Origin of the sequence: Pseudomonas sp. PDM01 (genome assembly GCF_014852325.1) — a bacterium.
Taxonomy (GTDB): domain Bacteria; phylum Pseudomonadota; class Gammaproteobacteria; order Pseudomonadales; family Pseudomonadaceae; genus Aquipseudomonas; species Aquipseudomonas migulae.
The window spans coordinates 226145-341487 of sequence record NZ_JACVBK010000002.1; the positions used below are offsets into that span (position 1 = coordinate 226145).

99 protein-coding genes and 2 pseudogenes (2 of these 101 running past the window's edge) are annotated in these 115343 nt (G+C 59.8%); 53 read left to right on the forward strand and 48 right to left on the reverse strand.

Translation table 11 applies throughout. The features are described 5' to 3' along the window. Both IB246_RS05590 and IB246_RS05595 read left to right on the forward strand, forming a co-directional pair. Positions 1-336, forward strand: the end of a protein-coding gene (locus IB246_RS05590; RefSeq protein WP_008038113.1) for an NAD(P)/FAD-dependent oxidoreductase. 813 nt of this gene lie to the left of the window's left edge; only the last 336 of its 1149 coding nucleotides appear in the window; its start codon lies off the left edge, out of view; the stop codon is at positions 334-336. 192 nt (positions 337-528) lie between these two features. Further along, positions 529-804 (forward strand): HU family DNA-binding protein, encoded by a 276-nt coding sequence (locus tag IB246_RS05595; RefSeq protein WP_003213368.1) that lies wholly within the window; start codon positions 529-531, stop codon positions 802-804. A gap of 381 nt (positions 805-1185) precedes the next feature. Here the strand turns inward: IB246_RS05595 and IB246_RS05600 are convergent, their stop codons facing one another. The 4 genes from IB246_RS05600 to tssI (IB246_RS05615) form a co-directional block, all read right to left on the reverse strand. Further along, complete coding sequence (locus IB246_RS05600; protein ID WP_008030683.1) at positions 1186-1581, reverse strand: DUF6124 family protein; 396 nt, start codon at positions 1579-1581, stop codon at positions 1186-1188. Between the two features lie 383 nt (positions 1582-1964). Continuing rightward, on the reverse strand, positions 1965-2669 hold the full coding sequence (locus IB246_RS05605) for a DUF2931 family protein (RefSeq protein ID WP_008038112.1): 705 nt from the start codon (positions 2667-2669) through the stop codon (positions 1965-1967). After that, a complete protein-coding gene (locus IB246_RS05610; RefSeq protein WP_008038111.1) occupies positions 2656-3327 on the reverse strand; it encodes a DUF2931 family protein in 672 nt (223 codons plus the stop codon). The genes IB246_RS05605 and IB246_RS05610 overlap by 14 nt, the downstream gene beginning before the upstream one ends. Beyond that, positions 3320-6739 carry a type VI secretion system tip protein TssI/VgrG gene (gene tssI / locus IB246_RS05615; RefSeq protein WP_008038110.1) on the reverse strand — a complete coding sequence of 1140 codons (3420 nt, stop codon included), beginning with the start codon at positions 6737-6739 and terminating at the stop codon, positions 3320-3322. Before tssI (IB246_RS05615) ends, IB246_RS05610 begins: the two co-directional genes overlap by 8 nt. Before the next feature lie 675 nt (positions 6740-7414). On the opposite strand from tssI (IB246_RS05615), the gene tssA reads away from it, so the two are divergent. The 25 genes from tssA to IB246_RS05740 all read left to right on the forward strand — a co-directional run bounded on the left by tssA (position 7415) and on the right by IB246_RS05740 (position 38030). Next, positions 7415-8971 carry a type VI secretion system protein TssA gene (gene tssA / locus IB246_RS05620; RefSeq protein ID WP_008038109.1) on the forward strand — a complete coding sequence of 519 codons (1557 nt, stop codon included), beginning with the start codon at positions 7415-7417 and terminating at the stop codon, positions 8969-8971. A gap of 32 nt (positions 8972-9003) precedes the next feature. Beyond that, on the forward strand, positions 9004-9507 hold the full coding sequence (gene tssB / locus IB246_RS05625) for a type VI secretion system contractile sheath small subunit (protein WP_008030679.1): 504 nt from the start codon (positions 9004-9006) through the stop codon (positions 9505-9507). A 25-nt stretch (positions 9508-9532) separates the two neighbouring features. Beyond that, positions 9533-11008, forward strand: a complete 1476-nt coding sequence (gene tssC, locus IB246_RS05630) for a type VI secretion system contractile sheath large subunit (RefSeq protein WP_008030678.1) — start codon at positions 9533-9535, stop codon at positions 11006-11008. A 13-nt stretch (positions 11009-11021) separates the two neighbouring features. Further along, positions 11022-11429, forward strand: coding sequence for a type VI secretion system baseplate subunit TssE (tssE, locus tag IB246_RS05635; protein WP_008038101.1), 408 nt, complete (start codon positions 11022-11024; stop codon positions 11427-11429). A 10-nt stretch (positions 11430-11439) separates the two neighbouring features. Next, a complete protein-coding gene (locus IB246_RS05640) occupies positions 11440-11943 on the forward strand; it encodes a PAAR domain-containing protein (RefSeq protein ID WP_008038100.1) in 504 nt (167 codons plus the stop codon). A 4-nt stretch (positions 11944-11947) separates the two neighbouring features. Further along, a complete protein-coding gene (locus IB246_RS05645) occupies positions 11948-12799 on the forward strand; it encodes a hypothetical protein (protein ID WP_008038099.1) in 852 nt (283 codons plus the stop codon). After that, entirely contained in the window at positions 12796-13182 is a 387-nt protein-coding gene (locus tag IB246_RS05650) for a hypothetical protein (protein WP_081500188.1), read from the forward strand. Before IB246_RS05645 ends, IB246_RS05650 begins: the two co-directional genes overlap by 4 nt. 3 nt (positions 13183-13185) lie before the next feature. Next, positions 13186-14973 carry a type VI secretion system baseplate subunit TssF gene (tssF, locus tag IB246_RS05655; RefSeq protein ID WP_008038098.1) on the forward strand — a complete coding sequence of 596 codons (1788 nt, stop codon included), beginning with the start codon at positions 13186-13188 and terminating at the stop codon, positions 14971-14973. After that, on the forward strand, positions 14937-15944 hold the full coding sequence (tssG, locus tag IB246_RS05660; RefSeq protein ID WP_008030662.1) for a type VI secretion system baseplate subunit TssG: 1008 nt from the start codon (positions 14937-14939) through the stop codon (positions 15942-15944). The genes tssF and tssG overlap by 37 nt, the downstream gene beginning before the upstream one ends. Positions 15945-15957: 13 nt before the next feature. Further along, the gene (gene tssH / locus IB246_RS05665) at positions 15958-18600 is read left to right on the forward strand and encodes a type VI secretion system ATPase TssH (RefSeq protein ID WP_008038097.1); all 2643 of its coding nucleotides are present in this window, start codon (positions 15958-15960) and stop codon (positions 18598-18600) included. Positions 18601-18610: 10 nt separating this feature from the next. After that, entirely contained in the window at positions 18611-20128 is a 1518-nt protein-coding gene (locus IB246_RS05670; protein WP_008038096.1) for a sigma-54 interaction domain-containing protein, read from the forward strand. 93 nt (positions 20129-20221) lie between these two features. Then, positions 20222-20362 carry a hypothetical protein gene (locus IB246_RS05675; RefSeq protein WP_008030659.1) on the forward strand — a complete coding sequence of 47 codons (141 nt, stop codon included), beginning with the start codon at positions 20222-20224 and terminating at the stop codon, positions 20360-20362. Positions 20363-20379: 17 nt separating this feature from the next. Beyond that, positions 20380-21576: a type VI secretion system-associated FHA domain protein TagH gene (gene tagH / locus IB246_RS05680; RefSeq protein ID WP_008038089.1), complete on the forward strand. Its 1197-nt coding sequence runs from the start codon at positions 20380-20382 to the stop codon at positions 21574-21576. Between the two features lie 5 nt (positions 21577-21581). Beyond that, complete coding sequence (tssJ, locus tag IB246_RS05685) at positions 21582-22082, forward strand: type VI secretion system lipoprotein TssJ (protein ID WP_008030657.1); 501 nt, start codon at positions 21582-21584, stop codon at positions 22080-22082. Between the two features lie 2 nt (positions 22083-22084). Further along, complete coding sequence (gene tssK, locus IB246_RS05690; RefSeq protein ID WP_008030656.1) at positions 22085-23416, forward strand: type VI secretion system baseplate subunit TssK; 1332 nt, start codon at positions 22085-22087, stop codon at positions 23414-23416. A gap of 5 nt (positions 23417-23421) precedes the next feature. Then, positions 23422-24297 carry a type IVB secretion system protein IcmH/DotU gene (icmH, locus tag IB246_RS05695; RefSeq protein ID WP_008030654.1) on the forward strand — a complete coding sequence of 292 codons (876 nt, stop codon included), beginning with the start codon at positions 23422-23424 and terminating at the stop codon, positions 24295-24297. Positions 24298-24310: 13 nt separating this feature from the next. After that, on the forward strand, positions 24311-27850 hold the full coding sequence (gene tssM / locus IB246_RS05700; RefSeq protein WP_008038087.1) for a type VI secretion system membrane subunit TssM: 3540 nt from the start codon (positions 24311-24313) through the stop codon (positions 27848-27850). Beyond that, positions 27850-28578 carry a PP2C family protein-serine/threonine phosphatase gene (locus tag IB246_RS05705; RefSeq protein WP_008030650.1) on the forward strand — a complete coding sequence of 243 codons (729 nt, stop codon included), beginning with the start codon at positions 27850-27852 and terminating at the stop codon, positions 28576-28578. The genes tssM and IB246_RS05705 overlap by 1 nt, the downstream gene beginning before the upstream one ends. Further along, entirely contained in the window at positions 28575-29576 is a 1002-nt protein-coding gene (locus tag IB246_RS05710) for a serine/threonine-protein kinase (protein ID WP_008038086.1), read from the forward strand. The genes IB246_RS05705 and IB246_RS05710 overlap by 4 nt, the downstream gene beginning before the upstream one ends. Positions 29577-29604: 28 nt before the next feature. Then, positions 29605-31647: a type VI secretion system tip protein TssI/VgrG gene (gene tssI / locus IB246_RS05715; protein WP_008038085.1), complete on the forward strand. Its 2043-nt coding sequence runs from the start codon at positions 29605-29607 to the stop codon at positions 31645-31647. Between the two features lie 37 nt (positions 31648-31684). Next, complete coding sequence (locus tag IB246_RS28650) at positions 31685-34558, forward strand: SH3 domain-containing protein (RefSeq protein WP_225609013.1); 2874 nt, start codon at positions 31685-31687, stop codon at positions 34556-34558. Further along, positions 34551-35408, forward strand: a complete 858-nt coding sequence (locus IB246_RS05725; protein WP_008038069.1) for a tetratricopeptide repeat protein — start codon at positions 34551-34553, stop codon at positions 35406-35408. Before IB246_RS28650 ends, IB246_RS05725 begins: the two co-directional genes overlap by 8 nt. Before the next feature lie 143 nt (positions 35409-35551). Further along, the gene (locus IB246_RS05730; RefSeq protein ID WP_008038068.1) at positions 35552-36118 is read left to right on the forward strand and encodes a hypothetical protein; all 567 of its coding nucleotides are present in this window, start codon (positions 35552-35554) and stop codon (positions 36116-36118) included. Between the two features lie 165 nt (positions 36119-36283). Beyond that, entirely contained in the window at positions 36284-37366 is a 1083-nt protein-coding gene (locus tag IB246_RS05735) for a tetratricopeptide repeat protein (RefSeq protein ID WP_008038066.1), read from the forward strand. A gap of 88 nt (positions 37367-37454) precedes the next feature. Then, positions 37455-38030: a lysozyme inhibitor LprI family protein gene (locus IB246_RS05740; protein WP_008038064.1), complete on the forward strand. Its 576-nt coding sequence runs from the start codon at positions 37455-37457 to the stop codon at positions 38028-38030. Positions 38031-38160: 130 nt separating this feature from the next. Here the strand turns inward: IB246_RS05740 and IB246_RS05745 are convergent, their stop codons facing one another. Then, complete coding sequence (locus tag IB246_RS05745; protein ID WP_008030625.1) at positions 38161-38559, reverse strand: DUF6124 family protein; 399 nt, start codon at positions 38557-38559, stop codon at positions 38161-38163. Positions 38560-38893: 334 nt separating this feature from the next. On the opposite strand from IB246_RS05745, the gene IB246_RS05750 reads away from it, so the two are divergent. Beyond that, the gene (locus tag IB246_RS05750) at positions 38894-39283 is read left to right on the forward strand and encodes a hypothetical protein (RefSeq protein ID WP_008038063.1); all 390 of its coding nucleotides are present in this window, start codon (positions 38894-38896) and stop codon (positions 39281-39283) included. Between the two features lie 109 nt (positions 39284-39392). Here the strand turns inward: IB246_RS05750 and IB246_RS05755 are convergent, their stop codons facing one another. The 6 genes from IB246_RS05755 to exbB all read right to left on the reverse strand — a co-directional run bounded on the left by IB246_RS05755 (position 39393) and on the right by exbB (position 46302). Further along, a complete protein-coding gene (locus IB246_RS05755) occupies positions 39393-40793 on the reverse strand; it encodes an aminoacyl-tRNA deacylase and HDOD domain-containing protein (protein ID WP_008030618.1) in 1401 nt (466 codons plus the stop codon). A 78-nt stretch (positions 40794-40871) separates the two neighbouring features. Beyond that, the gene (gene recG / locus IB246_RS05760; protein ID WP_008038062.1) at positions 40872-42947 is read right to left on the reverse strand and encodes an ATP-dependent DNA helicase RecG; all 2076 of its coding nucleotides are present in this window, start codon (positions 42945-42947) and stop codon (positions 40872-40874) included. Between the two features lie 9 nt (positions 42948-42956). After that, a complete protein-coding gene (locus IB246_RS05765) occupies positions 42957-43886 on the reverse strand; it encodes a hydrogen peroxide-inducible genes activator (RefSeq protein WP_008030615.1) in 930 nt (309 codons plus the stop codon). Between the two features lie 269 nt (positions 43887-44155). Then, positions 44156-44902, reverse strand: a complete 747-nt coding sequence (locus IB246_RS05770) for an energy transducer TonB (RefSeq protein WP_008038061.1) — start codon at positions 44900-44902, stop codon at positions 44156-44158. Continuing rightward, the gene (gene exbD, locus IB246_RS05775; protein ID WP_008030611.1) at positions 44899-45327 is read right to left on the reverse strand and encodes a TonB system transport protein ExbD; all 429 of its coding nucleotides are present in this window, start codon (positions 45325-45327) and stop codon (positions 44899-44901) included. The genes IB246_RS05770 and exbD overlap by 4 nt, the downstream gene beginning before the upstream one ends. Positions 45328-45333: 6 nt before the next feature. Then, positions 45334-46302 (reverse strand): tonB-system energizer ExbB, encoded by a 969-nt coding sequence (gene exbB / locus IB246_RS05780; RefSeq protein WP_008038060.1) that lies wholly within the window; start codon positions 46300-46302, stop codon positions 45334-45336. 188 nt (positions 46303-46490) lie between these two features. Here exbB and IB246_RS05785 point away from each other — a divergent pair, with 188 nt between their 5' ends. Beyond that, entirely contained in the window at positions 46491-47348 is an 858-nt protein-coding gene (locus tag IB246_RS05785) for an SDR family oxidoreductase (protein ID WP_008038059.1), read from the forward strand. Between the two features lie 135 nt (positions 47349-47483). Here IB246_RS05785 and IB246_RS05790 read toward each other — a convergent pair whose 3' ends face one another. The 6 genes from IB246_RS05790 to IB246_RS05815 form a co-directional block, all read right to left on the reverse strand. After that, positions 47484-48224 carry a hypothetical protein gene (locus IB246_RS05790; RefSeq protein ID WP_008038058.1) on the reverse strand — a complete coding sequence of 247 codons (741 nt, stop codon included), beginning with the start codon at positions 48222-48224 and terminating at the stop codon, positions 47484-47486. 70 nt (positions 48225-48294) lie between these two features. Further along, complete coding sequence (locus tag IB246_RS05795; RefSeq protein WP_003229509.1) at positions 48295-48675, reverse strand: RidA family protein; 381 nt, start codon at positions 48673-48675, stop codon at positions 48295-48297. A gap of 25 nt (positions 48676-48700) precedes the next feature. Continuing rightward, positions 48701-50806: a bifunctional GTP diphosphokinase/guanosine-3',5'-bis pyrophosphate 3'-pyrophosphohydrolase gene (gene spoT / locus IB246_RS05800; protein ID WP_008038056.1), complete on the reverse strand. Its 2106-nt coding sequence runs from the start codon at positions 50804-50806 to the stop codon at positions 48701-48703. Positions 50807-50863: 57 nt separating this feature from the next. After that, on the reverse strand, positions 50864-51127 hold the full coding sequence (gene rpoZ / locus IB246_RS05805; RefSeq protein WP_008030604.1) for a DNA-directed RNA polymerase subunit omega: 264 nt from the start codon (positions 51125-51127) through the stop codon (positions 50864-50866). 167 nt (positions 51128-51294) lie between these two features. Further along, on the reverse strand, positions 51295-51915 hold the full coding sequence (gene gmk, locus IB246_RS05810) for a guanylate kinase (protein ID WP_008030603.1): 621 nt from the start codon (positions 51913-51915) through the stop codon (positions 51295-51297). A 12-nt stretch (positions 51916-51927) separates the two neighbouring features. Continuing rightward, complete coding sequence (locus IB246_RS05815; RefSeq protein ID WP_008030602.1) at positions 51928-52791, reverse strand: YicC/YloC family endoribonuclease; 864 nt, start codon at positions 52789-52791, stop codon at positions 51928-51930. 281 nt (positions 52792-53072) lie between these two features. Here IB246_RS05815 and rph point away from each other — a divergent pair, with 281 nt between their 5' ends. Beyond that, positions 53073-53795: a ribonuclease PH gene (gene rph, locus IB246_RS05820; protein WP_008030600.1), complete on the forward strand. Its 723-nt coding sequence runs from the start codon at positions 53073-53075 to the stop codon at positions 53793-53795. A 29-nt stretch (positions 53796-53824) separates the two neighbouring features. Then, a complete protein-coding gene (locus IB246_RS05825; protein WP_008038052.1) occupies positions 53825-54193 on the forward strand; it encodes a DUF4870 domain-containing protein in 369 nt (122 codons plus the stop codon). A gap of 168 nt (positions 54194-54361) precedes the next feature. Here the strand turns inward: IB246_RS05825 and IB246_RS05830 are convergent, their stop codons facing one another. Then, positions 54362-55141, reverse strand: coding sequence for an exodeoxyribonuclease III (locus IB246_RS05830; RefSeq protein ID WP_008030595.1), 780 nt, complete (start codon positions 55139-55141; stop codon positions 54362-54364). Positions 55142-55223: 82 nt separating this feature from the next. Between IB246_RS05830 and pyrE the strand changes: the two genes are divergently transcribed. Beyond that, a complete protein-coding gene (gene pyrE, locus IB246_RS05835; protein WP_008038033.1) occupies positions 55224-55868 on the forward strand; it encodes an orotate phosphoribosyltransferase in 645 nt (214 codons plus the stop codon). Positions 55869-56080: 212 nt separating this feature from the next. Here the strand turns inward: pyrE and argB are convergent, their stop codons facing one another. The 4 genes and pseudogenes from argB to coaBC all read right to left on the reverse strand — a co-directional run bounded on the left by argB (position 56081) and on the right by coaBC (position 60333). Further along, positions 56081-56986, reverse strand: a complete 906-nt coding sequence (gene argB, locus IB246_RS05840; protein WP_008030582.1) for an acetylglutamate kinase — start codon at positions 56984-56986, stop codon at positions 56081-56083. A 17-nt stretch (positions 56987-57003) separates the two neighbouring features. Beyond that, positions 57004-58407: pseudogene (locus IB246_RS05845) on the reverse strand (phosphomannomutase/phosphoglucomutase); the annotation flags it as partial. A gap of 256 nt (positions 58408-58663) precedes the next feature. Then, complete coding sequence (dut, locus tag IB246_RS05850; protein ID WP_008030580.1) at positions 58664-59119, reverse strand: dUTP diphosphatase; 456 nt, start codon at positions 59117-59119, stop codon at positions 58664-58666. Positions 59120-59124: 5 nt separating this feature from the next. After that, positions 59125-60333 carry a bifunctional phosphopantothenoylcysteine decarboxylase/phosphopantothenate--cysteine ligase CoaBC gene (gene coaBC, locus IB246_RS05855; protein WP_008030577.1) on the reverse strand — a complete coding sequence of 403 codons (1209 nt, stop codon included), beginning with the start codon at positions 60331-60333 and terminating at the stop codon, positions 59125-59127. A gap of 135 nt (positions 60334-60468) precedes the next feature. Between coaBC and radC the strand changes: the two genes are divergently transcribed. Then, positions 60469-61143, forward strand: coding sequence for a RadC family protein (gene radC / locus IB246_RS05860; RefSeq protein WP_008038019.1), 675 nt, complete (start codon positions 60469-60471; stop codon positions 61141-61143). A 116-nt stretch (positions 61144-61259) separates the two neighbouring features. Here radC and IB246_RS05865 read toward each other — a convergent pair whose 3' ends face one another. Then, a complete protein-coding gene (locus IB246_RS05865; protein WP_008038017.1) occupies positions 61260-62846 on the reverse strand; it encodes an ABC transporter substrate-binding protein in 1587 nt (528 codons plus the stop codon). Positions 62847-63292: 446 nt separating this feature from the next. On the opposite strand from IB246_RS05865, the gene rpmB reads away from it, so the two are divergent. Together rpmB and rpmG are read left to right on the forward strand one after the other, a co-directional pair. Next, positions 63293-63526, forward strand: coding sequence for a 50S ribosomal protein L28 (rpmB, locus tag IB246_RS05870; protein ID WP_003176907.1), 234 nt, complete (start codon positions 63293-63295; stop codon positions 63524-63526). 11 nt (positions 63527-63537) lie between these two features. Further along, complete coding sequence (gene rpmG / locus IB246_RS05875) at positions 63538-63693, forward strand: 50S ribosomal protein L33 (protein WP_007894709.1); 156 nt, start codon at positions 63538-63540, stop codon at positions 63691-63693. A gap of 183 nt (positions 63694-63876) precedes the next feature. Here rpmG and IB246_RS05880 read toward each other — a convergent pair whose 3' ends face one another. Further along, positions 63877-64239, reverse strand: a complete 363-nt coding sequence (locus IB246_RS05880) for a cupin domain-containing protein (RefSeq protein WP_008030568.1) — start codon at positions 64237-64239, stop codon at positions 63877-63879. Between the two features lie 249 nt (positions 64240-64488). Between IB246_RS05880 and IB246_RS05885 the strand changes: the two genes are divergently transcribed. Next, positions 64489-65982, forward strand: a complete 1494-nt coding sequence (locus IB246_RS05885; RefSeq protein WP_008038003.1) for an aldehyde dehydrogenase — start codon at positions 64489-64491, stop codon at positions 65980-65982. A gap of 184 nt (positions 65983-66166) precedes the next feature. Next, positions 66167-67312: an MFS transporter gene (locus IB246_RS05890; protein WP_008038002.1), complete on the forward strand. Its 1146-nt coding sequence runs from the start codon at positions 66167-66169 to the stop codon at positions 67310-67312. A gap of 107 nt (positions 67313-67419) precedes the next feature. On the opposite strand, the gene IB246_RS05895 is transcribed toward IB246_RS05890, so the two are convergent. Together IB246_RS05895 and IB246_RS05900 are read right to left on the reverse strand one after the other, a co-directional pair. After that, positions 67420-68988: a phospholipase D family protein gene (locus tag IB246_RS05895; protein WP_008038001.1), complete on the reverse strand. Its 1569-nt coding sequence runs from the start codon at positions 68986-68988 to the stop codon at positions 67420-67422. Between the two features lie 60 nt (positions 68989-69048). Then, a complete protein-coding gene (locus IB246_RS05900) occupies positions 69049-70482 on the reverse strand; it encodes a PLP-dependent aminotransferase family protein (RefSeq protein WP_008038000.1) in 1434 nt (477 codons plus the stop codon). Between the two features lie 179 nt (positions 70483-70661). Between IB246_RS05900 and IB246_RS05905 the strand changes: the two genes are divergently transcribed. Next, positions 70662-70907 carry a DUF1127 domain-containing protein gene (locus IB246_RS05905; RefSeq protein WP_008037999.1) on the forward strand — a complete coding sequence of 82 codons (246 nt, stop codon included), beginning with the start codon at positions 70662-70664 and terminating at the stop codon, positions 70905-70907. A 116-nt stretch (positions 70908-71023) separates the two neighbouring features. Here IB246_RS05905 and IB246_RS05910 read toward each other — a convergent pair. After that, a pseudogene (locus tag IB246_RS05910) lies at positions 71024-72279 on the reverse strand (NAD(P)/FAD-dependent oxidoreductase). A gap of 147 nt (positions 72280-72426) precedes the next feature. Between IB246_RS05910 and IB246_RS05915 the strand changes: the two are divergent. Then, on the forward strand, positions 72427-72780 hold the full coding sequence (locus tag IB246_RS05915; protein WP_007947437.1) for a YkgJ family cysteine cluster protein: 354 nt from the start codon (positions 72427-72429) through the stop codon (positions 72778-72780). 112 nt (positions 72781-72892) lie between these two features. Here IB246_RS05915 and IB246_RS05920 read toward each other — a convergent pair whose 3' ends face one another. Continuing rightward, on the reverse strand, positions 72893-73381 hold the full coding sequence (locus IB246_RS05920) for an Lrp/AsnC ligand binding domain-containing protein (RefSeq protein WP_003177284.1): 489 nt from the start codon (positions 73379-73381) through the stop codon (positions 72893-72895). A gap of 156 nt (positions 73382-73537) precedes the next feature. On the opposite strand from IB246_RS05920, the gene dadA reads away from it, so the two are divergent. The 6 genes from dadA to IB246_RS05950 all read left to right on the forward strand — a co-directional run bounded on the left by dadA (position 73538) and on the right by IB246_RS05950 (position 79770). Further along, positions 73538-74842, forward strand: coding sequence for a D-amino acid dehydrogenase (gene dadA / locus IB246_RS05925; RefSeq protein ID WP_008030556.1), 1305 nt, complete (start codon positions 73538-73540; stop codon positions 74840-74842). After that, positions 74814-75167 carry a RidA family protein gene (locus IB246_RS05930; protein ID WP_008030554.1) on the forward strand — a complete coding sequence of 118 codons (354 nt, stop codon included), beginning with the start codon at positions 74814-74816 and terminating at the stop codon, positions 75165-75167. Before dadA ends, IB246_RS05930 begins: the two co-directional genes overlap by 29 nt. A 97-nt stretch (positions 75168-75264) precedes the next feature. Further along, positions 75265-76338, forward strand: a complete 1074-nt coding sequence (gene alr, locus IB246_RS05935; protein ID WP_008037994.1) for an alanine racemase — start codon at positions 75265-75267, stop codon at positions 76336-76338. A gap of 125 nt (positions 76339-76463) precedes the next feature. After that, on the forward strand, positions 76464-77012 hold the full coding sequence (locus tag IB246_RS05940; protein ID WP_007947433.1) for a cupin domain-containing protein: 549 nt from the start codon (positions 76464-76466) through the stop codon (positions 77010-77012). Positions 77013-77194: 182 nt separating this feature from the next. Beyond that, positions 77195-77608, forward strand: a complete 414-nt coding sequence (locus tag IB246_RS05945) for a c-type cytochrome (RefSeq protein WP_032828815.1) — start codon at positions 77195-77197, stop codon at positions 77606-77608. Positions 77609-77847: 239 nt separating this feature from the next. Continuing rightward, positions 77848-79770 carry an acetyl-CoA hydrolase/transferase C-terminal domain-containing protein gene (locus IB246_RS05950; protein ID WP_008037992.1) on the forward strand — a complete coding sequence of 641 codons (1923 nt, stop codon included), beginning with the start codon at positions 77848-77850 and terminating at the stop codon, positions 79768-79770. 128 nt (positions 79771-79898) lie between these two features. On the opposite strand, the gene IB246_RS05955 is transcribed toward IB246_RS05950, so the two are convergent. Both IB246_RS05955 and rep read right to left on the reverse strand, forming a co-directional pair. After that, positions 79899-80471 carry a xanthine phosphoribosyltransferase gene (locus IB246_RS05955; RefSeq protein WP_008030547.1) on the reverse strand — a complete coding sequence of 191 codons (573 nt, stop codon included), beginning with the start codon at positions 80469-80471 and terminating at the stop codon, positions 79899-79901. A gap of 69 nt (positions 80472-80540) precedes the next feature. Continuing rightward, positions 80541-82550 carry a DNA helicase Rep gene (gene rep / locus IB246_RS05960; RefSeq protein ID WP_008030544.1) on the reverse strand — a complete coding sequence of 670 codons (2010 nt, stop codon included), beginning with the start codon at positions 82548-82550 and terminating at the stop codon, positions 80541-80543. A 263-nt stretch (positions 82551-82813) separates the two neighbouring features. Here rep and IB246_RS05965 point away from each other — a divergent pair, with 263 nt between their 5' ends. Continuing rightward, positions 82814-84487 (forward strand): putative bifunctional diguanylate cyclase/phosphodiesterase, encoded by a 1674-nt coding sequence (locus tag IB246_RS05965; RefSeq protein WP_008037990.1) that lies wholly within the window; start codon positions 82814-82816, stop codon positions 84485-84487. 103 nt (positions 84488-84590) lie between these two features. On the opposite strand, the gene IB246_RS05970 is transcribed toward IB246_RS05965, so the two are convergent. Beyond that, a complete protein-coding gene (locus tag IB246_RS05970) occupies positions 84591-85979 on the reverse strand; it encodes a NorM family multidrug efflux MATE transporter (protein ID WP_008037988.1) in 1389 nt (462 codons plus the stop codon). Positions 85980-86137: 158 nt separating this feature from the next. Between IB246_RS05970 and IB246_RS05975 the strand changes: the two genes are divergently transcribed. Both IB246_RS05975 and IB246_RS05980 read left to right on the forward strand, forming a co-directional pair. After that, positions 86138-87058 carry a LysR substrate-binding domain-containing protein gene (locus IB246_RS05975; RefSeq protein ID WP_008030538.1) on the forward strand — a complete coding sequence of 307 codons (921 nt, stop codon included), beginning with the start codon at positions 86138-86140 and terminating at the stop codon, positions 87056-87058. A gap of 182 nt (positions 87059-87240) precedes the next feature. Then, positions 87241-89217, forward strand: coding sequence for a methyl-accepting chemotaxis protein (locus IB246_RS05980; RefSeq protein ID WP_008030537.1), 1977 nt, complete (start codon positions 87241-87243; stop codon positions 89215-89217). A gap of 137 nt (positions 89218-89354) precedes the next feature. Here IB246_RS05980 and IB246_RS05985 read toward each other — a convergent pair whose 3' ends face one another. The 11 genes from IB246_RS05985 to IB246_RS06035 are packed head-to-tail and all read right to left on the reverse strand — an operon-like array spanning position 89355 to position 105797. Further along, positions 89355-90800, reverse strand: coding sequence for a vWA domain-containing protein (locus IB246_RS05985; protein ID WP_008037985.1), 1446 nt, complete (start codon positions 90798-90800; stop codon positions 89355-89357). 56 nt (positions 90801-90856) lie between these two features. Then, positions 90857-91363, reverse strand: coding sequence for a hypothetical protein (locus IB246_RS05990; protein WP_008030533.1), 507 nt, complete (start codon positions 91361-91363; stop codon positions 90857-90859). A gap of 4 nt (positions 91364-91367) precedes the next feature. Beyond that, positions 91368-92099, reverse strand: a complete 732-nt coding sequence (locus tag IB246_RS05995; protein WP_008037967.1) for a hypothetical protein — start codon at positions 92097-92099, stop codon at positions 91368-91370. Positions 92100-92133: 34 nt separating this feature from the next. Further along, positions 92134-93678 carry an SUMF1/EgtB/PvdO family nonheme iron enzyme gene (locus IB246_RS06000; RefSeq protein ID WP_008037965.1) on the reverse strand — a complete coding sequence of 515 codons (1545 nt, stop codon included), beginning with the start codon at positions 93676-93678 and terminating at the stop codon, positions 92134-92136. Further along, positions 93668-94891 carry an ABC transporter permease gene (locus IB246_RS06005; RefSeq protein ID WP_008030528.1) on the reverse strand — a complete coding sequence of 408 codons (1224 nt, stop codon included), beginning with the start codon at positions 94889-94891 and terminating at the stop codon, positions 93668-93670. The genes IB246_RS06000 and IB246_RS06005 overlap by 11 nt, the downstream gene beginning before the upstream one ends. Next, entirely contained in the window at positions 94875-95576 is a 702-nt protein-coding gene (locus IB246_RS06010) for an ABC transporter ATP-binding protein (RefSeq protein WP_008030527.1), read from the reverse strand. The genes IB246_RS06005 and IB246_RS06010 overlap by 17 nt, the downstream gene beginning before the upstream one ends. A gap of 10 nt (positions 95577-95586) precedes the next feature. Then, positions 95587-97578, reverse strand: a complete 1992-nt coding sequence (locus IB246_RS06015) for a vWA domain-containing protein (RefSeq protein ID WP_008037963.1) — start codon at positions 97576-97578, stop codon at positions 95587-95589. Then, a complete protein-coding gene (locus IB246_RS06020; protein WP_008037961.1) occupies positions 97578-98612 on the reverse strand; it encodes a hypothetical protein in 1035 nt (344 codons plus the stop codon). Before IB246_RS06020 ends, IB246_RS06015 begins: the two co-directional genes overlap by 1 nt. A gap of 3 nt (positions 98613-98615) precedes the next feature. Beyond that, positions 98616-101330: a putative virulence factor gene (locus IB246_RS06025; RefSeq protein ID WP_008037959.1), complete on the reverse strand. Its 2715-nt coding sequence runs from the start codon at positions 101328-101330 to the stop codon at positions 98616-98618. Then, positions 101327-104392: a virulence factor SrfB gene (locus IB246_RS06030; RefSeq protein WP_008037957.1), complete on the reverse strand. Its 3066-nt coding sequence runs from the start codon at positions 104390-104392 to the stop codon at positions 101327-101329. Before IB246_RS06030 ends, IB246_RS06025 begins: the two co-directional genes overlap by 4 nt. Positions 104393-104408: 16 nt before the next feature. Then, the gene (locus IB246_RS06035) at positions 104409-105797 is read right to left on the reverse strand and encodes an SrfA family protein (protein ID WP_008037955.1); all 1389 of its coding nucleotides are present in this window, start codon (positions 105795-105797) and stop codon (positions 104409-104411) included. Between the two features lie 266 nt (positions 105798-106063). Here IB246_RS06035 and IB246_RS06040 point away from each other — a divergent pair, with 266 nt between their 5' ends. Further along, on the forward strand, positions 106064-107275 hold the full coding sequence (locus IB246_RS06040) for an aldose 1-epimerase family protein (RefSeq protein ID WP_008037953.1): 1212 nt from the start codon (positions 106064-106066) through the stop codon (positions 107273-107275). A gap of 5 nt (positions 107276-107280) precedes the next feature. On the opposite strand, the gene IB246_RS06045 is transcribed toward IB246_RS06040, so the two are convergent. The 3 genes from IB246_RS06045 to IB246_RS06055 all read right to left on the reverse strand — a co-directional run bounded on the left by IB246_RS06045 (position 107281) and on the right by IB246_RS06055 (position 110277). Next, positions 107281-108774 carry a YifB family Mg chelatase-like AAA ATPase gene (locus tag IB246_RS06045; protein WP_008037951.1) on the reverse strand — a complete coding sequence of 498 codons (1494 nt, stop codon included), beginning with the start codon at positions 108772-108774 and terminating at the stop codon, positions 107281-107283. Between the two features lie 313 nt (positions 108775-109087). Next, positions 109088-109615 carry a Bro-N domain-containing protein gene (locus IB246_RS06050; RefSeq protein WP_008037948.1) on the reverse strand — a complete coding sequence of 176 codons (528 nt, stop codon included), beginning with the start codon at positions 109613-109615 and terminating at the stop codon, positions 109088-109090. Positions 109616-110016: 401 nt separating this feature from the next. Then, a complete protein-coding gene (locus IB246_RS06055) occupies positions 110017-110277 on the reverse strand; it encodes an accessory factor UbiK family protein (RefSeq protein WP_008030504.1) in 261 nt (86 codons plus the stop codon). 418 nt (positions 110278-110695) lie between these two features. Between IB246_RS06055 and glnK the strand changes: the two genes are divergently transcribed. From glnK to sutA, 4 genes are all read left to right on the forward strand, one after another. Then, complete coding sequence (gene glnK / locus IB246_RS06060) at positions 110696-111034, forward strand: P-II family nitrogen regulator (RefSeq protein WP_002555808.1); 339 nt, start codon at positions 110696-110698, stop codon at positions 111032-111034. A 36-nt stretch (positions 111035-111070) separates the two neighbouring features. Beyond that, positions 111071-112408, forward strand: a complete 1338-nt coding sequence (locus tag IB246_RS06065) for an ammonium transporter (protein ID WP_008030500.1) — start codon at positions 111071-111073, stop codon at positions 112406-112408. A gap of 214 nt (positions 112409-112622) precedes the next feature. Beyond that, a complete protein-coding gene (locus tag IB246_RS06070) occupies positions 112623-113048 on the forward strand; it encodes a secondary thiamine-phosphate synthase enzyme YjbQ (RefSeq protein ID WP_008030499.1) in 426 nt (141 codons plus the stop codon). 101 nt (positions 113049-113149) lie between these two features. Next, on the forward strand, positions 113150-113473 hold the full coding sequence (gene sutA / locus IB246_RS06075) for a transcriptional regulator SutA (protein ID WP_008030496.1): 324 nt from the start codon (positions 113150-113152) through the stop codon (positions 113471-113473). Positions 113474-113664: 191 nt separating this feature from the next. On the opposite strand, the gene IB246_RS06080 is transcribed toward sutA, so the two are convergent. The 3 genes in view from IB246_RS06080 to IB246_RS06090 are tightly spaced (at most 2 nt apart) and all read right to left on the reverse strand, a layout consistent with a single transcriptional unit that may run on beyond the window. After that, complete coding sequence (locus IB246_RS06080) at positions 113665-114369, reverse strand: HAD family hydrolase (protein WP_008040628.1); 705 nt, start codon at positions 114367-114369, stop codon at positions 113665-113667. Continuing rightward, positions 114366-115265 (reverse strand): tyrosine recombinase XerC, encoded by a 900-nt coding sequence (gene xerC, locus IB246_RS06085; protein WP_008040629.1) that lies wholly within the window; start codon positions 115263-115265, stop codon positions 114366-114368. Before xerC ends, IB246_RS06080 begins: the two co-directional genes overlap by 4 nt. A 2-nt stretch (positions 115266-115267) precedes the next feature. After that, positions 115268-115343 carry the end of a DUF484 family protein gene (locus tag IB246_RS06090; RefSeq protein WP_008024376.1) on the reverse strand. 650 nt of this gene lie beyond the right edge of the window, so 76 of the gene's 726 nt are visible here — the last part of the coding sequence; its start codon lies off the right edge, out of view; it ends in the stop codon at positions 115268-115270.

Sequence of the window (115343 nt, forward strand, 5' to 3'; positions counted from 1 at the left end):
GCCTTGGGCGACTGCGCTGAAGTCGACGGGCTGAATTTGCTGTACGTGATGCCCCTCATGAGCTGTGCGAGAGCGCTGGCACAAACCCTCGCCGGCAACCCGACAACGGTGAGCTACGGCGCGATGCCGATCACCGTCAAAACGCCGGTTTGCCCGTTGGTGGTTTCGCCGCCGCCACGGGGTTTGGAAGGCGTCTGGACCGTCGAAGGGCAGGGCGCTGACATCAAGGTTTTATGCCGCGATGCCGCCGGAAAACTGCTCGGTTATGCCCTGACAGGCGCGGCGGTGATGGAAAAACTCGCACTGAACAAAGAGCTTCCACCGCTGCTGGCGTAAATACCGGTCGTTCTGTCGGAATCACCCCTCTTTTGCCCCCACAAACGTCGCGCCGAGACTGGCGCGGCTCTTCCGTGCGTGCCATTCTCACTCCCGTCTGCCGCAGAGTAGAGCACCTGCGGCGCTTTGGGCGCTGTTCCAACGAGAACAGCACGGACATAACAACAAAAAACCGTCAAAGGGGCTTCACTAATGCGTAAACCAGAACTCGCCGCCGCCATCGCGGAAAAAGCAGATCTCACCAAAGAACAGGCCAACCGCGTTCTCAACGCCGTTCTCGAAGAAATCACCGGCGCCCTGCACCGCAAGGACAGCGTGACGCTGGTCGGCTTCGGCACCTTCCTGCAACGCCACCGCGGCGCCCGCACCGGCAAAAACCCGCAAACCGGTGAGCCCGTCAAAATCAAGGCCAGCAACACCGTTGCGTTCAAGCCAGGCAAATCGTTGAAAGACAGCGTTAATCCGTAACACGCACCGACGCCCGCATAGCGGGTGAGCGGAACAAAAAATGGGCACGCCAACCAGGTTGGGTGCCCATTTTTTATGGCTGACGAGGTGCCCTTTGTAGGAGCCGGCTTGCTGGCGATAGCGCCCGATCAACCAACATCAACGTCGCCTGACACACCGCCATCGCCAGCAAGCTGGCTCCTACAGATCTGCGTGCCGGGCGAATTCCCCACTTCCCCCCGCAGCAATTCAGCGACAAGGGCCTCCCCATCTTTTCAGCAGACAACACTCACTGTAGGAGCCGGCTTGCCGGCGATAGCGCCCGATCAATCAACATCAATGTCGCCTGACACACCGCCATCGCCAGCAAGCCGGCTCCTACAGATATACGTGCGTGACGGATCAAACGGTCCGACTTTGTTGCTTGGCGAAAACCGCCGCCATCTCGGGCTCATCCAGATGATCCAGTGCACGCTCCACCAACAAATGCACCCCGTCGGCCATGCGGCTAAGCGCCAGGGCTACGGAGCGGCGTGAGCCGTCCACATCGTCGGCGAGGTCGGCGGCGATGGCGCTGATGGATAGCAGGTCTTCCGAGGCGTTGGCGAGGAGGGCTTCAGTGTTGATGCCGGGGCAGACGCTGAAGAGCTGGCCGTTGCGTTTCGGAGGTTTGGGTTCGGTTGGCGGGAAGTGATGGTCGAGGGCGCGTTCGGCGGCTTCGTTGAGTTTGTTTGAGTCGGGGCTTTCGTATGGGGAAACCGGATCGGTTTCCGGTGGGTTTGGTGTGACCTTGAACATGGTTACTTTCCTTTAGTAGGGCCGTGACCATTTCGCGACTAAACGAAAAGGAGGCGGCTGTGCGCAAGTTAGTCGACCGGTAAAGTCACCAAAACCCGGCGCGCCCAAGGGCGCCATGCGCACAGCCACCATCAAGTGCAGGCAAACACCTGACTGGATGACACTTGTGCAACCGTAGATGACTAGCCGGGCGACTAAACCCGATCACTGATGAGCAGTGACACGAACCAAGTTACCGACCGCCCCCAAGGCGCACAAGCCGGCGGATTCTGGCGTAGCCGTAGGCAACGACGCAAGGTGTTGTAGCTTGCAGGACGTAACCTTGAGGCGTTTTAAACAAGCGCTATTGAGCGGTGTTTAACCATCGGAAATGTTGGCATTCCTTACCAGCTTCCATAGGGGATTCCGAACTTTTCTACGTAAGCCTTGGATGCCTCAGACAAGGGTCGATGCTTGCCACCGGATTTTCCTTCATAGGGACCCCTTGGGTTAATGGTTCCTTCGACTCGAGCAATCTCGACCGACTTCAAGCAAGGACCGCCCAGCCATATCTTGGCAATACCGCCCGGCGCCAGACCAATGCCAATGTCATCGCGGTAATCGGTGATCCATTTACTGTCAGCTCTGCAAAAAGCCTTTTCAGGTTTGCTCATGATCTCCCGCGCCGATTCGGGTATGACGATGTAAGCCTCGTAGGTTTGTGGTTCCGCCAATGACTGCCAGCGCACGTAAATCAGACGAGGCAGGTCCGCGCCAATTACGTCACGACCGGCACCTCGGCCGGGACTTTTAGGCCAACCAGCGGGCTTTCCCTTGTTGTCTCTTGGGGTCAGTACCGATGCGATCCCAGAGCCCGCACGACGAAAAACACGTTCGCGGATATCTACAACGTCCGCTGTTTCAATCCAGACTTCCATGTAATCCGGCGCCCCGAAGCCTAGAGACCAAGGCTCGTCGTTCCTTGATTGCGCAAAACTTTGTGTGTTCGCGATCAACAGCAATCCAAACAGCAGACGGGCGCATTTTGTGATCAATTTGGCCGATTTGATGCTCATCGAGGCCGTGAGGTAGTGGTTACCAAGAGCCATAAGGAATTCCGAACTTCTCAATGTAGGTTTTGGACTCCAGTGACAAAGGCAGAGCATATCGGCCTTCATTTTTGCCCTGGGAGGGACCTTGTGTATTGATGGTGCCCACTACCCGAAGAATCTCGACCGCCTTCAAGCAAGGGCCGCCCAGCCATATCTTGGCAATACCGCCCGGCGCCAGACCAATGCCAATGTCATCGCGGTAGTCGGTGATCCATTTACCGTCCGCTCTGCAAAAAGCTTTTTCAGGTTTACGCATGATCTCCCGCGCTGATTCGGGAATGACGATGTACGCCTCGTAGGTTTGTGGCTCCACCAGCGATTGCCAGCGCACATAGATCAACCGTGGTAGGTCGGCACCAGTGACATGCCGTCCTTTCCCACCCCCGTTACTGCTGACCCAGCCTTTGGCAATGCCTTGATTGTTCGGTGGCTTTGGAACAGAAGCGATACCCCCTCCTGCACCTCGGAATACCCTTTCTTTGATATCCACTACGTCTGCTGTTTCAATCCAGACCTCCATGTAAGCAGGCGCTGAAAAACCCAGGAACCAAGGTAATTCCTTACCGGTTTGGGCGAAGCTCTGCGAGCCACCAGTAAAAAGCAGCGCAAACAGTAAGCCTGTGCATTTGGTGAAAAGGCAGACGGAATTATTCATTGGGATGCACCACACGCTTGTTGTCTTGAGCCGGTCGGTTGATGAAAAAAACGCTCATGTCGCTGCTATTGAAATCTCTGGCTGCGTTCCAACTAGCGGAAATGTGGATGTAGCGACTGCGTAGCAATGCTCGTTCCTGGTGGGTTAATCCCTCGACCGTTGTTTCGCCAAGGGCATACGCCTGCAGCTTTTTGTGAATAGGCTCTAGTTCATCGGGTAATCGCAGGGTTGGAATATCGGGGATTAGCTTGAATGGCACATCGTGCCTGACTGCCAGTTCCCGCATGATCCGCAAATAAACAAGCGACAGTTCGCCTCGCACCGGGCGTTCAATCGCGGTTGCTGCGAAAACCCTCTTCTGTGGTTCGATCTTTGTTCCAGCGGGCCCTTTTTCGTAAGGAAGTGGCTTTTCCCAATACGCCACTTTGACTTTCTTGAGCGGCCCTTCGAAGTCGATAACACCTTTTCCGTACCAAGCGAATGCCTCTTTTTCGGCTGAAAGGTAAGCGGCACTGCGGGTTGCATCCATGCTCTCGTTCACGGTGCTTGTTAAGGGTTTACCCAGCAAAAGTTTTTCATTGGCAATTGGCAAGTAACCACCACCAAGGTCTGAGTGCACACCGGGTAAAACCAGGTCGGTATCGCCAAGGCTGTTGAGGGCAAAATTTTCACGGATTTCGTCTCGCGCGACCAAGTGCACAACTTTTTTGGCACAGTCGTCGGGAAGCCTGAGATTGAGGAAAGGGTTCCTACTGTTGCCGCCGTTGAAGTCCAACACCCATGGGTTGGCTATGGATGCAACAGTATCGAACAGGCCAATGAAGTTGATGGTGACATCAGTTTTTAGACGCCAGTTAAAGTCACTGGACAGAATCGGAGAGCCCGCCGGCAGTGATGCCGCAAGAACGTTTCGCTCGCCCTTGAGTACTTCATTTGCAAAGTGTCGTGCGGCTGCCGCACCTCGGCTGAAACCAAAAATATCGAATTCAATCCGATCAATCTTCATCCCCGGGTTCTTTTCATCCAGTCGGCGTAACTGTTCCATGATTAGCGCCGGACTCTGCTCGACCCGCGCAGCCACCCCAGTTTCACCCCGCCCCGTTGCCTGGGAATAACGCGAGTCTTCACCCCCACTCGTGGTCCCGATGCCCTCAACATAAACGGCGATCGAGGTCTTCGTTGCCTCTGGCAACAGCGTTTCGTCCACTCGATCCTCATAGAGTTTGTAAAGCCGCACGATATTGCTCACATCATTCCCATAACTATTGTCCGGCGAGCTCCCGTTGCCGTCATACCCATAAGCCGCGCAATACTTCTGTACCTCCTCGGCAGCCTCCTCCAATTTGGCGTCCGGCGCATAGCAGGCTGCCACGGTCTCACTGTTGGCTTTGTTGTTCCCCGTACCATCGAAGAACACCCCGATCCGCAACGTAATCCCTTCTTCTTCAACCTCTTCCTCTTCTTCCTCCAGCTCATCCTCTTCCAACGGCTCAGGCACAACCGCCGCCAACAACCCCGCGACCGTCCCCGGCAACAACGCATGCGCCGCCATCCCCGTTCCCGGCGAACCACCGACCTCAACCTCACTACTGCTGAACACCCCACCCGCATCGATCACGACATGGTGACCACCGGCCTTCAACGTAATGCTGGCGCCCGCGTCCAGCACCAGATGGGCGCCAGCCTTGATATGAACGTGCTCACCGGCCTCAACCACCCACGCTTCGCCAATCTGGTTGTGGCTACTCCCGGCAATTTGCAGATAGTCATTGGCCTTGAGCTGAACCTTTCTATCCGCTGTAACCGTGCGATGTTCCTCCGCGCCGAGCACCGCGATGCTGTTGCCCTTGATCGCTTCCCGACGCTCATTCCCCACGTCCAGTCGGCTGTCGTTCCCGACCTTCTGCTCCATGTCCCGCTGCGCTCGCAGGTAGATCAACTCCAGCCCGGCGCGGTCTTCGATCGACAGTTCGTTATAGCCACCGGTATGCGGCGAGCTGTGGCTGCGCAGCACGGTTCTGGTTTTGTTTTCGGGCAAGGGGTAGGGCGCCGGTGTGACCTTGTTGATCAGGCAACCGGTTATGAGTGGGTTATCTGGATTGCCTTCGAGGTAGGTGACGAGGACTTCCATGCCGATGCGCGGAATGGTCACCGCGCCGAAATGATCCCCCGCCCAACTGGACGCCACCCGCAGCCAGCAACTGCTTTGTTCGCTGTTGTGCTCAGCGCGGTCCCAATGGAATTCGACTTTGACGCGACCGTCTTCATCGCAGTAGATCTCTTCCCCGATAGGCCCGGTGACGCGGGCGGTCTGGCAGACGAGCACGGGGCGTTGTGCGGGCATCGGCGGCCGATAAAACACGTCCCAGGGAATCGCGCTGAAGCTGTTTTGGTAGCCCTGGGTAAAACTGCCCTCGGTGTCAGTGATTGACTCTTCCAGCACCTGCGGCTGTTTGCCGATATGAGTAACGCTGAGCAACAGCCACAGGTCGTTGTACGTGGCGCGTGGGTGATCCGTCAGGCTGAAAAAGTGGCCGCTGCGCAGGCACGGTTGATCGCTTTTGCCCTTGGCCAATTGATAGTCGGCGCGGTGCCGCTCCAGTGCTTGCCGAGTGAGCTGTTTGCCGTGCTTTTCGGTCTCGAAAAACAGCGGGTAACGATAGTCTTCAAGCTCGGGGCTGAACTCGGCGATGAAGCGACTTTCCAGCAGCAAGCTCGGGTGTTTCGGGTCGTAGTTTCGGCGGGTGACTTTGCTGGGGCGAGTGCTGTAACGCATGGAAAACTGGCTGACGACCGGATGCTCCGCCACCATGCCGGCGCCTTGCAGGTAGGGCGTTTCGCCCAATTTCGCAAAGGCGGTCTGATCATCGCTGAACACCAGCACATGGCCTTCCCGTGAGTGCTGGTGATGCCACGCAATGCCATCCTCGGCGCACAGTCGCCGGACGAACTCAAAACAACTTTCCCCATATTGGGTGCAGTATTCGCGCTCGGGACTCGTTCTGACGTGGAAGCTAAATGCATCGGCTTGAATGCCATGCCCCTTGAGTACCTGAGCGATGATTTGCGGCGCCGTCAGGCCCTGGAAAATTCGCTGATCGTGACTGAACTGCAAGTCATGCAGCGCCGGCACCAGGTGCATGCGATAGCGGGTCAGGCGCTTGCCGACTTCGCCTACGGACACCCTGGTGACATGGCCATGAATGCCCTCGCCGTTGAGGCCGAACTGTAGAAAGGCGGGTTGGTTGAGCAAGCTTTCCAGATCGAAATCCGGATGCTCGCTGACCAGGTCAACCTGGATCGAATACAAGGCGCTGATGGTTTCCGTGCCTTCGAAGGCCAGCACTTTGAAGTCGTTGCGAATCGTCGGGATAAGGAGGGTGAAGTGGGCAACGTTGGCCGATGCAAGCATGCGCTTATCCTTTTGCTACGTAGTCGCTCGTCCTTAAGCTGAAAGAAAAATCGGCGAAACCGAGCCATACGTGCCCGGATTAAGTCGCCAAAATGCCGGGCACGCTAACAAGGCATGCAAAGTATTGATGTAGGAAGGATCTTGAAGAGTGGTGTGATATTTCCCAAATACCCGAAGTTCCATTTTGGAACTTTGTTTTAAATTCAAAGTGGCCATCATAGTGATGGCACTTTTCTTATCGACAGTTGTCACTCGTCGTTTTGTTCATCGATACCCGTAACATTTCGGAATGCTCCTACATTTATATTTTTTAGTTTTTGGCATGCTGCGCGCCTGCCAAAGGGAGCAATCGGCAATGAATATGCGGTTTATTCAGGTGAAAGAGTCGGAGGCCTCTACCTCAACGGTTTCAGGGCGTTGGGTCGAGCGCTGAATTATTAAACTGACATCAGGGATCCCCTTGCTACATATAGGGAGATCTCCTACGAGAGATAAACGCGCTTCGTCTTATTGTTTAATCGGGTGCTTGCTAGTGGCCATCATCGTGAGTACGATGCGCCCACTTTGAAAGAGCACGATCTCAATTGGATGAGACATTTCGCAGCTCTTTGATTCTGTCTCACGCCGTTGGAACTCCAATGAGCGTATGACCGTAATCCAAACTAAAGGCCATGGATGTCCTACTCAAGCAAACTTTCTGCTCATTACCTCGATCTCGCAAAAGCCTCTGTTTCCAAAGAGAATTTCGCGGGCGAGGATGTTCGCTTTTCGAGCGAATATGAGTCACTGGAAAGCGAGCTGGCCAAAGCCTCGTCCATGCACGAAAGCGGTCAGATCGACTGGCTGAAAATCCGTGAAAACAGCGAAAACCTGCTGCGCACCCAGTCCAAGGATTTGCGCGTCGGCGCTTGGCTGACCTGGGCCCTGTACCAGCGCGAATCCTTTCAAGGCCTGCTCGCCGGCCTCGGTTTGCTGCACTACTTGTGCGAAAGCCACTGGGCCGAAGTCCACCCGAACAAGGCACGTACGCGCTCCGCTGCGATCAGTTGGCTGGTGCCGCGTCTTGAGCAGGTGCTGACCGAAAACGTCGCGATCAAAGAGCAGTTGCCGATGTTCCGCCGTCTGGTGGAACACCTGGAAGGCCTCGACGCCGCGTGCACCGAGCACCTGGGTGACGACGCGCCGTTGCTGTTGCCAATCTCCCGCCGTCTGAAAAACATGGTGCAACGCGCCGCCGACAACCAGCCGGAACCAGGCGTGGTGGGTGCGGCCGTGGCTCAGGTCAAACAAGTCGCGACGCAACTGCTGACGCCCGGCGCGCCGATCGACAACGAAAAAGAAGCCCACAAAGCCCTGCGCGCGCAGCAAGAAAGCGCCCGGCCGTTGTGCGCCTGGTGGCTCAAGCAGAAAGCTACCGACCTGCGCGCCCTGCGCCTCAATCGCACGCTGTTGTGGTTGCCCATCGACGCTGTCCCCGAACGTAATGCCGAGCAGATCACCGTGCTGCGCGGTTTGCCGGCGGACAAGCTCAAGGCCTATCAGGACCGTTACGACCAGGGCAAATACGCTGACCTGTTGGTGGAACTGGAGGCGAGCCTGGCGAAGGCGCCGTTCTGGTTCGATGGCCAGCGAATGGTCTGGGAATGCCTCCAGGCACTCAACGCAGAAATGGCGATGCGCGAAGTGGAAATCCACTTCGCGCTTTTGGTTCAGCGCCTGCCCGGTATCGTCGAATTGCGCTTCCATGACGGCGCGCCGTTTGCCGATCCGGCCACCCGCGCCTGGATCAGCGCCAACGTCATGCCGCACCTGCAAAGCGCCAGTGCGCCGCGCAAAGTCGAAGTCGCCGACACCCAGCCCGCCTGGGAACTGGCCCTCGAAGAGGTCCTGCCGATTCTGCGCAAGGACGGCCTCAAGGCCGCTGTGCAAATCCTCAAGCAGGGCCTGCAAAGCGCCAACGGCGGGCGCGTTCGGTTCTTCTGGCAGTTCGCCCTCGCGCGGCTGTGCTTCATGGCCAAGAAATACGAACTGGCCAAGACCCAACTCGAAACCCTCGACCAAACATTACAGGACTCAGGCCTGCACGCCTGGGAGCCCGATCTTGCGCTGGAAGTGCTGCATTTACTGCATAGCTGCTGCGAGTTGTTGCCGCAGAACCATGCCGTACGTGAACGCAAGGAAGAGATTTATCGCAGGCTGTGCCACCTCGATCTCGAAGTGGTACTCGAATAGGCCCCAGGGCCACAACCGCAAGGAGAAAAGCCATGGCCAAAGAAGGCTCGGTAGCCCCCAAGGAACGCATCAACGTCACGTTCAAACCTGCCACCGGTGGTGCCCAGGAAGAGATCGAACTGCCGTTGAAACTACTGGCAATCGGTGACTACACCCACCGCAAGGACGAACGCAAAGTCGAAGATCGCAAGCCGATCAGCATCGACAAGATGACCTTCGACGAGGTGCTGGCCAAGCAAGAGCTGCAGCTGACACTGAGCGTACCGAACCGTCTTCAGGAAGAAAGCGACACTGAAGAACTGGCCGTGAAACTGCGCGTCAACTCGATGAAGGACTTCAACCCGGCCAGCCTGGTCGAGCAAGTGCCTGAGCTGAAAAAACTGATGGAACTGCGCGACGCGCTGGTGGCCCTCAAAGGCCCGCTGGGTAACGCGCCTGCGTTCCGCAAAGCCATCGAAGGCGTTCTCGCCGACGACGAATCCCGCGGTCGCGTACTGGGTGAGCTGGGCCTGAACGCCGCAGCCCAGGACGTCTGAGTCTCCATCAGCCAAGGAAGCCAACATGAGCACGAGTGCAGCGCAGCAAAAGAGTAACGAGAACGGCGAATACAGCATTCTCGACAGCATCATCGCCGAAACCCGCCTGACGCCGGACGACGAAGCCTACGACATCGCCAAGCGCGGTGTGTCGGCCTTCATCGAAGAGCTGCTCAAGCCGCAGAACAACGGTGAGCCGGTCAAGAAAGCCATGGTTGACCGCATGATCGCCGAGATCGATGCCAAGCTCAGCCGTCAGATGGACGAGATCCTCCACCACCCGGACTTCCAGTCCCTGGAATCGTCGTGGCGTGGCCTGCAGTTGCTGGTCGACCGCACCAACTTCCGCGAAAACATCAAGATCGAAATCCTCAACGTCTCCAAAGAAGACCTGTTGGACGATTTCGAAGATTCGCCGGAAGTGATGCAGGCTGGCCTGTACAAGCACATCTACACCGCTGAATACGGCCAGTTCGGTGGTCAGCCGGTAGGCGCGATCATCGCTAACTACTTCATGTCCCCAAGCTCGCCGGACGTGAAACTGATGCAGTACGTGTCCAGCGTTGCGTGCATGTCCCACGCGCCGTTCATTGCCGCCGCCGGCCCGAAATTCTTCGGCCTGGAAAGCTTCACCGGCCTGCCGGACCTGAAGGATCTGAAGGATCACTTCGAAGGTCCGCAATTCGCCAAATGGCAGAGCTTCCGCCAGTCGGAAGACTCCCGTTACATTGGCCTGACCGTGCCGCGTTTCCTGCTGCGCAACCCGTACGACCCGGAAGAAAACCCGGTCAAATCGTTCGTGTACAAAGAAACCGTCGCCAACAGCCACGAGCACTACCTGTGGGGCAACACCGCCTACGCGTTCGGCACCAAGCTGACCGACAGCTTCGCCAAATTCCGCTGGTGCCCGAACATCATCGGCCCGCAGAGCGGTGGCGCGGTTGAAGACCTGCCGTTGCACCACTTCGAAAGCATGGGCGAAATCGAAACCAAGATCCCTACCGAGGTATTGGTCAGCGACCGTCGTGAATACGAACTGGCCGAGGAAGGCTTCATCTCCCTGACCATGCGCAAAGGCTCCGACAACGCGGCGTTCTTCTCCGCAAGCTCGGTGCAGAAGCCGAAGTTCTTCGGCATCAGCGCAGAAGGCAAGGCAGCAGAGCTGAACTACAAGCTCGGCACCCAACTGCCGTACATGATGATCGTCAACCGCCTGGCTCACTACTTGAAAGTGCTGCAGCGCGAGCAACTCGGTTCGTGGAAAGAGCGCACCGACCTCGAGCTGGAACTGAACAAGTGGATCCGCCAGTACGTGGCCGACCAGGAAAACCCGAGCGCCGAAGTCCGTGGCCGTCGTCCGCTGCGTGCTGCCCAGATCATCGTCAGCGATGTCGAAGGCGAGCCTGGCTGGTACCGCGTCAGCCTGAACGTGCGCCCGCACTTCAAGTACATGGGTGCCGATTTCACCCTGTCGCTGGTTGGCAAGCTGGACAAAGAGTAAGCGGAGCTAACTCATGACTGGATACGGCAGCCTTTTCGAACGCCTGGGTGGCGACGCGGACAAACGCGTCGGCTGGAGCCGCGAGGTCTCCGCCATGGCGTCCGTGGCTGCCCATCTGGCCAAGATGCTCAGCACCCGTGCGGGCAGCGTGCAAACGCTGTCCGATTACGGGCTACCCGATCTCAATGACATGCGCCTGAGCCTGCACGACTCCCTGAGTCAGGCCCGCCTGGCCATCGAAAGCTTCATCGAAGCCTACGAACCGCGCCTGAGCAACGTGCGTGTCATCTCCCTGCCGCGTGACAACGATCAGCTTCGCCTGTCCTTCAGCATCGAAGGCCTGCTGGAAGTTGATGGTTTCAAGCGCCAGGTCAGTTTCGCCGCGCGCCTGGATGGCAGCGGTCAAGTCAAGGTCACTTAAGGAGATTCGTATGTCCGGCAAACCAGCAGCACGCGTATCCGACCCCACCGCTTGCCCGCTCCCCGGCCACGGCACCAACCCGATCGCCGCCGGTTCCGGCGACGTCTTCTTCGACGGCCTCGCGGCCGCCCGCCAAGGCGATGCCTCGGCGTGTGGTGGTGCGATGTCGGGCGGGTTGGCGACGACGGTTTTGATTAACGGGAAACCGGCTGCGATGGTGGATTCCGTTGGGACGCATGGCAACAAGGTTACGGCCGGTTCCGGGACGGTGATTATCGGGAATTCGCATTCGCCGGTGCCGTTTGTTCCGCCGTTACCTGTGATTATCCCCGGGGTATTCAATCGTGTTTTTGCTTTTAAAACGGCCACTGGAAAAGCGGTTGAGGGGCTGAACTACCGAATTACTTCCGAAAGCGGGATCGAAAAAGTGGGTACGGCGTTATCTGGAATGTCTGGATGTTTTTCATCTGGCCAGAAACCTGAAACTGTCACTATCTTAGTAACTTCGGAGTAGGGTCTTGGAAACGATTGTTGAAATTGACGGCGTGCCTTACACCTTTGTTACCGAAGACGGCGCAACTGCATTAAGGCTCGACAATAAAACTACCGCCAGCGACGATACTGATCCGGAAAATTTAAATCTTCCGGAAATCTGGTTAATAACACGCTCGAATGGTGTGCCTTTGTTTGCAGTGCGACCGGATGATGGAGATAAGCCCTTTCGTATTATAAAAGCCGAAGCACTCTATGCAGAGGCGATCCAATGGTTTGAGCCGTTGGCTGATTTCTATCGTGAACGGGTATGGGTCAATCCCGAAAGTAGCGTGGAGGGATCTGAAGCATTTGGCGCCTATAAACAACACACTTGGCAATCGATAATAGACTTCGCCATTGTCGATCGCGAGTCGCTTATGTATTACCGAAACATGCCTGGTGATTGGAAAAAGCAAACAGACGGCGGCAGTGGATTTCTGCTTTGCCTCGTGGAAGGAGACCCTTACTGGACTGATGGGCTGGGCCAGATACCCTTTGCGGTGGATACATTCCGAATGTACTGGCAAGAAACGAATGACATCGATTCTGCAGTCAGAAAAACCGGGGTGACTGGTTTGGAATGGGCGGACGGTTCGCTCGGTGGAAAGGACGATGGAAGTGAAAACGTCTATGACAATTTCATAATTATCAGAGCATCGTTGTGGGCATCTAAAAACTTCCGTCGAGTCGTCGGTACAAAGAGTTTTGGTGGGTTGCGGGGTGCTGGCGGAGATGTGCCAGAGGTAAGTACTGTTTTTGAGCCTGCCTCAGTTGATCTTCTTAAAACTTCGATTACTGCGGATGTTCTTGCAAAATATAAAACGTGGACGCCATGACTTTAAAAGTTTTAGCGGGGCTGGTTATTTATCTATTGGTAGGTGTGGTTTATTTTTTTGTTCATGATTATGGGGTGGCTTTATATAAGTTGCATGCGGGTGGATTTACAGCAAGAGGAGTGTCTATTGGTATAACTGCTGAGTTGACTTTTTATTTTTTTATTTTTGTGAATATGGTTGTTTTTGTACTGCCAAAACTGGCTGCGAAAATTGTAGCAATAATGTTTATGGTCGCTGTTGTTCTGTTTTATTTTCTCCCCGAAAACCCGGTAAGGGCAATGGCATACAGCGGACTTACAAGCAGTATGAGCCTCTTGGCGCTGGTCGCTCGCTTAATAGTCGATCGACTGATTTCCCGACGTAACTCACCATCAGGCAGCTAACCCATGTCCTTTAACCACTACTACCAAAGCGAACTCACCGCACTTCGCCAGTTAGGTCGTCGATTCGCCGAGCGTAGCCCGGCGTTGGCGCCTTTCCTTGGCCAGGCCGGCCGAGATCCAGACGTGGAGCGGTTGCTGGAGGGTTTTGCATTCCTGACCGGTCGCCTGCGTCAGAAGCTCGACGATGAACTGCCAGAGCTCAGCCATTCCCTGATGCACCTGCTGTGGCCCAACTACATGCGGCCGCTGCCAGCGTTCAGCATTTTGCAGTTCGACCCGTTGAAGCGTTCGGGGCCTGCGTTGAGGGTCGAGCGCGATACGCCGATCGAGAGCGTGCCAATCGATGACGTGCGTTGCCGCTTCCGCACCTGCTACCCAACCGAGGTGTTGCCGCTGGATCTGGCCGCGCTGAATTACTCGGTGAAGGGCGACGGTTCGCTGTTGAGCCTGCGTCTGGAGATGAGCGCCGACGGTCACCTCGGTGAGCTGGAGTTGAGCCGCCTGCGTCTGCACTTCGCCGGTGAGCGCTACATCAGCCAGATGCTTTACCTGAGCCTGCTGCGCAATCTGGAAGGCATTGAGCTGATCCCGCTGGACGGCGCCGGCAAGCCCATCAACGGCGTCAACGGCACGCCGATGGCGTTCAAGATGCCCGGCGATCGGGTGCAGCCGGTGGGTTTTGCCGAAGAAGAAGCGTTGATCCCGTATCCGCTGAACACCTTCCGTGGCTATCGCTACTTGCAGGAATACTTTGCCTTCCAGGACAAATTCCTCTTCGTTGATATCAACGGTCTGGACCTGCTCAAAGCCTTGCCGGAAGACACGCTCAAGCAGATGCGCGGCCTCGAATTGCGCTTCGATATTCGCAAGAGCGGCATCATGCGGATGCGTCCGACCCTGGATAACGTGAAGCTCTACTGCACGCCCATCGTCAACCTGTTCGAGCACGACGCCTTGCCGATCCGCCTCGACGGCAAGCAGGACGAATACCTGCTGCTGCCCGCCGAATTCGATCTGCAAAACTGCGGCGTGTTTTCGGTGGAAACCGTGACCGGCTGGAAGCCCGGCGGCCTCGGTTATCAGGAGTACGTGCCGTTCGAATCCTTCGAGCACGACCCGAGTTTCGACGTGCCCAACAGCCGTCCGCATTACAGCATTCGCCAGCGTTCCTCCTTGCTGCACGACGGCCTCGACACCTACCTGAGCTTCGGCATCCGCCACACCGAAGCCCATGAAACCCTGTCGATCGAGCTGATGTGCACCAACCAGAACCTGCCGCGCAAGCTCAAGCTCGGCGACATCTGCATGGCCTGCGAAGAGACGCCGGAGTTTTTGAGCTTCCGCAACATCACCCCGGCCACGTCGAGTTTCGCGCCGCCGCTGAACCGCGACTTCCTCTGGAAGTTGATCAGCAACATGTCGCTTAACTATTTGTCCCTGGCCGACGTCAATGCGTTGAAGGTGATTCTCGAAACCTACGACTTGCCGCGCTACTACGACCAACACGCGGAAAAAGTCAGCAAGCGCCTGCTCGGCGGGCTCAAGTCGATCAAGCACCACCACGTCGACCGGTTGCACAGAGGGTTGCCGGTTCGCGGGTTGCGCACCGAGCTGACCATCGACCCGGAAGGGTATATCGGCGAGGGCGACTTGTTCGTTTTCGCTTCGGTTCTCAACGAGTTTTTCGCGCTTTACGCCAGTCTCAATTCGTACCACGAGCTGCGGGTAAAAAGCACACAGGGAGAGGTGTACCAATGGACACCACGTATGGGCCTGCAGCCGCTTCTTTAAGCGGACTGACCCGAGGAATACGCGAGTACTCGCTGTTTCAGGCCGTGCTGCTGGTGATTGACCGGCTGCGCGAGGCCCACCCGCACCTGAGCGAAGACGACCTGTACGACCAGCTGGAATTCCAGGCCAACCCGAGCCTGGGTTTCCCTGGCAGCGACGTTGATCGCGTGGAGTTTTTCCAAGAGCACGGGCACATGCGTGCGCGCCTGCGGTTCAACCTGATCGGTCTGGTCGGTTCCGGTTCGCCGCTGCCGGCGTTCTACGGCGAACAGGCGTTGGGCGACAGCGAAGACGGCAACCCGACCCGCAACTTCCTCGATCTGTTTCACCATCGCCTGCAACGGCTGATGCTGCCGATCTGGCGCAAGTACCGCTATCGCGCAAGCTTCCAGAGCGGCGCGCTCGACCCGTTCTCGGCGCAGCTGTTTGCCTTGATCGGCCTTGGCGGCGAAGAGATCCGCAAGGCCCAGGAACTGAACTGGAAACGCCTGCTGCCGTACCTCGGTTTGCTCAGCTTGCGGGCGCACTCGGCGGCGCTGATCGAAGCGGTGCTGCGTTACTACTTCAAGCACGCCGAGCTGACCATCGAGCAATGCATCGAGCGCCGGGTGGAAATTCTCGACGAGCAGCGCAACCGTCTGGGCCGCGCCAACAGCCTGCTCGGCGAAGACCTGGTGCTGGGCGAGCACGTGCGCGACCGCAGCGGCAAATTCCGCATTCACATCCGCGAACTCGACTGGCAACGCTTTCACGAGTTCCTGCCAATCGGTTTCGGCTACCAGCCGTTGTGCGCGCTGGTGCGGTTCACCCTGCGTGACCCGCTCGACTATGACATTCGCCTGGTGTTGCGCCAGGAAGAAATCCGCGAACTGCGCATCGGTGAGCAGAACGCCTGTCGCCTGGGATGGACCAGTTGGCTGGGCCGCGAAAAAGCGGACGGCGTGGTGACCCTGGGCAGCAAAATTCATTAAGGACAGATGACCAATGATCAACGTAGACCTGCAACAACTTATCCAGGCGCTGGACGCCGAAACCCGTCGTGATCTGGAAAGTTCTGCCGAGCGTTGCGTCGCCCGTGGCGGCAGCAAGATCCTCGTCGAAGACTTGCTGCTGGGCCTGCTGGAGCGCCCGCAAGGCCTGCTCGCACGCGCGCTGCAAGACGCCGAAGTGGATGCTGGCGAGCTGAGCGCCGCGTTGCAATCGCGGGTCGAGCACAGCGCCTCGCGCAACCCGGTGTTCGCCCCGGAACTGGTGCAGTGGCTGCAAGACGCGTTGCTGGTGGCCAACCTTGAACTGGGCCAGAGCCAGGTCGAGCAAGCCGCGTTGATCCTCGCGCTGCTGCGCAACCCGATGCGCTACGCCGGCAGCCGCTACCAGTCGTTGCTGGCCAAGCTGAACATCGAGCGCCTTAAAGAATTTGCCCTGTCGCAGAAAGAGCAACCGGCCACCGGAAAGCCTGCCGTGCCGGGCGAATCGCTGTTGCAGCGCTTCACTCACAACCTGACCCAGCAGGCCCGCGACGGTAAACTCGACCCGGTGCTGTGCCGCGATGGCGCGATCCGGCAGATGGTCGACATCCTCGCCCGTCGCCGCAAAAACAACCCGATTGTGGTCGGCGAAGCTGGTGTTGGTAAAACCGCGATTGTCGAAGGCCTGGCCTCGCGCATTGCCGCCGGTGAAGTGCCGCAAGTGTTGAAAGGCGTCGAGCTGCTGTCGCTGGACATGGGCCTGTTGCAGGCCGGCGCCAGCGTCAAAGGTGAATTCGAGCGTCGCCTCAAAGGCGTGATCGACGAAGTCAAAGCCTCGCCGAAGCCGATCATCCTGTTCATTGACGAAGCCCACACGTTGATCGGCGCGGGCGGCAATGCCGGTGGTTCCGATGCGGCCAACCTGCTCAAACCAGCCTTGGCCCGTGGCGAGTTGCGCACTATCGCCGCTACCACGTGGGCGGAGTACAAGAAGTACTTCGAAAAAGACCCGGCCCTGGCCCGTCGTTTCCAACCGGTGCAACTGCACGAACCGACCGTGAGCGAAGCGGTGACCATCCTCCGTGGTTTGGCGCAGGTCTACGAGAAGAGCCACGGCATCTACCTGCGCGATGACGCGGTGGTGGCGGCGGCTGAGTTGTCCGCCCGTTACCTCGCCGGCCGCCAGCTGCCGGACAAGGCCGTCGATGTGCTCGACACCGCCTGTGCCCGTGTTCGCATCAGCCTCGCCGCTGCACCGGAAAGCCTTGAACGTCTGCGTGGCGAACTGGCTGAAGGTGGTCGTCAGCGTCAGGCGTTGCGTCGTGATGCCGAAGCCGGTTTGTTGATTGATCACGAAGCGCTGGATGCTTTGGAAGATCGTCTGGCCGCCGCCGAAGACGAAATGGTCGCCCTCGAAACGCTGTGGACCGAGCAGAAAGAACTGGCCGAGCGCTTGTTGGATCTGCGTCAGCAACTGGCCAAGGCTCGCGAGGCTGCTGCCGTCGAGCCGACCGTCACGGTTGAGGAAGACGCCGAAGGCACCGTGATCGAAACCCTCGAAACAGTGAATGACGTCGAGTCCCTCGAAACCGCGCTCAACGAAACTCACAAAGCCCTGACCGATGCTCAGGTCAAAGAACGCCTGGTCAGCTTCGAAGTCTGCCCGCGTCTGGTCGCCGAAGTCATCAGCGCCTGGACCGGCGTGCCGCTGGCGCAACTGGCCCGCGAACACAACGCCAAGGTCGCCAGTTTCGCCACCGACCTGCGCACGCGCATCCGTGGCCAGGAACAAGCCGTTCACGCACTGGACCGCTCGATGCGCGCTACCGCTGCCGGCCTGAACAAACCGGACGCACCGGTGGGCGTGTTCCTGCTGGTGGGCCCGAGCGGTGTCGGCAAGACCGAAACCGCGCTGGCCCTCGCCGACTTGCTGTACGGCGGTGATCGTTTCATCACCACCATCAACATGTCCGAGTTCCAGGAGAAGCACACCGTGTCGCGCCTGATCGGTGCACCACCGGGCTACGTCGGTTACGGCGAGGGCGGCATGCTCACCGAAGCCGTGCGGCAGAAGCCGTACTCCGTTGTGCTGCTCGATGAAGTCGAAAAGGCTGACCCGGACGTGCTCAACCTGTTCTACCAAATCTTCGACAAAGGCGTGGCCAACGACGGCGAAGGGCGTGAGATCGACTTCCGCAACACGCTGATCCTCATGACCTCGAACCTGGGCAGCGACCGCATCAGCGACCTTTGCGAAAACGGTGCACGGCCAACCGCCGAAGTGCTCGAAGAAACCATTCGCCCAGTGCTCAGCAAGCACTTCAAACCGGCGCTGCTGGCGCGGATGCGCGTGGTGCCTTACTACCCGGTCGGCGGCCCGGTGCTGCGCGAGCTGATCGAAATCAAACTCGGTCGTCTGGGCGAACGCCTGAACCGTCGTCAGCTGGATTTCAGCTACTCGCAAGACCTCGTCGATCACCTGGCCGAACGCTGCACCCAAAGCGACAGCGGCGCGCGTCTGATCGACCACTTGCTGGACCTGCACGTACTGCCGCTAGTGGCCGACCGCTTGCTCGACGCGATGGCCACGGGTGAAAGCCTCAAGCGCGTCCACGCGACGCTCGACGGCGGCGCCAGCGTGACCTGCGAGTTCGCCTGAGGTGGGTGTGATGTTCACTCAAGTGCCGCAACCGCTGGTGTATGCCGAAGCGTTGCTGGCGCAGTTCGCCAGCCTGTCGCGCGCGGCGGACGGCGCTGCGCTGCTGGGTGACTTCGTGCGCGGCGTGGCGGAACTCAGCGGTTGCGAGTTGACGCAGTTGTACCTGCTGGACGCGACCCACACGTGCCTGGGGATGAACGCCGAGTGCCTGAACGGCATTCTGCAACCGCGCGAATCGGCGAGCCTGCCGGCGGATTACAACGGTGAACAACTGCTGCAATTCGCCCTGTGCCAGAACCGCGTGGTGAGCCTCGGCGAACTGAGCGGCAGCCTGCACGAAACCAGCTTCCTGCCGCCGCAAGCCACGCCGTGGCAGTCGCTGCTGTGCGTGCCGCTGGTCAATCAGCAGAAGGCGGTCGAAGGTTTGCTGCTGTGCGCCAGCCGTAGGCACATGGACCTGCAAGGCTTTGCCGATTCCCTCGGGCAACTGGGTTCGTTTGTGCTCGGCCAACTGCATCTGCTGCAACGTCTGCGTCAGCCGGTCGGTGATGCACGGCCATTGAAAGCCAGCATCCCGAGTGCCAGTGGTTACGGCTTGATCGGCAAGAGCAAGGCCATGCGCGAAACCTATTCGCTGATCAGCAAAGTCCTGCACAGCCCCTACACCGTGCTGCTGCGAGGCGAGACCGGCACCGGCAAGGAAGTGGTCGCACGCGCCATTCACGACTGCGGCCCGCGCCGTTCCCAGGCGTTCATCGTGCAGAACTGCGCGGCGTTCCCTGAGAACCTGCTGGAAAGCGAACTGTTCGGCTACCGCAAAGGCGCCTTCACCGGCGCGGATCGCGACCGCGCCGGGCTGTTCGACGCGGCCAACGGCGGCACCTTGTTGCTCGATGAAATCGGCGACATGCCGCTGTCGCTGCAAGCCAAGTTGCTGCGCGTGTTGCAGGAGGGCGAGATTCGTCCGCTGGGCTCCAACGACACCCACAAAATCGATGTACGCATCATCGCCGCGACGCACCGGGATTTGTCGGTGCTGGTCAGCGAAGGCAAATTCCGCGAGGACTTGTATTACCGCCTCGCGCAATTCCCGATTGAGTTGCCGGCCCTGCGTCAGCGCGAAGGCGACATCCTCGACCTGGCCCGGCACTTCGCCGACAAGGCCTGCTCGTTCTTGCAGCGCGATGCGGTGCGTTGGTCCGATGCGGCGCTGGATCACCTGTCCGGTTATGCGTTCCCCGGCAACGTGCGCGAACTCAAAGGCCTGGTCGAGCGCGCGGTGTTGCTGTGCGAGGGCGGCGAGTTGCTGGCCGAGCATTTCTCCCTGCGCATGGAAGCCGTGCCGGAAGACAACAGCCTGAACCTGCGCGAACGCCTGGAGCAGGTCGAACGCAGCCTGCTGCTCGATTGCCTGCGCAAAAACGACGGCAACCAGACCCTCGCCGCCCGCGAACTTGGCCTGCCGCGCCGCACGCTGCTGTATCGCCTCGGGCGCCTGAACATCAATCTCGGTGACTTCGATGGCTAGGCAAATGACCGTCGATTTCACCTCATTCGCTTCTGATAGCGCCGCCCGAACGGGCCGGCGCTTTGTGCTTTGTCTACCCCTGGAGACCCTCTGATGTCTGTTCGTCACTGGCAAGCCGTCCTGCTGACCCTCGTCGTTCTATGCGGCCTTGGCGGCTGCAGCGGCAATTACAAATTCAACGACAACACCTATCGCCCATTGGGTGATCCGCAGGCGGTCAATCGCGGCAAGTGACCGCAAGGAGTATCACCATGGAATTGGTTTTCGAAATGCTGAACACCAAGCAGTTCGTGCCCACGGAGCTGTGCCAGAAGACCTTCAAGCAGGCCGGCGGCGTGATTGGCCGGGGCGAGGATTGCGACTGGATCATCCCGGACCGCAAGCGTCACCTGTCCAATCACCATGTGGACATCAGCTTTCGCGAAGGGACGTTCTTCCTGACCGACACCAGCAGCAACGGTGTCCAGGATGGCGGGAGCGGCGCACGCCTGCGCAAGGGCGAACCGATGCGCATCGAGCATGGCAGCACCTACGTGCTGGGTGATTTCGAGATCCGTGCGCGGCTGGTACGCGACCCGGCGACCTTCGACGTCGAAGTCGGTCGCCCACAAGCGGCGGGCAGCATCATCCCGGATGACGCGTTCCTTGATCTCGATCCGCTGAACGCCCTTGATCAGCAAGAGCGCGTGTACTCGGAAATCGAAGAGCTGATCACCCCGAGCACCACCATCGAGGACACCCGTCAGCGCGCCGACTATGCGCGCATCGACATGGAAAGCCTGATGGTGCCGGAGTTGATCAACGCCCCCGCCGATCCTGCGCCAAGCCCTGTCGCAAAAGCGCCTGAGCGCCAGAGCGAAGGTTTCTGGGAGCACTTCGGTGCGGCGCTGGGCGTGGACCTCAAAGGCCTCGACCACGACGCCCGCGAAGCCCTGGCGCTGAACGCGGCACGCCTGCTCAAGCAAAGCGTCGGCGGTTTGCAGCAGAGCCTGCGCACCCGCAGCGAACTGAAAAACGAACTGCGTCTGGCCCAGACCACCGTGCAAGGCACGAACAAGAACCCGCTGAAATTCGCCGTCGATGCCGGTGAAGCGCTGGGCATTTTGTTGCAGCCGAACAAGCCGGGCCAGTTGCCGGCCGAGCAGTCGATCTCCCGCGCGTTCCGCGATTTGCAGGCGCATCAGGTGGCCTTGCTGACCGCCAGCCGCGCCGCCGTTCGCGGCACGCTGGAACACTTCTCGCCGCAGCAACTGACCCTGCGTTTCGAGCGCGACAACAAGCCGTTGCTGGCCACCTCCGGCAGCCGCTGGAGAGCGTACGGTCGTTATCACCAGGCCCTGCGTCAGGACGATGACTGGAGCGAACGCCTGCTGGCCCGCGACTTCGCTCAGGCCTACGAAGAACAGATCCGCCTGATTTCCACCCTTCACACCGACCACCAAGGATGATGCGCATGTCTCGCTGCTCGACCGCTTTTTTCAAGATGCTGACTGCGTTCGCGGTGCTGGTGCTGCTGGCCGGTTGTTCGTCGCTGTCGCCGTATTCCAAAGTGACCAAGGTCAACCTGAAGCTCACCGGCAGCGATCAGCTGAACCCGGACCTCAACGGGCGCCCGTCGCCGGTTGTCGTGCGTCTGTTCGAGCTCAAGCACCCGGTGACATTCGAGAACGCCGACTTCTTCAGCCTGTACGAGCGCGCCAAGGAATCCCTGGCCCCAGACCTGGTGGCCAGCGAAGAACTCGAACTGCGCCCGGGCGAAACCATCGAGCTGAAACTCAGCGTGGAGGAGGGCAGCCGTTACGTCGGGATCCTCGCGGCCTACCGCGACCTGCCGGAAACCAAATGGCGCTACACGGTGCAAGTCACCCCGCTGGAAGTCACCGAGGCTGACCTGACCCTCGACCAGGCCGGTATTCGCAACAGCAACGAAAAGCTCGCCAAGGCGGATGACTGATCATGAATTCCCATAAAGTCATTTGGCAGGAAGGCATGCTGCTGCGTCCGCAGCACTTCCAGCACAACGATCGCTACTACGACCACCAGATGAAAACCCGCACGCAGTTGTTGGGCAGTTACACCTGGGGTTTCCTCAATCTCGACATCGATTTGCAGTTCCTCAACATGGGCAAACTGGTGATCAGCCAAGCCTCGGGGATTCTGCCGGACGGCAGCCTGTTCGAACTCGGCGGCAACACCGAGCCACTGGCGCTGGACGTGCCGCCGAACACCGGCAACACGCCGATTTACCTGGCGTTGCCGCTGGTCACCGGTAACCACATCGAGTCGCGCCGCCCGGAGCAATCCGACGTGCTGGCGCGCTACACCGCGTACGAAGCCGAAGTGGCCGACTCCAACGCCGGCGACGATTCCGCCAGCCAGGTCAGCTGCGGTCGCCCGGACTTCAAGCTGTTGCTCGGCGAGCAGCAGAGCGATCAGGCCTACGTGAAGCTGAAGATCTGCGACGTGCTCGACACCACGCCCGACGGCGTGATCAGCCTCGATCCGGATTTCGTACCGACCTACATTCAGGCGCATTCCTCCAGCTATTTGCTGTCGTGCCTGAAAGAAGTGATCAGCATGCTCGGTCACCGGGGCGACACCATCGCCGAGCGCATCCGCTCCAACGGCAAGGTCGGTGGTGCGGAAGTCGGCGACTTCATGATGCTGCAACTGATCAACCGCACCGAGCTGCTGCTGCGTCACTACCTCGGTCTGGAACAGGTTCACCCGGAAGAGTTGTACCGCACGCTGCTGACCATGCTCGGTGATCTGGCGACCTTCTCCAGCGACAGCAAACGCCCGCGTCTGGACAGCCGTTACCAGCACAGCGATCAGGGCGCGAGCTTCCGCAAACTGATGGAAGCGATTCGTCAGGTGCTGTCGATGGTGCTCGAACAGCACGCCATCGAACTGGTCCTGCAAGCGCGGCAGTACGGGATCATCGTCTCGCCGTTGCACGACCACAAACTGCTGGGCTCGGCGTCGTTCGTGCTCGCGGCCAGTGCCAACTGCGATTCCGAAGAACTGCGCCACCGCTTGCCGGCGCACCTCAAGGTCGGCCCGGTGGAGCGCATTCGCCAACTGGTCAACCTGCACCTGCCGGGCATCAAGGTCAAACCGTTGCCGGTGGCCCCACGGCAGATCGCGTTCCACTCCAACAAAACCTATTTCATCCTCGAACTCAGTTCCGAAGACCTGGCACAACTGGAGCGCTCCGGCGGCTTCGCGTTCCACGTGTCCGGCGAATTCGCCGAGCTTGAATTGAAATTCTGGGCCATCAGGAACTGACCGACATGATCAAGGACATGGAACACCATCAGGACGATAAAACCGTCTTGCTCGACCGCCAGGGCCACGGCCCGGCGCAAAGTCCGCTGACCGACTTCGCTGCACCGCCGCGTTTCGAACAACTCGAAGAGCGGATGATCTACGCCGCGCGCCTGCGCCCGGCAGAGACCTTCAACATCAGCCTCAATTCGCTGGTGGCCGCCGGTTCCGACCTGTTGTCGGAAGTGGTTCGCCTCAAGCACAGCGACAGCCGCGAAGACATGTACGCGCTCAACGAGCGCCTGACCGCCGGGCTGAAACTGTTTGAAGTGCGCGCGCTGCACAACGGCGCCGAAAGCAGCCAGGTGATGGCTGCGCGTTACGTGCTCTGCACCGTGGTCGATGAAGCCGTCGTGACCACGCCGTGGGGCAACGAAAGCGAGTGGTCGCAGATGAGCCTGCTCAGCAGCTTCCACAACGAAACCTTCGGTGGCGAGAAGTTCTTCCAGCTGCTGGATCGCCTGTCGAAAAACCCGGTCAAGCACCTGCCGATGCTGGAGCTGATGTACCTGTGCCTGTCCCTCGGTTTCGAAGGCAAGTACCGCGTGCAAGCGCGCGGCATGCTCGAACTCGAAGGCATCCGCGACGCCTTGTATCGGCAGATTCGTCAGCTGCGCGGCGACGTGCCGCGTGAACTGTCGCCGCATTGGGAAGGCTTGAACGATCAGCGTCGCAGCCTGGTGCGCATCGTGCCGGCGTGGATGGTGGTGCTGTTCACCGTGGTCTGCCTGGTGGTGATGTATTCGGGGTTCGCCTGGGTCTTGGGCGAGCAGCGCGACACCGTTCTGCAACCTTATCAGCCGCTGGATTCCGCCGCGGCCCAGCCGCTGTCGCAGCCGTAAACAGGGACGTGTGATGAAAAAGTTTTTCAAGAAAGTCGGCGCGTTCGTGCGCCAGACCTGGGTCTGGACCTTGCTGCTGGTGCTGTTCGTCGCACTGCTGGTCTGGTTTGTCGGGCCGCTGTTGGCAGTCGATGACTACAAGTTCTGGGAAGGTTCGACCTCCCGCCTGCTGACCATCAGTGTGCTGTTCCTGATCTGGGGCCTGACCATGGTCTTCGTCAGCTGGCGTGCTGGTGTGCGCAAAAAAGCGGTCGAAGAGACTGAGGATGGTCAGGATCGTATCCGCCGTGAAGAGTTGATCGACGAAGAGCAGAAGGAGTTGAAGGAGCGTTTCAAGGACGCCCTGAAAACCCTGAAAACCTCGAGCCTCTATCGCGGCCGCAGCGAGCGCTGGCGCAGCGATTTGCCGTGGTACTTGCTGATCGGCCCGCAGGGCAGCGGCAAGACCAGCCTGCTGGACTTCTCGGGCCTTGAGTTTCCGATCAACAAGATCGACCGCAAACTGACCCGCGACACCCTCGGCACCCGGCATTGCGACTGGTACTTCGCCGACCACGGTGTGCTGATCGACACCGCCGGACGTTACCTGACCCAGGCGGATGCCGAAGTTGACGGCAGCGCCTGGAGCACTTTGCTCGACCTGCTGCGCAAGCGTCGTCGCAACCGTCCGTTGAACGGCGTGCTGGTGACCATTCCCGTGGAATTGCTGCTGGGCGCTAACGAGCAGGATCTGGAGACGCTGGCGCGTCAGGTGCGTGCGCGCCTGCAAGACGTGCATCAGAAACTGCACGTCGATGTGCCGATCTATCTGGTCCTCAGCAAGGCTGACCAGTTGCTCGGTTTCGACGAGTTCTTCGACCAGCTGACCCGCGAAGAAAGCGATCAGGTGCTCGGCACCAGCTTCCGCAAAGAGCAGAGCGGTACCGATGTCACTGTGCTGCGCGCCGAGTTCGAAGAGCTGCTGCGTCGCCTGAACAGCCAGGTGATCATGCGCATGCACCAGGAGCGCGACACCCAGCGCCGTGGCCGCATCCTCGATTTCCCGCATCAACTGGGGCAGATCGGCGAGCGCCTGTGCCTGTTCGTCGACATGGCGTTTACCGGCAACCGTTACCAGCGTGTCAGCCAGTTGCGCGGTTTCTACCTGACCAGCGCACCGCACCTGACCCAGGAAATGGACCAGACCACCGCCGGCATCGGCGCCAATCTGGGGATCAATTCCGGCGTATTGCCGACCCTGCGCAGTGGCCGTTCGCGGTTCATTCACCATTTGCTCAGCCGGGTGATTTTCCCTGAGGCCGATCTGGCCGGTCTGGACAAGCGCGAACGCAGCCGCATCCATTGGGGCCAGCGTGCGTTGTACGTCGGTGCGTTGGCGGCGTTGGGCCTGTTCGGCCTGCTGTGGGCGAGCGGTTTCTCGGCCAACTATGAGCGCCTGGAAAACCTGCGCAACCTGGCACAAACCTGGACGCAACAGCGCTCGGCCCTGACCGCACGTGATGATTCGATGGCGGTACTGAAGACCCTCGACACCAGCTACGCGGCGACCCAGGTGTTTCCGAAAAAGGGTGATGTGGGTTACCACGAGCGTGGCGGCCTGTATCAGGGCGAAGACGTCAACCCGGTGGTCAAGGCGGCTTACGAGCGCGAGCTCGAAAAACAATTGCTGCCGAAGGTCGCGACCCTGCTGGAAGGGCAGATCCGCGCCAACATGAAGGACCGCGAACGCCTGCTCAACAGCCTGCGTGCGTACCTGATGCTGAACATGAAAGATCGCCGCGATGCGGTGTGGCTCAAGGATTGGGTCGCGACTGACTGGTCCCTGCGTTACGCCGGCAACACGGCGGTGCAGAACGGCCTGAACACGCATTTCGAGCGTTTGCTCAAGCTTCCGTTTATCTACCCGCTGAACGATCAACTGGTGGCTCAGGCGCGTCAGGTATTGCGCAGCGAGTCGCTGGCCAACGTGGTTTACCGGATGCTGCGCGAGCAGGCCCGAGACCTGCCGGAATACCGTTTGAGCCAACACCTGGGCCCGCAAGGTGCGCTGTTTGTCGGCACCGATTACGTGATCCCGGGCTTCTACACCCAGCAGGGTTATCAGCAGTATTTCTCGGTGCAGGGCAGCGCGCTGGTCACCGACATCCTGCGTGACAACTGGGTGCTGGGCGAAGGTTCGGGCATCAGCGGCATGGACTTGCGTCGCCTGATGGTCGAACTGGAGCAGCTGTATTTCCGCGACTACGCCAACTTCTGGAGCGAAGCCGTGGGCCAGGTTGCACTGCCTCCGATCAGCGATTTCAGTGAGGGCGCCGAGCAACTGGCGGGCCTGACCTCGGCCAACTCGCCGGTGCTGCAACTGCTGGTGGAAGTGCGCGAGAACACCCGGTTCCCGGCAGAAGCCGAGGCGGTCGATCAAGCGGCTGATGCCGCTGCCGCACTGGGCGAGCAGAAAGGCAAGTTGGGCAAGCTGGGCAAACTGGCGTCTGCCGCCGCGGACAAAGCTTCGGACATGGCAGCGATCAAAAACCTGCCGGACACCGCGAAGAAATCCCTGCAACGCCGCTTCGAACCGCTGCACCGTTTGCTGGATGACAACAACGGCCCCGCCGCTGATTTGACCCCGGCGCTGACGGCGCTCAACGACCTGCAAATGCAACTGTCGAGCCTTGCGCGCGCCAGTGCGCCGGAGCAGGCCGCGTTCGAAATGGCCAAGACCCGCATGAGCGGCCAGCGTGATGCGCTGAGCAACCTGCGCAATGCCTCGAACCGTCTGCCGCGCCCGGTCAGCGTGTGGTTCAACGTGCTGGCCGAAGACACCTGGCGTCTGGTGCTCAACGATTCCTACCAGTACCTGAACCAGCGTTATCAAAGCGAGCTGTATAGCTTTTACGGCAAGGCGATCAACAAGCGCTACCCGTTCAGCGCCCACAGCACCAGTGACGTGGCGATCAGCGACTTCCGCGAGTTCTTCAAGGCGCAGGGCATTGCCGATCGGTTCTTCGATACCTACATGCGTCCGTTCGTGAGTGGCGATCCGGGCAACTACCGTCTGCGCAGCATTGACGGTCACAGCATGCCGATCTCCAAGGTCTACCTCGACCAGATGGCCGCGGCCCAAGTGATCCGCCAGAGCTTCTTCTCGATCAACCCGGCGGAACCGCAAGTGCAGTTCAAACTGGAGCCGTACACCCTCGACCCGGCCGTCAGCCGTTCCGAGTTCAAGTTCGGCGACAAGACCATCGAATACCGTCACGGCCCGATTGTGCCGGTGTCGTTCAAATGGCCGACCGACGCTGAAGACGGGCGCACCAGCCTGGTGATGGACAAGATGGCGGGCCGCCCGATCGGCATCGAGAAGAACTCCGGCCCGTGGTCGCTGTTCCGTCTGTTCGACCTGATGCAGACCGAGTACCTCAGCGGTCGTGACGTGCTGGTGCTGAAGGCGGACGTCGGTGGCCTGCGCGCCAACTACTTGCTGACCAGCCAGCGCACGCCGAACCCGTTCGACATGGGCGTGCTGCGCACCTTCCGTATGCCGGTGCAGCTCTGATGCTGGTTGCCAGTTCCTGGCGCAGCGCTGCGCGCACCGATGCCGGCAAGGTTCGGGCGCGCAACGAAGATGCTTTCCTCGACTGTCCGCAGCAGGGGCTGTGGGTGGTCGCGGACGGCATGGGCGGTCATCAGGGTGGCGACGTTGCCAGCCAGTTGATCGTCGCCAGCCTGGCGGAATTGCCGGCGCAGGATGACTTCGACGAACGACTCAAAGGTATTCGCCAGTGCCTGCACTGGCTGAACCGCCGCTTGGGTCAGGAGTTGACCGTCACCGCCGGGCGCCACGACAGCATCATGGGCAGCACCGTCGTGGCGCTGCTGGTGGAAGGCAATCGCGCGGCCTGCATCTGGGCTGGCGACAGCCGTTGTTACCTGTGGCGCGGCCAGCGTTTGTATCAGCTGTCCAAGGACCATTCGCTGCAACAGCAACTCATCGACGAGCAACAGATGAGCGTCGAAGACGCCAGCGCGCATCCCGCCGCGCATGCCTTGACCCGTGCGGTCGGGGCGGCCGAGCAACTGACGCTGGACGTGCTCGAACTCGAGGTTTACCCCGGCGATGCGTTTCTGTTGTGCAGCGATGGTTTGTACAACGGGCTGAGCAGCGATGCCTTGGGTAGCGCCCTGAGCCTGACCGCGCCGCATGTCGCGCTTGAGCGTCTGTTTGACGGCGCGCTGCGTGGTTCGGCCCGGGACAACCTGACTGCCGTGGTGATCCGCCAATGACCCAACTCATGCCGCCGCTCGACGACCTGCTGATGAGCGAAGAGCAAGCCAATAACCTGACTTACTTTGCGTTCGCCAAGTCGCATCAAGCTGAGCCCGCGTTGGCGCCGACCAAGGCCAGCGTCGGTGAACTGCCGGACGTGCTGGTAGGCCGTTACCGCATCGAGCGCCTGCTCGGTGCCGGCGGCATGGGCGCGGTTTACCGTGCACGGGACTTGCTGAGCGAACAGTTCGGCGATCCCGACCCTTACATCGCGCTGAAAATCCTCAGCGAAGAATTTGCCGAATCGCCGGACGCCAGCGCCTTGCTCTACAGCGAGTTCGCCCTGACCCGACGACTGCGCCATAACAATGTGTTGCGACCACACACCTTTGAAGTGGACACCGATTGCCAGCGTGCCTTCATCACCATGGAACTCATGCGTGGGCTGACCCTGGACAAACTGCTCTGCGAGCGGCCACTCGGCCTGCCGTGGAACGAACTGCGCGACATCGCGCTGCCGCTGCTCGACGCACTGGCCTACGCCCACGCGCGCGGCGTGCTGCACGGCGATATGAAGCCAAGCAACGTGATGCTCAGCGAAGAAGGCGTGCGCCTGTTCGACTTCGGTCTGGGCCAGGCCGAGGAGGGCATCCTCCCAGGCCTGCCACACCTGAGCCGCGACCGCTTCAACGCCTGGACCCCAGGCTACGCGGCACCGGAACTGCTCGAAGGCCAGCCGCTGTCCGCCAGCGCCGACGTCTACGGCGTGGCCTGCGTGCTTTACGAATTGGCGGGCGGCAAACACCCATTCCGCCGCTTGCCCTCGACCCAGGCCCGTGACGAACACCTGGAGCGCGAGCTGCACGCCCCGAAAAATCTACCGAAACACTGCTGGCCAGCCCTGCGAACGGCGCTGGCATTCGATGCGGCCGATCGTACGATCACCGCCGCACAACTGCGTGACGCCATGGGCGCCACTTTGTCTTTGCTGCAACGTCTGCGACTTCGGGCGTAACGGATGACTACCGAACAGGGAGCAAGCAATGTTCAACTCAGCTAACGAAACGCACTTCAGCCTGACTGTCGAAGACTACGTCGGCGACCTGCAAGTGCTGTCGTTCACCGGCACCGAAGGCATCAGCCAGCCGTATCGCTTCGACCTCGAACTGGTCAGCGAAAACCCCGATCTGGACCTGGAAAAACTCCTGCACAAACAGGCATTCCTCGCGTTCGATCCGCAGGGCAGCGGCATCCACGGCCAGATCTACCGCGTCGCCCAAGGTGACGCCGGCAAACGCCTGACCCGCTACAAAGTCTCCCTGGTGCCGCACCTGCAATACCTGCATCACCGCACCAACCAGCGCATCTACCAGCAGATGTCCGCGCCGAAAATCATCGCGCTGATCCTCGAAGAACACGGCATCAAGGGCAACGCCTACAACTTCCAGCTCAGCCAGCCATGCCCGGACCGCGACTACTGCGTGCAGTACGACGAAACCGACCTGCACTTCGTCCAGCGCCTGTGCGAAGAAGAAGGCATTCACTACCACTTCCAGCACAGCGCAAAAGCTCACTTGCTGGTGTTTGGCGACGACCAGACCGTATTCCCCAAACTCGGCCAGCCAACCGCGTACGTGCAAGGCAGCGGCATGGTCGCCGACGAACCGGTGATCAAAGGCTTCAAACTGCGCCTGGAAACCCGCACCAGTCGCACCACCCGCCGCGACTACGACTTCGAAAAACCACGCCTGCAACTCGAAGCTGCCTACAAGCCCGATGTTCAGAGCGACGAACCAGACCTTGAAGACTACGACTACCCCGGCCGCTTCCTCGACCGCGCGCGCGGCAAATTCCTCAGCCAGCGCGTCCTCGAACGCCACCGCGCCGACTACCAGCAAGCCGAAGGCCACGGTGATCAAACCCGCTTGATCAGCGGCCACTTCCTGGAAATGTCCGACCACCCGCGCACCGAGTGGAACGACCTCTGGCTGCTCACCGAAATCGTCCACGAAGGCAAACAACCGCAAGTCCTCGAAGAGTCCGTGACCAGCGACACCACCGACAACAAAGACGACTTCCACCAGGGCTACCGCAACCGCTTCCTCGCCACCCCATGGGCCGTGTTCTACCGCCCGGCGCTGCAACACCCCAAGCCCCGCGTACTCGGCAGCCAGACCGCCAAAGTCACCGGCCCCGCCGGCGAAGAAATCCACTGCGACCAATACGGCCGCATCAAAGTGCAATTCCACTGGGACCGCGAAGGCCAGGCCGACGACAAAACCAGCTGCTGGATGCGCGTCTCCTCAAGCTGGGCCGGCGACCGCTACGGCGCCATCGTCATCCCGCGCATCGGCATGGAAGTCCTCGTCACCTTCCTCGAAGGCGACCCCGACCAACCGTTGGTGACTGGCTGCCTGTACCACAAGGAAAACCAGGTTCCCTACGACCTGCCGGCGAACAAGACGCGCAGCGTGTTCAAAACCCTCAGCTCACCGGGCGGCGGCGGGTACAACGAACTGCGGATTGAGGACAAAAAAGGGGCGGAGCAGATCTTCATCCACGCCCAGCGGGATTGGGATGAAAACATCGAGCACGACCAGAAGATTCGCGTCGGCAATGAGCGGCACGACACGGTGGTGAAGAACACCTACACCGAGCTCAAGGCTGAAGAGCATCGCACCACGATTGCTGATCGCAAGGTTGAGACGCGGGTGGATGATCACCTGACGGTTGGGCAGAACCAGCATGTGAAGTTGGGGACTGCGCAGCTGACTAGCGTTGGGAAAGAGATTCATCTGAAGGCTGGGGCGAAGATTGTTATTGAGGCAGGGTCGGAGCTGACCATCTTGGGTGGTGGCAGCTTTATCAAGCTGGATGGCGGTGGGGTGACGGTTGTTGGGCCGATTGTGAAGATCAATGCGGGTGGGGCGGCGGGGTCGGGGACTGGGATCGGGATTAAACCGCCGGTGCTGCCGGGGGCGGCGGATAAGGATAAGGCGGGGAGTTTGATGGATCAGGCGTTGGGGAATGCGGTGCCAGAGAAAACCACCACTCGACCGATGCGAATGATGAAGTTCTCGGGTTGACCTCCAACGGATCACACAGGATTAGGTAATAGGCAAAATGACGGAACCAGTCAAAGTTAAAAAATGGTCTTATCCCCTCAAGATAGGAAATGTCAGTGGCGCAGACCCACAGCAGTACTACGCTGCTCTGGCCAAAGCAAAGGATGGTTATTACCCTCTCGGTGGTAACGGTTTGTGGCACGGTGGAGTGCATTTTGACGAAGCTTCGGGATTAAATCCGGCTCAAAGCGAAGTGCGCTGTATCACCGATGGACAGGTGATCGCCTATCGTATTGATGAAACCTATCTACCGACTGTATACAGCGACCGTACTGCTGTTGCCTCATCAGGGTTCGTGTTGGTGAAGCATCTACTCGAGGTTCCCGCTCCTCCAGCACCCCCTGCTACCTCAGGTGGATCTCCTGCCCCGGCGGCTGGGCCTCTATTGACGTTCTACAGTCTTTATATGCATCTGTTGGACATGACTGGATATAGAGAAAAGCCGACTTTGGAACGCCCCTCTTACTGGGCCGGTGGCATCTATCAGGTCAAAGCCAATGTAAACGACCCTGTTCAAGGGTTGAATGTGCGTGCTGCGCATAGTGGCAGCGAAGGGTACAGCCAGGTTTTGACTACATTGCCGCGCGGCACCACCGTTACGACAGGGGAGACGAGTGCAGATGGCAAATGGGTAAAAATTATCAGCGTAATGCCAGACGCGGGCCAAGCAGCTGCGATAAACGGCTGGATATTCAAAGGTCAAATGACAAGTCAAGGTGCGGACCAATACCTTATTGGCGAACAGGCGAACGATATACCTGTGAACCAAGCCAAAGGTTTGAGAGTACGTAGTACCGCGGCCAACAACGGTAGCGTGATCTCGGTGTTGCCTGCAGGCACTCAAGTTCAGATCAGCCAGGAAGGGGGATCTGGCAACTACCGAAAACTAATTAAAGTAGTAAGTGGGACGCCAACCCCCGCTCTCACCGCTGACGCAACTGGAAATGTCCCAGGTTATGTGTGGCTTCCGTCGCTTGAAACCAAAACTGAGCCGAAGGATGTGGGGAAGGTTGTTCTACTCGACGAGCCAGCTCCCATCAAGGCCGGAGCATTGGTGGGCTACGCAGGCCATTATCAAGAACACGATGAAAGTACCGCTCGTAACGTGGTTCACGTAGAGGTTTTCACATGCGATGACATTGAGGAGTTTGTTACTCAAAGTCGGAGTAAAGCCGTTGCCTTGCCAGCGGACCAAAAAAGTCTGATGAAGGTTTACAAGGATACGAGGCTAATTACACACCGCGCCGACATCAGTGCGACTAACCCACCACAGGCTAACGATGGTGGCGTGGTGATCGGATACGATCTGATCATTCCGATCGGCGTGTTAGAAGCCTTGCCGGCTTCAAAAAAAATCAAACAATCTGTCACTACCCCTGCTGCGGGCTCTAGTCCTGCAACCTCTAGCACTACTCGTTGGTGGCATCTCGAAGAATTGCTAGGCGATGCGCAAGGTAACCCTATTAGCGGTTGGTTGGGCGAGAAGGACTTGATGACCACTCGCCACAATCCGTGGGAATGGGACGGGTTTAAATTCATTGAAGAGACCGGTAGCAATGCCGAGCATCTCTCTTCATATCTGCATGATCGTGATCTACTCACTGAAGCAGAAAAGGCTACTTTCGTTCCGAAAGCCAGTAATTCGACTAAAGGGCCGGTAAAGGAAGGGTTATACGACATCATTGACACTGACAAGAACGATAAACTGACTACTATAGAAATTCTGGCAGCACTGGCTAAGCCTTGGTTTGCGCAATCTATATCCCAGCTGATTACCAAGTATGAAAGCGAATGGTTTTATGACGCGACAAAATGGGATGCGCTCGACGAATTAATGGGGCATACGACTGATAGACCCAATTTGAACTGGGTTGCGCAAAAGCAGCGAATCAAGGACCTGTCTTGGTGGGAAGAAGTTGCTGCAAGGGAGGCTCTAAGTCCGGATGGAAAGGTTTGGCATATGCATCCCATCGGGCTTATAGGTAACTTTGACCAGAAAAAACAATGCACCTGCAATGCTGTAGCGAAAGTAACGCGATGGGGTACTCATTATGGCCCTGTAGTTTGGGGAGAGGTTAAATTAGGGGATGTGCCGCAATGGGCCGCTTTAGAAGCAGCTGGAAAAGTAACGGCTTTTGAAAAGAAAGTTATTGCCGTTATGTGTGAAAATGAGGGCAAGATCAATACAGTTCAGTCTTATGATAGTGAGCTAATATCTGCAGGCGCGATGCAAAAAACTGTTAACCCTCAGGGTGCCGGTGAGCTCCCAATCCAAGTGAAGAGTTTCAAGGAGCTATACCCTGATGAGTATATTGAGCTTTTTGAAAATCAAGGTTGGTATCTGGACTTAAGTTCTGATAGTCCAAAGATGTATTATAAAAATTCTGAATTTGCAAACGGTGAAAAGCTTGAGCGGGCCGAACTCAAGGCCAAGCTGAGGGTCGGCTGTGGGGAGGCGACTTTTGGTAACGTCATTCAATGTAAGCCTGTGTCTGCTTTGGCTTGTGCCGTAGGATCTCCTTCATATGTTGAGCTTCAGATTTCAGATTTTATAAAGCGCCTGAGAGAGCTTCAGTTAAAAAAACCTAATACGTATGATTTCACGGTTGGTCAATTATTTTTGTCAACTCTCGGGCAGGCTACAGTTTTGGATGAACACGTTAACCGACCTGGTAACGTGGCCGAAAATCTGAAAAAAGCTTTAGACACGTTTTTCTCGGGAAATCCTACTGTTAGTAAAAATGTAAATGCTTGGGGAAACAATCATGCTAACTACGAGCGCCAAATTACTGATATTTACGGTCCGGGTCGTAACGGAATGACAACTCCAGGGGTTCGGTACACCAAACTAAAGGCGGCAGTAAATGTTTAATAAATGCTATGTGGTCACGTGTTTGGTGTTTTTGCTCGCTGGGACGAGTTATGCCGATACACAACCGTTAAAAATTGTCGGTTTTCAAGGCGGTTCTTTAAGCTTTAAGGATTATGAAGAGAAGTATGGGGGGTGGAATGATGTGCAATATCAAGCCGCCACAGATGGGTTCAGCATATACTCGCTCCCAACTAAATTGGCGGGTTCTGAAGATGGCGTCGTTGCAAGCTCAGATATAAGCCTTATCTCTGATGATAAAAAATATGTGATAGTACAGCGAACAAATGCCGGAGAAGTAGTCGATGGCGAAGGGAATGAAATAATTTCCTCTCAGGCATACTGCGATATGGTTTCGCTGGAAACTGGCTGTGTCAAAAATGTGGGTTCAGTTCAGCAATGTGACGGCGCATGGCTGAACAACAAATGGAAAAGTGCGGAAGGAGGGATTTTCGAATTTTCTAAGGGGGGGATTTCTCCGAAGCAACTAATCTCTGACGTGGTTGGCGTGTCTGAGAATGAGTCGCGCGCTAGTGCATTAAGAGACTCTGTTTTCATGGGGGTTCCCTCCTATATGGCGTGCTATCCACCTGAAAAAAATATATCCGAATATAATGACATTGCGTTCTACTTTGCCCAAGGTGGTGAGCACCTTTTGGCAATGCAGATTTATAATCGCTTATTGGCTGTTGCGGCGGACAGAGTGCCCTTGAAGCTTAATATTGCTGACTCTCTCTGGGCACTTGGAAAGCATGATGAGGCGAAGCCATACTATGCTGAATATCGCGATGCGATGAGAAAGAAAGGTATAGCAAGTAAAGTACCTAAGCGAGTTGAGGAACGTTTGCATTAGTAAAGGTGGCTTTATTTTTATACAGCTCCTCGGGAGATTGCTTGCCTTTAGTGAAAATAGCTAGGCTGGATCTCTTTCATGGATAACACCAACATCGGCCCTCTCTGAGATCCGCATGCAAGGATAAAAATTGGGGCGGGTTTATGTATGAGGGAAATTTAGCATTCGCTACCTTTTTAGAAATTCGTTTGTATTGGAGAATTAATATTAAGTATTTTTTCTTGCTTGCCTTCTTTGCTACTGCTGCTCGCGCTACCCCTATCGATGTTTGTTATCCCACGGTAGGGCCTAAGCATTTTTTATCGCAGTGGACCGAGGACTCACGCACAATCGATATGCTTTCACGGGTTGAGGGCGAGAAGTTTTCAATTGAGGAAGGGAAAATCGTCTATAACGAAGACTTCAATGGTGATGGCGTGAAGGACTTTATTTTTCTTTCATATTCTAGTGCAGGTTCTAGTGGTGATTTTACTTACGGATTTTTAGTCAAGTGCCAAGGTTTTCTGAGGAATGTGGGAGGCGATTATTTTGCAGATGTAAAAGTTCTAGATAGCCATCCAGAAAATACTCCATATAAAGATATTAAAATCTATTCTTATAATAGAGATAAGCAAGATCAAATTATGCACAGAGATGGAAAGCCGCTGACTACTCCTCATCTTTGGCGCTTCAATCCAGAAACGAAGCTGTATGAAGGTGAGTCAAGGTAAGTGAGGTTAAAGGGAGTTGGGGCGGATTTATTTTCTAGTCCGTCCCGTTCACACCTCTTAAAAATTTATTTATCAGGCTAGTTGTGACTATAAATAAATTTTTCTCCTGTCGCTGTCCCCTTTGTCGCTGGGATTTGAACTGATTGAATTAAGGAGTTGAAGACAGTGAAACGCTTTTTTTGGTGCTTTGTTTGCGCGTTAGCGTGCCAAATCACTCTGTCGTTTTCGCCTGCGCTCGCTACTCCGCAGGTTATCAAGAAGATTCCGGTCAGTTTAATGGGTGATGCATCACGTCAAAACGTGTTTGTGCTGACTGGTGATACCGATGAAGCTTATCACCGACTGCTGATCGCGCCTGAGCCTGGGGCCAGCGACGACATTCTGCTGGATACATCCAAAGCGATACCGTTAATCAAAAGCCAATACTCGGCGGCCATGAGTGAAGGCTTCAGTATCAACGTGATCAACAGTCCGGCAGGTGTGCTTACGGTTGTCGATATGCAAGGGGAGCCCGTGTCAGTCAAGCAGTCTTCCGCTGAAGCAGGGGACGCGCTTGTGCTGGTCAGTAACGAAGAAGATAACGGCGTTTACAACTTCAATCTGGTGTTCCGCTACAACAAAAACTCAAAACAGTTTGAGCTGAGTAGCCTAGTGCAGGTAACCAACAACGAGTCCTGTGATCGCTCGGTAGTCAGTGTTGAAGAAGTACCCAAAAGCATGATCGGCGAAACCTCGTTGTCGTCGTTCGATGGGCGCAAGGTGTTTGAGCAGTTGCATGACTTGCACGTTAAGCGACCCGCCGAGGGCTACAAAAAACTGATGATGTCGGATATCGCGTACCAGCTCGACCAAGCGCTGATGCTGTATCGAAAAGGGCAGAAAGAGGCCGTTTCGACGGTGATGGCGAATTTTCTGATGGATGGGGGCGAAGGCCACTGCTATCCGCACAGTTACATCGCGCAAAAGTATGACTTCGCTCAATCGCCAAGCTGGTCTAACGACGTCGGTTTTCTATTGGGCGAGTCCGGCTATTACGAAGAATCCATTGAGTTGTTGAACGCGGTTATTGCCAGAAGCCCCGGCAGAACAGTTGCCTATCTGAATCTCGCGGATAGTTACTGGGGCGTGAAAGATAAGGTGCGGGCGGCGCAGGCTTACAAGCAATATGCCTCGTTGATGACCAGCGCAGGCAAGGGGTCGAAGATTCCTGATCGAGTGGCTGAGCGCAGTAAAGGAGCGGTGGAGTAATGGGCGAGCAGGCTGTGGCGAATCAGAAACTGGAGCTTGGCAGTAGCGTAGGGGCCCAGCAGTGAGCACAACACTTAAGAGGCTTGCGATGGCGTTGACGGGCTTCGTTTTAGCGGCGTCGATGATCTCGGCTAATGCCCAGGAAACCTGCAACCACGACAGCTTCACCAATCCCGATTTGATTACTTGCGGTCAGCAAAGCCTCGAGAAAGTCGATGCCGTCTTGAATGAGCAATACAAGACGGCAATGGCCAGTTTGTCTCCCGCAGACAAGAAGCAACTGATCGATGTGCAAAGAAAATGGGTGCGCTTTAAAGAAGCGTATTGCGAGGATATCTATCAGTCCGCTTTACCTGGAGCGGAGGCGCCCATCGAGAAGCTTACGTGTTTGGCGCAAACAACCAATGCCCGGTTGGGTGAGCTCATTTATCTACAGACAGGGCTGCCGAATGATGGCTTTTACAAAGCTGCATCGCTGATGGCAGGGCCGGATCGAGAAAACGGCCTAAAGGCCTCGATCAACCTGCTAGGCGGAGTTGAATTCGACGATCCGGTTTGGAAGCAATATGCCGATGCGCAGTGCGACATGAGTTTCCGCATGTTGCGCGAAGATCTCGCCTATTGCGCTGTACGAATGCGTTTTCAGTTACCCATGAACCGCTAAAAAAAGACAGGTCTGAACTCGCCGCCCGAGACAGGCTGTCGAGTCAGGGATTATCGAGAAAGGGGACGCCAAGTCCCCTTTTTTACGTCGATTGATGCGCCGCCATCGCCAGCAAGCTGGCTCCTACAGGTCAGCTGACTCGGCTTTGTTGCTTGGCGAAAATCGCCGCCATTTCCGGTTCATCCAAATGATCCAGCGCTCGCTCAACCAACAAATGCACGCCGTCGGCCATGCGGCTGAGCGCCAGGGCTACGGAGCGGCGTGAGCCTTCCACCCCGTCGGCGAGGTCGGAGGCGATGGCGCTGATGGACAGGAGGTCTTCCGAGGCGTTGGCGAGGAGGGCTTCAGTGTTGATGTCGGGGCAGACGCTGAAGAGGTCGCCGTTGCGACGTTTGGATTTTTTATCCGGCGGTGTGCCGAGGTGATGGTCGAGGGCGCGCTCGGCAGCTTCGTGGAGTTTTTTGGAATCTAAGGATTCGTAGGGAGAGGTGGCTTCGTGTTCGGGCGATTTGGATGTCGGATTGGTCATTGGTGTAAATCCTTGGAGTTAATGAATTGTTTTTCTCCGATTTCGGACTTGCACATCCGGTCGCTGATTTCGCGGCAACGAGCAAAGGTTATCGATGAAGATCAGGGATGCCTAGTTCATGAACAACACCACGAGTTGAAGGAAATATCCGATAGCCTCGAGCGTAGAAAGACCAAAAAACCTCAGCTTTTAAACAACAGCGTTTCGTCAATGACTTGGTAGTCATCAGCGTCAAAAACCACGGCATCTTCTTCTAACACTGCGCAATAGTGGCGTTCTCTCTCGAAGCCGCTACACTGCGCCGGCCGTTCATTTTCCTTTTGAGGCTGTGCGCATGAAATTTCGTTTTCTTCTGTGGATGCTGGGTTTGTTGATGGGTAAGGCCAGTCGGACTAATCCTGCGTTTCAGCAGCAGTTGGGTGACAAGGAGTTGGTGTTCCAGCTGCAGACCCTGGACGGGAAAGTGGCGCGGCATTTCTTTGTGAAGGATCAGCGCATTACCAGTAAGTCGGGCGTGTATGCCGAGCCGGCGTTTGCGATTGCGTTTAAAGATGCGGCGTATGGCTTCGCCACGATGCAGGCGAAGAACAAGCAGTTGGCGTTTATGACGGGGATTCAGGACAAGTCGATTCAGATCAAGGGCAACCCGGCGTTGGTGATCTGGTTTCAGGGGTTGACCAAGTATTTGAAGCCGCGGAAGGCGAAGGCTGCCGCTAAGGTTTGAGGTGGTCAGTTAGACCGAGGTGGATTTTTCGCGGGCAAGCCTCGCTCCTACGGGATATCGGTGATCCGTAGGAGCGAGGCTTGGTCCGGGCGGCGTTCCGACGAAGCTTTTAGGCTTGGGTGAATTGCGAAGCGAGCTCGCGCAACAGCACTTCAGCCTCAAGCACTTTGCTGACGACGTCGTTGGCTTTGTCGCGAGTCAAACCGACGCGCTCCAGCAGGGCGTCGGGGATGTCTTCATCCGGGCCGGAGCCAATGCCGCGACTACGCAGCAGGCGCACGGACAGGCACACGAGGTTCGGGTATTCAGCGTAGGCGCCGTCGTAGCTTGGGTCGTGCTGGAAGCGCAACGCGGTGGCCAACTCATCGGGCATGTCCCAATAGCGCATCAGCCATGAGCCGATCTGTTCGCGGCTGATGCCGAGCAGGTGTTGCTCGACGTAGCTGTGGCACAGGTGCGGGTTGACCTCCAGGTGGCGGCAGATCAGCGAGAAGTGCGGCGGGAACACGTGGGCCAGCAGCAAGTAGCCGAAGTTGTGCAGCAGGCCGGCGAGGTAGGTCAGGCCGGCTTCCGGGCGCTGGGCGCGCGGCATGGCGCGGGTCAGGCCTTCGATGACGGCGGCGGTGTAGATCGATTGCTGCCAGTACGGCGTGGTGTGTTGCGGGTGGTCTTTGGGCAGGCTGAGGGTTTTGCCCAGGGCCAGGCCCAGCGCCAGGTTGATCACCAGGTCGAAGCCCAGCACGCGGACGATGGCGTCTTCAACGGAGCGAATCTTGCCCGGCGAGGCGTAGTACGGCGACGCAGCCCAGCTGACGACTTGTGCGGCCAGGGCCGGGTCGGTTTCGACCACGCCGGTGATGTCGTCGATGGTGGCGTTGGGGTCGACGCGCAGTTTGATGATTTTCTGCGCGGTCTCGGCCAGTGGCGGAATTTCGATGGTGGCTTCCAGGCGTTGCTGGATGCGTCGCGCGGTGAACGCCTGGACGGCCTGGGTGATTTCCTCGCGGTCATCGTCGGGGCGGTCGAGGTTCGGGCGGATGCTGCTCACGTTCTCGCCGAAGTTGGCGGCGCTGGCCTTGGTCAGCATGGTCTTGAAGGCTTCGCTGGTGATTTCCAGCAGCACGCCCGGCTCGCCCGAGTTGATCAGCAACTTCGGTTCGCGCAGCAGGCTTTCTTCGTACAGGCAGGGCGAGCTGGTCAGCGCCGGCAGGCCGGGCAGCAGGCTCAGGTTGTGTTTGCCGAGCATCTTTTCCAGGCGCTCGGTCGACACGGCGGCGAGGCGGCGGCCGGTCAGTTCGGCGAGGCGGTTGAGGTCGAGCAACTGGCTTTGCGGGAACAGCACCATCAGCGCGCCCACGGCGTCGTCGAGCAGCACCGCTTGCACTTTGCGCGAGGCGTTCAGGCCGTGGTGGTCGAGGACTTCTTCGTAGGCGATGCCCAGTTTGGCGAGCAGCAGCCGAATAACAGACGGAGCGTGCGGGGTTTCGGGGACGAGGGCAGCTTCAGTCATGGTCTGTATCCGTATTCAAACAATTGCAGGAGTATAACCAGCTTGTTTAAGGGCAGGGTCCAGAAACTGCGACGGTGCTCACACTTGGCCGTATTGCTGCCCGTGGCGCAGCCAGCGGTCGAGCAGCGGGCTGACGTGATCCGGCCAGCGCTCCAGCAATGCCTGGGCGGCGTCGCGCACGGCGGGTAGCAGATCGGCGTCGCGCATCAGGTCCGCGACCTTGAATTGCAGCAGACCGGTCTGCCGTGTGCCGAGCATTTCGCCGGGGCCGCGCAGTTCGAGGTCTTTCTCGGCGATGACAAAACCGTCGTTGGTTTCGCGCATGATGCCCAGGCGCTGACGGCCGATCTGTGACAGCGGCGGATGGTAGAGCAGCACGCAATGGCTGGCGGCACTGCCTCGACCGACGCGGCCGCGCAATTGGTGCAACTGCGCGAGGCCGAGGCGTTCGGGGTTTTCGATGATCATCAGGCTGGCGTTCGGAACGTCCACGCCGACTTCGATCACGGTGGTGGCGACCAGCAGTTGCAGGTTGCCGGCCTTGAATTCGGCCATCACGGCGGCTTTTTCCACAGGCTTCATGCGGCCGTGAATCAACCCGACCTTCAACTCGCCGAGGGCGGCGGTGAGGTCCTCAAAGGTGGTTTCCGCCGCTTGGCAGGTCAGCTCTTCCGACTCTTCGATCAGCGTGCACACCCAATAGGCCTGACGCCCTTCGGCGCAGGCGCCGCGCACCCGTTCGATGACTTCGACGCGCCGGGTGTCGGTGACCAACACGGTGTTGACCGGGGTTCGGCCGGGCGGCAGTTCGTCGAGGATCGAGGTGTCGAGGTCGGCGTAGGCGCTCATGGCCAGCGTTCGCGGGATCGGCGTGGCGGTCATGATCAGTTGATGCGGACACATGCGCCCGCCGACGCCTTTCTGCCGCAGCGCCAGGCGCTGTTGCACGCCAAAGCGGTGCTGTTCGTCGATGATCACCAGCGCGAGGTTCTTGAACTGCACTTCGTCCTGGAACAGCGCATGGGTGCCGACCACCATCGGCGTGCCGCTGGCGATCTGTTCCAGCGCGGCCACGCGGTTCTTGCCTTTGAGCTTGCCGGCCAGCCACGCGACTTCGATGCCCAGTGGTTCGAGCCAGCGCTTGAAGGTGATGAAGTGCTGCTCGGCGAGGATCTCGGTCGGCGCCATCAACGCCACTTGGTAACCGGCTTCCAGCGCTTGCAGCGCGGCAAGGGCGGCGACCACGGTTTTGCCCGCGCCGACGTCGCCCTGAATCAAGCGCAGCATCGGTTCGTGCTGGCTGAGGTCATAGGCGATTTCGTTGCCGACGCGTTGTTGGGCGCCGGTTGGGTTGAAGCCGAGATTGGCCAGGTATTGGGCCGGCAATCGGGTGGCTTTCGGCATCGCTGGCGCGCGCAGGGAACGCATGCTTTCGCGCAGACGCTGCTGGGACAGTTGATGGGTCAGCAGTTCTTCAAAGGCCAGACGGTGCTGCGCCCAATGATGACCGAGGGCGAGTTCGTCGACATCGGCGTCGGCCGGCGGGTGATGCAGGTAACGAATCGCGTCGGCCAGCGGCGCCAGTTGATAGTCCCGCGCCAGTTCGTTCGGCAACCAATCCGGCAGGCTGGTCGGGCCGAGCATCGTCAGGGTTTGCATGCAGAGCTGGCGCAAACGCTGTTGGGTCAAACCTTCGGTGAGCGGGTACACCGGCGTCAGGGTTTCATCCACGGGCGGCGGCTCGTCGCCGGTGAGGGCGCGGTATTCCGGGTGGTAGATCTCCAGCCCCGACGCGCCGGGCCGCGCTTCGCCGTAGCAGCGAATCCGCGTGCCGCGCTTGAGGCCTTCTTTCTGGGCGTTGCTGAAATGGTAGAAGCGCAGGCTGAGCCCGCCGGTGCCGTCCTGCAAGCGCACGACCAGGCTGCGGCGCCGGCCCATGACCACATCGGCGCCGCTGACGGTGCCTTCGATCACGGCATCTTGCCCCGGTCGCAGGTGGCCGATCGGGACTACGCGAGTGCGGTCCTGATAACGCAGCGGCAGGTGAAACAGCACGTCCTGGAGATTCTCCAGGCCGACCTTGGCCAGTTTCTCGGCCATGGCCTCGCCGACACCCTTGAGTGCCGTGACCGACACTTGCGACAACTCGGTCATGACAGCGACTTAAGCCGCAGCCACTGGTGCGGGCGGCTTGGCCACCGAGCACAGGCGAATGGAGTCAGCGAGAATTTCAATGGCCTTCGGACGCGGGAAGCTCGCGCGCCAGGCAATGGCCACGGTGCGGAACGGCACTGGTGCGGTCAGCGGGCGCACTTCAATTACACCGGGGGCGTAGTGATGGCTGTCCACGGCCGACAGCGGCAGGATCGAAATCCCGAGCCCCGAGGCGACCATGTGGCGAATGGTTTCCAGCGAGCTGGATTCCACCGTGGTGTGCTTGGCGCCGTCGTTGCCTTTGGTCAGCGTCGGGCAGGCTTCCAGCACTTGATCGCGGAAGCAGTGGCCTTCGCCGAGCAGCAGCAGGCTCTTGTCGTTGAGCAGGGCGGCGTCGATGGATTCCTTTTGTGTCCACGGGTGCTGGGCCGGCATCAGGACGTAGAACGGCTCGTCGTAGAGCTGCAGGGTCAGGACGTCGGCTTCGTTGAACGGCAGGGCGATGATGATCGCGTCGAGCTCGCCGTTGCGCAGTTTGTCGCGCAGCACGTGGGTGAAGTTTTCTTCGATGTACAACGGCATCTGCGGGGCGACCCGGTGCAGTTGCGGAATCAGGTGCGGAAACAGGTACGGGCCGACGGTGTAGATGGCGCCGACTTTCAGCGGGGCGGTCAGCTGGTTCTTGCCGGCCTGGGCCAGTTCGCGGATGCCTTGGGCCTGTTCCAGGACTTTTTGGGCCTGGGCCACGATGCCTTCGCCGACCGGGGTCAGGCGCACGGCGCTCTTGCTGCGCTCGAAAATCAGCACACCGAGTTCGTCTTCAAGCTTTTTCACGCCCACCGACAGGGTCGGCTGGCTGACGTGGCAACGCTCGGCCGCGTGGCCAAAGTGCTGCTCTTGGGCGAGGGTAACGATGTAGCGTAATTCTGTAAGAGTCATAGCGAGCGTCCATGAAGTTGCGGGCCAAGCATACCGGCTGCAATCGATAGACGCACGTTATCAGAGAGAGTGTGTCGAGTGACACCGGGTAACGCCGGTTTGCCGCTGGCGGATATGCAAAAGGCACCTTTCGGGTGCCTTTTGCATATCTTGTTACTGCCGCAGAATCTGTAGGAGCGAAGCTTGCTCGCGAAAGCGGTATGTCAGTCGAATCATTCGTGAATGACATACCGTTTTCGCGAGCAAGCTTCGCTCCTACAGGGTTCTCTTTAGCGGCGGCGTTCCAGCGAGTAAACAAACGGCGCAACAATTTCGATGGAGCCGTTGTTCAGCATGTCGGCCGGTGGCTTGGGCAGCGGTTGGGCACGCTTGATCATTTCCAGGGTGGCCCGGTCCAGATCGGCATTGCCCGAGCGGCCCACCAGTTCGAACGACAACACGTTACCTTCGCCGTCCACCACGAAGCGCAGACGGTTCAAACCTTCCTTGCCCCGCGCCTGTGCACTGGCCGGGTACTTTTTGTACTTGGCCAAGTGCGCCAGCAGGGTGCCTTGCCAACTGGCCTTGGCCGCTTGCTGCGCAGGTGATGGGCCCGGTGCCGGTTGAGCGGATTTCTCCGTCGGCGCCTGGGTCGGTTGCGCTTCGCTCGGTTTTTCCTCGGACGGTTTTTCCTTCGGCGGCTCCGGCTTTTTCTCCACAGGCTTGGGCGGTTGAGGCTTGGGCTTGGGTTTGACCGGCTTCGGTACGGTGATTTCTGCCTTCGGCACTTCGGCCAGTTTCGGGATCGGCAGCTCTTCCACCGGAGCAGGGGGTTGTGGCGGCGTTATCACCTTCGGCGGTGCCGGAGGAGGTGGTGCCGGAACCGGCGCCAACTCGACCATCATCGCCTGCGGCGGCAGCTCGATAGGTGGGCGCGACGTCCAGTTCAGCGCCAGCGCAATGGCCAGCGCATGGACGCCCAGCACCACGGCCAGGCTACCGCCGTAACGCGTCAGCTTATGGCGCGTCGTGATCATTTCTTCACTGCCGTCTCAAGTCCGACCAGACCGACCTTCAGGTAGCCGGCAGCGCGCAGGTTGTCCATCACGCTCATCAGGTCGCCGTAGTCCACGCCTTTATCGGCCTGGAAGAAGATCGTCGTGTCTTTCTTGCCCTGGGTCTTGGCGTCGAGCGTGGCGCCGAGTGCTTCGGCTTTCACTTCGTCTTCGCCGAGGAACAGGCGCTGGTCAGCCTTGACGCTGAGGAACACCGGTTTCTCTGGCCGCGGCGCCGGTTTGGCGCTGGAGGCAGGCAGGTCGACCTTGATGTCCACGGTGGCCAACGGAGCGGCCACCATGAAGATGATCAACAGCACCAGCATCACGTCGATGAACGGCGTGACGTTGATTTCGTGGTTCTCGGCCAGATCGTCGTCTGCGCCTTCTTTCAAATGCAGGCCCATGGCCGATTACCCCACTTTCACCATGTGCGGTTGCGAGCTGCGCTCAGGCTGGTGGTCGAGGTCGCGGCTGACCAGCAACAGGACTTCTGCCGAGGCGTCGGACACTTGCGCCTTGTAGCCGGCGATGGAGCGGGCGAACACGTTGTAGATCACAACGGCTGGAATCGCGGCAACCAGGCCCAGCGCGGTGGCCAGCAAGGCTTCGGCGATGCCGGGAGCCACGACGGCGAGGTTGGTGGTCTGGGTTTTGGCGATGCCGATGAAGCTGTTCATGATGCCCCACACGGTGCCGAACAGGCCCACGAACGGCGCGGTGGAACCGATGGTGGCGAGGACGCCGGTGCCGCTGCTCATGTTGCGACCGCAGGCTGCGACCAGGCGCTCAAGTCGGAAGGCGACACGTTCCTTGATGCCTTCTTTCTCGCGGCTGTTGGTCGACAGGTGCATCTCTTCCAGCGCATCGTGCACCAACAGGTTGGCGAGGGTGCCGGGCTTGGCTGCCGTTACACTGGCTTCCTTGAGGGTTGCCGCCTTCTTCAGGTGGACGATTTCAGTGCGCAGACGACGCTTGGCACCCATCAGCTCGAAGCCCTTGGCGATCCAGATGGTCCAGGTGATGATCGACGCGATGGCGAGGCCGATCATCACGATTTTCACGATGATGTCGGCGTTCTGGTACATGCCCCACGGCGACAGGTCATGGGCCATGCCCAGGCTGTTGTCGGCTTCGAGGACTTGCGGCGCGTCTTCACCAGCGGTGTCTACGGCCTGGGCCGGATCGGTGGCAACCGGTGCTGCGTGTTCGGCAGAGTGGTCGGCGGGAGCGGGCGCAGTGGCGGCGGCTGGGGTGGCCGGGGCTTGTGCGTCAGCGAAGGCGGCGGTTGGCGCCAGCATCAGGCTGAGCAACAGGGCGGCCACCGCGCTCCAGGCGCGAGGTCGATTGGTTGGCGAAGCGGGGAATTGATTGCGTGTCATGCTGGCCGGACCTGAGAGGAAAAGACGGTAAATGTTCTTCCAGGCCTCGAAGGCCGAGAACAAAAGTGGCGGGCATTATTGCAAGTAATTCTTGTTAACAGAAGTAATAGAGTATCTTTTTTTCCTTCATTGCTAGCCGCTCGTCCATTGCCGGCGCTAGTCTGTGGCTTTCCGATAGGAGTTTTTTGATGTCCGCGCCCTCTGTTTTGATCGCCGGCTGCGGTGATGTCGGCAGTCGTCTGGCTACACAATTGTTGGCTGCGGGGTGGGAAGTTCATGGCCTGCGCCGTGACGTCTCGCGCCTGCCCGAGGGGGTGATTGGCGTTGCCGGTGACTTGTTCAACAAGGATTGCCCGCAAACCTGGCCGGTCGGTGCGGTGGACTACCTGGTGTATTGCGCGGCAGCCACCGATCACGATGAAGCCGGTTACCGCGCCGCTTATGTCGAGGGCTTGCAGCATGTGCTCGAGTGGCTGGACGACTACGGGCAGGTGCCCAATCGCCTGCTGTTCGTTTCAAGTAGCAGTGTTTACGGCCAGCAGGACGGCGAGTGGGTCGACGAAACGTCGCCGACCATCGCTGCCGGCTATTCAGGTCGACTGATGCTGGAGGCGGAACAAGTGGCACTCAACAGTGGCATCCCGGCAAGCATCGTGCGTTTGACCGGCATCTACGGCCCGGGTCGCGAATGGCTGCTGACGCAGGTTCGTCGCGGATATCGCGTGGCGATTGATCCGCCGTTGTATGGCAATCGGATTCACGTGGATGACGCGGCTGGCTTGTTGGCGTTTCTGCTTGAGGCGGATCGGCGCGGTGTGGCGTTGGATGACGTTTATATCGGCGTCGACGACGCGCCTGCACCGCTGGCCGAAGTGGTGGATTGGTTGCGTGAATATCTGGGCGTGACTGAATGGGCTGACGATGCGAGTGTGCGGCGCACGGGCAGCAAGCAGTGCAGCAATGCGCGGGTGAAGGCCTTGGGTTGGGTGCCGAAATACCCGAGCTATCGTGAAGGGTACGCCGCCATTCTTGAAGGCCGCTGCTGATTTCCAGGCCCCACATACAACTGTAGGAGCCGGCTTGCTGGCGATGAGGCCGTAACATCCAACATCTCTGTTGGCTGATACACCGCCATCGCCAGCAAGCCGGCTCCTACAGTTGGTTTTGCGTGGGGCTTGCGGTTACTGCTTTTCCAGCAACCACTTGCGATCACCCGGCGTGAACTGCGGCATTTCGTCTGCCTGCGCGGTGTTCACAGCCTGGAGGATCTCCAGTTCCTTGCCCTTGCGCGCAAAGATCCAGGTGTTGCCCTGGCCCTTGAGTTGCAACCACATGTTGTCGTTGCCGCCGCTCATCGACGCGCAATCGCCCGCCAGGCACAGCGCGTAGCGATCCGCACCCGGCAAACCGGTTACCTGGCCGTCGGCCTGGAACTGCACGGAGCTGCCTTCGCCAGGACCGCTGACGACTTTCCAGTTGCCGCCCATGTAGGCGGAATACAGCGCGCGTTCGAAGCTGGCACCCATCGGTGCGCCATCCGGCACCGAGATCAGCGCGCGGTCGAAGACCTGTGCGGGTTCGTTGTCGCTGGCGACTTGGGCCAATTGCTTGCCATCACGCTTCAGCTCGCTCGCGGAACTGCCGTAGAAGTCGACTTTCCAGGCGCCGGACGCTTCGCCCAGCAGCTTGCCTTCGACGTTCTCAAAACCGTTGGTGTAGCGGGCCTGACCGGCCTTGGTGTTGACGTCCCATTCCAGGTTCGGACCATAAGCCTGGAGCGCTTCGCGCAGGGGGCCGCCTTTGGACGCAGCATCGATCGCCACCTGATTGATCCAGGTGCCGCTGATGTCGCGGTCGGCAGGGTTGCTGGCACATCCGCCCAAGATCAGGGCGACCAGCGAGACAGCAAGCGCAGTGCGCATGGTGGAATCCTTTCAAAACGCTTTTTATACATACGGCATTGGCGCAGCCTTTCGGGCTGCGCCGAACGCATTACTCGATGACCAGAATGGCATCCATTTCAACCTGCGAACCCTTTGGCAGGGCCGCTACGCCGATGGCGGCACGGGCAGGGTATGGCTGGTCGAAGTACTTGCCCATGATCTCGTTGACCTTGGCGAAGTGGCTCAGGTCGGTGAGGAAGATGTTCAGTTTGACGATGTCCTTGAACGAACCGCCAGCGGCTTCGGCCACGGCTTTCAGGTTCTCGAACACCTGGACGGTCTGGGCTTCGAAGCCTTCAACCAGTTCCATGGTTTTCGGGTCCAGAGGAATCTGACCCGACATGTAAACGGTGTTGCCAGCCTTGATCGCCTGGGAGTAAGTGCCGATGGCGGCCGGGGCCTTATCGCTGGTGATAACAGTCTTGGTCATGAATGACTCCTTGTAATAGGTTGGCTTAGGCGCGCATGCGGGTGATGCGGATCACCCCGGTCAGTGCGCGCAGTTTCTTGATCACGCGGGCCAGATGCACACGGTCGTGCACGCTGACCACCAGTTGGACCACGCTGATGCGACCATCGCGTTCGTCCATGCTGATTTTTTCGATATTGCCGTCGGCCGCGTTGACGCTGCTGGCCAACAGTGCGATCAAGCCGCGCTGGTGTTCCAGCTCGACGCGCAGCTCGACGTTGAATTCGCCGGTGACATCCTTGGCCCACGAGAGCTGGATGCATTTTTCCGGGTTGTGGCGTATTTCGCTGATGTTGCGGCAGTTGTCGAGGTGCACAACCATGCCTTTGCCCGCCGACAGGTGACCGACAATCGGGTCGCCCGGGATCGGCGTGCAGCACTTGGCGTAGCTGAGCACCAGACCTTCGGTGCCGCGAATCGCCAGCGGGCCTTCCGCGCTTGGCAGCTGTTCGCCTTCGCCCAGCAGGCGGCGGGCGACGACGTAAGCCATGCGATTGCCCAGGCCGATGTCTTCGAGCAGGTCTTCGATCAGTTCGAGGCGGTACTCGGTGAGCATGGCCTTGACGCGCTCGGCCGGGACTTTGTCCAGGGCGCTGTCGAAACCGTTGAGGACCTTGTTCAGCAGGCGTTCGCCGAGGCTGATGGATTCGGAGCGACGTTGCAGTTTCAGCGCATGGCGGATGTGGGTCCGCGCCTTGCCGGTGACCACGAAGTTGAGCCACGCCGGGTTCGGCCGCGCGCCGGGAGCGCTGACGATCTCGACCGTGGAGCCGCTTTGCAGCGGTTCGGACAGCGGCGCGAGACGACGATTGATCCGACAGGCAATGCAGCTGTTGCCGACGTCGGTGTGCACCGCGTAAGCGAAGTCGACCGCCGTGGAGCCTTTGGGCAGCTCCATGATCCGGCCTTTGGGCGTGAACACGTAGACCTCGTCCGGGAACAGGTCGATCTTCACGCTTTCGATGAATTCCAGCGAGTTGCCGGCGCGTTGCTGCATTTCCAGCACGCCTTTGACCCACTGGCGGGCGCGGGCGTGAGTGCCTTTGGGCTGCTCGTCGCCGCTGGATTTGTACAGCCAATGGGCGGCGATGCCGTTGTTGGCCATCTCTTCCATTTCACGGGTGCGGATCTGGATCTCGATCGGAACACCGTGCATGCCGAACAACGTGGTGTGCAACGACTGGTAGCCGTTGGCCTTGGGGATCGCGATGTAATCCTTGAAGCGCCCCGGCAGCGGTTTGTACAAATTGTGTACAGCACCCAGCACGCGGTAGCAGGTATCGACCTTGTCGACGATGATCCGGAACGCGTAGACGTCCATGATCTCGTTGAAGGCCCGACGTTTGCCGCGCATTTTCTTGTAGATGCCGTAGAGGTGTTTCTGGCGACCGCTGACTTCGCCCTGAATCCCATCGATGGCCAGGCAGTGGCCGAGGGATTCTTCGATCTTGTTGACGATTTCCTTGCGGTTGCCCCGGGCGCGTTTGACCGCCTGGTTGATCCGCGCGGAACGCATCGGGTGCATGGCCTTGAAGCCGAGGTCTTCGAACTCTATGCGGATGGCGTGCATGCCCAGCCGGTTGGCGATGGGCGCATAGATTTCCAGGGTTTCCTTGGCGATCCGCCGGCGTTTCTCACCGGACAGGACTTCCAGCGTGCGCATGTTGTGCAGGCGGTCGGCGAGCTTGACCAGGATCACGCGAATGTCGCGCGCCATGGCCATGGCCATTTTCTGGAAGTTTTCGGCCTGGGCTTCGGCCTTGGTCTCGAAGTTCATCTGGGTCAGCTTGCTGACGCCATCGACCAGTTCGGCCACGGTTTCGCCGAACTGCGCTTGCAGCGCTTCCTTGGCAATACCGGTGTCTTCGATCACGTCATGCAGCATCGCAGCCATCAAGCTCTGATGGTCCATGTGCATGTCGGCAAGAATATTCGCCACCGCAAGAGGATGCGTGACGTACGCCTCGCCACTGCGGCGGCGTTGGCCGTCGTGGGCTTGTTCGGCGTAGAAGTACGCTCGGCGGACCAGGTTGACCTGGTCCTTGCCGAGGTAGGTCGATAAGCGATCGGCGAGGGCGTCTATGCTCGGCATGATGACTCCTGCCGTTCGCTGTGACCCCGCGCCGTGCTACGTCGACCAGGCATAGGCTTAGACGGCCTCGTTGGACTCGTCCTCGAACGCTGCGAACAGCGGTTCATCCTGGACGATTTCTTGCTCGGCGATGAACTCGTAGCTCATCAGGCCTTCAGCGATTTCACGCAGCGCTACAACGGTAGGCTTGTCGTTTTCCCACTGAACCAGCGGCTCTTTGCCACCGGTGGCCAGTTGACGGGCACGCTTGGTAGAGAGCATGACCAGCTCAAAGCGGTTTTCCACGTGTTCTAGGCAGTCTTCAACGGTTACGCGGGCCATGGTATTCCTCGGAGCGAATGCAATATGCGCGCTGCCCGGTTGGGCGAGCGGACTCAACAGTTTAAAAAATCACCAGCGATTAGGGAAGCGCTGATTTTTTGACCAAGCCCTTCAACGCGCTGCAAGTGCCAATGTAAAGCCCTTGCAGCGGTTTTGGGAAGAGCTGTTTAGCCGAGCAATTCAGCCAAAAGTTTGCCGTTGCGCTGCTGCTGACGCTTCTGATGCAGCTGATTGGCACGGAAAATCGCCTGCAAATCGCGCAGGGCATGGGCGAAATCGTCGTTGATGATCAGGTAGTCGTAGTCAACGTAGTGGCTCATCTCGCTGACGGCTTCACGCATGCGGCCGTCAATGATCTCGTCGCTGTCCTGGCCGCGATTGGTCAGGCGCTGGTGCAAGGCCTGCAGGGACGGCGGCAGAATGAAGATCGAGCGGGCCTGGGGCATCAACTTGCGCACTTGCTCGGCGCCTTGCCAGTCGATTTCCAGAATCAGGTCGTGGCCTTCGTCCAGGGTCTGCTGCAGGTGGCTTTGCGAAGTGCCGTAGAGGTTGCCGAATACTTCGGCGCGCTCAAGGAAATCGCCGTGCTCGATCATCTTCACGAACTCGCTGCGTTCGACGAAGTGATAGTTCACCCCGTCCACTTCACCGGGGCGCATGGCGCGGGTGGTGTGGGAGACCGAGACGCGGATCTCCGCATCAGCGTCGGTCAGGGCCTTGACCAGGCTGCTCTTGCCCGCGCCCGAAGGGGCGGAAATGATGTACAGGGTGCCGGTGCTGTGGGTCATGTCGGGTTTGCCTTACTCAATATTCTGCACTTGTTCGCGCATCTGCTCGATCAACACCTTGAGGTTGACCGCCGCCTGAGTGCTGCGCGGGTCGAAGGCTTTGGAGCCCAGTGTGTTGGCTTCGCGGTTGAGCTCCTGCATCAGGAAGTCGAGGCGCCGGCCGGCAGCGCCGCCGGACTTGAGTACCCGGCGAACTTCGATGATATGAGTGCTCAGGCGATCCAGTTCTTCGGCGACGTCGCTCTTCTGAGCGAGCATGACCATTTCCTGCTCCAGACGCTGCGGGTCCATTTCCGCCTTCATGTCGGCGAAGCGGTCGAGGACTTTCTGGCGCTGGGTGGCGAGCATCTGCGGGACCAGTTCACGCAGGGTCACCACGTCTTCTTCAATGGACGTCAGGCGATCGTTGATCAGCCGTGCCAGCTCCGCGCCTTCGCGCTCGCGGCCAGCCTTGAGTTCCTTCAGGCCTTCGTTGAACAGCGCCAGCGCTTCGGCATTCAGGGCTTGCGGGTCGGTGGCATCGCCCACCAGCACGCCGGGCCAGGCCAGGACTTCCAGCGGGTTCAGCGCGGCCGGGTTCTTGATCAGGCCGGCGATGGTCTCGGCGGCCGCAACCAATTGCGCGGCGCGCTCGCGATCCACTTGCAGGGGTTTATCGGTGTTCTCTTCGGTGAAGCGCAGGGTGCATTCGAGTTTGCCTCGGGAGATGCCTTGGCGCAGCGCTTCGCGGACCGCGCCTTCGAGATCGCGAAACGACTCCGGCAGACGCAAGTGCGGTTCCAGGTAGCGGCTGTTGACCGAGCGCAGTTCCCAGCTCAGGGTGCCTTGGACGCCGGCTTTCTCGACGCGGGCGAAGGCGGTCATGCTGTGCACCATGGAGGTACCTCGCAATGCAGGTCGATGCGTTACCAAAGGTTTCGCGGACCCGCTATCTGTGAATTAAAGCCGACAGGCAGCAAAGGCGCAGGATTGTAGCGCAGTGGGGCGGATGCGCCCAAACACACGGTGTGACAAAGGGCTGCAGGCCGTCGGTAAAGCGCTGTTCCAAGCTCAAGCCAGAGCCTTCAATCGTCGGGCGGATTTTTTAGAAGTGCCCAGTACTGGCGCGCGGCTCTATAATGCTCGGCAGTTTTCCGTCCCCCGTACAGGTATTCCCTATGAAACGTCCAAGTGGTCGCGCTGCCGATCAGCTCCGCTCGATCCGCATTACCCGCAACTACACCAAACACGCCGAGGGATCCGTACTGGTCGAGTTCGGTGATACCAAAGTCATCTGCACCGTCAGCGTCGAAAACGGCGTGCCGCGTTTCCTCAAAGGTCAGGGCCAAGGCTGGTTGACCGCCGAATACGGCATGCTGCCGCGCGCCACCGGCGAGCGTAACCAGCGTGAAGCGAGCCGCGGCAAGCAAGGCGGCCGCACCCTGGAAATCCAGCGTCTGATCGGTCGTTCGCTGCGCGCCTCGCTGGACATGTCCAAACTGGGCGACGTCACCCTGTACGTCGACTGCGACGTGATCCAGGCTGACGGCGGCACCCGCACCGCGTCCATCACCGGCGCGATGGTTGCGCTGGTCGATGCCTTGAAAGTGATCAAGAAGCGCGGCGGCCTGAAAGGTGGCGACCCGCTCAAGCAAATGATCGCCGCCGTTTCGGTAGGCATGTACCAGGGCGAGCCTGTGCTCGACCTCGACTACCTGGAAGACTCGGCTGCCGAGACTGACCTGAACGTGGTGATGACCAGCACTGGCGGCTTCATCGAAGTTCAGGGTACTGCCGAAGGCGCGCCGTTCCAGCCTGAAGAGTTGACCGCTATGCTTGAATTGGCGAAGAAAGGCATGACCGAAATCTTCGAACTGCAAAAGGCTGCACTGGCTGACTGACCGGAACCATCCCAGACAAGGAGGACAACATGAGTGACGAGCAAGAGCTGCTTCCCGTCCCGAGCAAAGAAGTTCGGCAATGGGCGATGTTTTGTCACCTGTCCGCCTTGCTGGGGATCTGGATTCCGTTCGGCACGCTGATCGGCCCGCTGATTCTCTGGCAGATGAAGCGCGAGATGGACCCGTTTGTCGATGCGCAGGGCAAGGAGGCGCTGAACTTTCAGATCACCGTCGCCATCGCTTCGGCCATCTGCTTCCTGTTGATGGTGTTGATCATCGGGTTCTTCCTGTTCGGGTTGCTGGCGATCGGTGCGTTGGTGTTGACGATCATTGCTGGCGTGAAGGCCAATGAAGGGGTGCCGTATCGGTATCCGTTCACTTGGCGGTTGATCAAATAGGCGACACCGCCCTGTAGGAGCGAGGCTTGCCCGCGAAGAGGCCGTCACATCCGGCATAAATGTCGGCTGTTAAATCGCTTTCGCGGGCAAGCCTCGCTCCTACAAGAATGAGGCGCCCACAAAAAAGCCGACACTGCTGTCGGCTTTTTTGTGTCTGCGAAACGACGTCTAGATGGTCAGCGTCCAGTCGTAGTCCACGATCAGTGGTGCATGCTGCGAAAACCGTGGCTGACGTGGCAAGCGAGCGCTACGTACAAAGCGGCGCAGGCCCGGCGTCAGTATCTGGTAATCGAAGCGCCAGCCCAGGTTGAGCATCTCAGCCTGCTCATTGTCCGGCCACCAGCTGTACTGATCACCTTCACGGCTGACTTCGCGCAGGGCATCGACATAACCCATGTTGCCGACAATCTCGTCCATCCAGGCACGCTCAGGTGCCAGGAAGCCCGGGGATTGCTGGCTGTCGCGCCAGTTCTTGATATCCAGCTTCTGTTGCGCCACGTACAGCGAGCCACAGTAAATGTACTCGCGACGTTTGCGTCGCTGTTTATCCAGATAACGGGCGAAGTCGTCCATTAGCTTGAACTTCTGGTTCAAGTCTTCATCGCCGTTCTGCCCCGAAGGGAGCAGCAAGGTCGCGATGCTGACCTTGTCGAAATCGGCTTGCAGGTAGCGCCCGTAGCGGTCGGCCGTCTCGAAACCGAGACCGCTGATGACTGCCTTCGGCTGCAACCGCGAATACAAAGCCACGCCACCCTGGGCGGGAACTTCGGCTTCGCAGGCATAAAGGAAGTAGCCATCCAGTTGGAAGGCTGGATCGTCCAGTTCAAAGGCGGAGGCGCGGGTGTCCTGCAGGCAGATGACGTCGGCATTCTGTGCTTGCAGCCAACTGAGCAAACCTCGCTCCACTGCAGCCTGAATACCATTGACGTTCACACTGATGATCCGCATAAATGGCCCCAAAAATCGCGTGCGTGTATGATACACGGCGTCAACCTAATTAGCTAAATCCGTGGTATTTGGGGTTTTTTTCATGCAAGCGTATCAGCGCGATTTCATTCGTTTTGCCATCGATCGCGGCGTTTTGCGCTTCGGTGAGTTCACCCTGAAGTCCGGGCGTACCAGTCCATACTTCTTCAATGCCGGCCTGTTCAACTCGGGTTCGGCCCTGGCGCAGCTGGGTCGTTTCTACGCGGCGGCCATCGTCGAGAGCGGCATTCCCTTCGACGTATTGTTTGGCCCTGCCTACAAAGGCATCCCTTTGGCGGCGACCACCGCAGTGGCCCTGGCTGAACATCACGACCGTGATTTGCCATGGTGCTTCAACCGCAAAGAGGCCAAGGCCCATGGCGAAGGCGGCAGCCTGGTCGGCGCGCCGTTGACCGGCGATGTGCTGATCATCGACGACGTGATCACCGCTGGCACCGCGATCCGCGAAGTGATGCAGATCATCGCTTCCCAGGACGGCGCCAAGGCGGCAGGCGTGCTCATCGCCCTGAACCGTCAGGAGCGTGGCAATGGTGAATTGTCGGCGATCCAGGAAGTGGAGCGTGATTTTGGCATTCCGGTGATCAGCATTGTTTCGCTGAATCAGGTGCTGGAGTTCCTGGCCGACGATCCACAGCTCAAGCAACACCTGCCAGCCGTAGAAGCCTACCGCGCCCAATTCGGCGTTTAACTCTGTAGGAGCCGGCTTGCTGGCGATCAATGCAACGCGGTGTGCCAGGCACGCCGCCATCGCTGGCAAGCCAGCTCCTACAGGGATCTCATCGATTTTGTAGGAGCCGGCTTGCCGGCGATGGCGGCGCCGCGATTTATCAGGCGCACGTCCGCACAAAAAAAGACCCCGCTCAGCCAGGCTGAGCGGGGTCTTTTTGTATGCGCTATCGCTTAGTGACGCTTGCGATTGCTGATCAAAGTACCCACGCCGGTATCGGTGAAGATTTCCAGCAAGATCGCATTCGGCACGCGACCATCAATGATCAGCGAGCTGCCCACGCCACCCTGAACCGCTTCCAGCGCACAACGGATCTTCGGCAGCATGCCACCGTAGATCGTGCCGTCGGCAATCAGGTCGTCGACCTGCTGAGTGCTCAGGCCGGTCAGGACCTGGCCCGACTTGTCCATCAACCCGGCGATGTTGGTCAGCAGCATCAATTTCTCGGCTTTCAGCGCTTCGGCCACCTTGCCGGCCACCAGGTCGGCGTTGATGTTGTACGACTCGCCGTTGGCACCGACGCCGATTGGCGCGATCACCGGGATGAAGTCGCCTTTGACCAGCAGGTTCAGCAGATCGGTATTGATGCCGACCACTTCACCGACGTGACCGATGTCGATGATTTCCGGTTGGGTCATCTCCGGCGTCTGGCGGGTGACGGTCAGCTTTTTCGCACGAATCAGCTCGGCGTCTTTACCGGTCAGGCCGATGGCGCTGCCGCCATGACGGTTGATCAGGTTGACGATGTCTTTGTTGACCTGACCGCCCAGGACCATTTCCACCACGTCCATGGTTGCCGCGTCGGTGACGCGCATGCCATCGACAAAGTGGCTCTCGATCGACAGTCGCTTGAGCAGATCGCCGATTTGCGGGCCGCCGCCGTGAACCACCACCGGGTTAATCCCGACGGCTTTCATCAGCACGATGTCGCGGGCGAAGCCGGTTTTCAGCTCCTCGCTTTCCATCGCGTTGCCGCCGTATTTGATCACCAGCGTCTTGCCGACATAGCGGCGGATGTAAGGCAGCGCTTCGGACAGGACCTTGGCGGTGTTGGCGGCGGCTTCGCGTTCGAGGGTCATTCAGGGCTCCGGGTGAATCAGAACGGTAGTTGGAGATCAGGTGCAACACGCTTCAACTGGACTTTGAAAACGTCCTTGATGCGTTGCAATTCAGCCTCGTCATCGGCCTCGAAGCGCAGCACCAGCACCGGTGTGGTGTTGGAGGCGCGCACCAGGCCCCAGCCTTTGGCATAGTCGACTCGCACGCCGTCGATGGTGGTCAGGTCGGCGCCTTCGCCCCACTTCGCGTCGTGCAATGCATCAATGATGCTGAATTTGCTCTCTTCGGTCACATGGATATTGATTTCCGGCGTAGAAATATCATTCGGGAAGGTCGCAAACAGCTCTTCCGCGGTGGATTTTTCCTTGCTGAGGATTTCCAGCAGCCGTGCGGCGCTGTAAATGCCATCGTCGAAACCGAACCAGCGTTCCTTGAAGAAAATGTGCCCACTCATTTCGCCGGCCAACAGGGCGCCGGTTTGTTTCATTTTCTTTTTGATCAACGAATGACCGGTCTTCCACATTAGCGGGCGACCGCCGTATTCCTTGATCAGCGGCGTCAGGCGGCGGGTGCATTTGACGTCGAAGATGATTTCCGCGTCCGGGTTGCGCGCCACAACGTCGCGGGCGAACAGCATCAGCAGGCGGTCCGGGTAGACGATGCTGCCGGTATTGGTCACTACGCCAACGCGGTCGCCGTCGCCGTCGAAGGCCAGGCCGATGTCGGCGTTGGTTTCCTTGACCTTGGCGATCAGGTCGACAAGGTTTTCAGGCTTGCCCGGGTCCGGGTGGTGGTTCGGGAAGTTGCCGTCGACTTCGCAGAACAGCGGGATGACTTCGCAGTTCAGCGCTTCGATCAATTGCGGGGCGATCACGCCGGCCGCGCCGTTGCCGCAGTCGACCACGACTTTGAGGCGGCGGGCCAGTTTGATGTCCTGGACGATTTCGGTGTTGTAGCGGTCGAGGATTTCGACCTTGGTGATGCTGCCCTTGCCGCTGCTCAGGTTGTTGGTCTTGAGGCGGTCATGCAGGGCCTGGATCTGTTCGTTGGCCAAGGTGTCACCAGCGATGACGATCTTGAAGCCGTTGTAGTTCGACGGGTTGTGGCTGCCGGTGAGCATTACGCCGGATTTGCCAGCCAGTACGTTGGCGGCGTAATACAGCGCCGGCGTTGGCACCAGGCCGACGTCGCTGACGTGGCAACCGGCCTCGGCCAGGCCTTTGATCAGTTGCTCGACCAGTTCCGGGCCGGACAGGCGACCGTCGCGGCCAACGGAGACGTTCGGTTCGTCCTGGGCCAGGCTTTGGGCGCCAATGGCGCGACCGAGCCAGTAAGCGGTTTCAGCGTTCAAGAATTCCGGGACGGTGCCGCGAATGTCGTACGCGCGGAAAATGCTGTCGGGGAACTTGGGTGCGACTTGGGCTGGGGTGCTCATCTGTGGGAATGCTCCATCTCGAAAGTGGCTGGACCTGCGCGCGAAGAACGCTTCGGCGGGTTCGAACTGAAGGGTATGACGGCGTTTTTCGCAGAGAGTTCGTGGTGCGAAAAGGCCATGCCACCAACGCCAACCAGGATTTGGCCAGCCAATGCCTTGTTTTCCAGTGTTAAACCTTCCAGATGACGGCTATGCAATTTTCATTCTGAAAATGCAGAGCACCCTTCAGGCCGGGCAGGGCGCCCAGCCTGAAAACCAGAAATCAATGCTTGCCGGAATGCCCGAAACCGCCCGCACCGCGCTCGGTTTCAACGAACTCTTCGACCATCTCGAAGTGCGCTTGAACCACCGGCACCAGAACCAGCTGGGCCAAACGCTCGCCGACCACCATGTTGAAATCGGTCTGGCCACGGTTCCAGCACGAAACCATCAACGGACCCTGGTAATCGGAGTCGATCAGGCCGACCAGGTTGCCCAGCACGATGCCGTGCTTATGGCCCAGGCCGGAGCGCGGCAGAATCAGCGCCGCCAGGCCAGGATCGCCAATGTAGACGGACAGGCCGGTCGGGATCAGCACGGTTTCACCCGGTTTGATGACGATGTCTTTTTCCAGCATGGCGCGCAGGTCGAGGCCGGCGGAGCCTGGGGTGGCGTATTGCGGCAGCGGGAATTCGGTACCGATGCGTGGGTCGAGGATCTTGGCTTGCAAAGCGTGCATGTAAATTAAACCTGGTTCAGACGTTCGGCGATAAAAGTGATCAGCTGGCGAGCAATCTTGCTCTTGCTGGTCTGGGCGAAAAGTGTGGCGTGGAGCTCACGGTCGATCACGCTGCAGGCGTTTTCTTCGCTGTTGAAGCCAATGCTCGGGTTGGCGACGTCGTTGGCGACGATCAAATCGAGGTTCTTGTCTTTCAACTTGCGCGCAGCGTAATCGAGCAGGTGTTCGGTTTCAGCGGCGAAACCGACGCTGAAAGGACGGTCGGGGCGCGTGGCGATGGTGGCCAGAATGTCTGGGTTGCGCACCATTTGTAGTAGCAAGCCGTCGCCGTTCGTAGGGTCTTTCTTGAGTTTCTGTGGGGCGACGACTTCCGGGCGGTAGTCCGCGACTGCTGCCGAGGCGATGAACAGGTCGCAAGGGATCGCGGCTTCGCAAGCGGCGAGCATGTCGCGGGCGCTGACCACGTCGATGCGGGTGACGCGATCCGGCGTCGGCAGGTGCACCGGGCCGGTGATCAGGGTCACGCGGGCGCCTGCTTCAACGGCGGCTTCGGCCAGGGCAAAGCCCATTTTCCCAGAGCTGTGGTTGGTGATGTAGCGCACCGGGTCGATGTTTTCCTGGGTCGGGCCGGCGGTGATCAGTACGTGTTTACCGGTCAGCGCCTGACGCTGGAAGCAGTCCGCCGCGCATTGGGCGAGTTCGACGGCTTCGAGCATGCGGCCCAGACCAACGTCACCACAGGCCTGGCTGCCCGAGGCCGGGCCGAAGGCCTTGATGCTGCGGCTTTCGAGGGTTTGCAGGTTGGCCTGGGTCGCCGGGTCGCGCCACATGGCCTGGTTCATCGCCGGAGCGACGGCGACCACGGCGTCGGTGGCGAGCACCAGCGTGGTCAGCAGGTCGTCGGCGATGCCTTGGGCCAGACGGGCGATCAGGTCCGCGGTCGCCGGAGCGATCAGCACCATGTCGGCCCACTTGGCGAGTTCGATGTGGCCCATCGCCGCTTCGGCCGCCGGGTCCAGCAGGTCCAGGTGAACCGGGTGCCCGGACAGGGCCTGCATGGTCAGCGGAGTGATGAACTCGGCACCGCCACGGGTCATGACCACGCGCACTTCGGCGCCCTGATCGATCAGGCGGCGAACCAGATCGGCGCTCTTGTAGGCAGCAATACCGCCGCCGACGCCCAGAACGATGCGTTTCCGATACAGCCGCTGCATAGGTCTGCCTTTCATTTCGTTGATGACTGCGTAGCGATACCCCCTCCCCAGGAGTGAAATCGCCCACAAAAAAGATGGGCTACGATATCACAGCGACCGCTACGGAACAGCGGCGCCCACAGACAGGGAGGTGCTATGAGTATTCGCGATTGGCCGGTGGCCGAGCGGCCGCGGGAGAGGTTACTGGAGTTGGGTTCGGCGAGCCTTTCGGACGCTGAGCTGTTGGCGATTTTTTTACGGACTGGCGTGTCGGGTAAAAGCGCAGTGGATCTGGCGCGACATTTGTTGAGTCAATTTGGCAGCCTGCGCGCCTTGCTGGAGGCCGATCTAAAGGCATTCAGCGGACAGTTGGGGCTCGGGCCGGCAAAGTTTGCGCAGTTGCAGGCAGTGTTGGAAATGGCCCGTCGGCATCTGGCTGAGCGCTTGCGCCACAGCTCCGTGTTGGAGAATCCGCTGATGGTGCGTGATTACCTCAAGTCGATGCTGCGACATGAGCCTCATGAAGTATTTGGTTGTCTGTTCCTCGATTCGAAACATCGAGTGCTGGCGTTTGAATCACTGTTTCGCGGCTCTATCGACTGCACCAGCGTTTATCCGCGTCAGGTGGTCAAGCGTGCTTTGGCTCACAACGCCGCAGCTTTGATCCTTTGCCACAACCATCCCTCAGGCAATCCCGACCCTAGTCATGCCGACCGAAAGCTGACCAAGCGCCTGCAAGAGGCGCTGGACTTGATCGATGTGCGGATACTCGACCATTTCATCATCGGCGACGGTGACCCGCTGTCGATGGCCGAGTATGGGTGGATGTAGCAGGACTCTGTAGGAGCCGGCTTGCTGGCGATGAGGCCAGTAAATTCAGCTTGGGTGTTGAATGTGCTGACGCCATCGCCAGCAAGCTGGCTCCTACAAGGTTTTGCGTGTGGCTGTTATTTGAGGTTGACCTTGGAGTAGTCCTGGCGGCCGAAGGGGCTGACCGAGTACCCGTCTACTTCCTTGCGCATCAGCGCGAAGGCCGTCGGGTGGGCCAGCGGTAGCCACAGCGCCTGCTGCTGGATCTGCGCCTGAGCCTGTTCATAGAGCTTGGTGCGTACACCTTGCTCGGAGGTGGTCTTGCCGGCACTGATCAGCTTGTCCAGGTCCTGGTTGCAGTAACGGGCGAAGTTGGTGCCGGACTTGACCGCCGCGCAGGAGAACTGCGGCGTCAGGAAGTTGTCCGGGTCGCCGTTGTCGCCAGCCCAGCCCATGAACAGCAGGTCGTGTTCGCCGGCCTTGGCGCGGCGGATCACTTCGCCCCATTCGATCACGCGTATCTCGGCCTGAATGCCGATTTCCGCCAGGTCCGACTGGAGCAGTTGCGCGCCGAGGCTTGGGTTGGGGTTCAGCAGGCTTCCGGACGGGCGGGTCCAGATCGTCGTCTGGAAACCGTCTTTCAGGCCAGCCTTGGCCATCAATGCCTTGGCTTTTTCAACGTCATGCGCGTAGCCCGGCAAGCCTTTGGCGTAGCTCCAGGTATTTGGCGGATACGGGCCGTTGGCGGCTTCGGCGGTGTCTTCGAACACGGCTTTGACGTAGTTGGCCTTGTCGAACGCGAGGTTGATCGCCTGGCGCACTTCAGGCTTGTCCAGCGGCGGATGTTGGCTGTTGATGGCAACGAACGCGGTCATGAACGCATCAGTCTTTTCGACTTTCAGTGTCGGCTCTTTCAGCGCGGCTTGTACGTCCAGTGGTTTGGGCGAGAGGGCGATCTGGCACTCGTTACGACGCAGTTTCTGCAATCGCACGTTGGCGTCTGGGGTGATGGCGAAGATCAGCGGGTCCACCGAAGGCTTGCCACGGAAGTAGTCCGGGTTGGCCTTGTAGCGAATCGTTGCGTCCTTCTGAAAACGCGTGAACACGAACGGGCCGCTGCCGATCGGTTGGCTGTTGAGCTTCTCCGGGGTGCCGGCTTTCAGCAACTGGTCGGCGTATTCGGCGGAGTAGATCGAGGCGAAGCCCATGCTCAGGGTCGGCAGGAACGTCGATTCCGGATGATCGAGGGTGAAGCGCACGGTCAGCGGATCCAGCGCGTCGATCTTCTTGATCAGTGCCGGTAATTGCATCGATTGCGCGTGCGGGAAGCCGCTCTGCGCCACTTTGTGCCACGGATTTGCCGGGTCGAGCATGCGCTCGAAGCTGAATTTCACGTCTTCGGCGGTCAGTTCGCGGGTCGGACTGAAGTATTCGGTGCGGTGGAATTTCACCTGCGGGTGCAACTTGAACACGTAGGTCAGGCCATCCGGGCTGACTTCCCAGCTGTCCGCAAGGCCGGCGACCACTTTGCCGCTGGCGGTATCGAAGTCCACCAAACGGTTCATCAGCACGTCGGCCGAGGCGTTGGTGGTGGTCAGCGAGTTGTATTGCACCACGTCGAACCCTTCCGGGCTGGCCTCGGTGCAGACGCTCAGGGCGGCGGCGTGGGCCAGCGGGCTCAGTAGAAGCGGGGCGAGCAACAGCGGTAGGGCAGCGAGGCGCATGGTCGGATTCCTTTACAGATCGAAGGCCCATCTGCAAGTGCAGTCTGGAAAAGGCTTACCCTAGAGGGCTCTTTTGTAAATGACTATCCCCTTTTTCATTTTAAGGGGACTATGTGCGATCGTTTTCGGTGAATGCCGGCCGAGAAAACCCCTGGATTGGCCGGTTGGCCGATTTTCTGCGACGAGCGGTCTTTATCGACGATAGCCTTTACCCAAGGCGCTCGCAGCCTGAAAAATGGGGTTTTTATCAAGTCGGTGCGCACGGAATGTTGTTGCACCTCAGTCTTTCTGGTATAAAGCAGCGCTCTTTTCTAGGGGCCCGGTTCCTTCACTGTAGGTGTAGCCGGTAAGACCTCTAAAGAAACGCGGCGCCTGGCGCCAAATGACTGAGAGATTAAGCGGCCAACCCATGCCGGGTTGGGCATGTGGTTTTAGAGGGCTGAGGCATGTCGAGAGTATGTCAAGTTACCGGTAAGGGTCCGGTGACTGGGAATAACATTTCCCACGCAAACAACAAAACCCGTCGTCGTTTCCTGCCGAACCTGCAGCATCACCGCTTCTGGGTTGAAGAAGAGAAACGTTTCGTGCGTCTGCGCGTATCTGCCAAAGGCATGCGTATCATCGACAAGCGTGGCATCACTGTCGTGCTGGCCGAAATCCGCGCCGCTGGCAAGATCTAAGGGAGCTAATCATGCGTGAATTGATTCGTTTGATTTCGAGCGCCGGTACTGGTCACTTCTACACTACCGACAAGAACAAGCGCACTACTCCGGACAAAATCGAGATCAAGAAATTTGATCCGGTTGTTCGCAAGCACGTGATCTACAAAGAAGGCAAAATCAAGTAATTGATTTTTCCCTCTTACGAAAAAGGCCCGTATCGCGAGATACGGGCCTTTTTTGTTGCCTGAGGGTTTTGCGTTTCCTGTTAGGGCCCCTTCGCGGGAAAGCCTCGCTCCTACAGGGCGGACGCAATCCACTGTAGGAGCGAGGCTTGCCCGCGAAGAGGCCGGCCCGAACAACGCAAGTCTTCAGGCCTTCTGTTCAAACGCCACATAAATCTTGCGGCACGGCTCCAGCACTTCCCAGGTGCCACGAAAGCCCGCCGGGATCACGAAGCGATCACCCACGCGCAGTGTCTTGGCATTGCCGTCGAGGTCACGCAGCACTGAAACACCCTGAACGATTTCGCAGTATTCGTGCTCGGTGAAGTTCACCGTCCACTGGCCAACCGCGCCTTCCCACACGCCGGCATTCAACTGGCCGCAAGGGCTGTTGTAGTGGTTGTAAACCACTTGCTCGGGGTCGCCCTTCAAGATTTTCGCCGGGTCCGGCCTGTAACGCTCGGGCTCGGTAGTGGCTTGGCTAAAATCGACGATATTCTGGATGCTCATTATTGTTATCCCCCGTGATTGCGGCGCGAGTGGCTGGAAAGATGGCTGGAAAGCCTAAAGTCTATGTTTATTAAAATGAACACCGCAAGGCCGTTTACCGACCTTATGTCAAATATATTGAAACAACCCCGGCCACTGGTTTAGGGTGACGGTTGCCTTCAGCCGAATTGCAGGCTGGCTGGGCAGAATTCCTGGGGACGTCCGCGAAGAACGCGGGGCGCTCGTATTCAATAAGAGGAGGACACTCGAATGACCACCCTGACTCGTGCCGATTGGGAACAACGGGCTCGCGATCTGAAGATCGAAGGCCGTGCCTACATCAATGGCGAATACACTGATGCCGTCTCCAGCGAGACCTTCGAGTGCATCAGTCCGGTCGATGGCCGTCTGCTGGGCAAGATTGCCAGCTGTGACGCCGCCGACGCCCAGCGCGCTGTTGAAAACGCTCGCGCCACGTTCAATTCCGGCGCCTGGTCGCGTTTGGCCCCGACCAAACGCAAAGCCACCATGATCCGTTTTGCCGGCCTGCTGAAACAGCACGCCGAAGAGCTGGCCCTGCTTGAAACCCTCGATATGGGCAAGCCAATCAGCGATTCGCTGTACATCGACGTTCCCGGCGCGGCGCAAGCCCTGAGCTGGAGCGGTGAGGCTATCGACAAGATCTACGACGAAGTCGCTGCGACCCCGCACGATCAGTTGGGTCTGGTCACTCGCGAGCCGGTTGGCGTTGTCGGTGCCATCGTGCCGTGGAACTTCCCGCTGATGATGGCCTGCTGGAAACTCGGCCCGGCGCTGTCCACCGGTAACTCGGTGATCCTCAAGCCATCCGAAAAATCACCGCTGACCGCCATCCGCATCGCGGCGCTGGCCGTTGAAGCCGGCATCCCGAAAGGCGTACTGAACGTGCTGCCGGGCTACGGTCACACGGTCGGCAAGGCCCTGGCCCTGCACAACGATGTCGACACGCTGGTGTTCACCGGTTCGACCAAGATCGCCAAGCAACTGCTGATCTACTCGGGCGAATCGAACATGAAGCGCGTCTGGCTCGAAGCTGGCGGCAAGAGCCCGAACATCGTGTTCGCCGATGCGCCGAACCTGCAGGAAGCTGCGGAAGCGGCTGCGGGCGCCATCGCCTTCAACCAGGGCGAAGTCTGCACCGCCGGTTCGCGCCTGCTGGTCGAACGTTCGATCAAGGACCAATTCCTGCCGCTGGTGATCGAGGCCTTGAAGGCCTGGAAGCCGGGCAACCCGCTGGACCCGGCGACCAACGTCGGCGCGCTGGTGGACACCCAGCAGATGAACACCGTGCTGTCCTACATCGAATCCGGCCACACCGACGGCGCCAAACTGGTTGCTGGCGGCAAGCGCACGCTGCAGGAAACCGGCGGCACCTACGTTGAGCCGACGATTTTCGACGGCGTCAGCAACGCGATGAAAATCGCCCAGGAAGAAATCTTTGGCCCGGTGCTGTCGGTCATCGCTTTCGATACCGCCGAAGAAGCCGTCGCGATTGCCAACGACACGCCTTACGGCCTGGCTGCTGCGGTGTGGACCAAGGACATCTCGAAGGCGCATCTGACCGCCCGTGCATTGCGTGCCGGTAGCGTGTGGGTCAACCAGTACGATGGTGGCGACATGACCGCACCGTTTGGCGGCTTCAAGCAGTCGGGTAACGGCCGTGACAAATCGCTGCATGCGTTCGACAAGTACACCGAGCTGAAGGCGACCTGGATCAAGTTGTAAGCCAGTAGGGGAGCCTGTCTAAAACAGGTTCCCCCTCAGGACGCGAATCCCCTGTGGGAGCGAGCCTGCTCGCGATTGCGGTGTAACAGTCGACGAAAATGTTGAATGTTGCTCCGTCATCGCGAGCAGGCTCGCTCCCACAGTGTTTTGTGTTGCACAAAAAATATCCACAGGAGCGTGGAACATGCGTTGGGCGACTTATTTCGCCGTGTTGGCGTCTGTCTTGAGTGTCGGCCTGGCCCTGGGTGTCAGCATGCCGCTGGTTTCGTTTCGCCTGGAAGGCTGGGGTTACGGTTCGTTTGCCATCGGCGTAATGGCCGCGATGCCGGCGATTGGCGTATTGCTGGGGGCGAAGATCTCCAGCCATCTGGCGGCTCGCCTCGGCACGGCCAATCTGATGCGCTTGTGCCTGTGGGCCGGGGCGGCCTCCATCGGTTTGCTGGCACTGTTGCCGAGTTATCCGGTGTGGCTGGTGCTGCGGCTGATGATCGGGGTGATCCTGACCCTCGTCTTTATCTTGGGTGAAAGCTGGATCAACCAGTTGGTGGTCGAGCAATGGCGCGGCCGGTTGGTGGCGCTGTATGGCAGCAGCTATGCGCTGAGTCAGCTGGCCGGGCCTTTGTTGTTGGGTGTTCTGGGGACTGAGCACGATTATGGATTCTGGGTCGGCGTAGGTTTGCTGACGGTGGCGCCGTTCCTGTTGCTCGGCCGCAGCGGTGCGCCGACCAGCGAAGCCTGCAGCGTGACCTTCAGCGACTTGTGGGGCTTTTGCCGAGGTCTGCCGGCGATTGCTTGGGGCGTGGCGCTGTTCGCGGCGTTCGAGGCGATGATCCTGACCTTGCTGCCGGTCTATTGCCTGCGCCAGGGCTTTACCACGGAAATCGCGTTGGCGATGGTCAGCACCGTGGTGGTGGGCGATGCCTTGCTGCAATTGCCGATTGGCGCACTGGCGGATCGCTTGTCGCGACGTACGTTGTTCACCGGTTGCGCTGTGGTGCTGATGCTCTCGAGCCTGGCGATTCCATTGCTGATCGACACGTTGCTGATCTGGCCATTGTGGGTGTTGTTCGGCGCCAGTGCCGGGGGCTTGTTCACCTTGTCGCTGATCCTGATTGGCGAGCGTTATCGCGACGATGCGCTGGTACGGGCCAATGCGCATATTGCGCAGTTGTGGGGCATTGGTTGCCTGGTCGGACCATTGGCGGCTGGCGCCGGTAGTCAGTGGATCAGCGGTCATGCGTTGCCGTTGTTGATGGCGGCGGGGGCGTTCGGACTGGTGATTTTGCTGTCGCGCCAAGGTGCGTTCGGCACGGTTGCTGAACCTGCCTGACCCCGAAATGTAGGAGCGAGCCTGCTCGCGATGGTGTGTCAGTCAAACCTGTGTGGCTGACACACCATCGCGAGCAGGCTCGCTCCTACAGGGGTGTTTATTGTGGGTTAGAGCATCTTCTCCAGTCCCACGGCGGTGCTCATCCACCCATTGAAATGGCGCCACCAGCTTCCCGGTTCATCGGTCAATGTGTGCATTTTTCCGTCGTCTTCGGTCACCCAGACGATCTGATTGTTTTCCAGTTTCACCTCATAACTCAGAGGCGGCGCCATACCTTCCAGCGCCGCCTTGCGCACATAGACAGCGAGTTCGGGGCTGTCTACCAGCACCCCGACCTCGGTGTTCCACAGCAGCGAGCGCGGGTCGAAGTTGAACGAGCCGATGAAGGATTTCTGCTGGTCGAAGATCATCGCTTTGCTGTGCAGGCTCGAATCGGAACCCCGGTATGGCTTGCTGTAGAAAATATGCGGCCCGCTGCCGCCGCCTTCGCCGGGCTGGCGACGCAATTCGTACAACTTCACGCCATGTTCCAGCAATGCCCGGCGATAGGGCGCGTAGCCGCCGTGCACCGCCGGTACATCGGTGGCTTCCAGCGAGTTGGTCAGCAGGCTGACAGAGACCCCGGCATCGGCGCGGCCGGTCAGGTAAACCAGCCCTGGCTGACCCGGTACGAAGTAAGCCGAGATCATGATCAGCTCTTTGCTGACCCCGTTAAGCTCTGGCGCCAGTTGCGTGGTCAGCAGCAATTGAGGATCGGGCTCGCCGTCTGACAAAACCTTGCTCGGTGCGTCCCACAACGCCTGGTTCCAGGCCCAGATCAGCTCCCGGCGCCAGATGTCCATGCGCGGGTTTGTGGTGTAAGTCATCAGCCGCTGATACAACGCGTGATTCTGTTTGCGCGTCTCTTCCAGTGATTCTTCCAGGCGCGTGCGGGTGTTTTGCAGGTCCTTTTGCGTCGGTCGGCTCGACAGGAATTCATCGATCGGCTTGCTCAGCGCACTGTTCCAATACTGGTCGAAGCTGTGGCCCAGCTGCTCGGCGACCGGGCCGACGCCGAGCATGTCGATGTCGGTGAAATTCAGGTTGGGCTCGGCATCGAAATACTCGTCCCCCAGGTTACGGCCGCCAACGATGGCGGCGCTGTTGTCCGCCAGCCACAGCTTGTTGTGCATGCGCCGGTGTTGCAGCGACAGGTTGAACAGCCGGCCCATGGTCCGCGTTACGCCGGTGCTGCGGCCCAAGTGCAGCGGGTTGAACAGGCGGATCTGGATCTGCGGGTGCGCCGCCAGCGTGGCGATGATCCAGTCGAGGCCATCGCTGGTGGTGTCGTCGAGCAGGATTCTCACGCGTACGCCACGGTCGGCAGCCTTGAGCAGTTCGTCCACCAGCATCCGTGTGCTGATGCCGTCATGGACGATGTAGTACTGCAAGTCGAGGCTGCTTTGGGCGTTGCGGATCAGCTCGGCACGGGCCATGAACGCTTCGCCGCTATTGGACAGCAGACGAAAGCCGGACTTGCCCTCATGGGGCGCGGCCTGGGCCTGGATTGATCGACCGAATGCCGAGTCGCTGGCGGGCAGCGCCTGGCTCGGTTCGCGTTGAACATCGAGACTGGCGCAACCGCCCAGGAGCGAGGCGAGTAGCAGCAGAGCGAGTAGGGGCTGTCTGACTCTCACGTGGGATCGGTCCGATTGGCGGCAGGTGTCGACATATGGACGCTGGATCTCGGCTAAAGGTCAGTCAGTGAAGTTCTCATTTTCCGCCAGCAGTTTGATTGCCGCCGCGCCGACCTTGCGCACCGCGTCTTCGATCTGTGGTGTTGGCTTGGCAGCGTAGTTCATCCGCAGGCAATTGCGGTATTTGCCCGAGGGCGAAAAGATGCTGCCGACGGCAATCTGTACGCCTTGGTCATGCAGGGCGCGGTTCAGTTTCAGGGTGTCGAAGCCATCGGGCAGTTCGACCCAGAGCATGAAACTGCCTTGCGGCCGACTGGCGCGGGTGCCGGCGGGAAAATAGCGGCTGACCCAGTCGATCATGATGTCGCGATTGCGCTGGTATTGTGCGCGCACCCGCCGCAAATGAGGCTCGAAGTGACCGGCCTTGAGGAATTCGGCGATGGCAATCTGCGGTTGCGGCGCTGTGCTGCCGGTGCTGATGTATTTCATGTGCAGCACCCGCTCCAGATAGCGGCCCGGTGCAACCCAGCCGATGCGCAGGCCGGGTGCCAGCGTTTTGGAGAAGGAACTGCAGAGCAGGACGCGGCCGTCTTCGTCGAAGGATTTGATCGTGCGCGGTCGCGGGTAGTTGTAGGCCAGTTCGCCATACACATCGTCCTCGATGATCGCCACGTCGAAGCGCTGTGCGAGCGTCAACAACGCTCGTTTGCGCGATTCCGGCATGATGTAGCCCAGCGGGTTGTTGCAGTTGGGGGTCAACTGTATGGCCTTGATCGGCCATTGCTCTAGAGCCAGTTCCAGCGCATCGAGGCTGATCCCGGTCAGCGGGTCGGTGGGGATTTCCAGGGCTTTCATGTTCAAGCCCTTGAGCGTCTGCATGGCGCCGTGAAAGCTCGGCGAATCCACCGCGACGATGTCGCCCGGCTCACAGATGGAGCGAATGCTGGTGGACAGCGCTTCGTGGCAGCCGGTGGTGATCACCAGGTCGTTGGCCGTCAGTTGGCAGCCGGAGTCGAGCATCAGGCGGGCGATTTGCTCACGCAGTTCGAGGGTGCCGTGGATGTTGTCGTAATACAGGCCGGGCATGTCCTGTCGCCGACTGATGCGCGCGAGGTTGCGCAGCAACGGTTTCATGGTTGGCGTGGTGATGTCCGGCATGCCGCGACCCAGTTGCACCACGTCTTTGCGCGGCACCGCGCGGATCAGTTCCAGCACCTGGTCCCACTGCGAGATATCCACAGGACGTTGCGCCGGACGGCCAATCGCCGGCAGTTCCGGCAGGTCGCGGCTAGCCGGGACGAAGTAGCCGGACTTGGGTTTCGGCATCGCCAGGCCGCTGTCTTCCAGCACTCGATAGGCCTGCTGCACCGTGCTCAGGCTGACCCCGTGTTCGACGCTCAATGCCCGCACCGACGGCAGCCGGTCGCCGGGGCGATAGAAGCCCTGTTCGATCCGCGTGCCGAGCAATTCGGCGAGGTTGATGTAAAGGGTCATGGCGCAGTCTCGGTGTGAGTGATTCGGTTGACCAGTACAGATCGGGCAAAAAATTGTAATTCAGAGGTTAAAACGGTAAATCTGTATGGAATTAATACAGGCTGGTTGAATCTGTAATGCTTTTCGCCGTCCGCGCATCATGAAAGCTCTGGCTACCCAAGTAAACAGGAGCAATCAAAATGAACGGCTTGAGCGATGTGCGGCTGACGTTACGCAGTCAGGAACTGGCGGCAGGGCAAATCAACGGTACGCGCGAGGCGTTGATGCGCAACGCACCGTCGGGCCTGAGTCGCTGGGGTCTGTTCTGGCATCGTCTGCACACGCGCAAGGCGTTGCTGGAACTGACGCCGGAGCAATTGCGGGATGTCGGGTTGAGCCGGGAACAGGCGCGGGATGAGGGGCTTAAGCCTTTCTGGCGGATCTGAGGTTTGTGGTGTTCATTAGATCCATTCGCGGGCAAGCCTCGCTCCTACAGGATGTGCGTTCAACTGTAGGAGCGAGGCTTGCCCGCGAAGGCGTCATCACTGACGCCACAAATCCCTCAGACCAACTCTTTAAGCCGATGCCACAACATCCCCAACGCCAACAGCGGCGAACGCAAATGCTTCCCGCCGGGGAAGGTAATGTGCGGCACCTTGGCAAACAGATCGAACCCGCCACCCTGCTGACCACTGATCGCTTCGGCCAGCAACTTGCCCGCCAGGTGCGTGGCATTCACGCCGTGACCTGAATAAGCCTGGGCGTAATACACGTTCGGCTGGTCCTTGAGTCGACCGATCTGCGGTAATCGGTTTGCGCCAATGCCGATCATCCCACCCCACTGATAATCAATCCTCGCGCCGGCCAGTTGCGGGAACACTTCAAGCATCTTCGGCCGCATATACGCGGCGATGTCCTTGGGGTCGCGACCTGAATAATGGCAGGCGCCACCGAACAGCAAGCGTCGATCCGCCGAGAGCCGGTAATAATCCAGCGCCACCCTTTGATCACACACCGCCATGTTCTGCGGCAGCAGTTCATGTGCCTGTTCTTCGCTCAAGGGTTCGGTGGCGATGATGTAGCTGCCGGCGGGCAACACCTTGCCGCTGAGTTCGGGGTTGAGTTGGTTGAGGTAGGCGTTGCAGCCCAGCACCAGGGTTTTTGCGCGAACCGAACCTTGAGCCGTATGGACCTTCACCTCCGGGCCGTAATCAATGCGGGTCACTGCCGATTGCTCAAACAGTCTGGCGCCCAGTTGCTGCGCAGCGGCGGCTTCGCCCAATGCCAGATTCAGTGGGTGCAAATGGCCCGAACCCATGTCGATCAGGCCGCCGACGTAGCGATCGGAACCCACCACGCTGTGCATCTCATGGGCTTGCAGCAATCGGGTTTCGTAGCGGTAGCCGAGGTCGCGCAGTTCTTCGGCGTCTTCGGCGAAACCTTCCAGGTCAGGTCGCAAGGGATCTGAAAACGCTCGACGCGCTGTCGGACGATTTCCACGGCTTCCAGGCCCATGAGTTTCATCTGACGCACGCCGTCCGTGCCGATCACGTTGGCGAACTGATCGAGCCCATGACCGACGCCACGAATCAGTTGCCCACCATTACGGCCGCTGGCGCCCCAGCCAATCTTGTGCGCTTCGAGCAGCACCACGCTGAGGCCACGCTCTGCCAGCTCAAGCGCGGTGTTCAGCCCGGAAAACCCGCCGCCGACCACACACACATCGGCTACCAGCTCACCTTTCAACACCGGATGATCGGGCTGCGGCAGGCTGCTGGCGGCGTAATAAGAGGCGGTGTGCTGAGCACGGGCATTCATGCGCATCATCCTGGTTTTTGTGTCTAGAAAATTTGACGGAGCATAAGCCGGACCTTCCGGCGCGGGCAACACTGGTCGGTTGTGGCTGTCTGGATCGGCGCGTTTGCGTCAGAATCGCGCTCCAGTCCGCTTTGGGTCACCGTTTCGATGAGCTGCAACAGTCAGAAAATCCGCACGTTGCGACAGCAGATTCCCTCGTTCGAGTGCGTGCCCGGCTGCCATGACTGCTGCGGGCCGGTGACCACCTCGCCGGAAGAAATGTCCCGCCTGCCGCGCAAGACCCGCGCCGAGCAGGATGCGGCGATGGATGAGCTCAACTGCGTGCACTTGGGGCCCAACGGATGCACGGTGTATGACGAGCGACCGCTGATTTGCCGGTTGTTCGGCACCACCAAGACGTTGCCGTGCCCGAATGGGCGGGGGCCGGTGGAGTTGATTCATCCGCGGGTGGAGAAGCAGATTCATGAGTACATGGCTTCTACCCGGCAGGTGCTCGTCTAAGTCGAGACCGAGTCGCCTGTAATCGCCAGCAGGCTAGCTCCCACATTGGAATGCATTTCAACTGTGGGAGCTAGCCTGCTAGCGATGGGGGCTGAACAGGCACCACAAAGTCTCAATCCGGAATCGGCAGACTCAGACTCTCCTTCACCTCTTCCATCACGATATAACTCTTCGATTCGCGCACATGCGGCAGCTTGAGCAGGATGTCGCCCAGCAGCTTTCGATAAGACGCCATCTCCGAGATCCGCGCCTTCACCAGGTAGTCGAAATCCCCTGACACCAAATGGCATTCCAGCACATGGGGCAGTTTCAGCACCGCGCGTCGGAACTCTTCGAAAGTATCGCCGGATTTGTAGTCGAGGCTGATCTCGACGAACACCAGCAGACTACCCTTGAGGTGCTGCGGGTTCAGCCGGGCGTTGTAGCCCATGATGATCCCTTCGCGCTCCAGGCGCCGGACCCGCTCGGTGCAGGGCGTGGTCGAGAGCCCGACCTTTTCCCCAAGCTCCGTGAAGGAGATACGCCCGTCCGCTTGCAGGATCCGCAGGATGTTGCGGTCGATCTTGTCCAGCTCACGTTTGGTCTGAGTGTTGGTACGCATAGGGGATGCGCCTCCGTGAAAAGCGTTTTTGCCGAGAATTGTCGCCAAATATAGGTGCTTATATAGTGAAATGCACTGGCTAATCTTTTTTAAACTGCCCACATCTACGGTCTGTTCTACAAACGTCAGCGGCACGCCGCGATGAGGGATATGAAAATGCGCGTTATGGTCTTGGGTAGCGGCGTCATCGGTACCACCAGTGCTTATTATCTGGCGCGTGCCGGGTTCGAAGTGGTGGTGGTGGACCGTCAGCCGGCTGCGGCCATGGAGACCAGTTTCGCCAACGCCGGGCAGGTTTCGCCGGGTTATGCCTCGCCGTGGGCCGCGCCGGGTGTGCCGCTCAAGGCCATCAAGTGGCTGTTGCAGCGCCACGCACCGCTGGCGATCAAGGCCACTGCCGACATCGACCAATACCTGTGGATGGCGCAGATGCTGCGCAACTGTACCGCCAGCCGTTATGCGGTGAACAAGGAGCGCATGGTCCGTCTGTCCGAGTACAGCCGTGACTGCCTCGACGAACTGCGCGCCGAAACCGGCATTGCCTACGAAGGCCGCAGCCTCGGTACTACTCAATTGTTCCGCACCCAGGCTCAACTCGACGGCGCCGCGAAAGACATCGCCGTACTGAAAGAGTCCGGCGTGCCGTTCGAACTGCTCGACCGTGCCGGCATTGCTCGCGTTGAACCGGCGCTGGCCAGCGTGACCGATATCCTTGCCGGTGCCCTGCGCCTGCCGAACGACCAGACCGGCGATTGCCAGATGTTCACCAGCCGCCTGGCCGAAATGGCTGTGAAACTGGGTGTGGAATTCCGCTTCGGCCAAGACATTCAGAAGCTCGACTACGCCGGTGATCGCATCAACGGTGTGTGGATCGACGGCAAGCTGGAAACCGCTGACCGCTACGTATTGGCACTCGGCAGCTACTCGCCGCAGTTGCTCAAGCCGCTGGGCATCAAGGCACCGGTTTACCCGCTCAAGGGTTACTCCCTGACCGTGCCGATCACCAACCCGGCGATGGCCCCGACGTCGACCATTCTCGACGAGACCTACAAGGTCGCGATCACCCGTTTCGACAACCGCATCCGCGTCGGTGGCATGGCTGAAATCGCCGGTTTTGACCTGTCGCTGAACCCGCGTCGGCGCGAAACCCTGGAGATGATCGTCAACGACCTTTATCCTCAGGGCGGCGATCTGGCCCAGGCAAGTTTCTGGACCGGTCTGCGTCCGACCACGCCGGACGGCACGCCGATTGTGGGTGCAACGCCGTTCAGCAACCTGTTCCTGAACACCGGTCACGGCACCCTCGGCTGGACCATGGCGTGCGGCTCCGGTCGCTTGCTGGCCGACCTGATGGCGAAGAAAACGCCGCAGATCAGTGCAGAAGGCCTCGATATTTCCCGTTATGGCAGCAAAGTCCAGGAGCCCGCAAAACATGGCAATCCAGCGCCAGCTCACCAATGAGCGCATGAGTCAGATCGTCGCTCACAACGGTACGGTGTATTTGGCAGGGCAGGTCGGCGACGACATGAACGCCGGGATTGAACAGCAGACTCGCGAAACCCTCGCCAATATCGAGCGTTTGCTGGATATGGCGGGTACCGACAAGCATCATTTGCTGTCGGTGACGATTTACCTGAAAGACATCGACGCGCACTTCGAAGGCATGAACGCGGTGTGGGACAAGTGGCTGCCAAAAGGCGTCGCACCGGCCCGTGCAACGGTTGAGTCGAAGCTGTGCGAACCGGAAATCCTGATCGAGCTGTCGGTTGTAGCCGCTCTGCCGTAAGCCTGTCAGAAAGATCCCTCTCCCGGTGCTGTTGGCGGTTCACGCTGTCAGCCAGCGCCGGTTTTTATTCCCATGACCGCCTAGAAGCCCTGCCGCCATGCGTCCAGCCCGTGCCCTGATCGACCTTCAAGCCCTGCGTCACAACTACCGGATCGCCCGTGAACTCACCGGGGCCAAGGCCCTCGCAGTGATCAAGGCGGATGCCTACGGCCATGGCGCGGTGCGTTGCGCCCAGGCGCTGGAAGCCGAGGCGGACGGGTTTGCCGTGGCGTGCATCGAAGAAGCACTGGAGCTGCGCGCTGCCGGCATTCGCGCGCCGGTGTTGTTGCTGGAAGGTTTTTTCGAAGCCGACGAGCTGGCGCTGATCGTCGAGCATGATTTCTGGTGCGTGGTGCATTCGCTGTGGCAGCTTGAAGCCATCGAAAAAGCCGCGCTGAGCAAGCCGATCACTGTCTGGCTCAAACTCGATTCGGGCATGCACCGGGTCGGTCTGCATCCAAAGGATTACCAATCGGCCTATCAACGGCTGCTGGCCAGCGGTAAGGTCGCGAAAGTGGTGCTGATGAGCCACTTCGCCCGCGCCGATGAGCTGCACAGTCAAGCCAGTGCCGAGCAGGTGGCCGTGTTTGAAGCGGCCCGTCAGGGTTTGTCCGCCGAGATAAGCCTGCGTAACTCGCCGGCAGTGCTCGGTTGGCCACAGATTCCAAGCGACTGGGTGCGTCCGGGCATCATGCTCTACGGCGCCACGCCTTTCGAAGAAGCCAACGCCGTGGCCTCGCGCCTGCAACCGGTGATGACCCTGGAATCGAAAGTGATTTGCGTGCGTGAGCTGCCGGCCGGTGAGCCGATCGGTTACGGCGCCAAATTCATCACCCAGAAGCCGATGCGCGTTGGCGTGGTGGCGATGGGTTATGCCGATGGCTATCCGCGTCACGCACCGACCGGTACGCCGGTGATGGTCGCCGGGCAGCTCAGCCAGTTGATCGGCCGGGTGTCGATGGACATGCTGTGCATCGATCTGACCGATGTACCGCAAGCCGGGCTGGGTTCGACCGTCGAGTTGTGGGGCAAAAACGTGCTCGCCAGCACCGTGGCGGAAGCCGCGGACACGATTCCCTATCAGATCTTCTGCAACCTGCGCCGGGTTCCGCTGCTCTATTCCGGGGCTTGACCCGAACCTCGCGGACCGGAAGTCGCTTCGCCGAACAGGATTCAGGCCAAAGTGTTGTAAATACTGAACGCTGTCGCCATGATAACGCTCAATATTCCTACAACCTGAATCCTGGAGGCGCAAGCTTGGACGTCGGTGAACGACTGCAATCCATCCGTAAGCTCAAAGGTCTTTCGCAGCGTGAACTCGCCAAACGCGCGGGCGTCACCAACAGCACCATTTCGATGATCGAGAAGAACAGCGTCAGCCCCTCGATCAGTTCGCTGCGCAAGGTTCTGGGCGGGATTCCCATGTCGATGGTCGAGTTCTTTTCCGAAGAGATCCTGCAGGAAAAACCGACTCAGATCGTCTACAAGGCTAACGAGCTGATCGATATTTCCGATGGCGCAGTGACCATGAAACTGGTCGGCCGGGCTCACCCGAGCCGCGCCATTGCCTTCCTCAATGAAATCTACCCGCCTGGCGCCGACACCGGTGACGAGATGCTCACCCATGAGGGCGAGGAAACCGGGATTCTGGTGGAAGGGCGACTGGAGCTGGTGGTCGGGCTGGAAACTTTTGTGCTCGAAGCCGGTGATAGCTACTACTTTGAAAGTACCAAGCCGCACCGTTTCCGTAATCCGTTCGACGCGCCGGCGCGACTAATCAGCGCAGCCACGCCAGCGAATTTCTAAGAGAAGAGGCGTCCTGCCAGCACGGCAGCGGCACCCAAAGGGTTTTTCCGCGGCGCAACAAGACCCCTTCGACTTTGGGGTTGTTTCAGTGCGGCGGGCTTACCGCTATACTTGCGCCCGCCTGCGAACCGTGGCCGTAGGCGTGACTAGCCACCATTGAGGGTGAACGCGTGAACCTAATTATGAAAATGCTGGCTGCACCAGCAACCGTATTGGCCCTTTGGGCTGTCAGCGCTCAAGCTGCGACGAATGACGATATTGCAAAACGCCTTGATCCAGTTGGCCAAGTTTGTGTTCAGGGTCAAGAGTGCAAGGGGATGGAAGTCGCTGCTGCTTCTGGCGGCGGTGGCGGTGCCAAGGCACCTAAAGACGTGATTGCAAAACATTGCAATGCTTGCCACGGCACCGGCCTGTTGGGCGCGCCGAAAATCGGCGACAAGGCTGCCTGGAAAGAACGCGCCGATCACCAGGGCGGTCTCGACGGCATCCTGGCCAAAGCCATTACCGGTATCAATGCGATGCCGCCTAAAGGCACCTGCGCCGACTGCTCCGACGACGAGCTGAAAGGCGCCATCAAAGAGATGTCCGGCCTGTAACACGCCCGCATCGTCAGCGAAAAAGCCGCCTCCGGGCGGCTTTTTTGTGCCCGTTCACCTGTAGGAGCCGGCTTGCCGGCGATGAACGATCACACGGTTTGTCTGGTTAACCGCGGCGTCTGGATCGCCGGCAAGCCGGCTCCTACAAGGTTTTGTGTTGGCATCCGGGGCTGTTCATTGCAGCAAAGACCCGGCAAGCTCGGTCCAACCCCAATTCATGGAATGTAAGGGAGGATCAGATGGTGCAGCTGTGTTCTATCGAGCAAGCGGTCGATGAGGTGCTGGCGCGGTTGCCGGCGCATATCCACATGGGCCTGCCCCTCGGTCTGGGCAAACCCAACCACTTCGTCAACGCGCTGTATCAACGCGTTGCGCAATTGCCCGAGCGCAAGCTGACGATCTACACCGCGCTGTGCCTGGGCCGTCCTGCATTGGGCGACGGCTTGCAGAAGCGCTTCCTCGAACCCTTCATCGAACGGGTATTCGGCGATTATCCGGAGCTGGATTTCCTCGCGGGCCTGCGCAAGGACAACCTGCCGCCCAACATCCATATTCAACAGTTTTTCATGCAGCCCGGCAGCCTGCTTCATAGCGAATCCGCCCAGCAGGACTACGTGAGCAGCAACTACAGCCACGCCGCGCGGGACATCAACGCGGCCGGTTTGAACCTGGTTGCGCAACTGGTGGCCAGCCACTCCGAACACCCTGATCGCCTGAGCCTGAGCTGCAACCCGGACATCACCCTCGACCTGTTTCCGATGATCGCCAAGCGCAGGGCGGCGGGTGAGACAGTCCTGCTCGTGGGCCAGGTGCATAACGACTTGCCGTACATGCCCGGTGACGCGGAAATCGGCATCGACACTTTCGACCTGCTGGTCGACGAGAAAGACAACACCACGCTATTCTCGACGCCGAACATGCCGGTGGGTTTCCAGGACCATTTCATCGGCCTGCACGCCAGCGCGCTGGTCCGCGATGGCGGCACCTTGCAGATCGGCATCGGCGCCATGGGCGATGCGCTGACGGCGGCGTTGCTGGCGCGGCAGGCGGATAACGACGGATACAAGGCGTTGTTGGCCGACGTAAATCTCAGCCAGTGGGCGCAGTTGATAGACCGCGAAGGGGGTTTGGAACCGTTCGCCAAAGGCCTTTACGGTTGCAGCGAAATGTTCGTCAACGGCCTGCTGGTGCTGGTCGACGCCGGGATCGTGCGGCGCAAGGTCTACCCCGATGTGCCAACCCAACTACAGGCGAATGCCGGCACGCTGGATGAAGCGGCGCAAACCGACGGCATCTCGGTGCACGGCGGATTCTTCCTCGGGCCGCGCAGTTTCTACGAGCGTCTTCGAGAGCTGCCCCAGAGCAAGCGACTCGAATTCAACATGACCCGTATCAGCTACATCAACGAGCTGTATGGTCAGGAGGAACTCAAACGCTTGCAGCGCCTGGATGCGCGCTTTATCAACACCGTGTTCACCATGACGTTGCTTGGCGCCGGCGTGGCCGATCAGCTTGAAGACGGGCGGGTACTGAGCGGCGTCGGCGGGCAATACAACTTCGTCGCCCAGGGCCATGCGCTGGAAGGCGCGCGTTCGATTCTGCTGCTGCGAAGCTGGCGCGAGTCGGGCGGGGAGGTCAGTTCCAACATCGTCTGGGAGTACGGCCATTGCACGATCCCGCGGCATCTGCGGGACATCGTGGTCACTGAATACGGTATCGCGGATTTGCGTGGCAAGACCGATGCAGCGGTGATCGAGGCGTTGCTGAACATCAGCGATTCACGGTTCCAGCCCGGCTTGATCGAGCAGGCGCAGAGTGCCGGGAAACTGCCGAAGAGTTTTCGTCTCGATCCGCGTTTTGCCGACAACCGACCAGAACGTTTACAGGCGATTCAGGCGCGGCATCCGCAGTTGTTTCCGGAGTATCCGCTGGGGAGTGATTTCACCGCGCATGAGCGGGATTTGTTGCGGGCGCTGAACTGGTTGAAGAGCAAGTTCAAGCTGACGGAAATTCTGGAGTTGGGCAAGGCGGCGCTGGATGCGCCGGAGCCGGCAGCGTTTCCCGAGCATCTGGAGCGCATGCAACTGACCAACCCGGAAGGGTTGAAAGAGGACCTGTTTCAGCGGCTGCTGCTCACCGGCCTCAAAGCCACCGCGCAATAACAGCCAACCCAAAACAACTGTGGGAGCCAGCCTGCTGGCGATGACGGTCTGTCAGGCATGAAGATTTTGACTGACACGACGCCATCGCCAGCAGGCTGGCTCCCACAGGGGAAATGCGGTGCTGCTGGTTATTCGATAAAGGTCACGACGCCGCCAGCCAGCGACTTAACGCGAGCCAGCGATTCAACGCGATAACCCTGCGCATCCAGTTCCGCACGTCCACCCTGGAACGACTTCTCGATCACGATACCCAGACCGGCCACGGTCGCGCCGGCCTGTTTGATGATCGAGATCAGCGCTTGCGACGCCTTACCGTTGGCCAAAAAGTCATCGATGATCAGCACGCGGTCGCTGCTAGTCAGGTGGCGCGGGGAGATCGCCACGGTGCTTTCGGTCTGCTTGGTGAACGAGTAAACGGTCGCCGACAGCAGGTTTTCGGTCAGGGTCAGGGACTGATGCTTGCGCGCGAAAATCACCGGTACGCCCAGGTTCAGGCCGGTCATGATCGCCGGCGCGATGCCCGAGGCTTCGATGGTGACGATCTTGGTGATGCCCGAGTCCTTGAACAGCGCAGCGAACTCGTCGCCGATCAGTTTCATCAGCGCCGGGTCGATCTGGTGGTTCAAAAAGGCGTCGACCTTCAGGACCTGATCGGAAAGCACGATGCCTTGTTCGCGAATTTTCTGGTGCAGTGCTTCCATGAAGCGTTCCTCTACTGGCGCCATGTGCGCCTAGTTTGTCAAAAGGTGTCGGTTAAAAAGTGCTCAATTCTAGCGCTTTAACATCGCCCGTATATCGGCCAATGCGGTATTGCCGCGAACGGCTTTGACTTCTACCGGCGTGTCGTCGGTGCCTTCCCAGGCCAGGTCGTCCGGCGGCAGTTCATCGAGGAAGCGGCTGGGCGCGCAGTCGATGATCTCGCCGTACTGCTTGCGCTTGGCCGCGAAGGTGAAGGCCAGGGTCTGACGTGCGCGGGTAATGCCAACGTAGGCCAGGCGGCGTTCTTCTTCGATGGTGTCGGCTTCGATGCTGGAGCGGTGTGGGAGGATTTCCTCTTCCATGCCCATGATGAACACGTAAGGGAATTCCAGCCCTTTGGAGGCGTGCAAGGTCATCATCTGCACGCCTTCGGCGCCGTCTTCCTCTTCCTGCTGACGTTCCAGCATGTCGCGCAGGACGAGTTTGCCGATGGCGTCCTCGACGGTCATCTCGCCTTCTTCGTCTTTCTCCAGGGTGTTTTTCAACGCCTCGATCAGGAACCAGACGTTACCCATGCGGTAGTCGGCGGCCTTGTCGCTGGAGCTGTTGGTGCGCAGCCAGTTCTCGTAGTCGATGTCCATGACCATGCTGCGCAACGCCGAAATCGGGTCTTCGCCGGCGCACTGCTCGCGGACCTTGTCCATGAAACGCTTGAAGCGCGACAGGCGATCGGTGAAACGCGCATCCAGATGCTCGCCCAGGCCGATTTCGTCGGTGGCGGCGTACATCGAGATTTTGCGTTCGGTGGCGTAGTTGCCGAGCTTCTCAAGCGTCGTCGAACCGATCTCCCGGCGTGGCACGTTGATCACCCGCAGGAAGGCGTTGTCGTCGTCCGGGTTCACGATCAGGCGGAAGTAGGCCATCAGGTCCTTCACTTCCTGGCGTCCGAAAAAGCTGTTGCCGCCGGACAACCGATACGGAATCTGGTGGTGTTGCAGCTTCAGCTCGATCAGCTTGGCCTGATAGTTACCGCGATACAGGATCGCGAAATCGCTGTACGGCCGGTCGGTGCGCAAGTGCAGGGTCAGCAGCTCGACCGCCACGCGCTCGGCTTCGGCGTCTTCGTTGCGGCAGCGGATCACGCGGATCTCGTCGCCGTGACCCATCTCGCTCCACAGCTGCTTTTCGAACTCGTGCGGGTTGTTCGAGATCAGCACGTTGGCGCAGCGCAGGATGCGGCTGGTGGAGCGATAGTTCTGCTCCAGCATCACCACTTTCAGGGACGGGTAGTCGTCCTTGAGCAGCATCAGGTTTTCCGGGCGGGCGCCGCGCCAGGCGTAGATCGACTGGTCGTCATCGCCCACCACGGTGAACTGGTTGCGCGTGCCGATCAGCAACTTCACCAGCAAATACTGGCTGGCGTTGGTGTCCTGGTATTCGTCCACCAGCAGGTAGCGGACTTTGTTCTGCCACTTTTCGAGGATGTCGGCGTGTTCCTGGAACAGTTTCACCGGCAGCAGGATCAGGTCGTCGAAGTCCACCGCGTTGAACGCCTTGAGCGTGCGCTGGTAGTGGGTGTAGACGATGGCGGCGGTCTGTTCCTTGGGATTGCGCGAGTTTTCCAGGGCTTCGGCGGGCAGGATCAGGTCGTTTTTCCACGAGCCGATCATGTTCTTGATCTCGTCGACGCCGTCGTCGCCCGCGTATTCCTTCTGCATGATGTCGGTCATCAGGGCTTTGACGTCGGTCTCGTCGAAGATCGAGAAGCCCGGTTTGTAGCCCAGCCGCACGTGTTCCTTGCGGATGATGTTCAGGCCCAGGTTGTGGAAGGTGCACACCGTCAGGCCACGGCCTTCGCCGCCTTTGAGCAGGGTGCCGACCCGTTCCTTCATCTCGCGCGCGGCCTTGTTGGTAAAGGTCATGGCGACGATGTACTGGGCGCGGATGCCGCAGTTCTGGATCAGGTGCGCGATTTTGCGCGTGATCACGCTGGTCTTGCCGGAGCCTGCACCGGCGAGCACCAAAAGAGGGCCGCCGACGTAGCTCACGGCTTCTTGCTGCCGGGGATTGAGTCGGGACATACGTAAATTCAGGAGTCAGTACGAAATGGGCCGGCATTTTAACAGGCTCAGAGAATTGTGCTGCTCTCTCCGACTTGTGACGCAACACGCTATCTATATTTGCCGGTTTTGTTACTTTCACGCAGGATGCGCAACGAATTTGCGACTAATGTTCGTAATTCCGGATACAAAGGCCTCGTTTGATAACTGATGTCGTTGGTCATTGGTTATCGGCACGGCATAATGCCCGCCGCCTACATCATTGCAGAGTCTAGGGAGCTAGCTTGTCTACGCCTGTCGAACCCTTGCGTTTGCTGCTATTGGCCGAAGAGCCAGCGTGGGCAGCGTTGTTGCGCGAGTGTCTGGCTCCGATGGGGAGCTCGGCCGTGCTCATCAGCGCTCCGAGCTGGGAGTCGGTCAGCGCTCTGTTTGATGACAACCGCAGCGCGGTGTTGTTGACGATCCCGGCCCTTCAGCCGGCGCCTGGCCGTTGCAGTTTGCCAACGGTGTTGTTGCTCGAACAAGAGCCGCTGTTGCCGCCCGATGGCGTGAGCGACTGGCTGGTGCGCGATCATCTCGACCCTGGCATGTTGCGCCGTTGCCTGCGCCATGTGCGCGAGCGCGGCGTGCTGGAAAACACCCTGCAACGCCTGGCCGAGCAAGACCCGCTGACCGGTATCGCCAACCGCCAGGGCTTCCAGACCTTGCTGGCCGCGCGACTGGCGGAAAACGACGGCCGTGGCCTGGCCCTTGGGCACCTTGACCTCGACAACTTCCGCCACGCCAACGACGCCCTCGGCCATCAGGCCGGCGACCGCTTGATCCTGCAAGTGGTCGCGCGCCTGAAAAGCCAGCTCGAGGCCGGCGATCAACTGGCGCGGCTGGGCAGCGATGAGTTCGCCCTGCTGATCGACACCCGCCGCGCACCGCAACGCGCCGAATGGATGGCCGAACGCATCACCGAAGCGTTGGCTGAGCCCTATTGGGTCGACGGCGAAAGCCTGTTGATCGGTTCCAGCCTGGGCATCGCCCATGCCCGCGCCCAGGCCGGCGCCGATCCGTTGATGTGGCACGCGCACATCGCCATGCAGCAGGCCAAGAGCACTCAAGGCTGCACCTTTCACATCTTCAACGAACGCATCAACCGCAATGCCCGCAGCATGGCCGACCTCGAAAGCGAGCTGCGCCGGGCGTTGCGTCGCGATGAGCTGGAACTTCATTACCAGCCACGCCTGAACCTTGAAGACGGGCAGATCGTCGGCCTCGAAGCCCTGGTGCGCTGGCGCCATGCCGAGCGTGGGTTGCTGCCACCGAGCGAGTTCGTGCCACTGGCCGAGCAAAGCGGCTTGATCGTGCCACTCGGTTACTGGGTGATTTCCCGCGCGTTGCGCGACATGCAGGCGTTGCGCGAGCTCGGTCTGCCGGCGCTGCACATGGCGATCAACCTGTCGTTCCGCCAGTTTCAGGACAGCCAGTTGCTTTCGACCCTGAGCCGGCTGATTGCCGAACGTGGCGTCGAAGCGCAGTGGCTGGAATTCGAACTGACCGAAACGGCGGTCATGCGCCGCAGCGATCTGGTGAAGCAGACCATGGATGCCCTCGGGCGCCTGGGCGTGCGCTTCTCGCTCGACGACTTCGGCACAGGGTTTTCCTCCTTCGTGCACCTCAACAGCCTGCCGATTGCCTTGCTGAAGGTCGACAAGAGTTTCGTCGGCGGAATGGAAGGGCGCGAAGAGAATCGCAAACTGGTGCACGCGATGATCAACCTGGCGCACAACCTCAATCTGGAAGTGGTCGCCGAGGGCGTGGAAACGCCGGAGCAGCTGGATCTGTTACGCGGGTTTGGTTGCGATCAGGTGCAGGGTTATCTGATCAGCAAGCCGTTGCCGTTGACGGAGCTGATTGAGTATTTGAGTTTTGGCAGCAGTCAGCAGCCGATGCTAGAGATCGTGAGCTAACACTAAATCTGTAGGAGCGAGGCTTGCCCGCGAAGGCGGCGTGTCAGTCGACATTGTTGTTACTGACACGACGCCTTCGCGGGCAAGCCTCGCTCCTACAGGGTTAGGCGATCTCGAAACGCTGAGCTGACGACGGCTCCCGCCGAATCATTCGCTTCATCTTCCACTCGAATGCCAGCGTCAGGCTCACCGCCGCGCACGCCAGGCCCAGCGCCAAGCCCCACCAGACGCCCGTCGGCCCCCAGTGCAAATGGAACGCCATCCACCACGCGGCCGGCGCGCCAATCAGCCAGTAGCAACCCAACCCGACCAGGAACGTGGTCTTGGCGTCCTTGAGTCCGCGAATACAGCCCATGGCGATGGTTTGCGTGCCGTCGAACAGCTCGAACCATGCCGCCACCGCCAGCAGGCTCACCGCCAGTTCGATGACCGGGCGGAAGGCCGGGTCGTTGTGGTCCAGGAACAGGCCGATCAACTGATTCGGCAACAGCCAGAAGACCATCGCGAAACCGAGCATCGCCGCTGCGCCAAAGGCGATCCCGACCCGCCCGGCAAGCCGAGCGTCCAGCAACTGCCCGGCGCCGTAATGCTGGCCGATGCGCATGGTGATCGCATAGGAAAGCCCCGCCGGAATCATGAACGCCACCGAGACGATCTGCAGCGCGATCTGGTGCGCGCCCAATTGCGTACTGCCCATGGTGCCCATGCACAACGCGGCAAAGGCAAACAGCCCGACTTCCACTGCGTAGGTGCCGCCAATCGGCAGGCCCAGGCGCCACAACTCCTTCAGGTACTGCCGGTTTGGCCGCGACAAGCCCTGGCGCAATGGATAGGCGTCGTACGCCGGATGCCGCCGAATATGCAGCGCCAACGCCACGGCCATCAGGTTGGCAACAATTGCCGTGACCAGACCGATACCCACCAGGCCCATTTTCGGCAGGCCGAACATCCCGGTGATCAACGCATAATTGAGCACGAAGTTGGCCACCGTGCCGCCGAGGCTGATGACCATCACCGGCGTCGCCCGGCCAATCGCGCTGGTGAAACCGCGCAGGGCCATGAAGCTCAGGTAGCCGGGCAAGGCGAACGGCAAAATCAACAGGAACTGCCCGGCTGACTGGACGTTGGTTTCGGTCTGGCCAAACATCAGCAACACCGGTTTGAGGTTCCACAGCAGCAACCCGGCGACCAAAGCCATCAACCACGCCAGCCACAACCCGGCCTGGGTCAACCGCGCCGCACCAACGATATCGCCCGCGCCCTGACGGATCGCCACCAACGTGCCGACCGCCGCAATCACGCCGATGCAAAAGATCGACACAAACGAATAGGTTGCCGCGCCGAGTCCGCCGCCGGCCAATGCCTCGGGGCTCAGGCGCGCCATCATCAAGGTGTCGGTGAGGACCATCAGCATGTGCGCCAACTGCGAGGCAATCAACGGCCCCGCCAGCCGCAGGATGGCCCAGAGTTCAATACGTGCTGGATGCTGCATGGTCATCACGCCCGATTATCAAAGAGAACAGGAAAGCGTCGATTCTCGGCGCTCTGCGGGGTTTGCACAAAGGGATAAAAAGGATGGATGGCATGATTAAAACTCATCATGGGGAGTTTCTGATAAGTTGACGAAATTGCGCTATAGGAGCTTTCCGCATGTCTCGTCGTCTTCCTCCCTTGTATGCCCTTCGCGCATTTGAAGCGGCGGCGCGGCATAGCTCGTTTACCCGTGCCGCTGAAGAGTTGTCGATTACGCAGAGTGCGGTCAGTCGGCACATTCGTACGCTTGAAGAGCATTTTGCCTGTCGGCTGTTTCATCGCAGCGGGCGCAATTTGCAATTGACCGAGTCGGCGCGGCTGATCCTGCCGGGCATTCGCGAAGGCTTCACCGCTCTTGAGCGGGCCTGCAATACCTTGCGCGCCGAAGATGACATCCTGCGCATGAAAGCGCCGTCGACCCTGACCATGCGCTGGCTGTTGGCGCGGCTCAGCCGTTTCCGCCACCTGCAACCGGGCAACGAAGTGCAACTGACCAGCGCCTGGATGGACGTCGATTCGGTGGACTTCAACCATGAGCCGTTCGACTGCGCCGTAATCCTCAGCAATGGGCATTTTCCGCCGGACTGGGAGGCGAGCCTGCTGTTCCCGGAGGAGCTGATTCCGGTCGGTGCACCGAATCTTCTGAAGGACCAACCGTGGGACGTCGCGCGCCTGGCCCATGCCGAACTGCTGCACCCGACGCCGGACCGGCGTGACTGGCGCAACTGGCTGGAGCGCATGGGGTTGACGGATCAGGTGTCGCTCAAGGGCGGGCAGGTGTTCGATACGCTGGAGTTGGGCATGATCGCCGCCGCCCGGGGTTATGGTGTGTCGATGGGCGATCTGCTGATGGTGGCCGAAGATGTGGCGCAGGGCCGCCTGAGTTTGCCGTGGCCGACCGCCGTCGCCAGTGGTGAGAATTATTACCTCGTCTGGCCGAAAACCCGCCCAGGAGGTGAACGTTTGCGCCGCCTCAGCGATTTCCTGCAAGGCGAGGTGCGGGCGATGAAATTGCCGGACGTCGAACACTTGTGCTGAATCGATAGAGCCCTTGAAATAGCGGCCTTGAGCCATATCCCGGCTATTTACTCAAGTATTCAGGTTTGCCGCCGAAAATCTGCAGATGGAACCTTCGTGCAGGTTCGACGTAATTCCCCATTATTAGAAATTTTGCTGAGTAGCCGATCAAGGAGGATCAGATCGCTCGGCCAGGAGCTGTCATGTCTCAACCTCGTGCCCGGATCGCTTCACAGCTTGGCCTTGCGCTCGCCATTATCCTGGCGATTGTCATCAGCGGCAGTACCCTGTTTGCCCTGCGTTCACTGGACACGGCCAACCTCGCCACCCGCGAAGAGCACCTGGCCAGTGAGGCGCGGTTGCTGGCCGACCAGTTGAGTACGTTTCACGGCACATTGCGTGAAAGTACCCTGCGCCTTGCGGGGTTGTTCGAAAAGCGTTTCAGTGGCGGGCTGAGCGTGCACCCGGATGCGCCGGTGAACGTGGCGGGCACCCAGACTCCGGGCCTGCAACTGGGCGGCGAAGTGCTCAATAACAACTTCAAGGAAGTGGACGAGTTCAAGCAGATGACCGCCGGCGTGGCCACGGTGTTCGTGCGCAGCGGCGAGGACTTCATTCGGGTCAGTACCAACGTCACCAAACAGGATGGCAGTCGTGCCATTGGCACTGTTCTCGATCATGCGAACCCGGCTTACGCCCGTTTGATGGCGGGGCAAAGTTTCGTCGGACGGTCTTTGCTTTTTGAACGCTACTACATGTCGCAGTACACCCCGGTACGCGACAGCGGCGGCAAGGTCATTGCGGTGCTGTATGTCGGTTTCGACTACACCGACGCGCAGAAAGCCCAGTTCGAAAACCTCAAGCGATTCCGCATCGGCAAGACCGGTTCCCTGGCGTTGCTCGACGAGCAGAACAAATGGCTGGTACCGATCGCCGGCGTGGAAGCGCTGGATAAAGCCGTTCCAGCCATCACCGCCCTGGCGAAAACCCCGAGCGAGGGCGGTTTCTGGAGCGACACGTCCGAAGACTTCTACAGTGTTTCCGTGCCGTTCCAGGACGGCCCGTGGTCGGTCGTGGCGAGCATGCCGCAAGACGAAATCAGCGCGGTGACCTGGAGTGTCGGCATTCAACTGGCGATTGGCAGCCTGCTGGCGATGTTGATCGCGGTCGGCTCGGCAGTCTGGCTGCTGCGCAGCAAACTCGCGCCGCTGGGTGATCTGGTGCGTCAGGCCGAAGCCCTGGGGGCCGGCGACCTGAGCGTGCGTCTGGACGTGTCGAGCAACGACGAGATCGGTCAGCTGGCCCGTGCCTTCAACCAGATGAGCCAGGCGTTGTCGACGATGGTCGAGCACATCCGCCGGGCCTCGCAAGAGGTCAACAGCCGTGCCCAGGCCTTGTCCGGTTTGTCTGGCGGTGCCTATGAAGGCATGGAGCAGCAGTCCGGCGAAATCACCAGCATGGCCGGCGCCGTGGAAGAATTCAGCGCCACCTCGTTGAACATTGCCGACAACATGGGCAGCACTCAGCGTCTGGCGCAGGAAAACGCACAGCAAACCCAGATCGGTCGTACATCGATGGGTGAAGCGTCCTCGTCCCTGGAGCAAATCGCTGGCGCGCTGAACAGCACTGCCACGGTGATCAACACCTTGGGCCAGCGTTCTCAGGAAATCGGTGGCATTGTCGGGGTGATCACCTCGATTGCCGAGCAAACCAACTTGCTGGCGCTCAACGCGGCCATCGAAGCGGCGCGTGCCGGTGAGCAGGGCCGTGGTTTTGCGGTGGTGGCCGATGAGGTGCGCAACCTGGCTTCACGCACTCGCCAGGCCACCGACGAAATTTCCGGGATGATTCAGAGCATCCAGCAGGAAACCGGCAATGCCATCAGCACCATGGAACAGGGCAAAGTCTTGATGCAGGAAGGCTTGTCGCGTAACGCCAACGTCGCCTCGGCACTGGCGCGGATCGATGAGCAAAGCCGTTCCGCCGGTGAGCAGTTCGCCGCGATCACCACCGCGACCCAGGAACAGAGCAGCACCGCGACGCTGCTCAGCAGCAACCTGCAAAGCATTGCGCTGGCGAACAGCGAGCAGCGGGAAGTGGTGTCGAACCTGGCGGTGACCGCCAAAGAGCTGGAGAGCCTGGCGGCGGAATTGCGCCAAGAGGTTGACCGGTTTCGTTGAGTCGCCTCTGAAATCGCCTTCGCGGGCAAGCCTCGCTCCTACAGGGTTTGAGTCGATCGCAATTAAGTGAACGACACCGAACCTGTAGGAGCGAGGCTTGCCCGCGAAGGCTACACCGCAATATTCAGATCTGCCAATCAATCACACTTGGCGTTGCTCGACACTTCCTTGGTTGCGAGTTTCAACTGCTTGGCCAGTTCTGCCGCGTTGGTGCTGTTGTAAACCCGGCCACCGGTGTTTTCAGCAATGCAGCGTGACGGGCCACCGGCACCGATTTTCACCACGTTGACCCGCAGGCGTGGTTGTTCCCTGGCGATTTGGCGAGACACCGCGCAAGCGTCTTTCTGGCAACCGTCCTCACCGTCGACGAACATCACGATCACGGCATCGTTATTACGCCCGTCAACGGTGCTTGCCGCGTAAGCCAGGCTGTCGGCCAGCGGTGTACCGTCATTGGGAACCAGCCCTCGAATCCCGTTGATCAGCCGTGGCCGGTCGCCAAACTTGAACACGCCCTGGTCCGGTGTGCGTTCGCAGCCGGCGAAGGTAATGAGGCGCGTGTCGATCTTCGGGTCAAGCCCGTTGATCATGCCGGCCAGCGAGTCCTTGGCGACGTCCATGCGGCTGGGTTTGGCGAAGATCTGCATGGTGCGGTTCGCGTCCAGGTACTTGTTGAGCTCGTTGCCGAAGAACCAGTCCTCATCGGCTTTTACGGACTTGATGTTCAAATCCATCGAACCCGAGGTATCGAGCACCACCACGAACTGCGGGATCTCTGCGTTTGGCGCTTTTTTGCGGCACGCGAAGTTGTCCAGCGTCGGTGCCGGCGGCGGCGGCGGCGGTGGTGGCGGCGGGGCGGCCACCACAGGTTTTGGCGGCGGGACCGGTTTGGGGGCGGGCACTGGTTCTGGCTCTGGAACCGGTACGGGTTCCGGTTTTGGTTCCACTACAGGCTCCGGCTCCACTACCGGCTCGGGGACAGGCTCAACCGGTTTCTCGATCGGTGTCACCACCGGGGCGACCGGTTCGACCGGGACAACTTTTTCCCGGTGCATAAACCACCAGTAAGCCCAGAGCGCCAGGAGCAACAACAGCAGCGCCAGCAATGCCGCGGCGATCCACCATCCACGGCGCGAAGGCGCCACGGCGGCCACCGGAGCCAGCGGCACCACTGGCGGCACCACCGGTTTTGGCGGGCGCTGGTTCCAGCGCACCACCAACGGCTCACCGTTGAGGCTGTAGAGTTTGTCCAGCTCGGGAGCGCCGAGCAGGCTGCGCAGGTCATCCGCTTCCGTGGGCTGACCGCGTTTTTGCAGTTCGTCCGCCAACTGTCCAAGGGACGTCTGACGCACTTCATAGGTTTCCAGCAATCGCCGTTGAGCGTCCTCGTTGAGGTCGGCATAGGGCGTGGGTTGGCCACCCAGTTCGGTCCACCATTCCAGCACCTCGCCGCTGCCCATTCGCGGGATGGCGAAGAGGCTGGAGACGGTCGGCGGAAAGTGTTTCTGGATGAGGGCGACTTTGGCTTGCAGCGCACTCATCCCCTCTGGTGTGGCTTGCGCATCCCTGATGACCCGCTGCATGACGTCGATTCCTGAAAAGGCTGCAGGCCTCCGGCGGGAGGCCTGCGGGTGAAAAGTTACTCTTCGTAACCGAGGCTGAATTGCAGTTGATTGACCTTTTTCTGCAGCGCCTTCAGTTGTTCCTGCTTGGCGGCCAGGGCCGCCTTTGAAGGCTTGGCCACCGGTGCAGTCTGCGAGTCCTTGAGCTGCTGTTCGAGCCCGGCGATCTGCTTTTGCACCTGGCTTTCATTGCCATGGCGCGCCTTCAGTGAGGTCAGCAACTTGCCCAGCGACTGGTTCAGTTCAGCCTGGGATTTCTGCTGGCTGGCCAAATCGGTTTTGGTGCTGAGCTGCTGGGCCTGAATGTTCTCGTACACCTGACGGAACATCGCGTTTTGCTGGCGGGACTCGGCCAGGGCCTGTTCCTTTTGTTTGACCTGATCGCTGTAACCACCAGAGTAGTCGCAGTTCATCTTGGTCAGCATGCTGCTGTCGCGATTGGTCGCATCGCATTCGCCCGGCTGGGTCGCGCAACCGCTCAAGGCGAGGACGGCGGTCAGGACCGCCAGTTGTCGTAACGTCATGTGCTTAACCCAGAGTGATTGCGGAGCGCTGGCTGTAGAGACCGTCGACTTCCTTCTGCAAGGCAGCGACTTTCTCGTTCATTTTCAGAATGCTTACATCCACCTGCTTCATCTCGGCGCTGGAGCCTTGGGCGCGTTCGGCATCGGCCACTTTGCTGTACTCGGTGACTTTTTTGCGCATGTTGCTGAGGTCTTTGCGCAAGATTGCGATGTTGTTGTCGATCTCGGCGATTTGCGTCTGGGCTTTGGTCTTGTCGACCTTTTTGCTGGCGATGTCCTGTTTGATCTTGGCGATACGCGCCTGGTCATCCTTGATCACTTGCTGAGCGGTCTCGGTGCGGGCAATCACATTGCGCGTGTCTTGCTCGACTTCGCTGTTCATCTTCGCCAGACGGGTGGAGGTGTCGGCGTATTCGCTGCGACGTTGATCCAGATAATAGTTCGCGCCCATGGCCACGCCACACGCGGTAATACCGGCGGCGATGGCGCAGACCGCCTTGTTGCTGCTGTTGGACAGCGCGCAACCGAGGATGCCGACACCGGCGCCGACGGCGCAGGCCTGGTAACCGGACTTGCTGAAGAACTCCGCGTCATTGCCCTGGGTCAGGCGCGGGTCTGCGCCGTCGCTGCCGCCGAGCATCGAACTGCCGGTGTTGGCGCAACCAGTCAGCAACAGGCTGCCGGCAACGACGAATGCGATCTGTAGTTTGAAGCGAGTCCAAAGGCTGCGCGACATGGTGAAACTCCTCGATGACGGTGTTGACGTGTTGTTATTGAGTGACGGTCTTGCAGCTGGTCAGCCAGGCGTCAGTGTCGATCTTCTGTTTTTGCAGGAAGGTCTTCTGATTCGCCCAGTGCGTGCGCAAGTAGGGTTTGAGGTCCTGAAGCTGTTTGTTGCGAGTAATGATTTCTTCCATCACCGGAACCTGTGCCTCGAGCAGCGGCTGACCGTACAACGTCGCCGACTCCACCAGGCTGCTGGCGTAGTAACGGCTGAGTTTGTGCAGGCGATCCTTCTGCTCGTCGAGCTTGCCCTTGCGCATGTCGCAACTGGCGTCTTTTTCGGCGGCTTCGCAATTGAGCTTGTAGTTTTTCTGCAGGAAATCCACGTACTGGCCGTCGTCGAGCATCTTGGTGCACAGGAACGCACCGAGATTGAGGCTGGCGCGAATCGCCTGGTCGCGGGTTTCTTCCTGCTGCTGGTTGCTGGCGCGCAGCTGGTTTTCCAGGGCCTGGAGCTTTTCCTTGAGCGCTTTGTCTTCAACGCCCGAGGCCAGCGTATTCAGCGACTGAACCGTGCCTTTGTCGGCGGATTCGGTTTCCTTGCTGCCGGTGCCGAGTTTCTTCCAGCTGTTTTCGATACTGGCCACGCGTTCGCGAGAGGTCAGGGTCGGCGAGACCAATACCAGGCGCAGGCCGGTGGTCTTGTTTTTTACCTGGCCTTCGGCGTTGTAGTACGGCTCTTCCTTGCGCAACGCGGTGCGCAGGTCGGCCTGGGCGGTCAGGTAATTGCCGCCGCGCACGACGTAGCCACCGGCCTGGCCATGCTGGCGGTCGAGTTTGTTCAGGCGAAACGGCTCGAACATCATTTCGTCAACGTTGCCGAGCATGTCGTGAAGGCCCAGCGGATTGGGCTTTTGCAGGCCGGACAACTGCAGTTTGCCGTTAGACGATTGCGCCCCGGCGAACCACTCGTAAGCGTTGATGCCGTCGGGCATCGGGTAGCGTGTATCGCGGAATTCCGCCGCACCGACTTCCAGGCCACCGCGCGCGGCGAACTCCCACTCGACTTCCGTCGGCAAACGCAGGAAGCCCAAGGCGCCGTCTTCTTTCGGCAGCTTGCCGGCGGCGTTCTTGCGCAGCCACAGGTTGTACTTGTCAGCCGCTTCGACGGCTTGCACCCAGCTCACGGCCACTTGCGGCAGGCGCATCTTGGTTGCTGCGGTGGGGCAGGTTTCATCGGTCAGGGCGGCGTACTGCAACTGACTCATCTCGTACTTGGCCATCAGGTAGTAGCGGGATTTGTCGTTCTTGGCGCCGGTGAAACTGCCGGCGATAAACGTCGGTCGAGTCTGTTCGACATAGCCGTATTCCGCGCCGTCCTGACCGATGTTGATCGGGTAGTCGTCGAGCGGGCCGGTGACCGGAATGAACACCTTGCGAAACACCATCGAGCCTTCGCACGGCATCGGCAAAACGACGTCGCTGGCTTCGGGCATCGGGTTGTAATACTTCTCTTCCCAGCCCGCCGCCGAAGCGTCGAGCAAGTAGCCCAGGCTCAGGGGCAACAGCAAGCCAAAACGTTTATAGCTCACGCAGACTCTCCGCAGGTTGGATGCTGATGGCGCGCACGGCGCCGATCACGGCCACCAGTGTAGCGACCAGAAAGGTCAGAAGCAGGGCGGCGAGGCCATGCCAGAGTGTGATGTGGCAGACAAAGGTGCCGGTGGCCTGGCTGCTGCCGAGCAAGTAGTCGAACAGATGACTGCCGACAGCGTAAAAACCCAATCCGCCGAGGTAGCCGGCCAGGCTCAGCAACAGCGCTTGCACGACCACGAAACCGGCGACCGCCGTGCGCTTGAACCCCAGCAGGCGCAGGACCGCGAGGCTTTTGCGCTTGCGGTCGATGTTGGCCAGGAACGCGCCGACCATCGACGCCACACAGCCAATCAATGCCGCCAGGGCAATAACACCGAAGATCAGCCCCAGCACATGGTTGATGGCTTTGACGTTGTCGATGTCGGCCAGTCGGCTCGACGTTTCGATGTGTTGTTCGTTGAGCCAGCGCTCCAGCGGCGCCACTTGATCGATGTCGTGTGCATACACGCGAGCGCGGGCATACAGCGGTTGCAGATCACCCAGAGGCTTGCCGGTGGTGATGCCGAACGCACTGACCTGATAGCCATCGCGAAAGCGCTCCAGGTCCAGCAGCAACGGCGGGGCGACAAACCCGGCGGCGCGGCCGAAACGGGCACCATCGAGAATCGCCAGCACGCTCAGCGACATCTCGCCGCGCTCATTCACGCCTTCCAGACGGCGCAGCACGCGCAGTTGCACGCGATCGCCGACCTTGGCCTGCAAGCGTTGCGCGGCGCGGGCACTGAGGATCACTTGATCGCCGGTGGGGTTGAGTTCCGGCAGGTTCAGTTGCGGGTCGCCGGGTTCGGTGGCGATGATTTCCGCGCCTTCGACGAAGCGTTGCATGCCGATCAGCAAATCCGCCTGGGTGTTGAGCGAACGGGTCTGGCCGAGGGCAAAACCGGTCTCGGGACGCTGGCGCAGACGCTCGATCCAGGCACTGTCGTAGTTGCCGTTGCTGAGCATCTTCACTTCAAGGTTGCGCGGGTCGCGCAGCAGTTCGTCCTGCAACTGGCTGACCACCCCGTGCTTGAGGCCGAACAGCAACAGCAACGGCGCGATCACCGCCACCAATGACGCGGCGATGCACAGCGACACCTTGCGGTCGTGCCACAGGTCTTGCAGGGCCAGGGTGCCCAGCAGGCGCAGTCGGTCAGTCCATCGGTTCAAACAGAGTCTCTCCCTGGCGGCTGATAGCGCCGAGTCGCGGCAAGCCGAAATCCTTCAACAAGGCCCAGTCATGGGATACCACGAGCGCACTCAGGCCCATGCTCGACACCAGGCTCAGCAGCAATTCAAACAGGCGCCGGGCGCTGTGCGGGTCGAGCGCGGCGGTCGGTTCGTCCGCCAACAGCAGCAGCGGTTCATGGGCAATGGCGCGAACGCAGGCCACGCGCTGGCGTTCGCCGATCGACAGTGCCTGCGGCTTTTTATCCAGCAGTCCTTGCAGACGCAATACCTCAACCGCGTGGTCGATGTGCGCGCTGTGTGCCGACATGCCGAGCAAACGGCGCGGCAGGCTGATGTTGTCGCGCACGCTCAGAAACGGCAGCAGGCCGCCACTTTGCAAAATGAACCCCAGATGCCGCGAACGTACCGCCGCCAAAGCCGGTTGATCATCCGTGGCCAGCAATCGGGCGATGTCCTGATCCTGCGTTGCGCCCAGGCGAAAGCGCTCAAGCTCGACCGGTGCCAGCAGCAGGCCGATGGCCTCAAGCAATGTGCTTTTGCCGCTGCCGCTCTCGCCGGTGATGGCGAGGATTTCCCCGCCGCCGATCTGCAAGTGCGGCAGGCGCACGTGATGGGCCAGCGCGCCTTCACCACGGCGCACCAGCAGGTTCCTGATATCGAGCATGGGCGTCTCGTTAAGGCATCATTTCCAGAGGCACCGGGTACACGTTGTCCCGCGCATCGCTGTCCTTGGCCAACGCCACCCAACGGTCGACGTCAGCGTTGTAACGCTGGTAGTGCCGCAGTTTGGTGTTGAGCGTACGGATGAATTTCTCCTGCGCCAGACCGTCCCAGCTCTTCCAGGTCTCTTCATCCAGGTTCAGCACTTCGCTCTGGTACGGCAGGTCTTCGATGTACTCGCCGAGCACGCCCATGTCCGCCAGTTTGGCGTTGTTGTTCTGCTTGAGCTGGTTCGGATCGGCGCCCATGGTCGCGGCCACCGAGCGCAGGCGGTCGAACATTTCCGTCGGCGAAATCAAGCCTTCGTTGGCAGCGTCGAGAATTTTCTTCATCACGTCGCTCAAGTCGCTGAGCTGTGACTTGGTCAGCAACACCCGCACGTCGGTGGTGGGGATGTTCTGCTTGATCAGGTCACGGTCGGTGATCCACGCCTTGAACACCGGCGGGGACTTGCTGTTGTTCTTCTCGCCCAGATAGGCCAGTTGCATGGCGTGGCCGATCAGCGCGGCGTCCTCGAGCATTTTCTTCTCGGCCGGGTCCTGCTTGGCGTTCGCCGCGCTGCCGATGGCGTCTTCGCCCATGTAGGCGGCTTTCACCTGTGTAGTGATCGCGGTGGCCAGTGCGTCGACCTTGCGCCCGAACTCCTGCACATCACCTGCATTCACCGGGTAGTACAGCGAGGTGTTGGTGCCTGGGTAAGTCGACAGGTTCTGGTACTGCGCCTCGGCCTTGGCGTGATCCTTGACCCCGGCCGGGGTTTTCAAGTGCAGGGTGTAAATCGCCACGCCTGGGTTGGCAGCCTCAATACGCACCTGTGCAGCGCTCAAACCGGTTTTCGACAGTTTGTCGTCACCTTCGATTGCGCCCGCGTCGGTGATCAACACCACGTAGCGCGCACCGAATTGGCTCCAGTCGACCTTGTCGATGCTCTCCATGACGCCGGCAAAGGCATCCTCATCGAAGCTGCTGCTCGACACTTTGGCCTGTTTGAGGTCGGCGATCTTGGCGAAAAAGTCGGCGCTGTCTTTCACCTTGGTAGGGTCGGCGTACATCTTGGTGGTGTATTCGAGGCCCGGCACCGCCTGGGTATTGGAACGGAAAGCCACCATGCCGAACTTGACCTGCTTGCCGAGGTTCTGCGATTCGATCTGCTGATAAACCTTGCGGATCGCTTCGCGGGTACGGTCGATGTATGGGTCCATCGAAATCGTCGAGTCGATGACAAACACCACTGCCGCGCTGAATTCCTTCAGTTGGCTGGCCGCTTTGTCCTCAGCTTCCTTGCCCCCGGCCGCGCTGTTGGCAGCACCGCCCTTGGGGTCTTTTTCGTCGGGCTTGCTGACCGATGCGACATTGAGCAGGCGCGTGCGGAAACCGGCTTCGGTCATGACTTCTTCGCCGCTGAGCACGGGCAACAGGTAGAACTGCTTTTGCAGGTCGACGAAGTATTCAGGTTCTTCGGCCAGCACGCCGGGTGCTTGCTTGCCCTTTTTCAACGTGGCGCGCAGCGGGGCGACTTTGCTCACCGGGTCCGGTGCATTGAGAATGCCTTCGACCGTGGTGCGTTCCTTGAAGAACAGCAGCCGGTCGCGGTTGGCCGGGTTGGTGAAGGCCAGGGTCAGCTGCATTTTCCAGTCGGTGGTGCAGCTTGCAGGCAGCCAGCCAATGGTTTTGCCATAACTGTCGGGGCCGACTTTCAGCCATTCGGCGTTCGCCGCCTGGGCGCGCTCGTACACGTAGAAACGGCTGAACACCGGTTGCGCCTCGCCTGCCGCACCGCCCGCCGTCGGGCTGATCTTGCAGCCCGGGGTGGTCAGCACGCGTTGGAACAAGGTCTTTTTACCGGCCTGGATCAGCGGTTTGTCATCAGCCTGGGACAACGGGCTGATGCACAGCGCCAACAGCGCGGCGCTGCTCAGCAGGAAACGACTCACGGGTGAACGCATCACTTCTGCAACTCCTCGAAACGCTGCTTGGCTTCGGCGTTGTTCGGGTCCTGGGTGAGGATCGTTTCGTACCAGTAGGCCGCGGTGGCGTTATCCGCTACCGGGAAGCACTCGCTGGCCTTCAGGTATTTCGGGTCGTATTCGCGGGCATAGGCGTTGGCGATCAGCGCGTCACCGGCCTGGGCACGGTTGGCGTACAGGCGCTGGGCGACACCGCAGTGTTTGCCGGCCTTGGCTTCGTTGATGATTTCCAGCAGCTTGGCGCTGTCGGGTGCCGCCTTGATGCAGGTCTGGACGAAGGTCAGCTCGGGCAGACTGTTCATGCTTTCCAGCGTGCAGGCTTGTGCGTCGGCACCGGCCGGTGCGGCGGCCGCGACCGTCGGGGCAGGCGCCGGCGTGCGTTTGTAGAACCAGAACCCGGCCGCTGCTGCCAGCAGCAATACCAGCACAAGCGCGAGGCCGAGCAGGCCTTTGTTGCTCTTCTTCACCGGTGGCGGAGCAGGCGTGTATTCGCGTTCGTTGGGCACCGATTCCAGTTCGATTTCTGGCTCGGCGGTGGGCAAGATCAATTCCGGCAGTTCCGGGATTTCCGGGATTTCCGGGATCTCGGGTGCCGCTGGCGCTGGCGCGGTCAAATCTGCGCCGCCATACGTCGAGCGCGTCTGACCACCCGCCGTGGACGGCAACAGCCCGACGCCTGGCCGGACCACGCCTTTGTCGGCATGCCCCAGGCTCTGCTCGCGCAGTTCGATCTGGAATTGCGAGTTGGCGCTGCCTTCCAGCAACGGGTCGACCACTTCCGGGCCGACCTGGGCTTCAAGAGCTTCGCCACTGGCGGCGACAGTGAAGCGCGAAACCTTGAACCAGAACGGGTTGTTGCTCCAGGCCTGTTGGTCCTGGAGGTAGAAACCGTCCTGGTTACGCTGAATGGAAAATTCCAGCTGTTCTTCGCCACCCTGCCATTTCTTCACAGTAAGGCAGGCCCGGCCAGGCACATTGGGCTCTAAGGCGAGCAGGTCGACACGAATTGGCATTGCTTATCTCGCTGCGAAGGCTGTGAGCACTTGGCCCAGCCGTTCGTTCTGTTCAGGGGTGATTTCGCGACCGGCACCATGGCCGGCGTTGTCCTGCGTGATACAGGCCAGGCCCGAAAGCCAGTCGCCGAGATACCGTTGCGCCTGGTTCGCCGGTTGCGGCGGCAACTCCGGCACCTGTCCCGGACCGATGTCGGTATAGAACGAGAACAAGGGCGCTTTGGCACCGGTCCGGCTAGGTGGGCGCTCGCTCACGGGTTTCTGGAGGTAGCCGAACCAGGACACGAAATCGCGCAGCACGCGTTGTACTTCCAGTACCTGGCGCTCAACCAGTTGATCGCGACGCGCACCGCTCTGGGCACGCTTGAGGACGGCGCGGCTCAGTTGCCCCGGCAAATCCTGGCGATAACCGGCAGTGATCAGCTCGTCGACCACCGCTTCGAGCAAGGCCTTTTCAAGTCCCAGCAGGTTGAGCAGGCTTTGCCGGGTGGTCAGTTCGCGCAAGTGCGCGACCCAGGCCTTGAAGGCCGCTTTGGCAAAACGGTGTTCGTTGCTTTGCAGTTCCGGGACCGGCGTGTGGGGCTTGCTGCTGGCCGGTGTGCTGTCGGGGCTGGCGTCATCGCCGAAATCGAAATCGAAACCGGCGTCGTTGCCGTACAGGCTCTGGCTCGGTGTCAGGGCGACCGGCTCATCGCTGACCGCTGGCTCGTCATCGGTTTCGTACACGCCGCTGAGGTACAGGTCGCGCACCTCTTCGCTCGGCATGTCGAGTTGATCGATGAGTTCGCCCAGCACCGCCGGACGACGGCCCAGGGTCGACAGAATCATCTGCGCCTGGGCTTTCTTGGCAGCGGCGGCGCCGTCACCGTCGGCGTGATACCAGGTGCTCAGACCATGCGTGGTCAGGCCTTCAAGGCATTCGTCCAGCTGCTCGCGGATGCGCTGCAGTTTGAATTCGATATTGGCCACGCCCTTGAAACTGCCGCTGAAGTGACTGATGCCACCGTCATCGTTGCGCAGCATTTCTTTCCAGGTGTTGGCAGGATTGCTGACGTGTTTGCACACCAGCGCGTTGCTCGCAAAGCTTTCGCCCAGCGCATCGACGCGTTCCTGGTAACTGGCGTTGATCCCGGTTTCGGCGCCGCTGGCGTCCTGGACGATGAACGCCGCGTCCATACGCGGTTTACGCACCAGGAAGGTGTTCTGGAACGGCGTGCCGGCCCAGTCGTTCATCCAGCTCAGGCTGCCGAAGCGCTCCAGCATGGTCAGCTTGACCATGCCGTTCCAGCTCTCGTCGTACTGATCGGGCGTCAGGCTCAGGGAGTTGGTGATGCGCAGGTCGAGCATGGTCAATGCCCAGATCAGACCGGTGTCGCGTTTGCTGCGAGCGGCCGCGTCGGCGCCCTGGGTTTTTTCGATCCAGCGCGTCAGCACCGGGCCAACGTCGTTGACGTCGCTTTGTTTGGTCGAGCCGGTGCACACCACCAGCGCGTTCATTTCCTGGTTGTCGGTGTAGCGCTCAAACAGGTACGCGACCTTGCCGCGCAGAATCAGCTGCGAGACGGAGTTGTCCTTGGTGGCGGATTCCGGGTCGCTGGAGTTGGCGATCTCGTGCAGCTTCTTGCGTCCGCGATAGCCGGGGAAGTCGAGCAGATCGACCTGGTTGACGATGTCGTCGGCCGGGGCTTCGATCAGGCCGAACGTCATTTCCGCCGTGAGTGCCGCCAGTTGCGCAACGGGAATGCCCTGGCTGTTTTGCAGGCGACCGTCGATGCGTGGCCGCACGTCGATCGGCAAGTCCCGCGGGCTGCCGAAGCGCTCGAGGATGTCGACGTTCATGATGCTGTCGCGCTGGCTGTAAGTGTCGTTTTCGAAACTCACCAAGGCCTTCAACGGCGCGAATACGGTCTCGGGCAGGCCCAGCTTGTGCAGCGCGCCGGCCAGTTGCTGATACACACGCGTCAGCTCGCTTTGCTCACCCCAAAGAATGGCGAACAGCTCGGCACGTTCCTGGAAATTCAGGCGCGGCGCGAGCTGCAAGGCTTTCGGCCAATACAGGTGCTCGAGTTTTTTCACCGAGTTGCGGAAGTTGTCCCGCAGGTAATCCCACAGCGACACCAGATCGTCGGCGCTGACACCCGGCTGCATCGGCCCGGTCTCGCGACCTTCGAACGGCTTGAGGACTCGCTGGATGCGTTCTTCGTCAATCTCGTAGGAAATCCGTTCAAGGTCGAAATCCTTGAACCAGGAGTTGGCGAGAATCTTCGCCAGCTCGATTTCCTTGAACAGCGTCAGCTCCACCGGGAAATCCGGGTCCTGGCTCGGTGTGGCCCGCCGGCTGAAGCGCGTCACCAGGCCGGTGGCTTCCTTGCCGCCACCCACCGGGTTGATGTGCTTGATGAAGTCCAGGCGCTGGCCACCGAAATCGGTTTCCAGTTTGCCGTTCTGCCCGGCCGCGAGGGCCGAGATCAGGTAGGACTTGCCCGCCTGGGACAAACCGAAAAAGCCGATGGTCATCGGCGTGCAGGCCACGCGACCGAGGCTGTGGGCCAGGTTGCGGGCGCGATGCAGGCGGATGTTCAGGTTGTCGGCTTCGCTGTCCAGACGTGGCGCGTTGACACGGGTCTGGCCAATCCATTCCAGCGCCTGACCGGCACCTTCATAAACAGCGGCCCAGCGGGTAGAGAGCTGATGTTGATCGGGGGTCAGGTCATTCATTTGCGTTTCACACTTCCACTGTCGAGCCAGTACTTGGTCTCGCTCAGGCCGGCGTCGAGCATGGTGTTGAGTTCCAGCTCGAGGTCGCTGCGCGGGTTGAAGTTGACGTTGCTGCAGTTGGATTCGATGTTGCGTACCGAGAGGCGGTCGCTGACCAGATCCTGCTTGCGTGTGTACTTGTCCGCCGGTTTGACCTCGAAGCGCACCTTGAGCAGCGGCGCGCTGCCGTTTTCACCGATCGCACGGGAGAACTTCTCCCGACCGGCCTTGGTGAAGCGCAAGGTGTACAGCGGCGAAGCGGCCCAGCGGTCGGCGGCCAGCTGACGGAAACCGAGGCGCAGATCGCCGCGCATTTCCAGCTGAGGCGTGTCGGCGGCGTCGCCCGTGCCGATTTCCGGCAGCTTGATTTTGTAGTCTTCGGACTGAATGTCGCGGTACAGCACGTCGGCATCCTTGATCACGTTGTTCAGGTCGATAACGCCGATGTTTTTGACCGTCGAATACGGTTTGAGTGCCGAAGCGCGGAAGTAGAAGTTCGGCACACTGTGGTTGGCGCACAACAGGCACAGCATCGCGCCGACCGAAGCGGTGCTTTTCGGGTCGTCGATCAGGCCGTTCTTGTGGAACGGGTACCAGCCGCCAGTGCGGTAGTTCTGCAACGCCAGGATGCGCCCCGGTGGCAGCGGCAACACCTTGCGGATGAACGCCTGAATGCCGGGCAGGCGCGAAGGGCGGCCGGTCAGCAGCAGGACGTCGCACGGGTAATGCGCGACCACTTCACACAGCGCACCGAGGATCTTGGTGATGTTGATCTGATCGTTGAGGAATGCGGCATGGAGCTTTTGCAGGTCGAAGCTGATCAACGAATCGTAGAGGTCAAAGGCGCTTTGGCTGCCGACATCACGACGCACGGCGGCATTGACGTAATCGAGCACGGTCTGGCTGATTGCGTTGTCGCCCAGCAATTGGCGGTACGTCTGGGTGCTCACTTCCTGCTGGTCTTGCGGGTCGTAATGCTCGTAGGCCTTGAGCAGCGCCAGGCCCAGTGGGGCAAAAACCTGCAGGTTCAGTTGCTGGCGCAGGATCATGTCCTGGGCGCTGACCGATTCATCGCCACACAGCCGCGACATCAGCGAGACAGGCGATTTGACGCCTGAGATCTGCAAGGCTTTTTCGAAGCTCGGCAGGACGAAGTCCTGAATCACGTCCAGCAGAATGTCGTCGCCGGCCACTTTGAAGCCATCGCGAAAACGCTGCTCGGGCACGATGTGCACGTTGCTGCCGCTGCCGGTGTTGCCGGCGCGGTCGAGGCGATAGTCGGTGATCACCAGGTCGGTGGTGCCACCGCCGATGTCGATGGTCGCCAGGGTGATGCGTTCACGGTCGGTTTTGTCCGGCCGGGCGAGGGTGTCGAAAAACTCTTCCGGGTGCCCGGCGAAGTTCTCGTTGACCTCGGTGTACAGGTACACCAACTGGCCGCAGGAGGCTTCGTCCCATTCGACGCGGATGCTCGGGATCGGCGTGCGCGGGCTGACGGCCTGGTCCTGATGCGGGTCTTCCTCGCCGGCATGCCAGCCGAGGCTTTTCCACACCAGGCCGATGGCTTGCTGCATGCGTTCGTTGAGAATGCTGCGCTCGGCCTGCGGCATGCCCGGCGGCACGGTCAGGGTGATGCTGTTGAGCTGGCGCGGCACACGGGTGTGACCCTGGCGCGAGCGCTGGGCCGGGCTGTTGATTTGCGACAGCGCCTGGGCCAGGACCTCGGCGAGCATGAACGTCATCAGCGAGCTGCGCGAATAACGCGGCATGAACACCGGCAGACGATCATCTTCTTCGAGGCTGTAAAGCGCTTCGCCGGTTTCGTTGATCAGGTGCGAGAACGGCGCGGCAGTGGCGTACGGCTCGCTGTCGGTCTTGATGTACGAGCAGTTGAAGCGCCAGCCGTGGCCGTAGGCGTTTTCGTCCCACAGGTAGCGTTTCGGGCTGGACAGCCCGGTCGAGCCTTCGGTGCCGCGACGACGGCTGGCCAGACGACTGGCCTCGTTGCCGACACGGGCAATCGTCGCCCACTGGAACGCATCATGCCGGCCGCTTTTGACCGAGCAGTGGTCCTTGCCGAAATACGCCTGGGCGAATTCCACACGGCTTTCGAATGGCAGGTTGTAAGTGTGTTCGGGGGTGATCAGGTCGCGCAGTTCCAGCACGTAGTTCTGTTTCAACCCGGAACCGGCCTGACCGTGGTTCTCGATCAGAATGCCGCAGGTGCGAGAGTTGCCGACGTCCAGCACCAGGTCCACCGGAATCGGTTTGACCAGGCCATTGCTGTCGTTGGCAACCACCTTCAATTCAGGGATTTCAACTTTCGGCCGGGCAGTCGACTGCTCTGCCGCCGATGGCTTGCTCAGAAGGCTCAGCAAGTTGAGGTAGTGCGCCAAGTGATAGTTGGCGCGGATGTCGGTGTCCAGCTCTGCGCGCGAACGGTGGGCATTGCCCTCGTTGAATACTTCCAGCAGCCATTCGTTGACCCACGGCTGGGCCAGGAACCAGCGGGTTTCGCTGGCCTTCGTCGCCAGTTTGAAGGACACGCCGGAACTGATGTCTTCTTCGTTTGGCGCCAGGTAAGCGGTGCCGTCACGCTTGGGCATCACGCGGCTGTCGAAGGCCATCGTCAGGCGGTGGGTGTTGCCGTCGATGTCGGGCGTCGCCAGTTTGACCAGGCGCATGCGCGACCAGTTGGTCGGGCCTTCGTCGAAGCGGTGCGGCGGCATGAAGCGGAAAAACGGGGTCGGCAGCCAGACACCGTCGAGCAGCTCGAGGCTGCTTTTCATGTCAACGCTGAACGCAGGTTTGGCTTTTTCGACCTTTTCCGGCTCCGGCTCGTAGAAAAAGAAGTCTTTCTCTTCGTTGTATGACAGGCGGCAGATCAACCCGCTGATCATCGGCGCGAACTCGCCCGCCGGTTCTTTGCGAGGGTCCAGGCGCAGGGCGAAATCCATGAACTGGATGCCGGTGTCGCTGACCAGCGTGACGGTGTCTTCGAATTGGGTGACTTCAGGCAACATGTCGGGTTATTCCGTTTTATTCGGCCACGTGCCGCATGGACATGGGGAATTGTTCTTTGCCGTAACCGCCGGTGCAGTCTGCGACTGTGGTCGCCCCTTTGCGGCAGTTGACCTTGGGCATGTCGTAAGTGCTGCCATCGCCACACACGGCCTGGCCCTGACTGTCGATGGCCAAGCTGCCACCCTTCATAGTAGCGCTCACCGGCCCGGTGCATTTCGTGCCGTCGGCCTGGTGTACGGTGACTTCGCCCTTACCGTCCTTGAGCTGGTATTCCAGACGCAGCGGTTTGCCGGTCCGGCGGTCCTGAATACCGGCGCCGGCGCGGAACTGACCGTCGAGGAACTTGGCGGCACCGTCGGCGGCGTCCGGTGGAATGCTCAGGGGAGGGCCGGGTTTTGCGGCGGCGGATTTTTCGGCCTCGGGCGATGTGATATCCGGCGGCGCGGTTTTGTTTTCGGGCGGGGTGGCGGGCGATTCGGCTGCCGGGTCTTTGGCTGGGTCTTTGGCCAGGTCGGCCGGCGCTGCATCTGCCTCGTTGCCCTCGACCGCCGGCGCTTCCACTCCTTGGTTTTCGGTCACGGCGGTACCGGTGCCGGTTCCAGTGGTAGAGCCTACAACGGTGCCCGTCACCGGAACGCCGTTCAGCGTCGTGGCATTGCCGGTCAGTTGCGGTTCTTCCAGCTGTTTTTCCACCGGCACGATGCCCTCAGGCAGCAGGTCTACCGCCACCAACGGAATCGGCACGCAACCACGCAGACCAAGCAACAGCCACAAAAGCAGTAGCAGGAACGGCAGCAGCAACAGCCACCACCAGCGACGCCACCACGGACGAGCAACCACCGGCACGACGGGCGCAACGACGGGCGCAACGACAGGCGCGGCTTCGACCACCGGGGGCAGCGTAAACGCGGGCGGAACCTGATAGAGGCAGTGCAGGGGATCGCGATTACCGGTACCGGCATGCTCGAAACCCCAAAAGGTCAGCACCGGCTTGCCTTGCACCAGGTAGACGAAATTCTCATCGGGGAAATGAATCACGCGCTTGAGCAGCTTGCCGAATACGGCTTTGTCGCCTTGCTGCTGTTCGCCGGATTCAGTGCCCAGGAAACGCTGGCTCAATTCCTCGAGCGCGGTTTTCAGCGCTTCAAGTTGGCGGCGGGCAGGGACGCGTTCTTCTTCGGTCGCACTGCTCCACGGGATCACATCGCCGTCGAGGCCGCTGTACCAATCGATCTGGTTACCGAGCTCATCGCTTTGAGGGATGGCCAGATGATCGACCATTTCGGGGTTCTTGCGGCGAATGGCTTCGCGCAATTGCAGGGCCGCCCGGTATACCGGTTGACCTGTTTCGCCCAAGGCTGTGAATGACCCGCTCTTACCGCTGCGTAATAGTGCCCCGCGCATTCAAACTCCATATGTTCTGTTGCGCAAAAATGACAGACAAAGTTGTCTGTTCTTGCTCCTGCAATTAGCTGGCGACCTTAATGTCATAATGATGTCGCCGTCAATCATCCGGAGGTCCAAAACCGTATGAGACTAGCGTAAGCGTGCGGAGGTTGCATGGGGTCAATTTAAATTGGCTTGGGAAGGCTTGGGTGTAAGCTTTTTAAGCTTGCTGAATCGTTTCATCAGCGCTATAAAAAATGCACAACTCCAAGAAAGGCCTCCCCATGACTCCGCTCAAATTCGTCGTTGCCTTTGGCGCTCTGTCCGCCTCCCACGCCATGGCTTGGGATTACGTCCTGCTCGACAGCGACAAGGCTGCTCAAAACTGGCAGATCACCAGCCAGCAACTCGGTGTGAAAACCGACAAACCCTTCTCCGTGACCCTTCGTAACTTGCACGGCGGTCGGCAGGAGGGCGTCAGCATCGTCGACATCGATAACGGCACGATGAAACTCTCGGTGGTGCCGACTCGCGGGATGAACGTTTTGCAGGCATCGGTCGGCAATGTGCGCATGGGCTGGGATTCGCCGGTCAAGGACGTGGTCAATCCGTCCTTCATTGAGCTCAACGGTCGCGGCGGACTCGGCTGGCTCGAAGGTTTCAATGAACTGGTCACCCGTTGCGGCTACGAATGGGTCGGCCACCCCGGCGTCGATAACGGCGAACTCCTGACCCTGCATGGCCGTGCTGCCAACATTCCGGCCAGCACAGTCACGCTGCACATCGACGAAAAACCGCCGTATGCCATCAGCCTGCGCGGCGAGCTCAAAGAACAGGCCTTCAAGAAAGTCGACTTCTCGGTGAGCACCGAGCTGGTCACTGAGCCCGGCAGCGCAGCGTTCGTTCTCAACGATACCCTGACCAACAACGGCGACTATCCGAAGGAATATCAGGCGCTGTACCACAGTAACTTCAGCACGCCATTCCTGGAGCAGGGCGCGCGTTTCGTTGCACCGGTCAAACAGGTGTCGCCGTTCAACGACAAGGCCAAAGGTGATCTGCCGGACTGGCAGACTTACCGTGCGCCGACCAAGGACTACGACGAAACGGTTTACAACGTGGTGCCGTATGGCGACGCCAAGGGTGACACGTTGACGGTGTTGCATAACAAGGCAGGTAGCCTCGGCGTTTCGGTCGGCTTTAACACTAAAACGCTGCCCGTGTTTTCGCTGTGGAAAAACACCGATACCCAAGGCCAGGGCTATGTCACCGGTCTCGAGCCGGGGACCAGCTTTTCCTATAACCGGCGCTATCAGCGGCCGCTGGGGCTGGTGCCGACGATTGCGCCGAAGGAGCACAAGCAGTTTCAGATCAGTTACAGCTTGTTGGCGGACAAAGGCGCTGTGGACCAGGCGCTGAAGCGGGTGAGTGACATTCAGGACGGGCGGGAAACCGAGGTTCGGCAGACGCCGTTGGTGGATCTGACGAAGGAGTGATTCCATCAGCTGGAGGTTGGCCGGTATTGCAGCGCTTCAGCCAGATGACCACGGGTGATGCCATCGACCTGCTCAAGGTCTGCGAGGGTTCGTGCGACCTTGAGCAGTCGATGCGCAGACCTCAACGACAGGGTCAGTCGTTCGCACGCTGTTTCCAGCCAGGTTTCGTCGATTGTGGATAACGTGCAGTGTTTGCGCAGGCCCGGCAGATCAAGGAAAGCGTTCGCGCAGCCCTGGCGTTTGTGTTGCCGCTCTCTGGCGTCGGCGACCAGCAACGCGGCGGTGGCGGTGTCATCGCCGGGTTTGAGTGCAGGATTCAGCGCCGTGGCTTCCCGGGCGACGGTCAGGTGCAGGTCGATACGGTCCAGCAATGGTCCCGACAATTTATTGCGGTAGCGCTGGACCATGTCCGGTGTGCAACTGCATTTGCCACTGGGTTCGCCAAGATATCCACAGGGGCACGGGTTCATCGCGGCCACCAATTGAAAGCGCGCCGGAAACCTCACGCGATCCTTGGCGCGGGAAATCACGATATGGCCGGACTCTAGCGGCTCTCGCAAAACCTCCAGCACCTTGCGATCGAACTCCGGCAGTTCGTCGAGGAATAGAACCCCATGATGGGCGAGGGTGATTTCGCCGGGTTGCGGCTTCGAACCGCCGCCCACCAACGCCGGGCCGGAGGCGGAGTGATGGGGCTGGCGGAAGGGCCTTTGCGGCCAGTGGCTCAAGGGCACGCAACTGGTGACGGATTGGATGGCGGCGACTTCCAGTGCTTCATGTTCGGCCAGGGGTGGAAGCAGTCCCGGCAAACGACTAGCCAGAAGCGTTTTTCCGGTGCCCGGTGGTCCGCTGAACAGCAGGTTATGAGCGCCCGCCGCCGCAATCAGCAATGCGCGTTTGGCCGAGAGTTGGCCCTGTACTTCGTTCAAGTCTGGATAGGGTTTGCTGGCATAGAGCAAACCGTTGGAAACGTAAGGCTCGACCGGTGTGTGCCCATTGAAGTGCGCGACCGCTTCCAGCAAATGATCCACCGCGATCACCTTCAACCCCGACGCCAGGCAAGCCTCCTCGGCATTCGCTCGCGGCACCATCAGAGAGCGCCCGGCCTTGCGCGCCGCCAGTGCGGCCGGCAACACGCCCCGCACGGCACGCACCGCGCCTGATAGCGCGAGTTCTCCCAGGCATTCCACATCATCCAGTGTCAGCGTTGGCACCTGCACGCTGGCGGACAGAATCCCCAAGGCAATCGCCAGATCGAATCGTCCGCCGTCCTTCGGTAAATCAGCGGGGGCGAGATTCAGCGTGATGCGCCGCGCCGGGAATTGCAGGCCTGAGTTGATGATCGCACTGCGCACCCGATCCTTGCTTTCCTTCACCGCTGCTTCGGGTAAACCGACCATGGTCAGCGATGGCAGACCGTTGGCCAGGTGGACTTCGACGGTGACGGCGGGCGCATCCACGCCGATTTGGGCGCGGCTGTGGACGATGGAGAGGGACATGGTCGTTCCTTGAGCTGAAGAGCACCGCTTCCTGCGGGGTTTTTGAAGGGTAGTCGGGGAGGCCGATTTGAGCCTGGCTGGAAAGGAGAGAAACCTTCGCAGGATGTTGCAAGCTCGCTCCTGCATGGTTTTTCTTTGGCTGATGAGTCTTGAAATCACGCCAAACCTGTAGGAGCCGGCTTGCTGGCGATGGTCGTTAACGATAACGCGTGCTGTCTGGATCAACGCGGTGCACGTGCGTCCATCGCCAGCAAGCCGGCTCCTACAAGAGACCGAGTACTCCCGGGATTTCATGAAGACCCTTTTTTGGGCTTCAGAATGCGTGAAGCATTCTTGAAGCTCTTTTCCACCACGGGTGATTAGCCGGATTTTGTAGTGGCTCACCACTCGGCAACATTTGCGGAACATCCTGCAACCGAATCCACGGCTGGTTATTCCAGTGCAGCAAACTCAGCGACATTTCCGGCCAGTTCAGCAGGCTCAGGATGGGACGTTCGGTTGAGGTGGGTTGTTCTGCGTCTCTGAGGGCTGGCACTACGTCGTGGGTTAGCCATTCGCGCAGGGCTCGGTGTTCGGGGCAGTAGTGGTAGATCAGTAAGGCGTAGACGCCGGATTCGCTGATCAGCAGGGCATCTTCGATGCTGCCATGGATGAGCATTCGCGCGGATTGACGTTGGTCGGGGTCGAGTTTTCGGACGGCGCGGTCGTCGAGGTAGAGGCGCAGGAAGCGGCCGAGGTCGCGGGCGCTGAACCAGGGTTGGTTTTGGAGGAGGAGGGCGTGGAGGTGGAGTTTGTGGCGGGTGAATACATGGGGGATCAGATAAGCGTCATCGCTATTCATTGATACAGCTCCTCTTGCTAAAAGGGCTGCCCGCAATCGTCGCCAAACAATTGGGTGGCAGTTGTACGCGGGTTGGCGAACCGGAGCAAAAGGAACCCGGCAGACCCGAAGGTCTCCCACGCACAACCGCCATGACTGCGTCGATGGTCGTCATGCTCCTTAAGCTTCCAGGTCGCCAAACCCGGTGCTGAACATTCAGCATTGGGCGAGCTTAGGAACCGGGGCATTGCGGCGCAATCGGACGGCGGTGGTTTTGTTGTAGGAAGGTGCCGGGATTTTTGAGGGCTTGGGATCGCCCTTGGCACCATTTCCTACAGATGAATCTGAAGGTCGTTCCGACCTTCAATCGCGAGCAGGCTCGCTCCCACAGTGAATTGGGTTTTTACAGTGGGTTTTGCGTGTTACTCGGTTGGGGGATTGAGCTTCGCTTCCAGCTCGGCAACCTTCGCTTCCAGGCTTTCCAGGCGTGCCCGCGTGCGTGCCAGCACGACCATCTGGCTATCAAACTCTTCCCGGCTCACCAGGTCCAGTTTGCTGAAGCCGCTCTGCAGCAACGCCTTGAACTGGCTTTCGATTTCGCTTTTCGGCAGTGGGGTGTCGCCGCTGAAGAGGCGGGAGGCTGTGCCGGTCAAGGCGTCGAGGAAATCTTTGGGCGCGAGCATGGGAAAGGTCCTGGAAACAATGGCGGGCAGTGTATCACGCAGTGTCTATAGTCAATCCCGACCGCAGGGATGCACGCTTTTCGCGCATGCGGACGGACGGTGTCGCACCGTTGTTGTGCGTAACGCGTCCGGTGTTGCAGCGATGTGGTGGGCATCTACGGCCAAGGGCTTGAAAACTGAGGGTTTTGTGGAGATGGCAAGCTTTCTGCTTAGACGGTAGTGACCCATGCACTGATGCAGTCGATGTGACGAATGCAGTGCGCCAAGCGAAACGGGGGAAGAGTTTCGTGCGGAGCGGTTAGCTGGCGTCGGACGGGCAGGTAAGGCCGACGATGCGTTACAAAGCCAGGCACTGCGCTTAGACTTGAGCCGGGTTTGTTTTCCTGGGGCAAGTCCACCAATTCGGGAGAGAGTTTTCATGAAGCTAGTCACTGCCATCATCAAGCCGTTCAAGTTGGACGACGTGCGCGAATCGCTGTCCGAGATCGGCGTGCAGGGCATTACCGTTACCGAAGTCAAAGGCTTCGGACGGCAGAAGGGTCACACCGAGCTGTATCGCGGCGCGGAATACGTGGTCGATTTCCTGCCCAAGGTGAAGATCGATGTCGCCATTGACGACAAGGATCTTGATCGGGTTATCGAGGCGATAACCAAGGCAGCCAACACCGGCAAGATCGGTGACGGCAAGATCTTCGTGGTCAATCTGGAACAGGCGATTCGCATCCGTACCGGCGAAACCGATACCGACGCGATTTAAGCCGCCACAAACCCCAACGCCCCAGGAGAAAACAATATGACTCTGCGTAAATTCGCAGGGCTAGGAGCCCTGTTGTCCCTCGTAATGCCCAGCCTGGCCATGGCGGCAGACGAAGTGGCGGCCCCAGTCCTCAATTCCGGCGACACCGCCTGGATGCTGACCTCGACAGCCCTTGTGCTGTTCATGACCATTCCCGGCCTCGCGCTGTTCTACGGCGGCATGGTTCGCTCCAAAAACATTCTTTCCGTGATGATGCAGTGCTTTGCCATTACCGGTCTGATCAGCGTCCTGTGGGTCATTTATGGCTACAGCATCGCGTTCGACACCACCGGCATGGAACAGGGCGTCGTCAACTTCAACTCCTTCTTCGGCGGCATGGGCAAGGCTTTCCTCGCCGGTGTCACCCCCGCCAGCCTGACGGGTCCTGCGGCGTTGTTCCCTGAGGCGGTGTTCATCACCTTCCAGATGACGTTCGCCATCATCACCCCTGCGCTGATCGTCGGTGCCTTCGCTGAGCGGATGAAGTTCTCCGCGATGCTGATCTTCATGGGCATCTGGTTCACTCTGGTTTATGCACCGATCGCGCACATGGTCTGGTCCGGCAACGGCGGCCTGATGTGGGACTGGGGCGTGCTCGACTTCGCTGGCGGCACCGTGGTGCACATCAACGCCGGTGTGGCCGGTCTGGTGGCATGCATCGTGCTCGGCAAGCGCAAAGGCTTCCCGACCACCCCGATGGCCCCGCACAACCTCGGTTACACCCTGATGGGCGCGGCCATGCTGTGGGTCGGCTGGTTCGGCTTCAACGCCGGTTCCGCCGCAGCGGCCAACGGCACTGCCGGCATGGCGATGCTGGTTACCCAGATCGCAACCGCCGCCGCCGCACTGGGCTGGATGTTTGCCGAGTGGGTCACCCACGGCAAGCCAAGTGCACTGGGTATCGCCTCTGGTGTGGTCGCCGGTCTGGTTGCAATCACCCCGGCCGCTGGCACCGTGGGCCCGATGGGCGCGCTGGTGATCGGTCTGGCAGCGGGCGTGGTGTGCTTCTTCTGCGCCACCACCCTGAAACGCAAACTCGGTTATGACGATTCCCTGGACGCCTTCGGCGTGCACGGTATCGGCGGTATCCTCGGCGCGATCCTGACCGGTGTGTTCGCCGCTCCGTCGCTGGGTGGCTTCGGCACCGTCACCGACATCGCCGCACAAGTCTGGATTCAGTGCAAAGGCGTGGGCTTCACGGTGATCTACACCGCAATCGTCACCTACATCATTCTCAAGGTGCTGGACGCTGTCATGGGTCTGCGCATTACTGAAGAAGAAGAGGCCGTCGGTATCGATCTGGCACTCCACAACGAACGCGGCTACAACTTGTAAGCACGCGCATAAAAAACTTGCCCGGCTTGCCGGGCATTTTTTTGTCTGGAGTTTGTCAGTGTGAGGACTGCTGAAAGGTTTTTTCGTACACGTTTAGTGGTGTTTACGGCGGGCGTTTTTCTGCGGCCAATGGCTTACATGATTGAAGGAATATTAGGGCCTTTGTTTTTTCCCAGAGCGCGCTAGAATGCGCCCCGAACGTGCGGAGAACTGTATGTGGCAACAGACTCTGATTACCCTGCGGGCGAGGCCCCGGGGCTTTCATCTGGTAACGGACGAGTTACTCGCCGGCCTGCCTGAACTCAAGGCGTGTCGGGTCGGTCTGTTGCATTTGTGGCTGCAGCATACCTCGGCGTCGTTGACCATCAACGAGAACGCCGATCCGGCGGTACGTCGCGACTTCGAACGATTTTTCAATCGTCTGATCCCACAAGGAACAGACGGCTATGAGCATAACGACGAAGGCCTGGACGACCTCCCGGCGCACTTCAAGGCCAGCGTGCTTGGCTGTCAGCTCAGTTTGCCGATTTCGGCGGGCCGACTGGCGTTAGGGACCTGGCAAGGCGTTTATCTGGGCGAGCACCGTGATTTTGGCGGTGCCCGTAAAGTCCTCGCCACCGTGCACGGTGAAGAGGCATGAGCCGCTGGTCACCAGCGGTTATTGAATTTTTCCGGCAGCCTTCGACAGAGGGCAAAGCTGGGCTATAACTAATCTGCTTTTCGCAAGTCATGAGGTAGAACATGAGCGACGATGATCTGGAAAACGACGACCTCGAAGTAGGCGACGACGACGAAACTGAAGAAGGTCTGGAAGCAGCGGCGGAAGACGTCGCTGAAGACGACGGCGGTGATGCGCCCGTTCCGACCGCCAAAGGCAAAGCCAAGGCAGCGGTATCGGTCGATGAGCTGCCGAGCGTCGAAGCAAAAAACAAGGAACGCGATGCCTTGGCCAAGGCCATGGAAGAGTTCCTGGCCAAGGGCGGCAAGGTGCAGGAAGTGGAGGCCAATGTGGTCGCCGATCCTCCCAAGAAGCCTGACAACAAGTACGGCAGCCGGCCTATCTAAGCGTCTGCCCTTGCTTGCTGAAAAAGCCCGCCGTCGCTGCGGGCTTTTTCATGGGTGATAGATAGGTGGACCGCGTTATCGTTCTTCGCGGGCAAGCCTCGCTCCTACAGGATTTGTGTCGTTCACATAATTGGCGTGCGACACAAATCCTGTAGGAGCGAGGCTTGCCCGCGAAGGCGGCCTCAAAGGTGCTACGAAATTGAATTCCACCGAGCCAGCAACGCCGGCAATTCGGTCAGGCTGCGAATCTCGGCGTCCGGCGCTTTCTGCGCCTCCCACAATTTGCCTTGCGGGTTAAACCAGATCGCCCGCAACCCCGCCTGCTGTGCCCCGGCAATGTCATCACCCGGATGGTCGCCGATATGCACCGCCGTCGCGGCCGTTGCGCCGCCACGTTTCAGCGCCTCATGAAACAGGCGTGCGTCCGGTTTGGCGATGCCGATGTCTTCGGCGCACAGTGCAAACTTGAAGTAGTCGGCCAGCCCTAAACGGCGCACATCGGCATTGCCGTTGGTGACGACGCCGAGTGCATAGTGTTTGGCCAGCGTCTCCAGTGTCGGCTCGACTTCCGGGAAGATTTCCAGCTGATGCCGGGCATGCAGAAACACTTCAAAACTTTGATCGGCCAGGTCTGACGCCTGTTCATGGCCGTAACCGGCCTCTTCCAGGGCATGGAAAAGCACCCGGCGACGCAAGGCGCTGATTCGATGCTTGAGGCCCGGTTCGCTGCCCAGAATGCGCTCGCGAATCCCCCACAAATGCTCCACCGGCACCGCGCCCAGATTCGGTGCATGTTCGGTCAGCCATTCACGCAATACGGCTTCGGCGCTGACAATGACCGGGGCGGTATCCCACAAGGTGTCGTCGAGGTCGAAGGTGATCAATTGGATCGTCATGAATCATCGCCCTTAATGCGTTTGGCCCGTGGATGGGCGCTGTCGTAAACCGTCGCCAGATGCTGGAAGTCCAGGTGGGTGTAGATCTGGGTGGTCTTGATGTCCGAGTGGCCGAGTAATTCCTGCACCGCGCGCAGGTCCTGCGAGGACTCCAGCAGGTGGCTGGCGAAGGAGTGTCGCAACATGTGCGGATGCAGGTTTTGCCCCAGCTCGCGCTCACCGGCGGCCTTGACCCGCACCTGAATCGCCCGAGGGCCGAGGCGCCGGCCTTGCTGGCTGACAAACACGGCGTCATCCGCCGGGTTGGTCATGGCGCGCAATGGCAGCCACAACTCCAGGGCTTCGCGGGCCTTTTTGCCGACCGGCAACAGGCGCGTCTTGCTGCCTTTACCGAGCACCTGAACCATGCCGTCAGCCAGGTCCAGTTGATCGAGATTGAGCCCGGTCAGCTCCGAAAGCCGCAAGCCCGAGGAATAGAACAGCTCCAGAATCGCCTGATCCCGACGCGCCAGAAAATCATCCTCTACCGCACCTTCAAGCAGTTGCAGGGCTCGGTCGGTGTCGAGGGTTTTCGGCAATCGCCGCTCGCCTTTCGGCGGCGCCAGGCCATTGGCCGGATCGTGATCGCAGAGACCTTCGCGGTTCAGATAATGATAGAGCCCGCGCACGGCCGAGAGCAGGCGCGCCAGGCTGCGCGACGATTGACCCTGGGAATGCAGACGGGCGATCAGGCTGCGCAGGCGCTGAATGTCCAGCGCGGCCCAGCTGCCGATGTTCTGTTTGACGCAAAAGCCCAACACTTTGTCGAGGTCGCGGCGGTAGGCGTACAGCGTGTGGGGCGACACCTGCCGCTCACTGCGCAGGTGTTCGCAGTAAGCGTCCAGTTGCCGTTCCACGATCAGCGTACCGAGCGCAGAGAGCTGTTGACCCGTGGCAGCACGCGGCCCATGACTTCGGCGATGTAGCTGAGGAAC

Bases quoted from the DNA above. Each gene is read 5' to 3' on its own strand.
- IB246_RS05710 (WP_008038086.1), top strand. From the start codon at position 28,575: ATGACCCAACTCATGCCGCCGCTCGACGACCTGCTGATGAGCGAAGAG.
- tssE (WP_008038101.1), top strand. From the start codon at position 11,022: ATGACTGGATACGGCAGCCTTTTCGAACGCCTGGGTGGCGACGCGGAC.
- IB246_RS05950 (WP_008037992.1), top strand. From the start codon at position 77,848: ATGGTGCAGCTGTGTTCTATCGAGCAAGCGGTCGATGAGGTGCTGGCG.
- IB246_RS05995 (WP_008037967.1), bottom strand. From the start codon at position 92,099: ATGTCGCGCAGCCTTTGGACTCGCTTCAAACTACAGATCGCATTCGTC.
- IB246_RS05790 (WP_008038058.1), bottom strand. From the start codon at position 48,224: ATGCGCACTGCGCTTGCTGTCTCGCTGGTCGCCCTGATCTTGGGCGGA.
- tssI (WP_008038110.1), bottom strand. From the start codon at position 6,739: ATGCTTGCATCGGCCAACGTTGCCCACTTCACCCTCCTTATCCCGACG.
- IB246_RS05785 (WP_008038059.1), top strand. From the start codon at position 46,491: ATGTCCGCGCCCTCTGTTTTGATCGCCGGCTGCGGTGATGTCGGCAGT.
- IB246_RS05600 (WP_008030683.1), bottom strand. From the start codon at position 1,581: ATGTTCAAGGTCACACCAAACCCACCGGAAACCGATCCGGTTTCCCCA.
- radC (WP_008038019.1), top strand. From the start codon at position 60,469: ATGAGTATTCGCGATTGGCCGGTGGCCGAGCGGCCGCGGGAGAGGTTA.
- tssK (WP_008030656.1), top strand. From the start codon at position 22,085: ATGAATTCCCATAAAGTCATTTGGCAGGAAGGCATGCTGCTGCGTCCG.
- IB246_RS06040 (WP_008037953.1), top strand. From the start codon at position 106,064: ATGACTCCGCTCAAATTCGTCGTTGCCTTTGGCGCTCTGTCCGCCTCC.
- IB246_RS05920 (WP_003177284.1), bottom strand. From the start codon at position 73,381: ATGCGTACCAACACTCAGACCAAACGTGAGCTGGACAAGATCGACCGC.
- recG (WP_008038062.1), bottom strand. From the start codon at position 42,947: ATGACCGAGTTGTCGCAAGTGTCGGTCACGGCACTCAAGGGTGTCGGC.
- IB246_RS06030 (WP_008037957.1), bottom strand. From the start codon at position 104,392: ATGTTGCCTGAAGTCACCCAATTCGAAGACACCGTCACGCTGGTCAGC.
- IB246_RS05975 (WP_008030538.1), top strand. From the start codon at position 86,138: ATGTCTCGTCGTCTTCCTCCCTTGTATGCCCTTCGCGCATTTGAAGCG.
- tssF (WP_008038098.1), top strand. From the start codon at position 13,186: ATGTCCTTTAACCACTACTACCAAAGCGAACTCACCGCACTTCGCCAG.
- IB246_RS06010 (WP_008030527.1), bottom strand. From the start codon at position 95,576: ATGCTCGATATCAGGAACCTGCTGGTGCGCCGTGGTGAAGGCGCGCTG.
- IB246_RS05670 (WP_008038096.1), top strand. From the start codon at position 18,611: ATGTTCACTCAAGTGCCGCAACCGCTGGTGTATGCCGAAGCGTTGCTG.
- IB246_RS05725 (WP_008038069.1), top strand. From the start codon at position 34,551: ATGTTTAATAAATGCTATGTGGTCACGTGTTTGGTGTTTTTGCTCGCT.
- IB246_RS05610 (WP_008038111.1), bottom strand. From the start codon at position 3,327: ATGAATAATTCCGTCTGCCTTTTCACCAAATGCACAGGCTTACTGTTT.
- tssA (WP_008038109.1), top strand. From the start codon at position 7,415: ATGTCCTACTCAAGCAAACTTTCTGCTCATTACCTCGATCTCGCAAAA.
- rep (WP_008030544.1), bottom strand. From the start codon at position 82,550: ATGTCCCGACTCAATCCCCGGCAGCAAGAAGCCGTGAGCTACGTCGGC.
- glnK (WP_002555808.1), top strand. From the start codon at position 110,696: ATGAAGCTAGTCACTGCCATCATCAAGCCGTTCAAGTTGGACGACGTG.
- IB246_RS05605 (WP_008038112.1), bottom strand. From the start codon at position 2,669: ATGGCTCTTGGTAACCACTACCTCACGGCCTCGATGAGCATCAAATCG.
- IB246_RS05830 (WP_008030595.1), bottom strand. From the start codon at position 55,141: ATGCGGATCATCAGTGTGAACGTCAATGGTATTCAGGCTGCAGTGGAG.
- exbD (WP_008030611.1), bottom strand. From the start codon at position 45,327: ATGGGCCTGCATTTGAAAGAAGGCGCAGACGACGATCTGGCCGAGAAC.
- IB246_RS05945 (WP_032828815.1), top strand. From the start codon at position 77,195: ATGAAAATGCTGGCTGCACCAGCAACCGTATTGGCCCTTTGGGCTGTC.
- IB246_RS05815 (WP_008030602.1), bottom strand. From the start codon at position 52,791: ATGGTGCACAGCATGACCGCCTTCGCCCGCGTCGAGAAAGCCGGCGTC.
- IB246_RS05595 (WP_003213368.1), top strand. From the start codon at position 529: ATGCGTAAACCAGAACTCGCCGCCGCCATCGCGGAAAAAGCAGATCTC.
- IB246_RS06020 (WP_008037961.1), bottom strand. From the start codon at position 98,612: ATGCCAATTCGTGTCGACCTGCTCGCCTTAGAGCCCAATGTGCCTGGC.
- IB246_RS05930 (WP_008030554.1), top strand. From the start codon at position 74,814: ATGGCAATCCAGCGCCAGCTCACCAATGAGCGCATGAGTCAGATCGTC.
- IB246_RS05745 (WP_008030625.1), bottom strand. From the start codon at position 38,559: ATGACCAATCCGACATCCAAATCGCCCGAACACGAAGCCACCTCTCCC.
- IB246_RS05915 (WP_007947437.1), top strand. From the start codon at position 72,427: ATGAGCTGCAACAGTCAGAAAATCCGCACGTTGCGACAGCAGATTCCC.
- IB246_RS06035 (WP_008037955.1), bottom strand. From the start codon at position 105,797: ATGCGCGGGGCACTATTACGCAGCGGTAAGAGCGGGTCATTCACAGCC.
- IB246_RS05905 (WP_008037999.1), top strand. From the start codon at position 70,662: ATGAACGGCTTGAGCGATGTGCGGCTGACGTTACGCAGTCAGGAACTG.
- tssH (WP_008038097.1), top strand. From the start codon at position 15,958: ATGATCAACGTAGACCTGCAACAACTTATCCAGGCGCTGGACGCCGAA.
- IB246_RS06070 (WP_008030499.1), top strand. From the start codon at position 112,623: ATGTGGCAACAGACTCTGATTACCCTGCGGGCGAGGCCCCGGGGCTTT.
- rpoZ (WP_008030604.1), bottom strand. From the start codon at position 51,127: ATGGCCCGCGTAACCGTTGAAGACTGCCTAGAACACGTGGAAAACCGC.
- IB246_RS05640 (WP_008038100.1), top strand. From the start codon at position 11,440: ATGTCCGGCAAACCAGCAGCACGCGTATCCGACCCCACCGCTTGCCCG.
- IB246_RS06080 (WP_008040628.1), bottom strand. From the start codon at position 114,369: ATGACGATCCAATTGATCACCTTCGACCTCGACGACACCTTGTGGGAT.
- IB246_RS05675 (WP_008030659.1), top strand. From the start codon at position 20,222: ATGTCTGTTCGTCACTGGCAAGCCGTCCTGCTGACCCTCGTCGTTCTA.
- IB246_RS05885 (WP_008038003.1), top strand. From the start codon at position 64,489: ATGACCACCCTGACTCGTGCCGATTGGGAACAACGGGCTCGCGATCTG.
- tssJ (WP_008030657.1), top strand. From the start codon at position 21,582: ATGTCTCGCTGCTCGACCGCTTTTTTCAAGATGCTGACTGCGTTCGCG.
- IB246_RS05890 (WP_008038002.1), top strand. From the start codon at position 66,167: ATGCGTTGGGCGACTTATTTCGCCGTGTTGGCGTCTGTCTTGAGTGTC.
- tssI (WP_008038085.1), top strand. From the start codon at position 29,605: ATGTTCAACTCAGCTAACGAAACGCACTTCAGCCTGACTGTCGAAGAC.
- IB246_RS05770 (WP_008038061.1), bottom strand. From the start codon at position 44,902: ATGATCACGACGCGCCATAAGCTGACGCGTTACGGCGGTAGCCTGGCC.
- rpmG (WP_007894709.1), top strand. From the start codon at position 63,538: ATGCGTGAATTGATTCGTTTGATTTCGAGCGCCGGTACTGGTCACTTC.
- rpmB (WP_003176907.1), top strand. From the start codon at position 63,293: ATGTCGAGAGTATGTCAAGTTACCGGTAAGGGTCCGGTGACTGGGAAT.
- spoT (WP_008038056.1), bottom strand. From the start codon at position 50,806: ATGCCGAGCATAGACGCCCTCGCCGATCGCTTATCGACCTACCTCGGC.
- alr (WP_008037994.1), top strand. From the start codon at position 75,265: ATGCGTCCAGCCCGTGCCCTGATCGACCTTCAAGCCCTGCGTCACAAC.
- IB246_RS05730 (WP_008038068.1), top strand. From the start codon at position 35,552: ATGTATGAGGGAAATTTAGCATTCGCTACCTTTTTAGAAATTCGTTTG.
- IB246_RS05795 (WP_003229509.1), bottom strand. From the start codon at position 48,675: ATGACCAAGACTGTTATCACCAGCGATAAGGCCCCGGCCGCCATCGGC.
- dadA (WP_008030556.1), top strand. From the start codon at position 73,538: ATGCGCGTTATGGTCTTGGGTAGCGGCGTCATCGGTACCACCAGTGCT.
- IB246_RS05865 (WP_008038017.1), bottom strand. From the start codon at position 62,846: ATGCGCCTCGCTGCCCTACCGCTGTTGCTCGCCCCGCTTCTACTGAGC.
- IB246_RS05970 (WP_008037988.1), bottom strand. From the start codon at position 85,979: ATGCAGCATCCAGCACGTATTGAACTCTGGGCCATCCTGCGGCTGGCG.
- IB246_RS05755 (WP_008030618.1), bottom strand. From the start codon at position 40,793: ATGACTGAAGCTGCCCTCGTCCCCGAAACCCCGCACGCTCCGTCTGTT.
- IB246_RS05955 (WP_008030547.1), bottom strand. From the start codon at position 80,471: ATGGAAGCACTGCACCAGAAAATTCGCGAACAAGGCATCGTGCTTTCC.
- IB246_RS05900 (WP_008038000.1), bottom strand. From the start codon at position 70,482: ATGACCCTTTACATCAACCTCGCCGAATTGCTCGGCACGCGGATCGAA.
- tssM (WP_008038087.1), top strand. From the start codon at position 24,311: ATGAAAAAGTTTTTCAAGAAAGTCGGCGCGTTCGTGCGCCAGACCTGG.
- IB246_RS06025 (WP_008037959.1), bottom strand. From the start codon at position 101,330: ATGAATGACCTGACCCCCGATCAACATCAGCTCTCTACCCGCTGGGCC.
- IB246_RS05650 (WP_081500188.1), top strand. From the start codon at position 12,796: ATGACTTTAAAAGTTTTAGCGGGGCTGGTTATTTATCTATTGGTAGGT.
- IB246_RS06055 (WP_008030504.1), bottom strand. From the start codon at position 110,277: ATGCTCGCGCCCAAAGATTTCCTCGACGCCTTGACCGGCACAGCCTCC.
- IB246_RS05825 (WP_008038052.1), top strand. From the start codon at position 53,825: ATGAGTGACGAGCAAGAGCTGCTTCCCGTCCCGAGCAAAGAAGTTCGG.
- rph (WP_008030600.1), top strand. From the start codon at position 53,073: ATGAAACGTCCAAGTGGTCGCGCTGCCGATCAGCTCCGCTCGATCCGC.
- argB (WP_008030582.1), bottom strand. From the start codon at position 56,986: ATGACCCTCGAACGCGAAGCCGCCGCCAACACCGCCAAGGTCCTGTCC.
- coaBC (WP_008030577.1), bottom strand. From the start codon at position 60,333: ATGCAGCGGCTGTATCGGAAACGCATCGTTCTGGGCGTCGGCGGCGGT.
- IB246_RS06050 (WP_008037948.1), bottom strand. From the start codon at position 109,615: ATGAATAGCGATGACGCTTATCTGATCCCCCATGTATTCACCCGCCAC.
- IB246_RS05705 (WP_008030650.1), top strand. From the start codon at position 27,850: ATGCTGGTTGCCAGTTCCTGGCGCAGCGCTGCGCGCACCGATGCCGGC.
- IB246_RS06065 (WP_008030500.1), top strand. From the start codon at position 111,071: ATGACTCTGCGTAAATTCGCAGGGCTAGGAGCCCTGTTGTCCCTCGTA.
- IB246_RS06015 (WP_008037963.1), bottom strand. From the start codon at position 97,578: ATGCGTTCACCCGTGAGTCGTTTCCTGCTGAGCAGCGCCGCGCTGTTG.
- tssC (WP_008030678.1), top strand. From the start codon at position 9,533: ATGAGCACGAGTGCAGCGCAGCAAAAGAGTAACGAGAACGGCGAATAC.
- IB246_RS05740 (WP_008038064.1), top strand. From the start codon at position 37,455: ATGGCGTTGACGGGCTTCGTTTTAGCGGCGTCGATGATCTCGGCTAAT.
- tssG (WP_008030662.1), top strand. From the start codon at position 14,937: ATGGACACCACGTATGGGCCTGCAGCCGCTTCTTTAAGCGGACTGACC.
- exbB (WP_008038060.1), bottom strand. From the start codon at position 46,302: ATGACACGCAATCAATTCCCCGCTTCGCCAACCAATCGACCTCGCGCC.
- IB246_RS05750 (WP_008038063.1), top strand. From the start codon at position 38,894: ATGAAATTTCGTTTTCTTCTGTGGATGCTGGGTTTGTTGATGGGTAAG.
- sutA (WP_008030496.1), top strand. From the start codon at position 113,150: ATGAGCGACGATGATCTGGAAAACGACGACCTCGAAGTAGGCGACGAC.
- IB246_RS05980 (WP_008030537.1), top strand. From the start codon at position 87,241: ATGTCTCAACCTCGTGCCCGGATCGCTTCACAGCTTGGCCTTGCGCTC.
- dut (WP_008030580.1), bottom strand. From the start codon at position 59,119: ATGCACGCTTTGCAAGCCAAGATCCTCGACCCACGCATCGGTACCGAA.
- icmH (WP_008030654.1), top strand. From the start codon at position 23,422: ATGATCAAGGACATGGAACACCATCAGGACGATAAAACCGTCTTGCTC.
- IB246_RS05990 (WP_008030533.1), bottom strand. From the start codon at position 91,363: ATGACGTTACGACAACTGGCGGTCCTGACCGCCGTCCTCGCCTTGAGC.
- tssB (WP_008030679.1), top strand. From the start codon at position 9,004: ATGGCCAAAGAAGGCTCGGTAGCCCCCAAGGAACGCATCAACGTCACG.
- IB246_RS06045 (WP_008037951.1), bottom strand. From the start codon at position 108,774: ATGTCCCTCTCCATCGTCCACAGCCGCGCCCAAATCGGCGTGGATGCG.
- IB246_RS28650 (WP_225609013.1), top strand. From the start codon at position 31,685: ATGACGGAACCAGTCAAAGTTAAAAAATGGTCTTATCCCCTCAAGATA.
- IB246_RS05765 (WP_008030615.1), bottom strand. From the start codon at position 43,886: ATGACTCTTACAGAATTACGCTACATCGTTACCCTCGCCCAAGAGCAG.
- gmk (WP_008030603.1), bottom strand. From the start codon at position 51,915: ATGACCCACAGCACCGGCACCCTGTACATCATTTCCGCCCCTTCGGGC.
- IB246_RS05880 (WP_008030568.1), bottom strand. From the start codon at position 64,239: ATGAGCATCCAGAATATCGTCGATTTTAGCCAAGCCACTACCGAGCCC.
- pyrE (WP_008038033.1), top strand. From the start codon at position 55,224: ATGCAAGCGTATCAGCGCGATTTCATTCGTTTTGCCATCGATCGCGGC.
- tagH (WP_008038089.1), top strand. From the start codon at position 20,380: ATGGAATTGGTTTTCGAAATGCTGAACACCAAGCAGTTCGTGCCCACG.
- IB246_RS05985 (WP_008037985.1), bottom strand. From the start codon at position 90,800: ATGCAGCGGGTCATCAGGGATGCGCAAGCCACACCAGAGGGGATGAGT.